Annotated in this window: 112 protein-coding genes, 1 tRNA gene and 1 riboswitch (2 of these 114 only partly in view); of the genes, 62 read left to right on the top strand and 51 right to left on the bottom strand. The window is 53.4% G+C overall.

Annotated elements, in window-relative coordinates:
- Window positions 1-811: the 3' portion of a tRNA (adenosine(37)-N6)-threonylcarbamoyltransferase complex transferase subunit TsaD gene (gene tsaD / locus GEAM_RS15995; protein WP_034793345.1), read on the top strand. Its footprint begins 203 nt before the window's first position; only the last 811 of its 1,014 coding nucleotides appear in the window; its start codon lies off the left edge, out of view; its stop codon occupies window positions 809-811.
- Window positions 812-987: 176 nt separating this feature from the next.
- On the opposite strand, the gene plsY is transcribed toward tsaD, so the two are convergent.
- Window positions 988-1,641: a glycerol-3-phosphate 1-O-acyltransferase PlsY gene (gene plsY, locus GEAM_RS15990; protein WP_034793343.1), complete on the bottom strand. Its 654-nt coding sequence runs from the start codon at window positions 1,639-1,641 to the stop codon at window positions 988-990.
- 107 nt (window positions 1,642-1,748) lie between these two features.
- Between plsY and folB the strand changes: the two genes are divergently transcribed.
- Entirely contained in the window at window positions 1,749-2,105 is a 357-nt protein-coding gene (folB, locus tag GEAM_RS15985; protein WP_034793341.1) for a bifunctional dihydroneopterin aldolase/7,8-dihydroneopterin epimerase, read from the top strand.
- A gap of 150 nt (window positions 2,106-2,255) precedes the next feature.
- Entirely contained in the window at window positions 2,256-3,083 is an 828-nt protein-coding gene (gene bacA / locus GEAM_RS15980; RefSeq protein WP_034793339.1) for an undecaprenyl-diphosphate phosphatase, read from the top strand.
- 55 nt (window positions 3,084-3,138) lie between these two features.
- Here the strand turns inward: bacA and GEAM_RS15975 are convergent, their stop codons facing one another.
- Window positions 3,139-4,374, bottom strand: a complete 1,236-nt coding sequence (locus GEAM_RS15975; RefSeq protein ID WP_034793337.1) for a multifunctional CCA addition/repair protein — start codon at window positions 4,372-4,374, stop codon at window positions 3,139-3,141.
- 8 nt (window positions 4,375-4,382) lie between these two features.
- Window positions 4,383-5,003: a TIGR04211 family SH3 domain-containing protein gene (locus tag GEAM_RS15970; RefSeq protein WP_034793336.1), complete on the bottom strand. Its 621-nt coding sequence runs from the start codon at window positions 5,001-5,003 to the stop codon at window positions 4,383-4,385.
- A 239-nt stretch (window positions 5,004-5,242) separates the two neighbouring features.
- Between GEAM_RS15970 and GEAM_RS15965 the strand changes: the two genes are divergently transcribed.
- From GEAM_RS15965 to hldE, 3 genes are all read left to right on the top strand, one after another.
- Window positions 5,243-6,550, top strand: a complete 1,308-nt coding sequence (locus GEAM_RS15965) for a CYTH domain-containing protein (RefSeq protein WP_034793334.1) — start codon at window positions 5,243-5,245, stop codon at window positions 6,548-6,550.
- A gap of 86 nt (window positions 6,551-6,636) precedes the next feature.
- Window positions 6,637-9,474 carry a bifunctional [glutamate--ammonia ligase]-adenylyl-L-tyrosine phosphorylase/[glutamate--ammonia-ligase] adenylyltransferase gene (gene glnE / locus GEAM_RS15960; RefSeq protein WP_034793332.1) on the top strand — a complete coding sequence of 946 codons (2,838 nt, stop codon included), beginning with the start codon at window positions 6,637-6,639 and terminating at the stop codon, window positions 9,472-9,474.
- A gap of 96 nt (window positions 9,475-9,570) precedes the next feature.
- Entirely contained in the window at window positions 9,571-10,998 is a 1,428-nt protein-coding gene (gene hldE, locus GEAM_RS15955) for a bifunctional D-glycero-beta-D-manno-heptose-7-phosphate kinase/D-glycero-beta-D-manno-heptose 1-phosphate adenylyltransferase HldE (protein WP_034793330.1), read from the top strand.
- A gap of 81 nt (window positions 10,999-11,079) precedes the next feature.
- Here the strand turns inward: hldE and ubiK are convergent, their stop codons facing one another.
- Window positions 11,080-11,346, bottom strand: a complete 267-nt coding sequence (ubiK, locus tag GEAM_RS15950; RefSeq protein ID WP_034793327.1) for a ubiquinone biosynthesis accessory factor UbiK — start codon at window positions 11,344-11,346, stop codon at window positions 11,080-11,082.
- Between the two features lie 134 nt (window positions 11,347-11,480).
- Window positions 11,481-11,655: riboswitch (FMN riboswitch) on the top strand.
- 142 nt (window positions 11,656-11,797) lie between these two features.
- Between ubiK and ribB the strand changes: the two genes are divergently transcribed.
- Together ribB and ygiD are read left to right on the top strand one after the other, a co-directional pair.
- Window positions 11,798-12,451, top strand: a complete 654-nt coding sequence (gene ribB / locus GEAM_RS15945; protein WP_034793317.1) for a 3,4-dihydroxy-2-butanone-4-phosphate synthase — start codon at window positions 11,798-11,800, stop codon at window positions 12,449-12,451.
- 277 nt (window positions 12,452-12,728) lie between these two features.
- A complete protein-coding gene (ygiD, locus tag GEAM_RS15940) occupies window positions 12,729-13,517 on the top strand; it encodes a 4,5-DOPA-extradiol-dioxygenase (RefSeq protein WP_034793315.1) in 789 nt (262 codons plus the stop codon).
- Between the two features lie 72 nt (window positions 13,518-13,589).
- On the opposite strand, the gene GEAM_RS15935 is transcribed toward ygiD, so the two are convergent.
- From GEAM_RS15935 to tolC, 3 genes are all read right to left on the bottom strand, one after another.
- On the bottom strand, window positions 13,590-14,750 hold the full coding sequence (locus GEAM_RS15935) for a glutathionylspermidine synthase family protein (RefSeq protein WP_034793313.1): 1,161 nt from the start codon (window positions 14,748-14,750) through the stop codon (window positions 13,590-13,592).
- 9 nt (window positions 14,751-14,759) lie between these two features.
- Window positions 14,760-15,428 carry a DUF1190 family protein gene (locus GEAM_RS15930; RefSeq protein WP_034793312.1) on the bottom strand — a complete coding sequence of 223 codons (669 nt, stop codon included), beginning with the start codon at window positions 15,426-15,428 and terminating at the stop codon, window positions 14,760-14,762.
- Window positions 15,429-15,619: 191 nt separating this feature from the next.
- Window positions 15,620-17,155 carry an outer membrane channel protein TolC gene (tolC, locus tag GEAM_RS15925; protein WP_034793311.1) on the bottom strand — a complete coding sequence of 512 codons (1,536 nt, stop codon included), beginning with the start codon at window positions 17,153-17,155 and terminating at the stop codon, window positions 15,620-15,622.
- A gap of 227 nt (window positions 17,156-17,382) precedes the next feature.
- Between tolC and nudF the strand changes: the two genes are divergently transcribed.
- From nudF to GEAM_RS15890, 7 genes are all read left to right on the top strand, one after another.
- The gene (gene nudF / locus GEAM_RS15920; RefSeq protein WP_034793310.1) at window positions 17,383-18,015 is read left to right on the top strand and encodes an ADP-ribose diphosphatase; all 633 of its coding nucleotides are present in this window, start codon (window positions 17,383-17,385) and stop codon (window positions 18,013-18,015) included.
- Complete coding sequence (locus tag GEAM_RS15915) at window positions 18,015-18,440, top strand: DUF1249 family protein (RefSeq protein ID WP_172468499.1); 426 nt, start codon at window positions 18,015-18,017, stop codon at window positions 18,438-18,440. The genes nudF and GEAM_RS15915 overlap by 1 nt, the downstream gene beginning before the upstream one ends.
- 27 nt (window positions 18,441-18,467) lie before the next feature.
- Window positions 18,468-19,298 (top strand): 3',5'-cyclic-AMP phosphodiesterase, encoded by an 831-nt coding sequence (cpdA, locus tag GEAM_RS15910; protein WP_034793309.1) that lies wholly within the window; start codon window positions 18,468-18,470, stop codon window positions 19,296-19,298.
- A complete protein-coding gene (gene yqiA, locus GEAM_RS15905) occupies window positions 19,295-19,876 on the top strand; it encodes an esterase YqiA (protein ID WP_034793308.1) in 582 nt (193 codons plus the stop codon). Before cpdA ends, yqiA begins: the two co-directional genes overlap by 4 nt.
- Before the next feature lie 137 nt (window positions 19,877-20,013).
- Complete coding sequence (gene parE / locus GEAM_RS15900; RefSeq protein WP_034793307.1) at window positions 20,014-21,909, top strand: DNA topoisomerase IV subunit B; 1,896 nt, start codon at window positions 20,014-20,016, stop codon at window positions 21,907-21,909.
- 222 nt (window positions 21,910-22,131) lie between these two features.
- Entirely contained in the window at window positions 22,132-22,530 is a 399-nt protein-coding gene (locus GEAM_RS15895; RefSeq protein ID WP_034793306.1) for a hypothetical protein, read from the top strand.
- Window positions 22,523-23,098, top strand: a complete 576-nt coding sequence (locus GEAM_RS15890) for a TetR/AcrR family transcriptional regulator (RefSeq protein ID WP_034793305.1) — start codon at window positions 22,523-22,525, stop codon at window positions 23,096-23,098. Before GEAM_RS15895 ends, GEAM_RS15890 begins: the two co-directional genes overlap by 8 nt.
- 93 nt (window positions 23,099-23,191) lie before the next feature.
- Here the strand turns inward: GEAM_RS15890 and GEAM_RS15885 are convergent, their stop codons facing one another.
- Together GEAM_RS15885 and GEAM_RS15880 are read right to left on the bottom strand one after the other, a co-directional pair.
- Window positions 23,192-23,497 (bottom strand): putative quinol monooxygenase, encoded by a 306-nt coding sequence (locus GEAM_RS15885; protein WP_034793304.1) that lies wholly within the window; start codon window positions 23,495-23,497, stop codon window positions 23,192-23,194.
- Between the two features lie 48 nt (window positions 23,498-23,545).
- Window positions 23,546-24,133, bottom strand: a complete 588-nt coding sequence (locus GEAM_RS15880) for an NAD(P)H-dependent oxidoreductase (RefSeq protein ID WP_034793303.1) — start codon at window positions 24,131-24,133, stop codon at window positions 23,546-23,548.
- A 330-nt stretch (window positions 24,134-24,463) separates the two neighbouring features.
- On the opposite strand from GEAM_RS15880, the gene parC reads away from it, so the two are divergent.
- The 3 genes from parC (at window position 24,464) to ftsP (ending at window position 29,194) form a co-directional block, all read left to right on the top strand.
- Window positions 24,464-26,737, top strand: coding sequence for a DNA topoisomerase IV subunit A (gene parC / locus GEAM_RS15875; protein ID WP_034793302.1), 2,274 nt, complete (start codon window positions 24,464-24,466; stop codon window positions 26,735-26,737).
- Window positions 26,738-26,962: 225 nt separating this feature from the next.
- Entirely contained in the window at window positions 26,963-27,706 is a 744-nt protein-coding gene (locus GEAM_RS15870) for a 1-acylglycerol-3-phosphate O-acyltransferase (protein WP_034793300.1), read from the top strand.
- Window positions 27,707-27,778: 72 nt separating this feature from the next.
- Entirely contained in the window at window positions 27,779-29,194 is a 1,416-nt protein-coding gene (ftsP, locus tag GEAM_RS15865) for a cell division protein FtsP (protein ID WP_034793298.1), read from the top strand.
- Between the two features lie 67 nt (window positions 29,195-29,261).
- On the opposite strand, the gene dkgA is transcribed toward ftsP, so the two are convergent.
- Entirely contained in the window at window positions 29,262-30,083 is an 822-nt protein-coding gene (gene dkgA / locus GEAM_RS15860; RefSeq protein WP_034793295.1) for a 2,5-didehydrogluconate reductase DkgA, read from the bottom strand.
- A gap of 222 nt (window positions 30,084-30,305) precedes the next feature.
- Between dkgA and GEAM_RS15855 the strand changes: the two genes are divergently transcribed.
- The gene (locus GEAM_RS15855) at window positions 30,306-31,232 is read left to right on the top strand and encodes an AraC family transcriptional regulator (protein WP_034793293.1); all 927 of its coding nucleotides are present in this window, start codon (window positions 30,306-30,308) and stop codon (window positions 31,230-31,232) included.
- Window positions 31,233-31,280: 48 nt separating this feature from the next.
- Here GEAM_RS15855 and GEAM_RS15850 read toward each other — a convergent pair whose 3' ends face one another.
- The 5 genes from GEAM_RS15850 to GEAM_RS15830 form a co-directional block, all read right to left on the bottom strand.
- On the bottom strand, window positions 31,281-31,973 hold the full coding sequence (locus GEAM_RS15850; RefSeq protein ID WP_034793291.1) for a DedA family protein: 693 nt from the start codon (window positions 31,971-31,973) through the stop codon (window positions 31,281-31,283).
- Window positions 31,974-32,093: 120 nt separating this feature from the next.
- A complete protein-coding gene (gene metC, locus GEAM_RS15845) occupies window positions 32,094-33,290 on the bottom strand; it encodes a cystathionine beta-lyase (RefSeq protein ID WP_034793586.1) in 1,197 nt (398 codons plus the stop codon).
- Window positions 33,291-33,446: 156 nt separating this feature from the next.
- The gene (locus GEAM_RS15840; protein ID WP_034793289.1) at window positions 33,447-34,739 is read right to left on the bottom strand and encodes a TRAP transporter large permease; all 1,293 of its coding nucleotides are present in this window, start codon (window positions 34,737-34,739) and stop codon (window positions 33,447-33,449) included.
- A 25-nt stretch (window positions 34,740-34,764) separates the two neighbouring features.
- A complete protein-coding gene (locus GEAM_RS15835; protein WP_034793287.1) occupies window positions 34,765-35,277 on the bottom strand; it encodes a TRAP transporter small permease in 513 nt (170 codons plus the stop codon).
- 55 nt (window positions 35,278-35,332) lie between these two features.
- A complete protein-coding gene (locus tag GEAM_RS15830) occupies window positions 35,333-36,310 on the bottom strand; it encodes a TRAP transporter substrate-binding protein (RefSeq protein ID WP_034793285.1) in 978 nt (325 codons plus the stop codon).
- Window positions 36,311-36,769: 459 nt separating this feature from the next.
- On the opposite strand from GEAM_RS15830, the gene exbB reads away from it, so the two are divergent.
- Window positions 36,770-37,699 (top strand): tol-pal system-associated acyl-CoA thioesterase, encoded by a 930-nt coding sequence (exbB, locus tag GEAM_RS15825; RefSeq protein ID WP_100937053.1) that lies wholly within the window; start codon window positions 36,770-36,772, stop codon window positions 37,697-37,699.
- Window positions 37,700-37,705: 6 nt separating this feature from the next.
- Complete coding sequence (exbD, locus tag GEAM_RS15820) at window positions 37,706-38,137, top strand: TonB system transport protein ExbD (protein ID WP_034793284.1); 432 nt, start codon at window positions 37,706-37,708, stop codon at window positions 38,135-38,137.
- A gap of 81 nt (window positions 38,138-38,218) precedes the next feature.
- Here exbD and GEAM_RS15815 read toward each other — a convergent pair whose 3' ends face one another.
- On the bottom strand, window positions 38,219-39,037 hold the full coding sequence (locus tag GEAM_RS15815) for a shikimate 5-dehydrogenase (protein ID WP_034793281.1): 819 nt from the start codon (window positions 39,035-39,037) through the stop codon (window positions 38,219-38,221).
- A gap of 117 nt (window positions 39,038-39,154) precedes the next feature.
- Here GEAM_RS15815 and alkB point away from each other — a divergent pair, with 117 nt between their 5' ends.
- On the top strand, window positions 39,155-39,814 hold the full coding sequence (gene alkB, locus GEAM_RS15810) for a DNA oxidative demethylase AlkB (RefSeq protein WP_034793278.1): 660 nt from the start codon (window positions 39,155-39,157) through the stop codon (window positions 39,812-39,814).
- Between the two features lie 84 nt (window positions 39,815-39,898).
- On the top strand, window positions 39,899-40,378 hold the full coding sequence (locus GEAM_RS15805; protein WP_034793275.1) for a cold-shock protein: 480 nt from the start codon (window positions 39,899-39,901) through the stop codon (window positions 40,376-40,378).
- A gap of 54 nt (window positions 40,379-40,432) precedes the next feature.
- On the opposite strand, the gene GEAM_RS15800 is transcribed toward GEAM_RS15805, so the two are convergent.
- The 6 genes from GEAM_RS15800 to GEAM_RS15775 all read right to left on the bottom strand — a co-directional run bounded on the left by GEAM_RS15800 (window position 40,433) and on the right by GEAM_RS15775 (window position 46,499).
- A complete protein-coding gene (locus GEAM_RS15800) occupies window positions 40,433-41,395 on the bottom strand; it encodes a Csu type fimbrial protein (RefSeq protein WP_034793272.1) in 963 nt (320 codons plus the stop codon).
- The gene (locus GEAM_RS15795; RefSeq protein WP_051899546.1) at window positions 41,392-43,977 is read right to left on the bottom strand and encodes a fimbria/pilus outer membrane usher protein; all 2,586 of its coding nucleotides are present in this window, start codon (window positions 43,975-43,977) and stop codon (window positions 41,392-41,394) included. Before GEAM_RS15795 ends, GEAM_RS15800 begins: the two co-directional genes overlap by 4 nt.
- Before the next feature lie 17 nt (window positions 43,978-43,994).
- Window positions 43,995-44,792, bottom strand: coding sequence for a fimbrial biogenesis chaperone (locus tag GEAM_RS15790; RefSeq protein ID WP_034793269.1), 798 nt, complete (start codon window positions 44,790-44,792; stop codon window positions 43,995-43,997).
- An 18-nt stretch (window positions 44,793-44,810) separates the two neighbouring features.
- The gene (locus GEAM_RS15785) at window positions 44,811-45,353 is read right to left on the bottom strand and encodes a Csu type fimbrial protein (protein ID WP_034793259.1); all 543 of its coding nucleotides are present in this window, start codon (window positions 45,351-45,353) and stop codon (window positions 44,811-44,813) included.
- A 12-nt stretch (window positions 45,354-45,365) separates the two neighbouring features.
- Window positions 45,366-45,884, bottom strand: a complete 519-nt coding sequence (locus tag GEAM_RS15780; RefSeq protein ID WP_034793257.1) for a Csu type fimbrial protein — start codon at window positions 45,882-45,884, stop codon at window positions 45,366-45,368.
- Window positions 45,885-45,947: 63 nt separating this feature from the next.
- Window positions 45,948-46,499 (bottom strand): Csu type fimbrial protein, encoded by a 552-nt coding sequence (locus tag GEAM_RS15775; RefSeq protein WP_034793256.1) that lies wholly within the window; start codon window positions 46,497-46,499, stop codon window positions 45,948-45,950.
- Between the two features lie 520 nt (window positions 46,500-47,019).
- Here GEAM_RS15775 and GEAM_RS15770 point away from each other — a divergent pair.
- Entirely contained in the window at window positions 47,020-47,823 is an 804-nt protein-coding gene (locus GEAM_RS15770; RefSeq protein WP_034793254.1) for a YdcF family protein, read from the top strand.
- On the opposite strand, the gene GEAM_RS15765 is transcribed toward GEAM_RS15770, so the two are convergent.
- A complete protein-coding gene (locus tag GEAM_RS15765; RefSeq protein WP_034793251.1) occupies window positions 47,820-49,331 on the bottom strand; it encodes an MFS transporter in 1,512 nt (503 codons plus the stop codon). The genes GEAM_RS15770 and GEAM_RS15765 overlap by 4 nt on opposite strands.
- A gap of 116 nt (window positions 49,332-49,447) precedes the next feature.
- Here GEAM_RS15765 and GEAM_RS15760 point away from each other — a divergent pair, with 116 nt between their 5' ends.
- The 3 genes from GEAM_RS15760 to GEAM_RS15750 all read left to right on the top strand — a co-directional run bounded on the left by GEAM_RS15760 (window position 49,448) and on the right by GEAM_RS15750 (window position 51,551).
- Complete coding sequence (locus GEAM_RS15760) at window positions 49,448-50,335, top strand: LysR family transcriptional regulator (RefSeq protein ID WP_034793248.1); 888 nt, start codon at window positions 49,448-49,450, stop codon at window positions 50,333-50,335.
- A gap of 175 nt (window positions 50,336-50,510) precedes the next feature.
- On the top strand, window positions 50,511-51,035 hold the full coding sequence (locus GEAM_RS15755; protein ID WP_034793246.1) for a hypothetical protein: 525 nt from the start codon (window positions 50,511-50,513) through the stop codon (window positions 51,033-51,035).
- A 3-nt stretch (window positions 51,036-51,038) separates the two neighbouring features.
- Complete coding sequence (locus GEAM_RS15750) at window positions 51,039-51,551, top strand: DUF5384 family protein (RefSeq protein WP_034793245.1); 513 nt, start codon at window positions 51,039-51,041, stop codon at window positions 51,549-51,551.
- A 4-nt stretch (window positions 51,552-51,555) separates the two neighbouring features.
- Here the strand turns inward: GEAM_RS15750 and GEAM_RS15745 are convergent, their stop codons facing one another.
- Both GEAM_RS15745 and GEAM_RS15740 read right to left on the bottom strand, forming a co-directional pair.
- Entirely contained in the window at window positions 51,556-53,022 is a 1,467-nt protein-coding gene (locus tag GEAM_RS15745; RefSeq protein ID WP_034793243.1) for a sensor histidine kinase, read from the bottom strand.
- 3 nt (window positions 53,023-53,025) lie between these two features.
- A complete protein-coding gene (locus tag GEAM_RS15740) occupies window positions 53,026-53,748 on the bottom strand; it encodes a response regulator transcription factor (RefSeq protein ID WP_034793240.1) in 723 nt (240 codons plus the stop codon).
- 154 nt (window positions 53,749-53,902) lie between these two features.
- On the opposite strand from GEAM_RS15740, the gene GEAM_RS15735 reads away from it, so the two are divergent.
- The 3 genes from GEAM_RS15735 to GEAM_RS15725 all read left to right on the top strand — a co-directional run bounded on the left by GEAM_RS15735 (window position 53,903) and on the right by GEAM_RS15725 (window position 55,853).
- Window positions 53,903-54,544: a cytochrome b/b6 domain-containing protein gene (locus GEAM_RS15735; RefSeq protein ID WP_084674135.1), complete on the top strand. Its 642-nt coding sequence runs from the start codon at window positions 53,903-53,905 to the stop codon at window positions 54,542-54,544.
- Window positions 54,545-54,553: 9 nt separating this feature from the next.
- Window positions 54,554-55,357 (top strand): molybdopterin-dependent oxidoreductase, encoded by an 804-nt coding sequence (locus GEAM_RS15730; protein WP_034793237.1) that lies wholly within the window; start codon window positions 54,554-54,556, stop codon window positions 55,355-55,357.
- Between the two features lie 217 nt (window positions 55,358-55,574).
- On the top strand, window positions 55,575-55,853 hold the full coding sequence (locus GEAM_RS15725; protein WP_034793234.1) for a pentapeptide MXKDX repeat protein: 279 nt from the start codon (window positions 55,575-55,577) through the stop codon (window positions 55,851-55,853).
- A gap of 79 nt (window positions 55,854-55,932) precedes the next feature.
- On the opposite strand, the gene GEAM_RS15720 is transcribed toward GEAM_RS15725, so the two are convergent.
- Genes GEAM_RS15720 through GEAM_RS15710 form a run of 3 tightly spaced genes read right to left on the bottom strand, consistent with a single transcriptional unit; the run spans window position 55,933 to window position 58,797 of the window.
- Window positions 55,933-57,081: an aminotransferase class I/II-fold pyridoxal phosphate-dependent enzyme gene (locus GEAM_RS15720; RefSeq protein WP_034793231.1), complete on the bottom strand. Its 1,149-nt coding sequence runs from the start codon at window positions 57,079-57,081 to the stop codon at window positions 55,933-55,935.
- Window positions 57,082-57,123: 42 nt separating this feature from the next.
- Window positions 57,124-57,972, bottom strand: a complete 849-nt coding sequence (locus GEAM_RS15715; protein WP_034793230.1) for an amino acid ABC transporter permease — start codon at window positions 57,970-57,972, stop codon at window positions 57,124-57,126.
- Window positions 57,973-57,975: 3 nt separating this feature from the next.
- Window positions 57,976-58,797: a transporter substrate-binding domain-containing protein gene (locus GEAM_RS15710; protein WP_034793227.1), complete on the bottom strand. Its 822-nt coding sequence runs from the start codon at window positions 58,795-58,797 to the stop codon at window positions 57,976-57,978.
- Window positions 58,798-59,221: 424 nt separating this feature from the next.
- On the opposite strand from GEAM_RS15710, the gene GEAM_RS22415 reads away from it, so the two are divergent.
- Window positions 59,222-59,875, top strand: a complete 654-nt coding sequence (locus tag GEAM_RS22415) for a cysteine hydrolase family protein (RefSeq protein WP_051899545.1) — start codon at window positions 59,222-59,224, stop codon at window positions 59,873-59,875.
- 58 nt (window positions 59,876-59,933) lie between these two features.
- Window positions 59,934-60,701 carry a nicotinamide riboside transporter PnuC gene (gene pnuC / locus GEAM_RS15700; protein WP_051899544.1) on the top strand — a complete coding sequence of 256 codons (768 nt, stop codon included), beginning with the start codon at window positions 59,934-59,936 and terminating at the stop codon, window positions 60,699-60,701.
- A gap of 65 nt (window positions 60,702-60,766) precedes the next feature.
- On the opposite strand, the gene GEAM_RS15695 is transcribed toward pnuC, so the two are convergent.
- A complete protein-coding gene (locus GEAM_RS15695) occupies window positions 60,767-60,952 on the bottom strand; it encodes a hypothetical protein (RefSeq protein WP_034793223.1) in 186 nt (61 codons plus the stop codon).
- A gap of 51 nt (window positions 60,953-61,003) precedes the next feature.
- Window positions 61,004-61,774, bottom strand: a complete 771-nt coding sequence (locus tag GEAM_RS15690; RefSeq protein WP_034793220.1) for a DeoR/GlpR family DNA-binding transcription regulator — start codon at window positions 61,772-61,774, stop codon at window positions 61,004-61,006.
- A gap of 363 nt (window positions 61,775-62,137) precedes the next feature.
- Between GEAM_RS15690 and GEAM_RS15685 the strand changes: the two genes are divergently transcribed.
- The 6 genes from GEAM_RS15685 to GEAM_RS15660 all read left to right on the top strand — a co-directional run bounded on the left by GEAM_RS15685 (window position 62,138) and on the right by GEAM_RS15660 (window position 66,654).
- Window positions 62,138-62,566 carry a PTS mannitol transporter subunit IIA gene (locus GEAM_RS15685; RefSeq protein WP_034793217.1) on the top strand — a complete coding sequence of 143 codons (429 nt, stop codon included), beginning with the start codon at window positions 62,138-62,140 and terminating at the stop codon, window positions 62,564-62,566.
- A gap of 40 nt (window positions 62,567-62,606) precedes the next feature.
- On the top strand, window positions 62,607-62,906 hold the full coding sequence (locus GEAM_RS15680; RefSeq protein WP_034793214.1) for an HPr family phosphocarrier protein: 300 nt from the start codon (window positions 62,607-62,609) through the stop codon (window positions 62,904-62,906).
- Window positions 62,907-62,995: 89 nt separating this feature from the next.
- Window positions 62,996-63,709 carry a ribulose-phosphate 3-epimerase gene (locus GEAM_RS15675; protein ID WP_244956640.1) on the top strand — a complete coding sequence of 238 codons (714 nt, stop codon included), beginning with the start codon at window positions 62,996-62,998 and terminating at the stop codon, window positions 63,707-63,709.
- 66 nt (window positions 63,710-63,775) lie between these two features.
- Window positions 63,776-64,321, top strand: a complete 546-nt coding sequence (hxlB, locus tag GEAM_RS15670; RefSeq protein WP_236942720.1) for a 6-phospho-3-hexuloisomerase — start codon at window positions 63,776-63,778, stop codon at window positions 64,319-64,321.
- A gap of 11 nt (window positions 64,322-64,332) precedes the next feature.
- Entirely contained in the window at window positions 64,333-65,130 is a 798-nt protein-coding gene (locus GEAM_RS15665) for a sorbitol-6-phosphate dehydrogenase subunit (protein WP_034793208.1), read from the top strand.
- Window positions 65,131-65,202: 72 nt separating this feature from the next.
- Window positions 65,203-66,654 carry a PTS transporter subunit EIIC gene (locus GEAM_RS15660; RefSeq protein ID WP_034793571.1) on the top strand — a complete coding sequence of 484 codons (1,452 nt, stop codon included), beginning with the start codon at window positions 65,203-65,205 and terminating at the stop codon, window positions 66,652-66,654.
- Between the two features lie 53 nt (window positions 66,655-66,707).
- Here the strand turns inward: GEAM_RS15660 and GEAM_RS15655 are convergent, their stop codons facing one another.
- A complete protein-coding gene (locus GEAM_RS15655) occupies window positions 66,708-67,334 on the bottom strand; it encodes a TetR/AcrR family transcriptional regulator (protein ID WP_034793206.1) in 627 nt (208 codons plus the stop codon).
- A 111-nt stretch (window positions 67,335-67,445) separates the two neighbouring features.
- Between GEAM_RS15655 and GEAM_RS15650 the strand changes: the two genes are divergently transcribed.
- Window positions 67,446-68,297 carry an MBL fold metallo-hydrolase gene (locus tag GEAM_RS15650; protein ID WP_034793205.1) on the top strand — a complete coding sequence of 284 codons (852 nt, stop codon included), beginning with the start codon at window positions 67,446-67,448 and terminating at the stop codon, window positions 68,295-68,297.
- A gap of 17 nt (window positions 68,298-68,314) precedes the next feature.
- Here the strand turns inward: GEAM_RS15650 and GEAM_RS15645 are convergent, their stop codons facing one another.
- Window positions 68,315-68,695, bottom strand: a complete 381-nt coding sequence (locus tag GEAM_RS15645) for a winged helix-turn-helix transcriptional regulator (protein ID WP_084674138.1) — start codon at window positions 68,693-68,695, stop codon at window positions 68,315-68,317.
- Between the two features lie 150 nt (window positions 68,696-68,845).
- Between GEAM_RS15645 and GEAM_RS15640 the strand changes: the two genes are divergently transcribed.
- The 3 genes from GEAM_RS15640 to sugE all read left to right on the top strand — a co-directional run bounded on the left by GEAM_RS15640 (window position 68,846) and on the right by sugE (window position 70,524).
- Complete coding sequence (locus tag GEAM_RS15640; RefSeq protein ID WP_034793204.1) at window positions 68,846-69,628, top strand: SDR family oxidoreductase; 783 nt, start codon at window positions 68,846-68,848, stop codon at window positions 69,626-69,628.
- 96 nt (window positions 69,629-69,724) lie between these two features.
- Entirely contained in the window at window positions 69,725-70,180 is a 456-nt protein-coding gene (locus tag GEAM_RS15635) for a carboxymuconolactone decarboxylase family protein (protein WP_034793203.1), read from the top strand.
- A 26-nt stretch (window positions 70,181-70,206) separates the two neighbouring features.
- Entirely contained in the window at window positions 70,207-70,524 is a 318-nt protein-coding gene (gene sugE, locus GEAM_RS15630; protein ID WP_034793202.1) for a quaternary ammonium compound efflux SMR transporter SugE, read from the top strand.
- A 58-nt stretch (window positions 70,525-70,582) separates the two neighbouring features.
- Here the strand turns inward: sugE and GEAM_RS15625 are convergent, their stop codons facing one another.
- Window positions 70,583-71,599: a zinc-dependent alcohol dehydrogenase family protein gene (locus tag GEAM_RS15625; protein ID WP_034793201.1), complete on the bottom strand. Its 1,017-nt coding sequence runs from the start codon at window positions 71,597-71,599 to the stop codon at window positions 70,583-70,585.
- Between the two features lie 181 nt (window positions 71,600-71,780).
- On the opposite strand from GEAM_RS15625, the gene GEAM_RS15620 reads away from it, so the two are divergent.
- Window positions 71,781-72,218, top strand: coding sequence for an Lrp/AsnC family transcriptional regulator (locus tag GEAM_RS15620; RefSeq protein WP_034793200.1), 438 nt, complete (start codon window positions 71,781-71,783; stop codon window positions 72,216-72,218).
- Between the two features lie 105 nt (window positions 72,219-72,323).
- Window positions 72,324-73,193, top strand: a complete 870-nt coding sequence (gene yghU / locus GEAM_RS15615) for a glutathione-dependent disulfide-bond oxidoreductase (protein WP_034793199.1) — start codon at window positions 72,324-72,326, stop codon at window positions 73,191-73,193.
- Window positions 73,194-73,197: 4 nt separating this feature from the next.
- Here yghU and GEAM_RS15610 read toward each other — a convergent pair whose 3' ends face one another.
- Entirely contained in the window at window positions 73,198-73,635 is a 438-nt protein-coding gene (locus GEAM_RS15610; RefSeq protein ID WP_034793198.1) for a MarR family winged helix-turn-helix transcriptional regulator, read from the bottom strand.
- 194 nt (window positions 73,636-73,829) lie between these two features.
- Between GEAM_RS15610 and GEAM_RS15605 the strand changes: the two genes are divergently transcribed.
- From GEAM_RS15605 to GEAM_RS15595, 3 genes are all read left to right on the top strand, one after another.
- Window positions 73,830-74,588: an alpha/beta hydrolase gene (locus tag GEAM_RS15605; protein ID WP_034793197.1), complete on the top strand. Its 759-nt coding sequence runs from the start codon at window positions 73,830-73,832 to the stop codon at window positions 74,586-74,588.
- A gap of 109 nt (window positions 74,589-74,697) precedes the next feature.
- Window positions 74,698-75,087: a type II toxin-antitoxin system RelE/ParE family toxin gene (locus GEAM_RS15600; protein ID WP_034793195.1), complete on the top strand. Its 390-nt coding sequence runs from the start codon at window positions 74,698-74,700 to the stop codon at window positions 75,085-75,087.
- Entirely contained in the window at window positions 75,080-75,397 is a 318-nt protein-coding gene (locus GEAM_RS15595; RefSeq protein ID WP_034793193.1) for a helix-turn-helix domain-containing protein, read from the top strand. The genes GEAM_RS15600 and GEAM_RS15595 overlap by 8 nt, the downstream gene beginning before the upstream one ends.
- A gap of 81 nt (window positions 75,398-75,478) precedes the next feature.
- Here the strand turns inward: GEAM_RS15595 and GEAM_RS15590 are convergent, their stop codons facing one another.
- Window positions 75,479-76,144, bottom strand: coding sequence for an O-methyltransferase (locus GEAM_RS15590; protein ID WP_034793191.1), 666 nt, complete (start codon window positions 76,142-76,144; stop codon window positions 75,479-75,481).
- Window positions 76,145-76,237: 93 nt separating this feature from the next.
- Between GEAM_RS15590 and GEAM_RS15585 the strand changes: the two genes are divergently transcribed.
- Complete coding sequence (locus GEAM_RS15585; RefSeq protein ID WP_034793190.1) at window positions 76,238-76,867, top strand: TetR/AcrR family transcriptional regulator; 630 nt, start codon at window positions 76,238-76,240, stop codon at window positions 76,865-76,867.
- Between the two features lie 5 nt (window positions 76,868-76,872).
- On the opposite strand, the gene yidZ is transcribed toward GEAM_RS15585, so the two are convergent.
- The 3 genes from yidZ to GEAM_RS15570 form a co-directional block, all read right to left on the bottom strand.
- Window positions 76,873-77,853, bottom strand: a complete 981-nt coding sequence (yidZ, locus tag GEAM_RS15580) for an HTH-type transcriptional regulator YidZ (RefSeq protein ID WP_034793189.1) — start codon at window positions 77,851-77,853, stop codon at window positions 76,873-76,875.
- Window positions 77,828-79,027 (bottom strand): MFS transporter, encoded by a 1,200-nt coding sequence (locus GEAM_RS15575; protein ID WP_034793188.1) that lies wholly within the window; start codon window positions 79,025-79,027, stop codon window positions 77,828-77,830. Before GEAM_RS15575 ends, yidZ begins: the two co-directional genes overlap by 26 nt.
- A gap of 144 nt (window positions 79,028-79,171) precedes the next feature.
- Window positions 79,172-79,795, bottom strand: coding sequence for a helix-turn-helix transcriptional regulator (locus GEAM_RS15570; RefSeq protein ID WP_034793186.1), 624 nt, complete (start codon window positions 79,793-79,795; stop codon window positions 79,172-79,174).
- A gap of 148 nt (window positions 79,796-79,943) precedes the next feature.
- Between GEAM_RS15570 and GEAM_RS15565 the strand changes: the two genes are divergently transcribed.
- Entirely contained in the window at window positions 79,944-80,918 is a 975-nt protein-coding gene (locus tag GEAM_RS15565) for a threo-3-hydroxy-L-aspartate ammonia-lyase (RefSeq protein WP_034793184.1), read from the top strand.
- Window positions 80,919-80,926: 8 nt separating this feature from the next.
- Here the strand turns inward: GEAM_RS15565 and GEAM_RS15560 are convergent, their stop codons facing one another.
- The 4 genes from GEAM_RS15560 to mgrA form a co-directional block, all read right to left on the bottom strand.
- Window positions 80,927-81,604 carry a GntR family transcriptional regulator gene (locus tag GEAM_RS15560; RefSeq protein WP_051899543.1) on the bottom strand — a complete coding sequence of 226 codons (678 nt, stop codon included), beginning with the start codon at window positions 81,602-81,604 and terminating at the stop codon, window positions 80,927-80,929.
- A gap of 122 nt (window positions 81,605-81,726) precedes the next feature.
- Window positions 81,727-82,920 carry an enolase C-terminal domain-like protein gene (locus GEAM_RS15555; RefSeq protein ID WP_034793181.1) on the bottom strand — a complete coding sequence of 398 codons (1,194 nt, stop codon included), beginning with the start codon at window positions 82,918-82,920 and terminating at the stop codon, window positions 81,727-81,729.
- Window positions 82,920-84,260, bottom strand: a complete 1,341-nt coding sequence (locus GEAM_RS15550; protein WP_051899542.1) for an MFS transporter — start codon at window positions 84,258-84,260, stop codon at window positions 82,920-82,922. Before GEAM_RS15550 ends, GEAM_RS15555 begins: the two co-directional genes overlap by 1 nt.
- A 216-nt stretch (window positions 84,261-84,476) precedes the next feature.
- Window positions 84,477-85,508, bottom strand: coding sequence for an L-glyceraldehyde 3-phosphate reductase (gene mgrA, locus GEAM_RS15545; RefSeq protein WP_034793177.1), 1,032 nt, complete (start codon window positions 85,506-85,508; stop codon window positions 84,477-84,479).
- A gap of 278 nt (window positions 85,509-85,786) precedes the next feature.
- On the opposite strand from mgrA, the gene GEAM_RS15540 reads away from it, so the two are divergent.
- Window positions 85,787-87,481, top strand: coding sequence for a thiamine pyrophosphate-binding protein (locus GEAM_RS15540; protein WP_051899541.1), 1,695 nt, complete (start codon window positions 85,787-85,789; stop codon window positions 87,479-87,481).
- Here the strand turns inward: GEAM_RS15540 and GEAM_RS15535 are convergent.
- Window positions 87,478-88,392, bottom strand: coding sequence for a LysR family transcriptional regulator (locus tag GEAM_RS15535; protein ID WP_051899540.1), 915 nt, complete (start codon window positions 88,390-88,392; stop codon window positions 87,478-87,480). The genes GEAM_RS15540 and GEAM_RS15535 overlap by 4 nt on opposite strands.
- A 176-nt stretch (window positions 88,393-88,568) precedes the next feature.
- Here GEAM_RS15535 and GEAM_RS15530 point away from each other — a divergent pair, with 176 nt between their 5' ends.
- Window positions 88,569-89,198, top strand: a complete 630-nt coding sequence (locus GEAM_RS15530) for a LysE family translocator (protein ID WP_034793175.1) — start codon at window positions 88,569-88,571, stop codon at window positions 89,196-89,198.
- A gap of 83 nt (window positions 89,199-89,281) precedes the next feature.
- On the opposite strand, the gene GEAM_RS15525 is transcribed toward GEAM_RS15530, so the two are convergent.
- Together GEAM_RS15525 and GEAM_RS15520 are read right to left on the bottom strand one after the other, a co-directional pair.
- Window positions 89,282-89,599, bottom strand: coding sequence for an RcnB family protein (locus tag GEAM_RS15525; protein ID WP_034793172.1), 318 nt, complete (start codon window positions 89,597-89,599; stop codon window positions 89,282-89,284).
- A 167-nt stretch (window positions 89,600-89,766) separates the two neighbouring features.
- The gene (locus GEAM_RS15520) at window positions 89,767-90,228 is read right to left on the bottom strand and encodes an Lrp/AsnC family transcriptional regulator (protein ID WP_034793169.1); all 462 of its coding nucleotides are present in this window, start codon (window positions 90,226-90,228) and stop codon (window positions 89,767-89,769) included.
- A gap of 135 nt (window positions 90,229-90,363) precedes the next feature.
- Between GEAM_RS15520 and GEAM_RS15515 the strand changes: the two genes are divergently transcribed.
- The 6 genes from GEAM_RS15515 (at window position 90,364) to GEAM_RS23570 (ending at window position 98,241) form a co-directional block, all read left to right on the top strand.
- Window positions 90,364-91,968 carry an acetolactate synthase large subunit gene (locus GEAM_RS15515; RefSeq protein ID WP_210435889.1) on the top strand — a complete coding sequence of 535 codons (1,605 nt, stop codon included), beginning with the start codon at window positions 90,364-90,366 and terminating at the stop codon, window positions 91,966-91,968.
- 674 nt (window positions 91,969-92,642) lie between these two features.
- Window positions 92,643-94,544 (top strand): YadA-like family protein, encoded by a 1,902-nt coding sequence (locus GEAM_RS15510; protein ID WP_051899539.1) that lies wholly within the window; start codon window positions 92,643-92,645, stop codon window positions 94,542-94,544.
- 78 nt (window positions 94,545-94,622) lie between these two features.
- Complete coding sequence (locus tag GEAM_RS15505) at window positions 94,623-95,522, top strand: hypothetical protein (RefSeq protein ID WP_034793166.1); 900 nt, start codon at window positions 94,623-94,625, stop codon at window positions 95,520-95,522.
- A 271-nt stretch (window positions 95,523-95,793) separates the two neighbouring features.
- Window positions 95,794-96,672: a DMT family transporter gene (locus tag GEAM_RS15500; protein ID WP_236942775.1), complete on the top strand. Its 879-nt coding sequence runs from the start codon at window positions 95,794-95,796 to the stop codon at window positions 96,670-96,672.
- A 215-nt stretch (window positions 96,673-96,887) separates the two neighbouring features.
- Complete coding sequence (locus GEAM_RS15495; RefSeq protein ID WP_034793160.1) at window positions 96,888-97,520, top strand: ECs1377 family protein; 633 nt, start codon at window positions 96,888-96,890, stop codon at window positions 97,518-97,520.
- 325 nt (window positions 97,521-97,845) lie between these two features.
- Window positions 97,846-98,241 (top strand): YdcA family protein, encoded by a 396-nt coding sequence (locus GEAM_RS23570; RefSeq protein WP_072009913.1) that lies wholly within the window; start codon window positions 97,846-97,848, stop codon window positions 98,239-98,241.
- 599 nt (window positions 98,242-98,840) lie between these two features.
- On the opposite strand, the gene GEAM_RS15485 is transcribed toward GEAM_RS23570, so the two are convergent.
- The 3 genes from GEAM_RS15485 to GEAM_RS15475 form a co-directional block, all read right to left on the bottom strand.
- Window positions 98,841-99,326 carry a DUF943 family protein gene (locus GEAM_RS15485; protein ID WP_034793154.1) on the bottom strand — a complete coding sequence of 162 codons (486 nt, stop codon included), beginning with the start codon at window positions 99,324-99,326 and terminating at the stop codon, window positions 98,841-98,843.
- 4 nt (window positions 99,327-99,330) lie between these two features.
- The gene (locus GEAM_RS15480) at window positions 99,331-101,571 is read right to left on the bottom strand and encodes a DUF3289 family protein (RefSeq protein WP_244956641.1); all 2,241 of its coding nucleotides are present in this window, start codon (window positions 101,569-101,571) and stop codon (window positions 99,331-99,333) included.
- A 965-nt stretch (window positions 101,572-102,536) separates the two neighbouring features.
- Window positions 102,537-102,612 (bottom strand) — tRNA-Phe (locus GEAM_RS15475).
- Between the two features lie 685 nt (window positions 102,613-103,297).
- Here GEAM_RS15475 and speF point away from each other — a divergent pair.
- The 4 genes from speF (at window position 103,298) to GEAM_RS15455 (ending at window position 109,631) form a co-directional block, all read left to right on the top strand.
- Window positions 103,298-105,460, top strand: coding sequence for an ornithine decarboxylase SpeF (speF, locus tag GEAM_RS15470; protein ID WP_034793149.1), 2,163 nt, complete (start codon window positions 103,298-103,300; stop codon window positions 105,458-105,460).
- A 423-nt stretch (window positions 105,461-105,883) separates the two neighbouring features.
- Complete coding sequence (locus tag GEAM_RS15465; protein ID WP_034793146.1) at window positions 105,884-107,023, top strand: polysaccharide export protein; 1,140 nt, start codon at window positions 105,884-105,886, stop codon at window positions 107,021-107,023.
- The gene (locus tag GEAM_RS15460) at window positions 107,011-107,466 is read left to right on the top strand and encodes an arsenate reductase/protein-tyrosine-phosphatase family protein (protein WP_244956642.1); all 456 of its coding nucleotides are present in this window, start codon (window positions 107,011-107,013) and stop codon (window positions 107,464-107,466) included. Before GEAM_RS15465 ends, GEAM_RS15460 begins: the two co-directional genes overlap by 13 nt.
- Before the next feature lie 17 nt (window positions 107,467-107,483).
- Complete coding sequence (locus GEAM_RS15455; RefSeq protein ID WP_034793132.1) at window positions 107,484-109,631, top strand: polysaccharide biosynthesis tyrosine autokinase; 2,148 nt, start codon at window positions 107,484-107,486, stop codon at window positions 109,629-109,631.
- A gap of 61 nt (window positions 109,632-109,692) precedes the next feature.
- On the opposite strand, the gene mltC is transcribed toward GEAM_RS15455, so the two are convergent.
- From mltC to mutY, 3 genes are all read right to left on the bottom strand, one after another.
- Window positions 109,693-110,769: a membrane-bound lytic murein transglycosylase MltC gene (gene mltC, locus GEAM_RS15450; RefSeq protein ID WP_034793130.1), complete on the bottom strand. Its 1,077-nt coding sequence runs from the start codon at window positions 110,767-110,769 to the stop codon at window positions 109,693-109,695.
- A gap of 94 nt (window positions 110,770-110,863) precedes the next feature.
- Window positions 110,864-111,136: an oxidative damage protection protein gene (locus tag GEAM_RS15445; protein WP_034793128.1), complete on the bottom strand. Its 273-nt coding sequence runs from the start codon at window positions 111,134-111,136 to the stop codon at window positions 110,864-110,866.
- Window positions 111,133-112,215, bottom strand: a complete 1,083-nt coding sequence (mutY, locus tag GEAM_RS15440; protein WP_034793126.1) for an A/G-specific adenine glycosylase — start codon at window positions 112,213-112,215, stop codon at window positions 111,133-111,135. The genes GEAM_RS15445 and mutY overlap by 4 nt, the downstream gene beginning before the upstream one ends.
- A 200-nt stretch (window positions 112,216-112,415) precedes the next feature.
- Here mutY and trmB point away from each other — a divergent pair, with 200 nt between their 5' ends.
- Window positions 112,416-113,048, top strand: the 5' portion of a protein-coding gene (trmB, locus tag GEAM_RS15435) for a tRNA (guanosine(46)-N7)-methyltransferase TrmB (RefSeq protein WP_034793125.1). It continues 87 nt past the right edge of the window; only the first 633 of its 720 coding nucleotides appear in the window; it begins with the start codon at window positions 112,416-112,418; its stop codon lies beyond the right edge, outside the window.

The following is a 113,048-nucleotide window of genomic DNA, read 5'->3' as shown; positions in this document are numbered from 1 at the left end:
GACCGCCAAAGACATCGACGGCGTGGCTTATACCGCCGGTCCGGGTCTGGTTGGCGCGCTATTAGTGGGCGCAACCATCGGTCGCTCTCTGGCCTTCGCCTGGGATGTGCCCGCCGTGCCGGTCCATCATATGGAAGGCCACCTTCTGGCGCCTATGCTAGAAGACAATCCGCCAGATTTCCCCTTTGTTGCCTTGCTGGTTTCCGGCGGCCACACCCAATTAATTAGCGTCACCGGCATCGGTAAATATGAGCTGCTGGGTGAGTCTATCGATGACGCCGCTGGCGAAGCATTCGACAAGACAGCGAAATTGCTGGGTCTGGACTATCCCGGCGGCCCGATGCTGTCGAAGATGGCGCAGCAGGGGACAGAGGGGCGCTTTACCTTCCCGCGCCCGATGACTGACCGTCCGGGGCTGGATTTTAGTTTCTCAGGTTTGAAGACCTTTGCAGCAAACACCGTCCGCGCTAATGATGATTCGCCACAAACTCACGCCGACATCGCCCGAGCCTTTGAAGATGCCGTGGTGGATACGCTAGCTATTAAATGTAAGCGCGCGCTGGAGCAGACCGGCTTCAAACGTTTGGTTATGGCTGGAGGGGTGAGTGCCAACCGCACGCTGCGCGCCAAGCTAGGTGAGATGATGACCAAGCGCGGTGGTGAAGTGTTTTACGCGCGCCCTGAATTCTGCACCGATAACGGTGCGATGATTGCCTATGCGGGCATGGTGCGTTTGCAGACCGGTGCGACGCAGGATCTGAGCGTGTCTGTGCGTCCGCGCTGGCCTTTGGCTGAGTTGCCGCCAGTCTGAATGGGGCTGCGGCTGTGTTGCTGCGGCGGCTCGAAATGCTCACATACTTATGTATGCTGCGCTTTCTCCCCTTCTTGCGCCTTGCCTCGCAGCCATTCAGTCAGGCTATGATTTGAATGGCTGCGGCAATAAAAAAACGACCCTTGAGGTCGTTTTTTTGTGTCCGAAATCTGAGTTTATTGGTCTTTTTCAGCTTGCTTGGCGGCTTCTTGCGCGGCTTTTTTAGCTGCGCGTTTCTGCTTCAGCTTATCCCAGATTTTACTCTCTTGCCCTCGCCACAGGCGTTGGATGTTGTCGTGGTGACGCAACAGAATCAGGCACGAAAGCATGGCGACCGGGAAGGTGAACTGGGGCTTGAACCACCAGACATAGAAAGGAGCAATCAGCGCGCTGACGATAGCGCCTAATGACGAATAGCCGCTCAGTAGCACGGTGAGCAGCCAAGTGCCCGCCATCAAGCCCGTCAGGTCAAAGCCGATGGGCGCGATAGCACCAAAGGCGGTCGCGACCCCTTTGCCACCTTGGAAACGGAAAAACACCGGGTAGATGTGGCCGAGGCAGGCGGCGATGGCGGTAAGGCCAAGATAAACCGGGGAGACGTCGAAACGGTAAGCCAGCCAGACCGGCAGCATGCCTTTTAATACATCGAAAATCAGCACTGACGCGGCGGCGGCGCGACCACCAATTCGCAGAACGTTAGTGGCACCCGGATTGCCGGAACCCTGTGTGCGTGGATCGGGTAATCCCGCTACCCGACAGACCAGAATTGCACTGGAAATCGAGCCGCAGAGATAGGCGAAAATAATCATGCCAAGCGCGGTAGCACTCATAACGCAGTTCCGTCTAATAGGGGTCGTTTTAATCGCAACATCCATGGATAATACGCATTTTCCGCCGGAAGTGGTATCCGGCTGACCCAAAAACAGAGAAACGCGTGATGGATATCGTATTTATTGAGCAACTAAATGTAATCACCACCATTGGCGCTTATGACTGGGAACAGACCATAAAGCAGAAGCTAGTGTTCGATATCGAAATGGCGTGGGACAACCGCCAAGCCGCTGCCAGCGACGATGTTAATGACTGCCTGAGCTACGCCGATGTCAGCGAAGTGGTCATTCAGCACGTCTCAACGCAGAATTTCGCGCTGGTCGAGCGCGTCGCGGAAGAGGTCGCCAGCCTATTATTATCTCGCTTCAACTCGCCGTGGGTACGCATCAAGCTAAGCAAGCCGGGCGCTGTGGCAGAAGCCACCAACGTCGGGGTTATCATTGAACGCGGCGTGCGTGGCTAAATTTCCGAATTAAATATCAACGCCTGCAACTCATCGCGCGAATTTTTGTCATAAAAAAGCGCTAGAAATAAGGCGTTTAAAGGCATTCTTATTTCAGCGATATTTATTCCGATATCGCTATTCCACCCTCTGTAATAAGTTGGATATTAAATGGTCGTTGAAAGTCATTCATTGCTGGTCGCAGCAATTTTGGGTGTTGTCGAAGGGTTAACAGAATTTTTACCGGTCTCTTCAACCGGACATATGATCATCGTCGGCAACCTATTAGGTTTTACCGGCGATACAGCAAAATCATTTGAAGTCATTATCCAGCTGGGTTCAATCATGGCGGTGGTGGTGATGTTCTGGCGTCGACTGTTTGGCATGATTGGCATCCATTTTGGCAAGCCGCCGGTTCACGAAGGGACGGGTACCGGGCGACTGAATCTGGGCCACATCATACTGGGCATGCTGCCCGCCACGGTGATTGGCTTGATTTTCCACTCGCAGATCAAAGCCCTGTTTGAGCCGAAAAACGTCATTTATGCGTTGGTGGTTGGTGGTGTGTGGCTGATAGCCGCAGAGCTGCTCAAGCCGAAGAAGCCGCGTGCCGAAGGCGTGGATGATATGACTTACCGTCAGGCGCTGATGATTGGTGTCTGCCAGTGTTTAGCGCTGTGGCCGGGGTTCTCGCGCTCGGGGGCGACCATTGGTGGCGGCATGCTGAGTGGAGTGAGCCGGTACGCAGCCTCTGAATTCTCTTTCCTGCTGGCCGTGCCGATGATGCTGGGCGCTACCGTACTGGACCTCTATAAGAGCTACACTTTCCTGAGCATGGCAGATTTGCCGATGTTCGCGACCGGGTTTGTGGTGGCCTTCTTGGTGGCGCTAATCGCGATTAAAACCTTCCTGTCGGTTATCAAACGCTTCTCGTTTATTCCTTTCGCCATCTACCGCTTTGTGGTGGCTTTCGTCGCCTACACGATATTTATAGCGTAAAAATGCAAACAGCAGGTGCCATTGCGCCTGCTGTTTGATGTTTGAACGCGGGAAGTTATTCGGCAGGATCTTGCAGCGCTTTCCAGTCGGCGATGGCGCGAATACGCTGTTTCTTCAGCTCTTCTTTGATTTCCAACCCCTGCAAACCTGAATCTACAATGTCTTTAATCGACACGGTGAGCGCCGCAGCATAGGCCCCGCGCAGGTAATCGCCCTGAGGATAAGGGTTCTGCTCAAAGCCGGTTCGCCCGCGAGCATCAGCCTCGCTGGTGAAAATCATCTGTTCGAGCCGCTGCGGCTTGCGCCAAACATCAATAGTGTCGAACAGCTTAACAAGGGTTTCCGGACGCAGTTTATTGACCGTGTGGATCAGGTCATGGAATTCCGCGACCAGCTTCGCCAGATCGCGAATATGGGTTGGCACTCTTAGCCGCTGGCAGACATTTTCCACCAGTTTGACGCCCGCCGGGCCGTGGCCGTGGTGATGCGGCCAATATTCCGGATTGGTCAGCCCTTTACCCAAGTCATGGCAGAGTGCGGAGAAGCGAATATCCACATCCGGCGTCAGCTCTGCGGCAATTTTCAGGGTCATCAGGGTGTGAATGCCGGTATCGATTTCTGGATGCCATTTCTCCGGCGCGGGCACGCCAAACAGCGCGTCAACCTCTGGGAACAGCACCTTCAGCGCGCCACAGTCACGCAGCACTTGGAAGAAGACCTGCGGGTCCTGCGTTTGCAGCGCCTTTTCGGTCTCTTTCCACACGCGCTCGGCCGTCAGGGCTTCAAGCTCGCCGGAACTGGCCATTTGCTGCATGAGTTGCTGAGTTTCTGGCGCGACGCTAAAACCGAGATGGGCGAAGCGCGCGGCAAATCTCGCCACGCGCAGCACGCGCAGCGGGTCTTCACCAAAGGCATCAGAAACGTGGCGCAGCAGGCGATTTTCGATATCGCGCTGGCCGTGGTAAGGGTCGAACAGTTCACCTTCGGCGCTCTTGGCGATGGCGTTGATGGTCAGGTCGCGACGCATCAAATCCTGCTCTAAGGTGACATCCGGCGCGGCGTAACAGGTAAAACCGTTGTAGCCGCTGCCAGATTTTCTTTCAGTACGAGCTAGCGCATATTCGTCGTGAGTCACCGGATGCAAGAACACGGGGAAGTCCTTGCCAACCTGCTGATATCCTTCAGCAAGCATATATTCTGGCGTGGCGCCAACCACTACCCAGTCGTGCTCGGTAACCGGCAGATTTAATAAACTGTCTCGGACTGCGCCGCCGACCAGATAGATTTCCATTATGTGACTCAGCTCATCCAGCGATCATTTTTCTTACGGCGAGGCACCAGATGCGGCAGGATTAAGCCCAACAGCAGGCCAACACCGGCGACGCCGCCGCCATACATGAACCATTGTAAAATGATAGTACGCTGCTTGTCGTCAAGCTGAACATTCACTGCGCTCACTTTCTTCTGCGCCACAATCAGCTGATTTTTCAGGTCCTGATTCTCTTTCTTCAGGCCATTGATGATGCCGTCGCTCGAAGAGACTTTCTGCTGCATTTCAGCCGTGCGCTGGTTCCAGCTGGAATCAATGTTGGTCAGCTTGTCAGTCAGCGTTTTCACCTGCTGTTCCAAGTCAGGAACGCGGGTGCGGATGCTTGGCACATTGCTCAACTGGTCCAGCGGGATCCAGGCGGTTTTACCTTTAGAGTCAATGATTTCGCCGTATTTAGTGCTGTCGTTGACGCTGCGCAGGGTGACTTCATCACCGGCATTCAGGGTGCCAACGATACGATATTGATTACCCGGACCACTGTGGATATAAGTGATCAGATCGTCGGAAATGTAGCGCTTTTCATCGGCGTGAGCGCCCCAAGTGATGCTTAAACTAAGCACAGCGAGACCAATTAGGCGGAGTTTCTGCATTATTTCATCGTTTCTTTGTGAATTTATGGAACGCGATGTAGGAACCGACGTTATGAGGGTTTGATACTAAGGGCAACAGTTTGACTACGCAACGTATAAACAGGAATGGGAACTATCTTACTATCCCGTTGCATGCGGCTTGCGGCCAGACCCTGTGTTAGAATTGCGACTTATCGCTAACTCCTTTTGTCGGCTTTATGACAGCCTTTTGACATCCAGAACTCGGTGTGAAGATCACTATGACCGTAGAAATAGAATTAAAGTTTATCGCCACTGCCGCGGCTATCGCCGAATTACCGGAGCAATTGGCGCAATTTTCCAGCGAACATTCTGCTCCACAGAAGCTGACCAACATCTATTACGAAACCGCTGATAACTGGATGCGCAGCCACGATATGGGCCTGCGTATTCGCGGTTTTGACGACCAATATGAGATGACCATCAAAACCGCCGGTAGCGTGGTAGGGGGCTTGCATCAGCGCCCGGAATACAATGTTGAGCTGAAGAAGCCGACCTTGAAACTCAGCGCTTTCCCGAAAGAAATCTGGCCGGAAGGCTGCAAAGTCGCCGCGCTGCAGAAGGCGCTGCTGCCGCTGTTTTCCACCAATTTCATGCGTGAGAAGTGGGTGATCACTTACCAGCAAAGCGAGATTGAGCTTGGTCTGGATCAGGGTGAAGTGGTGGCTGGCGAGCTGTCCGAACCTTTGGCTGAAATTGAGCTGGAGCTGAAAAGCGGCAACACCGCGGACCTGCTGGCTCTCGCGGCGTTGATTGGTCAAAACGGCGGCCTGCGTCAGGGCGGGTTGAGTAAAGCTGCCCGGGGTTACCACTTGGCGAAAGGCAATCCGGTGCGCGAATCGCGCCCGCTGCCAGTATTTAAAGCCGCGCCGAAAGCCACGGTAGAGCAGGCGATGGAGGGCATTTTGGCTCTCGCGCTGGACCAGTGGCAGTACCACGAAGAGCTGTGGGTGCGCGGTGACAAGGCCGTGCGCCTGAGCGTGCTGCAAGCGGTTGAAGCCGTGCGCCAGACGCTGGTGCTGTTCGGCGGCCTGATCCCACGTAAAGCCTCGACTGAACTGCGTGCCTTGCTGACTGACTTACTGCCCGCGCTAGAGCAGAAGGGCGCAGACGCGCAGGCTGTGTGTTACAGCCCAGCCTATCTGAAATGTAAGTTAGCACTTACTTCATGGTTGGCAACTCAGCAGTGGAAACCTTTCATTGATGAGAAAGCACAGAAAAAGCTCGATGGCTCCTTCAAACGTTTCGCAGATATCATGCTGGGCCGCACCGCCGCAGATTTAAAAGAGGCATTCGGCCAGCCGCTGGACGAAGATGGCTTCCGCGACCAACTGGCTCGCCTGAAACGCCAGATTATCTCTTTCCATATGTTAGCGGGCGCTTACTCTCACGAAGAGTACAGCCCATACATCAATGGCTGGCTTGAATTGCAGCAGGCGATCATCCAGCAACAGCATGCGTGGGAAGATTCCGCCCGCCAGCACGCCGTGATGATGGACGCCTTCTGGCTCAACGGCAAAGTCAAATAAGAACCCGCGTTTTGGTTATGGTGAAGTTTAATTGAACAAGTGGCCTGAGTCTGACTCAGGCTTTTTTGCGAAAGGAACCTGATCTCATGTTGCCACTCCCTTCTGTTTTGCAAAGTCAGGCTGACAACTTCGTTATTCGTTGTCAGGAGCACGCCGCGTCCTTACCAGAGCTTGATGAAAGCACGCTGGCGGTGGCCGCGAGCAGTGATTTTATCAGTGAAAACCTGCTGGCATTTCCAGACTGGTGGCATGAGATTGTGCAACATCCGCCGCACGCGCAGGAGTGGCAAAGCTATCGCGGCTGGCTAGCCGAGGCGCTGGCGCAGGTCAGTGATGAAGCCGGGCTGATGAAAGCGCTGCGCCTGTTCCGCAAGCGAATGTTGACTCGCATCGCGTGGTCACAGGCCATGCTCACCAGCCAGTGCGAAGAGACACTGCTTCAGCTTAGCGAGTTAGCGGAAACCCTGATTGTCAGCGCCCGCGAATGGCTCTACGACGCCTGCTGCCGCGAATTTGGAACCCCGATGAATGCCGAAGGAGTGCCGCAAAAGCTGTTAATTCTCGGCATGGGCAAGCTGGGCGGCGGCGAGCTGAACTTCTCCTCGGATATCGACCTGATTTTTGCTTACCCCGAGAATGGTCAAACCAAAGGCGGACGCCGCGAGCTGGATAACGCGCAGTTCTTCACCCGCCTCGGCCAGCGGCTGATTAAAGCCTTGGATCAGCCAACCATTGATGGTTTTGTCTATCGCGTGGATATGCGCCTGCGGCCGTTTGGCGACAGCGGCCCGCTGGTGATGAGCTTCCCGGCGTTGGAAGACTATTATCAGGAGCAGGGGCGCGACTGGGAACGCTACGCGATGGTCAAAGCGCGACTGATGGGCGGCGCCGAGGACAGCAGCAGTCAGGAACTGCGTAAGATGCTGATGCCGTTCGTTTTCCGCCGCTATATCGACTTCAGCGTGATTCAGTCCCTGCGCAATATGAAAGGCATGATTGCCCGCGAAGTGCGTCGCCGTGGCCTGAAGGACAACATCAAGCTGGGCGCGGGCGGCATTCGCGAAATCGAGTTTATCGCGCAAGTTTTCCAGCTGATCCGCGGCGGCCGCGAGCCCTCTTTACAGCAGCGCTCTCTATTGCCGACCTTGCAGGCGGTGCAAGAGCTGGAGCTGCTGCCCGCCGTGCAGGTGTCGCAGCTGCGTGAAAGCTATCTGTTCCTGCGTCGCCTCGAAAACCTGTTGCAGGCGATTGCTGACGAACAGACTCAAACTCTGCCATCCGACGACCTCAATCAGGCGCGTCTGGCATGGGGGATGGACTTCCCTAACTGGCCAACGCTGCTCGACGCCCTGAATGCCCACATGCTGGCAGTGCGCGCCGTGTTTGATGATTTGATTGGTGATGACACGCCGGACATCGGCGAAGATCCGCAGCACGCCGAGTTCAGCAGCCTGTGGATTGATGCGCTTGAGCACGATGATATCGCTCATTTGGTGCCGCAACTCGCGCCGGAAGCCCAAGGGCAGCTGCTGCGGCAAATCGCCGAATTCCGCCGTGACGTGGATAAACGCACCATCGGGCCACGCGGCCGTGACCAGTTGGATCAGCTGATGCCGAACCTGCTGGCGCAGGTGTGTGGCTACAAAAATGCCGATATTACCCTGCAACGCTTAACCCTGCTGCTGCTCAATATCGTCACGCGAACCACTTACATAGAACTGCTGGTGGAGTATCCGGGCGCGCTAAAGCAGCTGGTGCGCCTGTGCGCGGCATCGCCGATGGTCGCCAACCAGCTGGCTCGCCACCCGATTTTGCTCGACGAGCTGCTCGACCCGCGCACCCTTTACCAGCCGATTGCGCCAGATGCTTATCGCGACGAGCTGCGCCAATATCTGCTGCGCGTGCCTGCCGATGACGAAGAGCAGCAGCTGGAAGCACTGCGCCAGTTTAAGCAGGCCCAGCACCTGCGCATCGCCGCCGGGGATATCTCGGGCGCGCTGCCGGTGATGAAGGTTAGCGACCATTTGACCTATCTGGCCGAAGCCATTCTTGAAGCGGTGATCCAGCAAGCTTGGGAGCAGATGGTGACGCGCTATGGCGAACCTTCGCACCTGCGTAGCCGCGAAGGGCGCGGTTTTGCCGTGGTGGGTTATGGCAAGCTGGGCGGTTGGGAGCTGGGTTATAGCTCGGATCTGGATTTGGTTTTCCTGCTCGACTGCGCGCCGGACGTCATGACCGAAGGCGAGCGCAGCATTGACGGCCGCCAGTTCTACCTGCGGCTGGCCCAGCGCATTATGCACCTGTTCAGCACCCGCACTTCGTCCGGCATTCTGTATGAAGTGGATGCACGCCTGCGCCCATCCGGCGCGGCGGGAATGCTGGTCAGCACCATTGAAGCCTTTGCTGATTATCAGCAAAACGAAGCCTGGACTTGGGAGCATCAGGCGCTGGTTCGCGCCCGCGTGGTCTACGGCGACCCGCAGCTGACACGCCAGTTTAATACCACGCGCCGTGAGATTTTGTGCCGCCAGCGTGATGCCGACACCTTGCGCAAAGAAGTGCGCGAGATGCGCGAGAAGATGCATGCTCATCTTGGCAGCAAAAAAGGCAATACCTTCGACCTGAAAGCTGATCCGGGTGGTATCACGGACATTGAATTCATCGCACAATATCTGGTACTGCGCTATGCCCACGATGAGCCGGGCCTGACCAAGTGGTCTGATAACGTGCGAATTTTCGAACTGATGGCGCAATACGACATCATGTCAGAGGATGAGTCGCGGCGGCTAAAACACGCCTATGTCACGCTGCGTGATGAAATCCATCATCTGGCTTTACAGGAACATAGTGGCAAAGTTGCTGTCGATAGCTTTACGACTGAACGCGAGCAAATTTTGGCGAGCTGGCAAGGCTGGCTCAGTTAATCGCCGCGTCCAAGCTTTTTTTCGCGGTATGAGCGCTTGTGATATTATCCGGCGCACTATTTTTATGTCAGGTTGTATCTGTTTTTGGAGCAAGGGATGAAAGTGACTTTACCTGATTTTCACCGTGCCGGCGTACTGGTCGTGGGCGACGTCATGTTGGACCGCTATTGGTATGGTCCGACTAACCGTATTTCACCAGAAGCGCCGGTGCCGGTCGTGAAAGTCACCACCATCGAGGAGCGCCCTGGCGGTGCTGCTAACGTGGCGATGAACATTGCGTCACTCGGCGCGGGATCTCGTTTGATAGGTCTGACGGGGATCGATGATGCTGCTCGTGCTCTGAATCAGCACTTGGACAATGTTAACGTTCATTGTGATTTCGTGGCGTTAGCAACCCACCCGACGATCACCAAACTGCGAGTGCTGTCTCGCAACCAGCAGCTTATCCGCCTCGATTTCGAAGAAGGTTTTGACGGTGTTGATCTCAATCCGATGCTGGAGAAGATCGAACAAGCGCTGCCAAAAACTGGCGCGCTGGTGCTGTCAGATTACGCCAAAGGCGCACTGAAAGACGTGCAGCCGATGATCCAGTTGGCGAAGAAGGCCGGCGTTCCGGTGCTTATCGATCCAAAAGGATCGGATTTCGAGCGTTATCGCGGCGCGACCCTGCTGACGCCTAACCTGTCTGAATTCGAAGCCGTGGTTGGTCGCTGCAAAGACGAAGCTGAAATCGTCGAGCGCGGCATGAAGCTGGTATCTGACTTCGAGCTGTCAGCCCTGCTGGTAACCCGCTCCGAGCACGGCATGACCCTGCTGCAACCGGGCAAAGAGCCGCTGCACCTGCCGACTCAGGCTCAAGAAGTCTACGACGTGACCGGTGCCGGTGACACGGTGATCGGCGTTCTGGCCGCCGCTTTGGCTGCCGGGAACTCGCTGGAAGAGTCCTGCTTCTTAGCTAACGCCGCCGCAGGCGTAGTTGTTGGTAAGCTGGGGACTTCAACCGTTTCTCCGGTCGAGTTGGAAGATGCGATTGGCGGGCGTTCAGAAGTGGGCTTTGGCGTGATGACCGAAGCTGGGCTGAAAGAGGCCGTAGCGCTGGCGCGTCAGCGCGGCGAGAAAGTGGTGATGACCAACGGCATTTTCGACATCTTGCACGCGGGCCACGTTTCTTACTTAGCCAATGCGCGTAAGCTCGGCGATCGTCTGATTGTAGCGGTGAACAGCGATGCTTCTACCAAGCGTTTGAAAGGCGAAACTCGCCCGGTCAATGCTCTGCAAAATCGCATGATTGTGCTTGGCGCGCTGGGTGCGGTTGACTGGGTGGTGGCCTTCGAAGAAGACACGCCGCAGCGCCTGATCGCCGGAATTCTGCCAGACCTGCTGGTGAAAGGCGGCGATTACAAGCCAGAGCAGATCGCGGGCAGCAAAGAAGTTTGGGCTAACGGCGGCGAAGTTCGCGTGTTGAACTTCGAAGATGGCTTGTCCACCACGGGCATCATCAACCAGATTAAAAGCCAAGACTGACTGTCGCTAACCTCTGCCGACAGATAATAAAAAACCACGCTCATGAGCGTGGTTTTTTTATGCAAGGCCGGTCGCCGGGAATTAGGCTTCTGGCTTCTGCTCGGTCGCTAATTTCGCTTCCAACTCGGTCAGGCGCTGCTCCAGAGCAACCAGCTTCTCGCGGGTGCGCAGCAGAACCTGAGTCTGCACGTCGAACTCTTCGCGATTGACCAGATCCATGCGGCTAAACTGCGCCTGCAATACTTGGCGAATTTTCTTTTCTGCATCTTCACCAAACTCACGGATACCTTTCGGCATTGACTCGTGAACCTGACGAGCGATTTGTTCAATTTTTTTCGGGTCGATCATGGTTTTTCCCTTGTCTCGAATTAGCAGCTTTCTCCTAGTGTAATCCTAGATACCCTTTCTATAAACCTTCGCGATGGCATTATTCGGCTATTCGACACGTTGCCGAGACCTTTTATTGGCGTTATAGTTGAACTGCTTATTCTCAGGGCGGGGTGAAAGTCCCCACCGGCGGTAAACCACATCTTCTTTGGCGGAACGCATTTCTGCCATAGTGGGAGCCCGCGAGCGCTCAAACTTTGCAGTTTGAGGTCAGCAGATCCGGTTAGATCCCGGAGCCGACGGTTATAGTCCGGATGGGAGAGAGTAACGGTTCAAGCCAGGCAAAAAATTGCCTGCTGCGTTATTTTTTCACACTGTTGCACGGCATCGCTGGGCTACAGTGAACTCCTCAAGACGCCCTGATTCTGGTAATCCATGTATATTACATACAGTTTATGAGGTTATTTTTACCATGAATCAGACCCTACTTTCCGAATTTGGTACACCGACTCAGCGCGTTGAGCAGGCTCTAGAAGCACTGCGCAATGGCCGTGGTGTGATGGTGCTGGATGACGAAGATCGTGAAAACGAAGGCGATTTAATTTTTGCAGCTGAAAACATGACCGTTGAGCAGATGGCGCTGACTATTCGCCACGGCAGCGGAATTGTCTGCCTCACCATGACCGAAGAGAGCCGCAAAAAGCTCGATTTGCCAATGATGGTTGAGACCAACTCCAGCGCGTACCAAACGCCATTCACCGTGACAATTGAAGCGGCCGAAGGCGTCACCACCGGTGTTTCTGCCGCTGACCGCATCACCACCATTCGCACTGCTATCAAAGAGGGCGCTAAGCCTTCTGACCTGAACCGCCCGGGGCATATCTTCCCTCTGCGCGCGCAGGCGGGTGGCGTGCTGACTCGCGGCGGCCACACTGAAGCTTCTATTGATTTGGTCAAACTGGCCGGTCTGAAGCCATTCGGCGTGCTGTGCGAACTGACCAATGATGATGGCAGCATGGCGCACGCGCCAGAAGCGATTGTCTTCGCCAAGAAACACAATATGCCGGTACTGACCATTGAAGATTTAGTGGCGTACCGTCAGTCGCAGACGCAGAAAGCCAGCTAACGGGGTTTTTGTTTGTGCATCGAAAAAGGCCGCTTATGCGGCCTTTTTTGTGCCTAAAGCATAATTTCGGTAATACAAAGACGAAATTGATAGATAGCTGGCTAAGTGTATTAGAAAGCCCGTCCCGAAGGTCAAAAAGGTGCGAAATATTAATTCAACTTTTTTGAACAACTTCATCATAGTTATCCGGCTGTGTGGGTGAAAGAAAAAGAGTAACGTATTTTCATCGTGCAGAACTGTTTCTGCTCCTCATTCACTCAGAGCCAAGGAAAACGTTATGACTTCCCCTCGTATGCCAGCACTGTTTTTAGGTCACGGTAGCCCGATGAACGTGCTTGAAGACAACGAATTTACCCGCGCATGGCAAACGCTGGGCGAGACATTGCCGCGCCCGAAAGCCATTGTTGCCGTCTCCGCCCACTGGTTTACCCGTGGTACGGCGGTGACCGCGATGGAGCACCCGCGCACCATTCACGACTTCGGCAACTTCCCGCAGGCGCTGTTTGACCAGCGTTACCCGGCACCCGGCTCGCCTGAACTGGCGAAAAAGCTGCAAGAGCTGCTCAAGCCGATTGACGTGATTGCGGACACCAGCGAGTGGGGCTTCGACCACGGAACCTGGGGCGTGCTGATCAAAGTCTATCCTGAGGCCGATATCCCCGTGGTGCAGTTGAGCATCGACGGCACCAAGCCTGCTGAATATCACTATCAGATTGGTAGAAAGCTGGCGGCGCTGCGCGATGAAGGCATCATGATTGTGGCGAGCGGCAACGTGGTTCACAACCTGCGCCTGATGCAGCGGGACGGGGACGGCGCGCACTACCCGTGGGCGACTTCGTTCAATGAGTATGTGAAAGAGAACCTGCGCTGGAAAGGCGAAGACAGCCAGCACCCGCTGGTGAACTTCTCCCAGCATGAGGGCGCTGCGCTCTCTAACCCGTCTATCGAGCACTATCTGCCGCTGCTGTATGTGCTGGGAAGCTGGGATGGCGTGGAGCCTATTTCCACCCCGACGGACGGCATCGTGCTGAGCTCGCTGAGTATGCTCTCCGTGCAGGTTGGCTAACCTTCAAAGATAAAAAAGCGGGGAGTGAATTGAATTCGCTCCCCGCTTAATATGTCTTGTCGATCCTGAAAATTAGCCGACGATTACGTGCGGATAGAAACGGGAGAGATCCTGAGTGATCAGCTCCTTATCTTCACGCAGACCAATGCCGCAAGGCTGATCGTTCACCAACCAGCTGCCAATCAGCGTATAGCTGTCGCCAAATTTAGGCAGATGGTGGAACTGCTGGTGGATCATCCCTTCCTGACCATAGGGGCCATCGACGCTCGCCACTTCTTGCCCCTTTTCGATGATGCGGATATTGGCACCTTCGCGGGAGAACAGCGGCTTAATCACGTAATGATCCATCTCTGCATGCTCTTCTTCAGCGAAGTAGGCTGGCAGCAGGTTAGGGTGATTCGGGAACATCTTCCACAGCATTGGCAGCAAGGCTTTATTGGACAGAATGGCTTTCCATGCTGGTTCTAACCAACGCACGCCCGCATCTTCCAACTTGGTGGAGAAGATCTCGCGGAACATAAATTCCCACGGATAGAGCTTGAACAGGTTACTGATCACCTGATCCTGCGGATCGGTAAACTGGCCGCGTTCGCCCAAACCGATCTCTTCGATAAACAGAAAATCGCTGGCTAACTCAGCTTCTAACGCGCAATCCTGAAGATACTGCACGGTGCCGCGATCTTCCTCGGTATCCTGACAGCAGGCGAAATGCAGCAAAGAGAAACCGTGCTGGCTTTTCAGCTCAGCAAAACGCTCAATCAGCTTTTCCTGCATGCTGTTGTACTGGTCGGCATCCTGCGGCAGCTTACTTGCGGCAATTTGCTCTTCGAGCCACAGCCACTGGAAGAAGGCAGCTTCGTACAGCGAAGTTGGCGTATCCGCGTTGTTTTCCAATAGCTTAGGCGGGTTAACCCCGTCGTAAGCCAGATCCAGACGCGAATAGAGCGAAGGCTGTTGGGTGCGCCACGAGCTTCTGACGAATTCCCAGCAGTGCTTGGGGATCTGGAATTGCGCCATCAGCGCGTCGTCGGCGACCACTTTCTCCACCACCTTCAAACACATCTGGTGAATGTCGGCGGTGGCGTCTTCGATCTCTTCAATCTGCGCTAAGGTGAATTCGTAATAGGCGTCTTCACACCAGTACGGCTCGCCATACATGGTGTGAAAACTGAAGCCAAATTCTGTGGCTTTTTCTCGCCAGTCTGGACGCTCGGCAATCGGTAAACGTTTCATCTGGGACTCTTAGCCGCCCATGCTGCGTGATGGTGAACGCGTGGTTGACGCGGAGCTACGCTGCATAGTGTTCTGCTTAGCGACGCTTTCGCCGAAGCCGCCACGGGTCACGGTTGTGGTGGTCGCAGGCTTAGGTGCCATGGCGGTTTTCGGCACATTCATGGTGCGCCCGCCCGCAGTCGCTGGGCCATAGCTCTTGCCCGTTGCATCAACGAACTTGCCGCCCGCCGGACTGGCAGGGTTTTTCGAGGTGAACAGAGGCTGTTGAGCAAAGCCCGCGCCGCCGCCCATCATACGGCCCATCATGTAACCGGCCATCAGAGGCATCCAGAAGCTGCCGCTCTGCTGTGGCTGAGCCGCCATGCCAGCCTGCGCTGGGGTTTGGGTACATTGGCCTTCGCCGAACTCTGCCACGCACTCTTCACGGCTGGCGTATTTAGGCGCGGTTTTTTCAGCTTCTTTCTTGGCCGCGTCATAGGCCGCAGTACATTGCGCGCTGTTTGACGGGTTGGCTTTTGAGCAATCGTCCGCATTTTGGTAAAGCGAGACGGTTTCATCGGTTTTTTCGCAGGCGGAAAGCATAAAGACGGCGCTGACTGCTAATGCGACAGGTGCGATACGGTAGCTACGCCAGGATTTCCGGAAGGTAGCCAGATTGATGTTTTGTGTCCGTTTCATCGAATTATCCCATGTATAGGGCTTTTTCGCCCCTTTCCCAGTAGTGCGTAAGAATAGGGTAAAGACGGTTAATGTTAAAGCAGTCAGGGGCAATTGTTACGAGACTTTACGAAAGGCTGTGACATAGGCAAAAAAAAGCGGCCTTTTCAGGCCGCTTATCGCAAAAATGGGGTATTCCCTTTAAAACCAGATTAATTCTGGAAAGGATTGCCACTTTTCTTGGTGGTGGAAGTGCTGCTGCCTGAGTTAGCCGGCGTGCGGTTTACCACAGGGGAGCTGACTTTCTCTGCCTGAACGCGTTTCGCGGCCGGAGCTGCGGCGGTCTGGCTGCCGTTATAACCGTCAGCGGAAGCATCTTGCTGTGGGTTCTCTGGAGCTACGGCTTCTGGCGTGGTTGGGATAGCTTTACCCAAGGTGCCGTTCAGTGCCAGCAGGTCATTCTCGTTCAACGTACCTAACGCAGACTTAATGTTCAGCTGGTTAATCAGGTAAGTGTAACGCGCAGAAGAGAGCTGTTGCTTGGCGTTGTACAGGGTCGTGGTGGCATCCAACACGTCAACGATAGTACGGGTACCCACCTGATAACCGGCTTCCATCGCGTCTAAAGAACTTTGTGCAGAAACAACGGCTTGTTTGTAAGCGTTGATGCTGCTGATTGACGCAGAAATGTTGTTGAAGGAAGAACGCACGGTCTGAACCACTGAACGATGCGCGCTTTCCAACTGCTCACTAGCGCCAACGAAGTTGTATTGCGCTTGTTTCACCTGAGAGGTCACCGAGCCGCCGCTGTACAGTGGCAGAGAGAAGCTCAGACCAATTTTGTTCTGACCAGCATCGGAATCACGGGTGCTGGCTGACTCGCCGGTGTTAGAACCGTTGTATTTGGTGTTGCTAACGCCAGTTGACGCGGTCAAATCGATAGTTGGCATGTGACCGGTTTGGGCGGAACGAATTTGCTCACGCGCCAAGTCTTGAGACAGGCGGGCAGACAGCAGGCTCAAGTTGCGGTTTTCAGCTTCTTTCAACAGGCCAGCAACCGGTTGTGGGCGCTGAGTGTTGAAGTTATCGATATTCAGAGAAGAGAGCTGCGGATAATAAACACCGGTAACCTGACGCAGGGATTCCAGCGCGTTATCGAGGTTATTTCGGGCAGTCACTTCGTTCGCCAACACGGTGTCGTATTGTGAACGGGCGTTTTGCACGTCGGTGATCGCCACCAGACCTACATTAAAACGTTGCGAAGTTTGGTCTAACTGACGGTAAATCGCTTGTTTCTGTGCTTCGGTATAGGACAGGGAATCAATCGCGCTCAGCACGTTGAAATAGGCTGTCGCCGAGTCCAGGATCAGTTTCTGCTGATCAACCTGGAAAGAAACGTCCTGAATACCGGCTGCTTTTTCTTGCAGGGTCAGGGCACGCCATTTTGACATGTCAAAAATGGTCTGGGTCAATTGCAGAGACGCGCTGGTCTGGTTGCTGTTAACACCATTCGCATCACGGTAGCCGTTGGTATAGTTATAATCCGCACCCAATCCGAGTTGCGGTAATAAAGGACTGCGAGCTTCGTTAATTTTTTCGAATGCAGCATCACGATCGGCTGCGGACTTGCGCAGATCCGGGTTACTTTCCCTGGCTTGCTGGTAGACCTGCATCAGGTTTTCAGCCTGGCTCATCGCGCTGAAGCCGCCCAGGCTCAGTCCGATTAGAAGGGGGAGCAGTTTCTTCATTTGCATTCCTTGTTGTGCAGCAATGTTGTTATGGTGACGCTGTCAAAATACCAATAGACGCGGATTCTAGCAGAGACTGGCAGAAGGACTGAGTGGCTTTACGTGCCTTCTCAGCCAAAGTGGTACAAATCTACCACAAACGTGCCTGATTATTATTAGCGCAATTTCATCAAATTGACCTCAAATGACGATAATTTGTCAGCAAAAGGTAATAAGGAAACAGCATTATGTCCCAAACGAAGGGTTCACCCGTTACTTTCGGCAAAGATGATGTAGAAATTATTGCACGTGAGACGCGATATAAAGGTTTTTTTTCAATCATTGCATATCGCTTCCGCCACCGCTTATTTAGCGGTGAAATGAGTCATGAAGTGGTTCGCGAAGTTTTTGAGCGTGGGCACGCCGCCGTCTTATTGCCCTATGATCCACAACGTGATGAAGTGGTGCTGATTGAACAGATTCGTATCCCAGCCATTGATTCCAGTGATACCCCTTGGCTTCTGGAGATGGTCGCCGGTATTATTGAGCCCGGCGAAACGGTCGAAGATGTCGCCCGGCGCGAAGCGCTGGAAGAAGCTAATATTGTTGTCGGTCGCTGCAAACCCGCGCTGAGTTACCTCGCGAGCCCGGGTGGAACCAGCGAACGTTTGTCGATTTTGGTCGGCGAAGTTGATGCGACAACAGCACAGGGAATTCACGGCCTTGCTGCCGAAAATGAGGACATCCGCGTGCATGTGGTAAGTCGTGAACAGGCTTATCGCTGGGTGGAGGAAGGAGTAATCGACAATGCGGCGTCAGTTATTGCACTTCAATGGCTGGCCCTGCACCATGAATCCCTGCGAAAAGAGTGGTCCAACTAATGATGAAGCGCTATACCCCTGATTTCCCTGAAATGATGAGATTGTGTGAAACCAATTTCGCACAACTACGTCGTTTGATGCCGCGTAACGATGAAGTGGGCGAAACGGCGACTTATCAGGTGAGTAGCGCAACCTACCGTCTGACCATCACCGAGTCTACGCGTTACACCACGCTGGTTGAAATCGAACAGACTGCCCCTGCGGTGAGCTATTGGAGCTTGCCTTCGCTCACCGTGCGTCTTTACCATGACGCCATGGTTGCGGAAGTGTGTTCGACCCAGCAGATCTTTCGCTTCAAAGCACGCTATGATTATCCTAATAAAAAGTTGCATCAGCGTGACGAAAAGCATCAAATTAACCAGTTCCTTGCGGACTGGTTGCGTTATTGCCTTGCGCATGGAGCGATGGCCGTTCCGGTTTGTTAGACAGACTTCAATTACAAAGGATACGACTTGGAAAGCCTGTTTACACTGCCTTTGGTTAATGGGGCCAAAGTCAGAATTCTGCAAATTACCGATACCCATCTTTTCGCCGGTGAGAACGAAACGTTGCTGGGAGTGAATACTTTCCGCAGCTATCGCGCCGTGCTGGACGCCATCAAGGCGCAGAACCGTGGCATCGACATCATTGCCGCCACGGGCGATTTGGCACAGGACCAATCCCTGGATGCCTATCATCACTTTGCGCGCGGCATTAATGAGCTGTCCACCCCCTGCGTTTGGCTGCCGGGAAACCATGATTTCCAGCCAGCCATGGTCGATGCGTTGCTTGAAGAAGGCATTCATCCGTCGAAGCAGCTTCTTTTAGGGGATCATTGGCAGGTCGTTTTGCTCGACACCCAAGTGTTCGGCGTTCCCCATGGTCATCTTAGCGATCACCAGTTGGAATGGATGGAGCGCTGCTTGCAGCAGAATCCAGACCGTTTCACGCTGATTATGCTGCACCATCACCCTCTGCCGTCGGGCTGCACGTGGCTGGATCAACACAGCCTGCGCAATGCCCATATGCTGGCCGAGGTGCTGGCGCGCTATCCGAAAGCGAATACCTTGCTGTGCGGCCATATCCACCAAGAGTTGGATCTCGATTGGCACGGCAAACGCCTGTACGCCACGCCTTCGACCTGCGTACAGTTCAAGCCTCACTGCACTAATTTCGCCATTGATACCGCGGCACCGGGCTGGCGCTATCTCGATCTCTATCCAGACGGCCGTGTGGAAACACAGGTTATGCGCATTGAAAGCGATGAGTTCCGACCGGATAGCGATTCGGAAGGCTACGAATGAGTACCTTACTCTACCTGCACGGTTTCAATAGCTCTCCCAACTCGGCAAAAGCGACCTTATTGAAAGATTGGCTGGCGGTACAACATCCTCATATTGAGATGGTGGTGCCGCAGTTATCTCCTTTTCCGGCAGAAGCGGCGGAAGAGCTTGAGTCGCTGGTGATGCAAAAAGCCGGGCGCAAGTTAGGTATCGTGGGCTCTTCTCTCGGCGGTTATTACGCCACGTGGCTTTCGCAGTGTTTCACCGTCCCTGCGGTGGTGGTGAACCCCGCCGTGCGGCCCTATGAGCTGCTTGTCGACTACCTTGGGCAGAATCAGAACCCCTACACCGGGCAGCAATATGTGTTAGAGTCACGCCACGTTTACGACCTGAAAGTCATGCAGGTTGAACCGCTGGAGTCCCCGGATTTACTCTGGCTGCTCCAGCAAATGGGTGATGAAACCCTCGATTACCGTCAGGCCGTGGCCTATTACACTGCGTGTCGGCAAACGGTCGAACCTGAGGGAAATCATAGCTTTGTCGGCTTCGAACGCTATTTTTCGCCGATTGTTGATTTCCTGGGGCTGGCGTCAGACTAACCTTTCAGAGCGAAGCATCTTCTGGTTTTTGCTGACTCGCCGCCCGTGGGCATCGGCCCAACACACGCTTTTAGACTTATTTATACTATCGTTAGCCCACGTTAGCCCACCAACCTATGAGCCACGAATATTCAACGATGAGCCAATCAACTTATAACGCGGATTCCATAGAGGTCCTCAGCGGTCTTGAACCGGTGCGTCGTCGTCCCGGCATGTACACCGACACCACCCGACCAAACCATCTGGGTCAGGAAGTCATCGATAACAGCGTCGATGAAGCTTTAGCCGGCCACGCGCGCCGTATTGAAGTGATCCTCCATGCGGATCAATCCCTTGAAGTTATCGACGACGGGCGCGGTATGCCTGTGGACATTCATCCGGAAGAGGGTGTGCCCGCAGTTGAACTGATTTTCTGTCGCTTGCACGCAGGCGGCAAATTCTCCAACAAAAACTACCAGTTCTCCGGCGGCCTGCACGGCGTGGGGATCTCCGTGGTCAACGCCTTGTCGACGCGCGTCGAAGTGGCGGTGAAACGCGGCGGTGAAGTCTATGAAATGGCGTTTGAGAACGGCGACAAAGTGCAGGATCTGCACGTCACCGGCACCTGCGGTAAGCGCAACACCGGCACCAGCGTCCATTTCTGGCCGGACGTCAGCTTCTTCGACAGCCCGCGCTTTTCTGTCAGCCGCCTTAGCCATTTATTAAAAGCCAAAGCCGTACTCTGTCCGGGCGTTGAGATTTTGTTCAAAGATAAAGTGAACAATACCGAGCAGCGCTGGTGCTACGAAGATGGTTTGACTGACTACCTGATGGAAGCGGTAAACGGCCTGATCACCTTGCCTGAAAAAGCTTTCGTAGGGGCTTTCGCCGGTGATGTGGAAGCCGTTGACTGGGCGCTGCTGTGGCTGCCGGAAGGTGGCGAACTGCTGGCAGAAAGCTACGTCAACCTGATCCCAACCATGCAGGGCGGTACCCACGTCAATGGTCTGCGTCAGGGCTTGCTCGACGCCATGCGCGAGTTCTGTGAATTCCGCAATATTCTGCCGCGCGGCGTGAAGCTGTCGGCGGAAGATATCTGGGAACGCTGTGCCTACGTGCTCTCGGTGAAAATGCAGGATCCGCAGTTTGCCGGTCAGACCAAAGAGCGCCTCTCTTCTCGCCAGTGCGCGGCTTTCGTGTCAGGCGTGGTGAAAGATGCCTTTAGCCTGTGGCTGAACCAGAACGTGCAGGCCGCCGAGCAGCTAGCTGAACTCTGTATTTCCAGCGCCCAGCGCCGTCTTCGCGCCGCCAAGAAAGTGGTGCGTAAGAAGCTGACCAGCGGCCCCGCGCTGCCGGGCAAGCTGGCCGACTGTACGTCGCAGGATCTGAACATGACCGAACTCTTCCTGGTGGAAGGGGACTCGGCAGGCGGATCCGCCAAACAGGCGCGCGATCGCGAATATCAGGCGATCATGCCGCTGAAAGGTAAGATCCTGAACACGTGGGAAGTCTCTTCCGACGAAGTGCTGGCTTCGCAAGAAGTTCATGATATTTCGGTGGCGATCGGCATCGATCCGGACAGTGAAGACTTGACCCAGCTGCGCTACGGCAAAATCTGTATCCTCGCGGATGCGGACTCCGACGGCTTACACATCGCCACGCTGCTGTGCGCGCTGTTTGTCCGACACTTCCGCTCGCTGGTGCGCGGCGGCCACGTCTATGTGGCAATGCCGCCTCTCTACCGTATCGACTTGGGCAAAGAAGTGTTCTACGCCCTCGACGAGCAGGAGAAAGAGGGCGTGCTGGAGCAGCTGAAGCGTAAGAAGGGCAAGCCTAACGTCCAGCGCTTTAAAGGTCTGGGTGAGATGAACCCGCTGCAACTGCGCGAAACCACGCTCGACCCTAACACGCGCCGTCTGGTGCAGTTGACCATCGACGAAGAAAACGTCGATCAAACCCTGCGCATGATGGACATGCTGCTCGCCAAGAAGCGTTCTGAAGACCGTCGCAACTGGCTGCAGGAGAAAGGCGATACCGCCGAGTTAGACGTGTAATCTGCGCCTTAAGTCATCTTTTCCTCACGTTAGCCTGTGAACCGATCGCAGGCTAACGTACTTAACATTTCCCCAAAACTCCCCCAAATCTTCCGATCATTTATTGCTAATTATTCACACAATTTAATTTGACCGACTAGTAGGTCAAATTGTAGATTGAAGACATAAACTCATCCTCAAAGTATCAGCGCGATCGTTTGATCTGTGATCAGGAGATAGAAAATGCCGTTTGTGACTTTCACCGTTCAACGTGGTCTTAGTGCTAGTGATAAAGCCGGTTTGTCTCAGGCCATGATAGAGGCGCAGGTGGCTGCGGGTTATCCTCCTGAAGATCTTTTTCACCGTTTTTATGAGGTAGGCGCTGAGGATTTGTATATCGATCCTCGCTTCCCTGATTACAGCAACAACAGATCCGCGCGCTTCATGATAGTGGACGTTATCATCTCCAGAGGTAAACCTGCGGACACCGCAGACATTATTGCCAGAGAGTCCACCCGGCTGTTTGCGGAGCGATTCCAGCTCGCCCCTCAGGATATTCTTTATATCTTCCAAGAGGTTGAGCCGCATTTTCCGCGCTTTCCACCTCAATCCAATGCATCAGGAATAACTCAGCATGCCTAAAGCTTCCAAACGCGATCAACTGGTCGAGGCCACCAAGGAGCTACTGTGGGAAGTAGGGTACGAGGCCATGTCGCCACGCAGCATTCAAGAGCGCAGCGCGGCAAGGCCGGGGAGCCTCTATCACCATTTCCCTTCCAAACTGGCTATTGCCGAGGAGGCGCTGCAAGCCTCGGCGGCAGAAGAGGTCGCGCGCCTTGAAGAGGTTTTTGCTGTTGCAAAATCGCCTCTGCAAGCTGTTCGGGATTATCTGCTGTTCAAACGTAATGTCTTTCAGGGATGCAGGCTGGGGCGTCTGGTCAGTGAGGCTTCCATTGAGCAGGAAGAGCTGCGCCAGCCCGTCGCCGCTTATTTCACCGCGGTGCGGGGACATATCGAGCGATGCCTGAAACAGGCCCAGCGGGAAGGCACCTTTAAAGCAGGGCTGGACGCCGCGACGCTCGCTGTTTCTTTAACCGCGCTGATACAGGGCGGATACGTGCTGGCGCGAAGTTTTCAAGATGAGTCCTTGATGGCGAGTGCCGCAGAGGGCGCGCTGGCGCTACTGAACGAAGCCACATTGGTGCAATGAGCCAATAAAAAACGCCGGGGCTTTGCCGCTCCGGCGTTTCTGTTTCAATCTTCAGCGATGCTTCTAAAAGCTGCAGCTAGCGCCAGCCCTTGATCAGGCTTTTTCGATGATGTTGATCACCACATCCTGTACGTCAGCTTTGATGTTTTCGCGGTGTTTGTTCATGTGCGCAGCCTGCTGGTGGGCTTCCAGATGCGCCAAGCTTTCCCACTCTTCAACCATGAAAACAGAATCTGGTGCGCTTTTGCGCCACGGGATCTGGCCGTTGAAATCAGTGAAAGGATCGTAGCGGTGACAACCCTCTTCGGCCAGCACGCTTGGCAGCAGGGCGTTGATCTTCTCCAGCACCGCGTCGCGGCGGCCCGGTTTCATGATGATTTCGGCAATAACAGTGATCATAACAACCTCTTGTTTGAAACCTGACAGGCTTCTCAATGAACCTCTAAACTATGCGCGACCAAACACATTTTCAAGGTGTGCGCGGTAAGCAGCAAAATAACCGTCGATATCAGGCTGTTTGATCACGTCATTACAGATAAAGGTCGGCAGGCCGTGCATCCCCAAGAACTGGTTAGCTTTGTGCTGCGCCAGATACACGCCGTCAACGCCCACGCCGTGGAAGAACTGCTCTTTATCTTCGAAAGCTTCCAGCGGAGCATTCCAGGTCAGGGAAAGCATGTAGCTTTTACCTTGCAGCAGGCCGCCTGAACCGTATTTCTGCGATGCATCTGAGCGAGTACGACCATCGCTGGCGTAGAGCTTGCCGTGGCCTTCGGTGAAGATTTCATCGACGTATTTTTTCAGCGTCCACGGCATACCCATCCACCAGCCCGGCTGCTGATAAATCACGGTATCGGCCCACAGGTAGCTTTCGATCTCGGTCTGGATGTCATAACCATCTTCAAGGGTAGTCACGCGCACGTCGTGTCCGGCTTCGGTCAGGACGGAGTGGGCGAGTTTGGTCAGGCTAATGTTCAATGCGCCTTTTGAGTGGGCAAAGGTTTTACCTGCGTTAATAATCAAAATGTTGCTCATAAGTACTGCCTCATTGGTAAACTGTTGTCCAACAGTTTACTGAAGCATTGGCCTGAGAAAAATGTGCGCTACAGCACAAGACTATGGACTAAAATGCAATAAACCAGCGCGAACCTGCCTGTTTTTATCATTTAATGCCCTTTTATCGCTCGGCCAGCCGTGCAGCCTTCGGCGCGCAGGTTTTGTAATTCTGTCTATAAAGAGAGTGGCTGTGACAGCCATGCGCCGGATGATGTACTATCGCCAACATTATTGCCTCGTGGCACGCCCGCGAGCGTAAGCTTTCTAAATATAGAAACCATCACGCCACGGTTTTGAGGATGAAACATAATGAGCGAAATAACTCATGACGGGACAGAGCGCCTAGCTCTGCACACGTTTACTGAGAACGCCTATCTCAACTATTCCATGTACGTGATCATGGACCGCGCGCTGCCGTTTATCGGTGACGGCCTTAAGCCGGTTCAGCGCCGAATCATTTATGCGATGTCCGAACTTGGCCTGAATAACAACGCTAAATTCAAGAAATCGGCCCGTACCGTCGGTGACGTATTAGGTAAATATCACCCGCACGGTGACAGCGCTTGTTATGAAGCGATGGTGCTGATGGCGCAGCCGTTCTCTTACCGCTACCCGCTGGTGGATGGTCAGGGGAACTGGGGGGCACCGGATGATCCGAAGTCCTTCGCCGCCATGCGTTATACCGAATCTCGTCTGTCGAAATACGCCGATGTTCTGCTGCGCGAGCTGGGTCAGGGCACCGTGGATTACGTGCCGAACTTCGACGGCACCATGCAAGAGCCAAAAACCTTGCCTGCGCGTCTGCCGAATATCCTGCTCAACGGCACCACGGGGATTGCCGTGGGTATGGCGACGGACATTCCTCCGCACAACATCCGTGAAGTGGCTGCTGCCGCCGTTGCGCTGCTGGAAAAACCGGGCAGCTCGCTGGAAGATTTGCTGGAATTTGTGCAGGGTCCGGACTTCCCAACCGAAGCCGAAATCATTACCCCGCGTAACGAAATTCGTAAAATTTACGAGTCCGGCAAAGGCTCGGTGCGGATGCGCGCCGTGTGGAATAAAGAAGATGGCAGCGCGGTGATCACCGCCTTGCCGCATCAGGTTTCTGGCGCGAAAGTGCTGGAGCAGATCGCCAGCCAAATGCGCAACAAAAAGCTGCCAATGGTTGAAGATTTGCGTGACGAATCTGACCACGAGAACCCGACGCGTCTGGTTATCGTGCCGCGCTCCAACCGTGTGGATCTGGATCAGGTGATGAACCACCTGTTCGCCACCACCGATTTGGAACGCAGCTATCGCATCAACATGAACATGATTGGTCTGGATAACCGTCCGTCGGTGAAAGGGCTGGTCGAGATCTTGCGCGAATGGCTGGACTACCGCCGCGAAACGGTGCGTCGCCGTCTGAACTTCCGCCTCGATAAAGTGCTGAAGCGTCTGCATATCCTTGAAGGCTTGCTGATTGCCTTCCTCAACATCGACGAAGTCATTCATATCATTCGTACCGAAGATGAGCCGAAGCCGGTGCTGATGGCGCGCTACGAGCTGAGTGAGACGCAGGCCGAAGCCATCCTTGAGTTGAAATTGCGCCACTTGGCAAAACTCGAAGAGATGAAGATCCGCGGCGAGCAGGATGAACTGGCGAAAGAGCGCGACCAACTGCAAGCGCTGCTGGGTTCCGAGCGCAAGCTGAGCACCTTGATTCGCAAAGAGATTCAGGCCGATGCCGAAGCTTATGGCGACGACCGCCGCTCGCCAATTACCGAGCGCGAAGAAGCCAAAGCCATGAGCGAGCACGACTTCGTGCCTTCCGAACCTGTGACCATCGTCCTGTCCGAAATGGGCTGGGTGCGCAGTGCGAAAGGCCATGATATCGACGCCAGCGGGCTAAGCTACAAAGCGGGGGACAGCTTCCGCGCCGCCGCCAAAGGTAAGAGTAACCAGCCGGTGGTGTTCATCGACTCCACCGGGCGCAGCTATGCGCTGGACCCAACCACGCTGCCATCGGCGCGCGGGCAGGGCGAGCCATTAACCGGCAAGCTGACACCGCCGCCGGGTGCTACTATTGAACAAGTGTTGATGGCCGCTGACGACCAGAAACTGTTGATGGCGTCGGACGCGGGCTACGGCTTCGTCTGTACCTTCAACGATTTGGTGGCGCGTAACCGCGCGGGTAAAGCGATGATCACCTTGCCGGACAACGCCAAGGCGCTGCCACCAATCGAGCTGCACGGCGAAGACGACATGCTGCTGTCTATCACCGCGGCGGGTCGTATGCTGCTGTTCCCGGTTGCTGACTTGCCACAGCTGTCGAAGGGTAAAGGTAATAAAATTGTTTCAATTCCTTCGGCACAGGCCGCGTCGGGCGAAGACAAGCTGGTGTGGTTGCTGGTGTTAGCACCTCAAACCTCGCTGACCTTGTACGTCGGTAAGCGTAAACTGACCCTGCGTCCGGAAGAGTTGCAGAAATTCCGCGCAGAACGTGGCCGTAAAGGAACCCTGTTACCGCGCGGCTTGCAGCGCATCGACCGCGTTGAAGTGGATTCCCCGGTAGTAAAATCAGCAGGTAACAGCGAAGAGTAACTCGCTTAAGCCGTCAGTGAATGCTGAATTATTCAGGGCACCTTTGTGCCCTGAATGCTTTGTAAAACTCCGCGATTTTGAAGTTGTTGCCTAGCGCAAAAATTTTACAAATGTATCAACAAAACCGTTGTGTCATGCTGGCTGAGGCCTGAGAATAGCCCGGCGCAGAGGGAAGGGAGCCGCAAGACGTCTTGCCTGCTTCGGCTGTATGCTTAAGAGGATGTTATGTTATTTATTTTGCGTCTGATCATCGTTGTTCTTTATTCGATTCTGCTGAGTATTCTGGGTTGTGTCTATTGCCTGTTTAGCCCGCGAAATCCAAAACACGTGGCGACATTTGGCCATATGTTCGGGCGCCTCGCCCCGGTGCTGGGTATTACCGTTGAAAAACGTATTCCAGACGAAGCGGCGCACTACGGAAAGTGCATCTATATTGCTAACCACCAGAACAACTACGACATGGTGACCGCCTCCAACGTGGTGCAGCCGCGTACGGTGACCGTGGGTAAAAAGAGTCTGGTGTGGATCCCGTTCTTTGGCCAACTGTACTGGCTGACCGGCAACCTGCTGATTGACCGTGATAACCGCGCCAAAGCGCACGGCACCATCTCGCAGGTGGTTGATCACATCAACAAGAAAGATATTTCGATTTGGATGTTCCCGGAAGGCACGCGTAGCCGCGGTCGTGGCCTGATGCCGTTCAAAACCGGTGCGTTTCACGCGGCCATTTCAGCCGGTGTGCCGATCGTGCCGATTTGCGTTTCCAACACCAGCAATAAAATTAAATTAAACCGTTGGTCAAACGGTCTGGTGATTGTCGAAATGCTGCCGCCGGTGGATACCTCCCAGTACGGCAAAGAGCGCCTGCGCGAGCTGTCAAACCACTGCCATCAGATCATGGCGGATAAAATTGCCGAGCTGGATGCTGAAGTTGCCCAGCGCGAAGCCGCCGCAAAAGCCAAAAAATAAACCTTTCCGCCTGCCGCCAATGAAGGCAGCAGGCGATTTACACAGCTTTGATTTTGTTTTCATGGAGAAGATATGTCACTCAGTCGTCGCTCATTCCTGCAAGCAACCGGCGTGGCTTTGGCCGCGGGCGCGTTGCCACTGAGGGCAAATGCGAATGGACCGCAGCCTGTTTTACCCGTTCCTCCGCTTATCGAATCCCGTCGCGGTCAGCCGCTGTTTCTGACCATGCAAGCTGCGCACTGGTCCTTCCTCGGCGGCAATAAAGCGCCGGTTTGGGGCTTTAACGGCATGTACCTCGGGCCGACGGTGCGAGTCTACAGCGGCGACGACGTCAAGCTTATCTACAGCAACCGCCTGTCGGAATCTGTCTCGATGACGGTCAGCGGCTTGCAGGTGCCCGGCACCCTGACCGGCGGCGCGGCGCGCATGATTTCGCCCAACGTCGACTGGTCCCCGGTACTGCCAATCCGTCAGGCCGCTGCGACCTGCTGGTATCACGCCAACACGCCAAATCGCATGGCGCCGCACGTCTATAACGGGCTGGCGGGCATGTGGCTGGTGGAAGACGAATTCAGTAAAAACCTGCCGTTACCGAACCACTACGGCGTGGATGACTTCCCGATTATCATTCAAGACAAGCGTCTGGATAACTTCGGCGTGCCGCAGTACGACATGCCATCTTCCGGCGGTTTTATTGGCGACACCATGCTGGTAAATGGCGTGCAAAGCCCGTATGTCGAAGTATCACGCGGCTGGGTGCGCCTGCGCCTGCTCAACGCCTCCAATGCCCGTCGCTATGAACTGAGCATGACCGACAACCGCGCGTTCCACGTGATTGGCTCTGACCTCGGCTTCCTGCCTGCGCCGGTCACCGTGCAGCGCCTGTCGCTGGCACCGGGCGAGCGCCGCGAAGTGCTGATTGATATGTCACAAGGCGATGAAGTGTCGATCACCGCCGGTGAAGCGGCGAGCGTGATGCAGCGTATTCGCGGCCTGTTCGAGCCGTCGAGCATTCTGGTTTCCACGCTGGTGCTGACATTAAAACCGACCGGCCTGCTGCCGCTGGTGACCGACAACCTGCCGATGCGCTTGCTGGCTGACCAGATCCTTGGCGGCAGCGTGGCGCGCACCCGCGAGTTCCGTCTGGGCGATAGCCAGCCGGGCATTAACGGCTCCATCTGGGACATCAATCGCATTGATACCACGGTGCAGCAAGGCTCGTGGGAGCGCTGGAATATCCACGCCGACCTGCCGCAGTCCTTCACCGTGCAGGGCGTCTCCTTCTTGGTGAAAAGCGTCAACGGCGCCGCGCCGCTGGTGGAAGATGCCGGTTTTAAAGACACGGTGTGGGTGGATGGCGACGTGGAGCTGCTGGTGTACTTCAATCAGGCGTCGTTCGAGCACTTCCCGTTCCTCTACCAGAGCGGCACGCTGGAGATGGCCGATCGCGGCTCAACCGGCCAAATGCTCTCAACCCCGTCGATGTAACCTGCGGGCTGATTCGAGATAACAAAAAACCCGCCTCGGCGGGTTTTTGCTTTTGAGCTTGGCTAAGTTACATGGTGTCGGGATCTGGGCCTAAGCGTTTATTCAGATCCAGCTTGGCGATCTCCGCCAGTTCTTCTCTTTCCAGTTTGAAATCAAACACGTCGAAGTTTTCATGAATACGTTTTGGCGTCACTGACTTAGGAATAACAATCAAACCATTGTCGAGGTGCCAGCGAATAACCACCTGCGCCGGGGTTTTCTCATATTTCTCGGCCAGTTTCTGGATCAATGCCTGATCGAACACCCCTTCGCCACCCTGAGCCAGCGGGCTCCAAGATTCGGTCGCGATATTATGGGTGGCATTCCACGCGTGAAGCTGGCGCTGTTGCAGCATGGGGTGCAGCTCAATCTGGTTCACCACCGGGAAGATGCCGGTTTCGTCTTTCAGCTTTTGCAGATGCGGAATGTTGAAGTTACACACGCCGACGCTCTTCGCCAGACCTTGCTCTTTCAGCTTAAGGATCTGCTTCCAGGCTTCGACATAGTTGCCTTCGTCCGGCTTCGGCCAGTGGATCAAATAGAGATCCACGTAGTCGAGGCGCAGCTTCTTCAGGCTCTCCTCGAGGGCTTTCTCGGCGTGCAGCTGATCGTCATTCCACAGTTTGGTGGTGATAAACAGCTCTTCGCGCGGCACCTTGATGCCACTCAGTGCTTCGCCGACGCCTTCCTCGTTTTTATAAATAGCGGCTGTATCAATGTGGCGGTAGCCGGTATTGATGGCCGTCGTCACAGCATTGCTTGCCTCTTCGTTACTGGCTTTCCATACGCCGAGTCCGAGCTGCGGCATCTTGTTGCCATCGTGAAGCTTGATGTTGGGTTGCGTTGCCATGAGTTTCTCCTTACGGGTTTAACTAAGTTAGCTACTACTTTGACTTCAGTATTTATCATGCGTTCATAAAGCCTAGCAGCTAACCTTGGTTCTGCTGGTTTCAGATGTCACTAAGTGATGCCCATTTCTGCCTAAGGCTTGCCTGTTTCTACTGGCGGCTGTAGAAAGCTGTGCGCGCGTGGCAGAATCAATGCCGGATCATTGAAAATGAGGAAGGTCAGAATGGAATATGTTGAAAGTCTTTGCTCGAATCTGGCGGCACAGGTTGCGCGGATGAGTAACGATAAGTTTCTCCACCATTCGACAGTGCCGCAGGTCACGTTGATGTATGCCGAGAAGCACCACCCGCGCACGCCCGTGCTCTACAACCCCGGAATAGTGATTCTGTTTCAGGGCAGCAAGGTGGGGTATCTGGGTAAGCGCACTTTCTCTTATGACCCGAAAAATTACCTGATGCTCACAGTGCCTCTGCCGTTTGAGTGTGAAACCTTCGCCAGCGCCGAGCAGCCAATGGCCGGGATCCAGATCAGTATTAACACCGTGATGCTGCAAGATTTACTGATGGATATGGAAGAAGCCGGTTTTTCCGGCCAGAAGGATCAATCTTCGGGCATCAGCTCTGGCGTGCTGGATGAAGACATTCTTTGCGCCGCCGAACGCCTGCTGGATTCAATGGAAAAGCCGCTGCGCGCTAAAGTGCTCGGCCCGCAGATCATTCGCGAAATCCTGTTCATGGTGCTGACTAGCGACAACGGCGGGGCGCTACAGGCGCTGGTGAATCGCCACACCCACTTCAGCCAGATCTCCAAAGCGCTGCGCCGCATTGAGGCGCAATATGCCGAGAACCTGAGCGTGGAGCTGCTGGCCAGCGAAGTGAATATGAGCGTGTCGGCCTTCCACCATAACTTCAAAGCCGTCACCAGCACCTCGCCGCTGCAATATCTGAAAACCTACAGATTGCACAAGGCGCGGATGATGATGATGTATGACGGTTTGAAAGCCAGCGCCGCCGCACTGCGCGTGGGGTATGAGAGCGCGTCGCAGTTCAGCCGTGAGTTTAAACGCTACTTTGGCGTGACGCCGAGTGATGAAATTGCTCGCGCGCGGGAGAATAACGCGCTGCCGCTGGCCGAGACGCTTGCTGGTTAAAGCAGGCGATTTGCCACAGATGACTGGCGATAAATAAAAAGAAACCCGCTACTCGGCGGGTTTTGTTTTTGCGGAGCAGGCGGCACTCCGGCATTTGCGTTTTTTCCAAATCACCAGCAGCCCGCCGACCAAGCCAATCACCAGCAACAGCACCGGGAGAATCATCAGCCCGGCCATTACCTGATCCTCGTGGCGCTTAACCAGCGGGATTTGGCTCAGGGCGTATCCCAAAGTGACTAAAGCGCCGACCCACAGCAGCGCGCTCAGCCAGTTGAACAGCTGGAAGCGGGTGTTACCCAGACCTGAAATACCGGCCATGGTCGGCAGCAGGGTGCGGACAAACGCCAGAAAGCGTCCCACCAGCAGCGCGGTTAAACCATGCTGGATAAACATCTGATGCGCCCGCTGGTGGTAGTGCGTGGGGAGTTGCAGCAGCCAGCCGCGCACCACTTTGGTGTGGCCCAGCCAGCGCCCTTGCAGGTAACTCAGCCAGCAGCCGAGGCTTGCCGCCACCACCAGAATAATCAGCGTTGGCACAAAGCTCATCACGCCACGCGCCACCAGCGCGCCGGTCAGCAGCAGCAGGCTGTCACCCGGCAGGAAAGAAGCAGGGAGCAGGCCATTTTCCAGAAACAGAGTAATAAATAAGACGGCGTACACCACCCAAAGAACCTTCGGATCGGCGAGAACGCTAAAGTCATGCTGCCAAAGTGCATGAAGGATATCGATAAGTACTGCCATAGTCTGTCCTGTCAGAGTGCTGAAAAACGACAACGTGGCTAGTGTAACGCAGATCCGCACCCGGTGGGTTGATCTGAAATAGACAGAAAGCACACAAAACTGCGCCTTCTGTCGCAATCCTTACGCTGAAGTGGCAATACGTGCGAAACCCGCGTCCAGATCTTCAATCAGGTCTTCAACGTTTTCCAGCCCGATGTGCAGACGCACTAAGGTGCCGGTGAAATCCACGGTTTCCGCCGGGCGAATGGCCTGAATCTCTTCCGGCTGATTAGCCAAAATCAGTGATTCAAAGCCGCCCCACGAATAGGCCATGCTGAAATGCTCAAAGTTATCGAGGTATTCAGCCAGCTGTTGGTCGTTCAGGCGATCTTTCAGCACAAAGGAGAACAGGCCGCAGCTGCCGGTAAAATCACGCTTCCAGAACTCATGGCCCTTGCTGCCCGGCAGCGCAGGGTGATTGACCACCGCCACTTCCGGGCGCTGGCTGAGCCACTGGGCCACGCGAATGCTGTTCTCTTCGTGTTGGCGCAGGCGGATGCCCAAGGTACGCAGGCCACGGCTGGCGACGTAAGCAGTGTCGGCATCAACCATTTGGCCCATCAGGTAAGAGTGCTCGCGAAGCTGCTCCCAGCAGCGATCGTTGGCCACGGCGGTGCCAATCATCGCGTCGGAGTGGCCGATGATGTACTTGGTGCCCGCCTGAATGGAAATATCAATGTCGAAATCCAGCGCTTTAAACAGAATGCCCGCCGCCCAAGTATTGTCGATCATGATGATGACTTCTGGCGACACGGCGCGAACCGCACGCACCATCGCAGGCAGGTCCGGCATCTCCATGGTGATCGAACCCGGTGCTTCGAGGAACACCACTTTGGTGTTTGGCTGCATCAGGGAGCCAAGGTTTTCGCCGATATCTGCCGGGAAATAAGTGGTGCTGACGCCAAGCTTGCGCAGCACTTTTTCGGCGAAGTCTTGCGTCGGCTCATAGGCCGAGCTGGCAACCAGAATGTGGTCGCCGGTGGAGACAAACGACAAGATAGCGTTGCTGACCGCCGCCGCGCCGCAAGGGTAGAGCACGCAGCCCGCGCCGCCTTCTAGCTCGACCATGGCTTGCTGGAATGAGAAGTGGGTCAGGGTGCCGCGACGGCCATAAAACAGCTCGCCGTTGGCGCGATTCTTGGTGGCAAATTTCTTCTCTTCTACCGAGTTAAACACCAGAGAAGAGGCGCGCTGGATAACCGCATTGACCGAGCCCAGCGTGTATTTTTTGTCGCGCCCGGCGCTGACCAACGTGGTTTCAATTTTTTTGGAAGAGATGGCTTTCTTGGAAGACATGATGCCTGTTCACCCTGTTAGTGTTTTTGAGCTCGTGCCTTGCGGCACGAGCCTTTTTCTTTAACTTAACATGATGATTAGGCTGGATCAGGTTTTGCCTGCATGTATGAGAAAATTTCAGCCTCTTTGCAACGCGGGTTAGCCGGTGTAGACCCCAAACAGCTTCGGCAGCGTCAGGGAAATAGCCGGAATATAGGTCACCATCATCAACACGGCGAACAGCACCAGATAGAACGGCAGCATGGCTTTGACCACTTTCTCAATGCTCTGCTTACTCACCGCGCTGGCGACAAACAGCACCGAGCCCACCGGCGGTGTGATAAGCCCGATCCCCAGATTCACCAGCATGATCATGCCGAAATGCACTGGATCAATGCCCAATGAGTTGATGACCGGCAGCAGCACCGGGGTGAGGATCAAGATGATTGGCGCCATATCCATCAGCGTGCCGATCAGCAGCAGCATGATGTTGATCCACATAAGAATCACATACTTGTTGTCCGAAATGCTGGTGAAGAACTCAGTGATGCGCATCGGCAGCTGCATGTAGGTCATCACGGCACCAAAGGCAGCAGCAAAACCAATCAAAATCATCACGATACTGACGGTTTTCACCGTGCGGTACATCAGTTTTGGCAGCTCAGACCATTTGTAGTCGCGGTAGATAAACATAGTGACGAAGAAGGACCACAGGCAGGCGATGGCGGCGGACTCCGTGGCGGTGAAAACGCCGCTGAGAATGCCACCCATGATGATGACCACGGTCATCAGGCCCCACAGGGTGTCGACGAAGATCTTCAGCGCCTGCTTGAACGGCACGCGCTCGCCTTTCGGATAGCCGCGTTTATGGGCGAACACCACGCACATCACCATCAGTGTCAGGCTGAGCAGCAGCCCCGGCAGAATACCGGCGATGAACAGCGCGGCAATCGACACCGTCCCGCCAGTCGCCAGCGAGTAAATCACTGAGTTATGGCTAGGCGGCGTCAAAATGGCCTGCACCGAGCCGCTGGCGGTCACCGCCGCCGCGAAGTCGCGCGGATAACCCTTCTTCTCCATCTCCGGGATCATGACCGAGCCGATGGAGGCCGTGTCGGCCACCGAAGAGCCGGAGATCGCGCCGAAGAAGGTGGACGCGACGATATTCACCAGCGACAGCCCGCCGCGAATAAAGCCAACAAAGATGTACGCGAAGCTCACCAGACGGCGCGCGATGCCGCCTTCCGCCATGATAGCCCCGGCCAAAATAAAGAACGGAATAGCCAGCAGTGAGAACTTATTTACGCCGTTGGTCAGCTGGATCATCAAGGCTTCCAGCGGCAAATCAATCCACAGCGCGCCCGCGACGGCGCTCAAACCCACGGCGTAAGCCACCGGCACGCCGATGGCCAGCATTACCCCCAGCGTTAAGAGTAAAATTAATGCATCCACGATGTCGTCTCCAAGAATAGGGCTATCAGGCTTCAGAATTACCCATTTGCACCACCGGACGGTGGCCTTGAGGGCCGGCAAAAATCTGCTCAATGATAAACAGCACGGTGAGCGCGGAGCCGATTGGCAGCGGCAGATAGGTCTGCCCGGCGGTCAGCAGCGGGAACTCAGCCACCGGCTGATGCCACATTTCGCTGCACAGCAGCAGGCTGTACCAGAAGATAAATAGGCTGATCGCCAGCATCATGATGTCGGCCAGCAGGGCGGAGAATTTTTTCAAGGCGGGCGGCAGGCGGTCGGTCACCATCGCCACCATGATGTGCGAACCGGCGCGATAGGCCACCGCCGCACCAATAAAGGTGAAGGTCACCATGCACATAATGGCGATGGGTTCCGGCCACGACAGGGCGCTATTGAGCACGTAGCGGGCGAAAATGCCGATGGGGATAACGGCGACCATAAACAGCAGGGCGATGCCCGCCAGCCACATGGCGAAAATGTAGAGAACGTCCATCAGACGTTGATAGCTAGAAAGCATAAAACCTCCCCAAGGGTGCGCAAAAAACGAGGCAGACCGGCTGCCTCATCTCAAGTTATTGAACGTCGGCAATTTGCTGCATCAGGTCTTCATGACCTTTGCCGAATTCGTCACGCACCGACTGAGTGGCTTTGAAGTAAGGCTGAGTGTCGATGTCGTAAAACTTCACGCCACCGGCTTTCATTTTCGCCAAAGACTCGTCGTTATAGGCTTTCCACAGCTGGCGCTGCTCGTCTTGCGCCTCTTTGGCCAGCTTCAGCATCAGCTGTTGATCGTCTTTGGACAGCTTGTCCCACTTCACTTTCGAGTAGAGGAACAGCTCAGGAATGATGAAGTGGCGGCTGTAGGTGTAGTTTTTCACCACCGGCATGTAGTTATGAGCGACGAAAGTCGGCGGGTTGTTCTCCGTGCCGTCAATCACCCCGGTTTGCATGCCGCTGAACACTTCACTCACCCCCATGGCGACGGGGTTGGCGCCCATGGCTTTCAGGGTAGCCAGCGCAATTGGACTGCCCTGAACGCGGATTTTCATCCCGTGCAGATCGTCCGGCTTCACTACCGGCTGTTTGGTGATGAGGTTACGCGTGCCGCCGTCCATCCAGCCGAGGAACACCAGCTTGGAGCTTGGGTTGTTGGTTATCTTGTCGCCAATTTCTTTCCCGATTTTGCCATCCAGCACCTTGTGCATATGGTCTTCATCGCGGAAGACGTAAGGCAGGGTGAAGACGTTAATCTCAGGCAGAATCGAGGCCACCGGCGTCATGGAGACGCGGATAATATCCAGCGCGCCAATCTGCGCCTGTTCAATCTCCTGCTTTTCATCACCCAGTACGCCGCCGGGGAAGGTTTTAATTTCCAGTCGGCCATCGGTTTGTTGTTTGAGTTTTTCGCCCATTTTTTGCACGGCGACGACGTTGGGATAGCCCTGCGGATGGACATCGGCGGCTTTAATGGTTTGCGCCAGCAGGCTGTGGCTAAAAACTAGGGTCGCGGAACTCAGGCAAAGGCTGAGAAGTGCTTGCTGCATTTTCATCAGTTTGTCTCCAGGGTACTCAGTAAAAGTGAACATCAAAAAAGAGGGAATTGAATGACCTGCACGAAGACTGCCGGTATCCGGTCTATGTCTTCACAAGCAAGATACCCGATTAGGTTTGTCGGTTATTTGAGCGTTATCACAAAGTGTAAACAGTTTTGAAATGTCATTACTTAATATTTAAAACATTGTTTTAATGTTTGAATCTGGCGGCAGTCTGTTGATTTCGGTGTGAATTTTTTCTGAAAGTGTGAACTCGGTAAGATTGTGTGGTTTTTAATCAGCGGTATGAAAGCCTTGTTTTCAGTCAAAGACGGCGCCAGCACAAGGCGCGATAATGTAAATAATAATGAGAACCACTATCAATTCGGGCTTTTAGTTTGATATGATTTGGGGCTGTCTTTACCCTTAAACACTGATTTTTGCTGGAGGCGACGCGTGAAAACGGCTCGCAATAATATGAAAAAAGTGGCGTCAGCTTTGATGTCCTTCGTTTTGGTAGCCGGTCTGAGTGGCACCGCGTTAGCAGCACCTTCTTCTCCGGCGGCCAACGCCGTAACGCAAACAGCTCAGCCTTCTCCAACCAACAGCAACGACGCGCCAACGGCAGTCACTCCGGTTAGCACCTCTTCTGAACCTACCGCCAATACCGCCGCGGTGCCGGTTATCCCGAAAGATCTCTCCGTGCTCGGCATGTATCACCACGCTGACGTGGTGGTGAAGACCGTGATGATTGGTCTGCTGCTGGCATCCGTCGTCACCTGGACTCTGCTGTTCAGCAAGGGCGCGGAAGTGTGGAGTGGCAAACGCCGCCTGCGCCGTGAGTTCTCCGCGCTGGCCGGTGCTCGCACCTTAGACGAAGCCGCTGAAGAAGCTGAAAGCTTCGCCGCCACCAGCATCAGCAGCCAAATGCTGCGTGACGCCAAAAACGAACTCGAGCTGTCTGCTGGTTCTACCGACAACGGCGGCATCAAAGAGCGCACCAGCTTCCGCCTTGAGCGCCGTGTTAGTGCCGCGGGCCGCCACATGGGCCGTGGTAACGGTATTCTGGCGACCATCGGGGCGATTTCTCCGTTTGTCGGTCTGTTCGGCACCGTCTGGGGCATCATGAACAGCTTCATCGGTATCGCACAAACTCAGACCACTAACCTTGCGGTTGTGGCACCGGGCATCGCCGAAGCCCTGCTGGCAACGGCGGTTGGTCTGGTCGCTGCAATCCCTGCGGTGGTTATCTACAACATCTTCGCGCGTACCATTGCCTCTTACCGCCATCAGGTGGGTGACGTGGCTGCACAAATTTTACTGTTGCAAGGTCGTGATCTGGACTTGGCTGCGAGCGCGGGCGAGACGCCACGTCCTCAGGCAGACCGCCAGCTGCGCGTAGGGTAATTAATCATGGCCATACGTTTAAACGACGATCTCGACGAAAGCGGTGAAATGCATGACATCAACGTCACGCCTTTTATCGACGTGATGTTGGTGTTGCTGATCATCTTCATGGTGGCCGCTCCGTTGGCGACCGTTGATGTGCGTGTCGATTTACCGGCTTCAACCGCCAAGCCTCAGCCGCGCCCTGAAAAGCCGGTGTTCCTGACGGTGAAAGCTGATAAGCAGCTCTATCTGGGCGACGACGTGGTAAACAGCGCCAATCTGACGTCCATGCTTGACCAGCGCACTCAGGGCAACAAGCAAAGCACCATTTTCTTCCAGGCTGATAAGTCGGTGGATTATGAAACGCTGATGAACGTGATGGATACGCTGCGTAAAGCAGGTTATCTGAAGGTGGGTCTGGTGGGCGCCGAACAGACTGCTGCCGCCGCGCAGTAAAGCCTAAGCCGCATTGCCCTAAAGCGCATCGCCATAAACCCTCTCCTAATCCGAGAGGGTTTTTTTATGCTTCGTCGTCCGTTAGCCTCGCGCGTGGGCCGCGGCTTTCTCAATCAGGGCGTCATCCGGCCTTTTGCCGGTATACAGCACAAACTGTTCGACGGCCTGCAACGCCGCGACTTCCGCGCCGGTGATCACCTGCTTGTTCTGCTCCAGCGCGTAGCGAATCAGCGGGGTTTCTACCGGCGATGCCACCACGTCGAACACCACCGAGGCGCGGTCAATCACGGATTTGTCGAAGGCCAGCGCGTCGACGTCCGGGCCGCCTTCCATGCCGATTGGCGTGACGTTAACCAGCATGTCCACGGCGGCGTCGCCAACCTCGCTCCGCCACTCGTAGCCATACTCTTTGGCCAGCGCGCGGCCGCTTTTCTCATTGCGGGCAATCACATAGCCCTTGGTGAAGCCGGCATCACGAATGGCCGCCACCACGGCTTTGCCCATGCCGCCGCTGCCGCGCAGGGCGAACACCGCGTCTTTCGGCACCTGATACTGCTCCAGCAGTTTCGCCACGGCGATGTAGTCGGTGTTGTAAGCCCGCAGGAAGCCGTCATCATTCACAATGGTGTTAACCGATTGAATGGCGGTGGCGGAGGGGTCAAGCTGGTCGAGGAAGGGGATGCAGGCTTCTTTGAACGGCATCGACACCGCGCAGCCGCGAATACCCAGCGCGCGAACGCCTTTCACGGCGGCTTCAATATCTTGGGTTGAGAAGGCTTTGTAGATAAAATTCAGGTCCAGAGCTTGATACAAATAGTTATGAAAGCGTGTGCCAAAATTGCCGGGGCGGCCGGACAACGACATACAGAGCTGAGTGTCCTTGTTGATTTCGCGAGCCATGATCCTTCCTTATCAGTGATGTTTAAAACGCGTAATGTTTCAACCTTAGCCAAAGCTTCCCGCCGCCGCTAGCCTTATCAGGCTATATACTTAATCAATACGTCATCGGAGGTGAAAATGAATTTAGACTTGTTCGATCATCCAGATTTTCACCCGCACTGGCGGGAAGAGCTCGCGCCGGGGGCCGTGGTGCTGCGCGGTGGCGCGCTGCGAGACGACACCGCGCTGCTGGCGGAAATCGACCGAATCGCCGGTCTGGTGCCTTTCCAATATCGCTCTACGCCGGGCGGCTATGCGATGTCGGTCGCCATGACCAACTGTGGCGATGTCGGCTGGGTTACCGACCGTCAGGGCTATCGTTACCAGAACACCTCGCCGGAGAGCCAGCAGCCTTGGCCGCCGATGCCCGAGCTGTTCCGCACCTTGGCGGTGGACGCCGCCGAGCAGGCTGGCTTTGGCGGGTTCGCGCCCGACGCCTGCCTGATCAACCGTTACCAGCCGGGGGCCAAAATGTCGCTGCATCAGGACAAAGACGAGCACGACTTCGGCGCGCCGATTGTCTCGGTGTCGCTGGGGTTACCGGCGATATTTCAGTTTGGCGGCATGGAGCGCAGCGATAAAACCCAGCGAGTGACGCTCACTCACGGCGATATCGTGGTGTGGGGCGGGCCGTCGCGGCTGCGTTATCACGGCATTTTGCCGTTAAAAGCGGGCGAACATCCGCTGACCGGCGGCTATCGTTTCAATCTCACCTTTAGAAAGGCGGCTGGACGGTAAAGCACAGGACTTTGCACGCATTCTGCATTAAACTGCGCGCTGCAAAAATTGACATATTGAACGATTAATTAGGCGGTAAGAGCGATGAACGGGACAATCACAACTTGGTTTGAAGATAAAGGTTTCGGCTTTATCAAAGATGAAAACGGCGATAACCGTTATTTCCACGTGATTAAAGTCACCAACCCCGAGCTTATCAAGAAAGATGCCGTGGTGACGTTCGAGCCGACCACTAACAACAAAGGCCTGTCGGCGTTTGCCGTCAAAGTCGAGCCTGAAAGCAAATACATCTTTATTGCCGGTGAACGCATCAAAATCACCAGCATCAAGTCATTCCTGGCTTACAGCGAAGAAGTACCCGCCGAATCACAAGTCGACAAAGAGAATGCCGTGCTGTCCGTTGGCCTGTTGATGAACCGCATTCGCCCTAAAGAAGAAGAGAAAAAGGCCGCGACGCGCACCTTGAAGAAGCTGGCCATCACCACCTTCCAGAACACCACTTACATCTTCTCGGAAGATGAAATCGACGTCGACGCCACCATGAAGATCCTCAAAGGGCTGTAAGCCCGAATACCCGCCGGTGCCGCGAACGGCTGACCGGCGGGCATGATTTTCCCTCTAATAAGTCACTGTCACCAGCACGGTATCGCTATAAGTTCCCGGCGGTGGGTTAGCCTGACTCGGGTTAACCGTTGCGGAATAGGCGACGTTTTGCGACGCGCCGGTGCCGGTCATCGCGGTATTGGTCGCGGCGGTCCACACTGATGCATCCCCTTTAAAGATTTGATACTGCAAATAGCTGGTCACGCCATTATTGGTCGAGGACATCTGCCGATACTGCCCGCTGCCCGGCACCGTGCTGGTCAGGTTGACGCTATAAGCCGCGTTCAGCGTGCAGCGAATACTCAGCGAGTTGTTGGTCACCGAGGCAAACCCCGCCGGGAAGGCCGCCGAGCCAAAGTTCACATTCGGCGCGTTATCGATATAGCAGAAGTTGGTCACTGTCATGTTCACCGTCACCGTGGTGCTGTCAGCGCCATCGGTATAGACGCACAGCCCCAGCACGCCGATGAAGCAAATATGGTAGGTCCAGTTGATCCCCAGCGTATCGCTATAACTCCCCGCCGGTAAATTCACTCCGGTCACCGTGCGCAGATAGAGCGGCAGCGAGCCGTCGCTGGCGTTGAATAAGCCCAGCAGGCCGAGCAGCGTGGTGCTGCTCCACGTGGTCGAACTGCCAAGGTTCACCACCGTGCCGCAGCCGTTGTCCTGACAAATCTGATAAGGCAGTTTTACGCCGTTCGGCCCGAGCATTGCTGCCTGAGTGCCGACACCGTTGACTGAGGTTGCAATAGTGGCCGTGACCGTGTTGGTACTTAATAAGGAGAGCAGCGAGCCGCTGCACTTAAAGCCGCTGGTGGCCGTCACCTGTTGCGCGGTGCTGCCCGCCACAAATGAGCTGAGAGTGCCAAAGCTCCCTGTTCCGGGACTGCTTGAACAGGCAGCATAGGCCGAGGGCAGGCCAACCACTAACAGCGCCAGCGCGGCAAGTGCGCGCAGCCCTATTCTGAGTAGATTCATATCTTACCTCCTGACCCTGCGTTGGGATTGCAAACCAGCGGGCCAATTTGCTCAATGCTGTGATGGTTGAGATTCAGGTCAAAGCCGACCCGACAAACTGAATTATCTTCCTGCCGAATCACTAACACGTTGTGCTGCTGAAGGTTGCTGAAGTAAACCAGCCCCTCATAGCCAGACACCGTGGTTTGTTGGCTGTTTTGCTCGGTCACCACTGTCCCCAATTTGAGCGGTTCGCCGTGGATATCGTTGATTTTGATGGTGGCCGAAAGCTCGCGTTTCACCGGGAACTTCACCACTACGCCACTGCCTTCGCGCACGGAAATATTGTCCACCACGCGATTCGCCACGGCATCGGCAGGCAGAGGCAGGGTGTCAATTTCCACCTTCGCCGGGTAATAGGAGCTGACGGTTGGGATCAGCAGGTGGCCTTTTTTATCGGTTTTGCCCATTTTCTGGTTTTCGTACATCACCGGCACGTCGGCGTAGTTGTCGGTATCCACCACCATGAACGCGTCGTTAATCTTGTCCGACAGGAAGAAGTCATTGGCGATAAACACCACCGAGCCACTCAGGTCTGCCCAGTTGGTGTAGTTGCCGCTTTCGCCATATAGCCCGCCCTGCAAGGTGGCGTAGCGCGTTTTCCATGTGGCATCGGCTTGCTGATAAGGGTCGCTGCCGCCGGTATAAGCCAAGTTCCACCCCAGCCCGCCCTCGGTCGGCGCGGTTCTGCTGGCCCCAATCTGTTCGCGGTAGTGACCGCCGCTGTCGCGCTGCAACCCGGCATTGATGCTGGTGTTCATATCCAGCGGGATGATGAACTGAAGCTGGGCGCTGTAGCCGCTGTCGCTGAGGGTTTTATTCAGTGACAGGAACATGCTCGACTGCCCCCATAGCGAGCGGCTGTAAGAGAGGTTGAGCAGCCGCGTGTGGCTCTGGTCATAGGCTTCCACGTCGTAATAACCAATCCCCACCGTGCCGCTAGACTGGCCGAAAGGCGAGGTGCTGAATGTCACCTGATCGGCCCGGCGGCTCAGGCTGGTATCACTGGTGTAAGAGGTTAAATCCTGATAGCCCGGCGTGCGCGACGAGCGCAGCGCCGAAAGGCTAAATAGGGTGGAGTAGTAGGAGTAGCCGACCGTGTATTGGTTGCCGCTTTTGTCCTCGGTAACGCTGGTGGGGTCTTTCGGATTGGTGATTTCGCCGCTGTTATTGGGTATGCCGCCAATCACATTGTTCGCCGGATTATTGCCATTGATATCAAACTCACCCACAGTGCGCGGCGCGTGGTTAGCCTGACTCTGGCTGCCAGAAACGCTGAGCGTCCCCCAGTGGCCGACCGCCAGATCAGCCCCCAATCCGCCTAAGGCCAGCCCGTTGGTTGCCTCGCCGTGGCTGGAAAGTGTCAGGTAATTGGTGATGCCGTAGCGGTAAATGCCGCTGAAAGCCGCGTCGGAGTAGTCGCCGCTGCTGATACCGTAATTCTGCCTGACCGCGCCAAGGGATAAGTCGAAATCAGACAGCCCGCTGCGCAACAGGGTGTTGGAAACATAAAACGGCACGCTGGTGGAAACCTGCCGCCCAAGGGCGTCAGTGGTGACCACCGTCGCCTCGCCCGCGCCGTTGATATAAGGCACGTTGGTCAGGGTGAAGGGGCCGGAATTCAGATTATTGGTACTGGCCTTAAAGCCGTTGAGGAACAGGTCGACGGTGGTCGGCACGGCGGCGGTTCCGCTGTATTGCAGCAGCGGATAGGTCACTAAGTCCGGGCGAACGCCGAAGTTGCGGCTGACCCGCAGGCCGCCCATGCGCGCCGAATTGCTCCAGGTCAGCGAGTTGCTCACGAAATCCCCCACCTGATAGCTGACCAAACTCTGCTCGTCCGAGTAGCGCCAGTAGGTGTCGTAGCGGATATAGCCGTCAGAGGTTGAGCTATCGGTAAAGCCCGGCGGCGTGTCCATGTTGTAGCGCCAAGTGCCGGTGTTGGTCAGGATGCCCACGTCGCTGAACAGCCGCTGCTCCATCCAAGTGGCAATTGAACGCGGCCCGTCGTGTGGGTCAGTGTAGTAAGAGTCATAGTTGAACAGCAGGCCGTTGCTGCTCTGCGACGGCGTATAGCTCAGTAAGCTGTCACCGCTGATATTTTGCTGCGGCAGCCACGCATCCGGCACCTTCAACACTAACTGCTGGCTGGCCGAGTTGTACTCGGTTTTCACCTCTGGCAGCGCGCTGACGTTAACCAAACCTTGCTGCTGGCCGTTGAGATGCACGTGGTTTTTCGCCAGCACGCCGGACTCAACGAACCACGCGTTGTCACGAAAAATCACCGGCACCACCTGATTATCCGTCTGACCATTGACCATGATCGCCAGATAATAGGTCGCCTCCGCCTGCGTGGGCAGCGCGCGCGGCGCGGCGGGCAGGGAGTCATACTCCGCTGCCTGTCCGCACTGGGGCAGCAGCAGTAGGCTCATACCGCTGGCATACATCAGCGTGATACCGTGGCGAACCGTGCGGCGCGCCGTGTGGCACGCTACCTGGTAAGCCAATAGCCCCGTCCTCAGGGCGAAACCTCTGGTTTCCATGGGTTGCGGCTCCGGGATTATTCGCCGCGAGGGATCACAATAGGTTCAGCATTATCAGCGATTTGCGCATTGAGCTGCCCGCCGGGGATCACTCCCGCAGGCACCGGCCAGCGCATCTCTTGCCCCGGCAACACATAGCCCATAAAGCCGGTAGTCATGGCTTTAACCCCGCGCTTGGCGTCGCCAGTCATTGACCAGAAGACGTTGCTCAGGCGCGCGTGAACCACGCCAGTATTGCGAATTCTCAGGAAGGACTTGCCGCCGCCGCTCTCAATGCTCCATGTAAGAACTGGCTTGGTGGCATCCGCCAGATTGCGTTTGATATCAGCACGTTCATTGGTCCAGATGCCTTCACCGTCAAGGAACAGCGGCAGCAAATAGCGCATTTGCAGCTGCAACCCGACCACGGCTTTCTCTTTACCCTGCTCGGAAGGCTGCAATGGCGAAGGAATTTCGTCGATGATGATGCGAAACGCTTTTTCGGTCTTCGGCGCGACTTGGGTATTACGAATCAAGCGAATCAGCTGGCGCTGGCCGGGAGCGACGGTGGCGAAAGGCGGGCTGGCGACCACGTCATTTTGGTCCGCATAGCGCTCGTTGAAGTTTTCCTGTTTCCACGCCAGCACGCGGACTTGCAGGGAAACTGGCGCTGCGCCACGGTTTTCCAACCACAGCGCCGAGCCGTTTTGGTCAGACTCGATGATTTGATACACCGGCCACACCAGTACCGAACTGGCGGCCCAGCCGGGAGCCGCCACCAAAAACAGGCTCAGTGAAAGCAAACTAATCAGTGCGCGTAATAAAGTTCGATACATAGTTCATTTCCTGATGATTCAATAAGTTAAGGTAACAGTGACCGTATCGCTATAGGTTCCCGCTGAGGGTAATGGGGTCACGGCAAATAATCGTGCATACACCGGATAGGTTTGGGTGGTTGCCGGGAAATTGTTGATGGTCCGCGCCAGCGTGCCGGTCCCCCATACTTGGCTTCGTCCTGAATCCTGATAAAGCTGATAACGCAGTTTTTGCGCGGCATTGCTGGTGTTCGCCATAAAGCGACCCGTTGAGGTGCCGCCATTAACGCCGTAATCGATAGCAATGGTGACGTTGGCGCCGGTGGTGCAGGTCACGACAATGCTGCCTGTCCCGCTGGCGCTGGTGACGTCAACGTTATTGGTGATGGAAGACATCGAGCCAAAATTGATGGTGCCGAGGTTGGTGATTGGCGTAGCAAGTGAATTACCAAACGCGCAGCCACTGACAATGGTGGCATTGACGGTAAAAGATGAGTTTGCCGTTGCCGCCTGTGCGTTTGGGCAAGCCAGAACGGACAGCAGCAGTAGCAGATGAAACGGCGTCGAAGACCTAATGATCATATTCAGCCTCCGTTACCAACTGACCGTAACATTGACCGTATCTTGATAAGTTCCCGCGGCAGGCGTGGTTTGTACTGGTACTCGACCATAAACGGTATGCCATTGATCGGCGCCATTGCCGATGTCACTCAGGCCAGTGGTGTTATCCCAGATAGTGGCGAAGGTCGCGCTGGTATAGAGGTTATAAAGCACCTTCAGCGCGGCATTGCTGGTGTTGACCATATTGCGGCTGTTCACATTGCCACTGTTGCCCCCGTCCATCAGAATTTTGTAGCTCAGGCCATTGATGCAGTTGACGCGAATCGAACCCGCCAGCTGGGCGCTGGTGGCGCTAATAATGCTGCTCAAACTGGCATAATTGCCAAAGCTCAAGGTGCCGAAAGTGGTTGAACCGCCAGAGGTTGTGCCCGCGCTACAGGCAGGAAGCAGGGTAGCCGTTACCCCAATCGTGGCCGCATGGCTGGTTGAGAGTAGTGCTGGCATCAGGAGCATACAGCGAAGGGGCAGCAACAACAGCGCCTTGATATCCATGGTCTTTCCTTCCTTGAATGGCAGTAGGTTCAGGGCCGCGAACGGCCCTGACTCAATAAGCTATTACCAGGAAATAGTGGCGACTACGGTATCGTTATAGGTTCCAGCTGGAGGAGCGGTGCCGCCAGCGCCCGTTTGGTCGCCAGGTAACACGCGACCATAGATTGGGATATTCTGCGCGGTGGTGCCCGTGGTTAACGCGATCGGCGTATTGATGCCAATTTCAGTAGTACGCGCGGCGTCAGAATAGAGGCGATAGGAGATTTTGTTGGCATCAAAGGTCATTGCGCGTACTGCGCCGGTTGCTGCCAGCCCGCCATTGAGCGAAAGTGAAGGTGTCAGGCCAGTACTACAGGTGATTGTCACCGCACTGCCGTTGGTGCCGGTGACGGTACCATTGATAATGCTGGTTAAATCGGCGTAGTTACCAAAGTTCAAAGTACCCCACTGGTTGGTGCCGCCTGTAGTGGAGCCGTTTCCGACAGTACAACCAGTGCTGATGATTAGTTGAACACCAACTTGACCTGTCAGTGTGCCTGCCGCCTGCGCACCCAGAGGAAGGGTGAGTAAAGCTGCGGTGATTAAACCCAGTAATGATTGATTTTTTACGTCCATGATGACTCCCAATAACAACTAACTCGTGCTGTGTGTGCATGCAAAGGCGTTTGCATGTGTAATTTCTCTGGCGATAACATTTAAAAAATAAAAAAAAAGTCATCAGGTTGAGGCGCTGCCTCGATCTCACTTTTGGAGATTTATCACTGCGTTTTTCAGTGTTTTTTGATTAGAAAATGAGCAGATCTTTTAATCAATTCATAAGAAGTTTCTTATAATTGAGTTAAATATAAGTTAATAAATTTAACTTAAGGAGAACTTTTTAGCACTTTTGGCAAAAAGATAGAAAAATCTGAATTTTCACATTTAGTGGGTGTAAATACTGATAAATTGAAATATTTGGATATTTAAACCTAAGAGTAGTCTTAATTTGATTTATGTAACACTAATTTACTAAAGATCACTTGTTGTCCAACTGATTGAATTATGTCCAAAACATCAGAGATTCAGGTGTTTACAGATAAATTTTACTGTCTGATAACATCGCGTTTTGCTCTGCTTACAACCCGATGAGATTTTTATGTCTTTAGCTGAATCGTATACAGCCAGCCGACTGGCCGACATTAATGCACTGGCGCAATTTTTGGCTTTTGATCAAACCGACGGCGCTTCACCCAGCGAGCTGTCCCGTTATCAGGCACCTCTGCTGATTTTGCTTGGCAACGCGATTTTGCCGGTCGCCGAAAGTGCCTTTGCTGCTCTCGCCAGCGGTGCTGTGAGTAAAATTCTGATCGCGGGAGGGATTGGTCATTCGACCGAGTTGCTCTATCAGGCGGTAAAAAACCATCCGCAGTATGCATCGATTGCCACCGAAGGGCGCAGCGAGGCAGAAATCCTGCATGATATCGCTATCAACTTCTTCGCCATCGATCCCGCCAAACTGCTTCTGGAGACGCTCTCCACCAACTGCGGCGACAACGCCACGCAGGCTCGGCGGGTGCTGGATCTGGCGGGAGACGGCTCATCGCGCATTATTCTGACCCAAGATCCGCTGATGCAGCGGCGCACCGACGCCAGTTTCCGCAAAGTCTGGCAGGACCGGCCAGAGGTGGAATTCATCAACTGGCCGACCTTTGTGCCGCAGCTCGACAAGCTGGCAGAAGAACTCCACTACGCAGGCGAAACGCAGCACAGCCTGTGGTCATGGCCGCGCTTCGCTTCGCTGCTATTGGGTGAGATCCCCCGCCTGCGCAATACCCCGCAAGGCTACGGCCCGCGCGGCAAAGATTTTATCGCCGCCGTCGACATCTCCCCCGAACTGGAAGAAGCCTACGCGCGACTGCTCCCGCTATTGGGTGAAAGTCATGGGGATCGGTCGTTTTAAACCTCTGCGACCTCTGTCGTCGTTTCTTTCCCCGCCATCGCCACCATCACCACGATGGCAGACAGCAGGGTGATCGCCGCCAGACTGAGCAGGACGTGGTGAAGGGCGGCGGCGTAAATCTGTTGCAGTTGGGCGGTGTTGGCCTGCGGGAGTAGGCGTAGAGCCTGAGTTAAATCGCCGGTCGCCAGACGCTGGCTGGCATCACTCAGGCTCTGGCTTGAAAAGTGTTGGCTTAGCCCGCTCTGGGCGAAAGCCGCCAGCAGCGCGCCGACGGTAGCCAGCGAAAGCCCTTCGCCTGCTACGCGGGTGGTGCTAAAAATCCCCGTCGCCATGCCCGCGCGCTCCTTGGGAACCACGCTGACCGACAGCCCGTCCATCAATCCCCAAGGCACGCCTACTCCAAGACCAATGACCAGCATCGGCAGGATCATCTGCCCGGCGTTTTGCGCCTCGACGGCAAGGCTTAACCACCACAGCCCAAGGGTGGCGACCAACAAACCCGCGCTGCACAAAAGGCCGGGGCTGACCCAGCGCGTCAGGCTGGCGGCAATCAGCGGCACGGCCAGCATCGGCAGGGAGAGCGCCATCATCATTAACCCAGCCTGCTCCTCGCTCATCTGCATGATGCCGATAAACTGCATCGGCAGAATGACCAGCAGCACCACAAAACAGAATCCGGTAGCCAGCGGCAGTGCCTGAACGCCAATAAAACGTGGGAAACGGAACAGCGACAGGTCGAGCATCGGATTGCGCACGCGCAGTTCAACCGCAATAAACAGCGCCAGCAGCAGGGCAGCACCGAACAGCAAACCCAGCACTGGCAGGCTTTGCAGGCCATATTGCGGAATAGCCATCAGTGCCCAAGTCAGTAAAGCCAGCATCAGGGTGAAGGTCAACGTGCCGGGCCAGTCGATACCGGTGGCGTCAGGGTTGCGGGATTCGCGCATTCTGGATGCGCCGGTTAACAGGGCCAGCAGAGCAATCACCGTGGCGGAATAAAACACCGAACGCCAGCCGAAGTGGGCGATAAGCAGTCCCGCCAAGAAAGGCCCAAAGGCCAGACCGACGCCAAAACTGGTGCCGAGCAGGCTGAACGCGCGGGTGCGCGCCGGGCCGTCAAACTCTTGCGCCAAAGCCGCCGAGCCTCCCGCCAGCGCGGCCGCCGCCGCCACACCCTGCGCGCCGCGCAGTAGGTCAATCCACAGCAGGCTGCTGCTAAAGCTTTGCAGCAAAGAGAGCAGGGCAAAGCCCGCCACGCCAATCACAAATACTTTTTTGCGGCCAAACTCATCGGCCAGCGTGCCCGCCGCCATCAAAAAGCAGCCGAAGCTGAGCATAAAGGCGTTTGTTATCCAGCTTAGCGCCTGCGCGCTGCCGCCTAGCTCGCGGGCAATCGCCGGGGTCGCCACCGCGCCGCTGACAAAGTTGAGTGGCAAAATCAGCGCCGCGAGGCAGACGGTGAATAACACGCTCAGTTGCCCGCCCTTGGTTTGGTTAGATGGACTCATGGCCTTCTCCGAAGATGAATAGTCCAAGGATGATAAAATGTCTGCAATTTTGCCGAAATGGGCTTAAAGTCCGTAGATTGCGGACAAAATGGCTCTAATCACCACGCGGAGTGAAGATGGAAAACCTAAACGGCATGTTGGCATTCGTGCGTGCGGCGCAGCATCAAAGCTTTGCGGCGGCGGGCGAGAGCATGGGGATCTCTGCCTCGGCCATCGGTAAAAGCGTGGCGCGACTGGAAGAGAGACTCGGCGTGCGGCTGTTCAACCGCAGTACGCGGCGCATTAGCCTGACTGACGAAGGCCAGCTGTTTTTCGAGCGTTGCCAGCAAATCGTGGCGCAGATGGAGGAGGCAGAGCAGGAGTTATCACGTGTTTCCGCCGAGCCGCGCGGCAAGCTGCGAGTCACCATGCCAGCCATTGGCTATCGCATGCTGCTGCCGTATTTGGCGGAATTTATGCAATGTTATCCGCAGGTTGAGCTTGAACTCGATTTCAGCGATCGCATGGTAGACCTGATTGCCGAAGGCATTGACGTCGCGGTGCGCAGCGGCGACCTGCCGACTTCGCAATTGATGTCACGCCGCCTCGGGCCTTTCCATTTTGTTATTGTCGGCAGCAAGGACTATTTCGCCCGACATCCCGAACCTCATAACCCGCAGGACTTGGCCCAGCACGCCTGCCTGCGCTACCGTTTTCCGGGCAGCGGGCAGATTCAGCCGTGGGATATTCGCAGTGATATGGCGTTAGAGCTGCCGGTAGTGGTGAGCAGTAATAATCTGGAAGCGCTGCTTCAGGCCGTGTTGCACGGCGTCGGCATTGCCTATATCCCCGAGTTTCTGGTACGCGAACAGCTAAAAACCGGAGTGCTGAAATCCGTTCTCAGTGACTATTTATATGACGACGGCAAGTTTTCCATTGTCTGGCCAAGCAGCCGTCATATGTTGCCCAAGGTCCGCGTCTTTATCGATTTCCTGACTGAGAAACAGATCTTGGTGGATCAATAAATAGATTCAGATAATTCTGAAGTATATTGTGAAGATAATGTCAGTGAAGAAATGGCTTATTTTCACAAATAATGGAAATAGCGTTAAGAAAGCGTAAGAGCGATTACAATTCCTGACTTTATATTTTACCGCCTCGGCGTATTCTCTCCCTTAACAACATACACAGGGAAAGGTTATGCCACTTCAACGCAGCTTAGTAGCGAGCACATTGCTCTCTATATTATTTCTCTCTGGCTGTCAGTCTGATGCGAATAATTATCAAGCTGACGTTTTTACTACTTCACAACTTAATACCCGACAAGAAGCAAAAACGATCAACATTATTTCCGTATTACCCGCTAAGGTCGTGGTGGATAACACGGATAATAGGAATACGGCAGTTACTGTAGGTTTGATCATCGGCGCAGTAGCAGGGGGCGTAGTCGGAGCTGCCTTGGGCTCTACCTCAGATGGTGCGATTGCCGGCGGTGTATTAGTCGGCGGGGCCGTGGGCGCATTAACGGGTACATCAGTTAACGATAAAAAATATGTAGAAGGCGTATCGTTAACCTACAAAGACGACACGCGAATTTATACCTCAGTACAAATGGGATACGCCTGTCAATTCTCTCCGGGCTTAGCAATGGTTATTTCCACTAAGAGCAATGAAACTCGTATTCAGCCGAATAACGTATGCGCTAATAGTATGAATAAGGAATAGACCATGAAGAATATCCTATTGTTTGGATTTATTTTTGGTACCGCATTCCCCCTTATTTCTCACGCGGCGACGTTACAACAACAATTATCTGATGTCGCGCAAGCTGAACAGCAGGGGCAATCAGAGGAGCAAGCGCGTTGGGAATATTATCAGCAGGAGCGGGAGTATCATTACGAGCAATATATCAAAGAGCGCAACCGCAGAATTGCGGCGGCGAATGCCCGTGCTCACGCGCGTGAAGTCGAGCGCCTAAAAGATAAAGCGCGGGATCAGGCTTATCAGGATCAGCTTCGTCAGTTGCAGGTTGAAAAAGGTAAGCTTGAAGTCCAACAATTAGCGGGGCGAACCCAGCGTAATGATGAGTTTCTTACACAGGACTTGAAAAAGCAGGCAGCTGAAACCGATGTGATTCAGTCGCAGGCTGATGCCAACCGTGATAATGCCGAGGGAAACAAGGCCTTGATGACCAGCCAAGGGAAAGCGCTGGAAACCAAAGCCGGTAAATGGTTTAACTAACCGACTAAAGCGGCACCGCGAACTGGAAGCTGGCGCCGCTGTGCGGCTGGTCGAGCAGTTCGATATCGCTGCCGTGCAGTTGCAAAATGCGGCGCACAATCATCAGGCCGAGGCCCCCTGCGCGGTGTTTATTGGTGCTCAGAATTGAAGGCCGTACAAAAAGATTAGCTTTTAACTCTGGCGCAATGCCCGGCCCGCTGTCATTCACCTGCACCATCACTTCGTGAGCCTGTTTCCACAGGCGGACATTGATGGTGCCGCCCTCTGGCGTGTGGCGCAGGGCGTTGTCTAGCAGGTTGGTCAGCACCCGTTCAATCATCCCCAAGTCGGCGTTCACCAGCGGAATATCCGGCATAATGTCGGCATTGAGTTTCTGGCCGCGCGCCTCGGCGGCGAGCTCGAATTTCTGGAACACATCCTGCACCAGCTCGCACAGTGAGAACGGCTCTTTCTGCGGTTTCACCACGCCATATTCCAGTCGCGCCAGCTCGAACAGCTCCTGTGCCAGCCGCCCCACTTTGCGGCTCTGGGCGAGGGCGATGTCGAGATAACGCTGGCGCTCGTCGCCGCTCAGGCGGTCTGCCTTCATCGACAAGGTTTCCAGATAGCCATGCAGCGAGGTCAGCGGAGTGCGCAGATCGTGCGAAATATTGGCGATAAACTCGCGGCGCTGCTGGTCCTGCGCGGTCAGGCTCTGCCACTGCTGGTCAATGCGTTTTGCCAGCCCGACAAACGCCTGCTGCAACTGCGCCACTTCATCTTTCTGCTGCCCGACCGGCGGCTGGGTTTTCGCTAACGCCTGAATCGCCTCCATGCCGCCATCGTCCAGCTTGGCGATTTGCGACGTGAGTTTACGCACCGGTCGCGTGACCCAGCGGAAGGCCAGCGCCCCGGCCAGCAGGCCAAACAGCACCACCATCCCCATAGACCGCACCGCCATATAAATGGCCGACTGGTACTCCGCCTTACTGGCCAGCGCCGTGTAGTCGTCACCCAGCAGCACGATGTAGACATAGCCTTTGAGCACGCCATTGGATTTGAGCGGTGCGGCGCTAAACACCTGCCGCTGGTCGGTGGTGCGCGGGTTGTCGCCATACACTGGCATGGTTTTACCGTTAAGCAGCTCGTGAACGGGCGTTAAATCTATCTTCTGGCGCAGCAGTTTTCCCGCAGGCGCCGCGTTGCCGACGATGTCGCCTTCACTGTCGAGCAGGTAAACCTCAACGCTCGGGTTCACCGCCATCAGCTGGTTAAACAGGTTGTGTACCGCGTTGGGATCTAAGCCGTTCTGGCTCAGTAAGGGGTTATTGGCGGCAATCTGCGTTGCTAAATTGGCAGACAAACGTTGAATAACCGCCTGACTGAATCTGTCGCTGGAGCGCACTTGCATCACCCCAGAAATCACCGAGCAGGCCAGCAGCAGCAGAATAAAAACCAGCGTAAGTCGTTGCGAAAGCGTCATTTTACTCATGATTTATCCTTGCGCGTCTTCCGCTGACGACGTGAATTTATAGCCTTTTCCCCAGACGGTCAGGATGCGCTCTGGCTCCGCCGGGTTGCTTTCAATCTTGATACGCAGCCGGTTGATATGGGTGTTCACCGTGTGTTCATAGCCTTCATGCTGATAGCCCCACACCTGATTGAGCAGGCTCAGGCGCGAGAACACCTTGCCGGGATTTTTGGCGAAGAAGTAAAGCAGATCGAACTCGCGCGGCGTCAGTTCTACCGGCTGCTGGTTCAACGCCACTTCGCGGGCAATCGGGTCAATGACCAGCCCGGAGAAGCTCAGAGTTCCGGCGTCCATCTTCATATTGCGGCTCATGGCTTCCTGACGGCGGAACAGCGCTTTGACCCGCGCCACCAACTCCAGCATAGAGAAGGGTTTCGCCAAATAGTCGTCGGCACCCAGTTCCAGCCCCAACACGCGATGCACTTCGCTGGAACGGGCGCTGATGATGATGATCGGCGTGTAGCGCGTCATGTTGCGGGCGCGGCGGCAAATCTCCAGTCCGTCAACGCCGGGCAGCATCAGGTCCAGAATCAGCGCGTCCCAGCCGCCTTTCTCTAAATGCGCGACGCCCAGATTGCCATCGGCGGCGTGAGTTATTTCATAGCCTTCATCGCGTAAATGCAGATTGAGCAGCTCGGCGATGTTGCTGTCGTCTTCCACGATCAAAATCTTTTTGGGTTTTTCCATCTCTGTCGAGCCTGCGGGGAGGGGAGGGTATGAGTAGCAGTCTACACAAGCGGCTTACTCAGAGTTATCACATTTTATTTAACTTTGCGTGAGGTCTTGGGGAACAAATCCGCTCAATACTGGCTTCATCGACAGGGCGAGTGAGAAACAAAAAATGACACTACATACCGACTTCTCACCGCAGAGTGAGCCGCAGCAAAACAAGGCCAAGACAGAGATTGTCCACCCATTGTGGCTGCGTCTGTGCCACTGGCTGAATGCGCTGGCGGTGCTGATTATGGTCACCAGCGGCTGGCAAATTTATAACGCCTCGCCACTGTTTGATTTTGAATTTTCCCGCAGCCTGACCCTCGGCGGCTGGCTGGGAGGCGGCTTACAGTGGCACTTCGCCGGAATGTGGCTGTTTGGTTTTAACGGCGTGTTTTACCTGCTGATGAATATTGTCACTGGCCGGATGAAACGCAAATTCTGGCCGCTGACCCCAAGGGGCGTGCTGCGAGACTTAAGCGCGGCGCTGCGCGGCAAGCTGGCTCACGCCGATTTGCGCCACTACAACATGGTGCAGCGCGCGGCCTATGTCTTCGTCATGCTCGACGGCATCGTGCTGGTGCTGTCAGGGCTGGTGGTGTGGAAGTCGGTGCAGTTTCCCCTGCTCAGAGAGTTGTTAGGGGGGGTTGACACGGCCCGCGTGGTGCATTTTTTCGCGATGGCTTCGCTGGTGGGATTTGTTGCCGTGCATTTGGTGATGGTGGCGCTGGTGCCGAAAACGCTGCTGGCGATGCTGCGCGGACGCTGAGGAAAGGTCATGAAGAACATTTTTAAAAAGAGCATCAATCAGATTTTCACGCCTTCAGACACTCAGGTCATCGTGCAGGAGGCGCAGAAGCAGATTATTCGCCACCTCGACGCCCCATCGCGCCGTCGCTTCTTGCAGCAAGGGCTGACGCTGGGCGGCATGGCGATGCTGACCGGCTGCGATATCAGTGATAACGCCGGGGTTGAGAAAGCCTTGAACACCGTCTCCACCTTTAATGACCGAGTGCAGGGCTGGCTGTTTGGCTCTACCCGGCTGGCCCCGGTTTATGCCGAATCGATGATAACCCGACCTTTCCCGTTCAACGCGTTTTACGCCGAGGACGACGCCCCCGAGGTAGATGGCAATACCTATCGCCTGAAAATCGCCGGGCTGGCGCTGGATAAACGCGAATGGTCACTGGCGACGCTGTACAAAATGGCACAGGTCAGTCAGATCACTCGCCACATCTGTGTCGAAGGCTGGAGCGCAATTGGTAAATGGGGCGGCGTGCCGTTTGGCGATTTCCTGCGACTGATTGGCGCTGACCTGACGGCGGAATATGTCAGCTTCAAGTGTGCTGACGAGTACTACACCAGTATCGACATGGCAACCGCGCTGCACCCGCAGACCCTGCTGGCACTGACTTACGACGGGCAAATCCTGCCGCGTAAATACGGTTTCCCGATGAAATTGCGTATGCCAACCAAGCTTGGCTACAAGAATCCAAAGCATATCGAAGTGATTGAAATTACCAATAAGTTCACCGGAGGTTATTGGGAGGATCAAGGCTACAACTGGTACGGCGGGAGTTAAAAAAAGGCCTATTTTATTTGCCATTTTGAACCCGGGCAGTGCTCACTTTTTTTGGATGAATTGGCTCACGTACTACGTGTACGCTCCGGTTTTTCCGCGCTGGCCGTGTCCAAACTGGCTGCAACAATAACGGCCTTCGGCCCGAGTTAATTAATAAGAAGTTGAACGTGAACCTTACCTGCACAACTGTGCAACTACTTTAAAAAAAGGAAATACCATGAAAAAGCTGATGACTGTTCTGATGTTCTCTACCGTAATGATGGGCTTCGCTGGCGTGACTCAGGCTGCTGACTCTATGTCTAAAGACACCATGGGCAAGATGTCCCACGACTGCATGAAGAAAGACAGCATGGGTAAAGACACTATGGGTAAAGATTCGATGGGTAAAGACTGTATGTCTAAAGATCACATGAAAAAAGACAGCATGGGTAAGGATTCCATGAGCAAAGATTCTATGAGTAAAGATGGCATGAAGAAAGACGCGATGAGCCAGTAAGTCCGCGTCTAACGTGATACCGCTCTCCTGTGTCTGAGCGTTTCATCTCAGCCCGCCGTTCCCCGGCGGGCTTGGCTTTTTACTTCTTCGCTAAACCTTGCTTATCCAGCCATTCGCCCCACACTTCCAAAGCTTTATTCAGATTCGCTCGACCAAAGCCAATACGCAGAAAATCTTCTGAAACGGCTGTTAATTCAGATGCATAAGTCACGGATGGAATGGTCATCACGCCGGTTTCCTCCACCAGACGCGTAGCGAAACGCTCCGCGCCCTCCGGCCCTTTATAACGCACGAAGGCCAGCACTCCAGCCTTCGGAGGAGCCAGCTCGAAAAGCTGCGGATAGCGCGCCAAAAAGTCGGTCAATTGGCCTAGCTGCTCGTGGGAGCGTTGCATCACGCGTTGCAAAATGGCCTCGCGGGCATTGAGCGCGATAGTGGTCAGCATCTCGCCCGGTAGGGAGTTGCAGATGGATAAATACTGCTTCATGCGTTCCAGCTTCAACAGCCATTCCGCATCCTGACAGGCCACCCAGCCAATGCGCAGGCCGGGCAAGCCATAGGCTTTTGAAGTGACATTCAGAGAAATGCCGCGCTCATAAATGTCCGCCACCTGCGGCAGGCGGTCGGCGACATCAAACTCGGTCAGCCGATAAACTTCGTCAGAAAACAGCCAGATACCGCGCTCGCGGCACAGCTCAACCAGCTCGTCTAGCTGCTGGCGGCTGATTAGCGCGCCGGTCGGATTATGCGGGAAGTTAATCACCAGCGCCTTGGTGTTAGGGCGCAAAGCCGCTCGAACCTCCGCCACGTCCAGCGCCCAGCCTTGGTCGGCATTCAGCGCCACGCCGCTCACCGCGCAGCGCGACATCGCCACGCTCTCCAAAGACTGGTAGTTCGGCGTGACAACAATGGCGTGATCGTCGGCGTCCAGCAGCGCGTGGAAGCTGGCGTAAATCGCCTCATCGGCACCGGCAAAACTAATAATGTTTTCCGCCGTGGCGTGGTCATACGTCGAGGCAATTGCCTCAAGCAACTCAGGCGTACCGCGCAATGGCGGGTAGTCGAGAATGGCGTCAAGCACCGGCTGGCGATGTTGCTCCCCGGCAAGGGCGAACAGCTGCTCGATGCTCATGGACTCAGGGTAAGAAGAGGAGAGCGGGAAACGCACCGCGTGCTCCAGCTTCGACAAATAGGAGATCAAACGGAAATCTTGTGGAAAGCGCGACATGGCGTACCTGCAAGGATGTTGGACCGTGTTTAACGGCGAGGTTTAGCGGCGATAACCTTGGCCGAAGCGGCGCTCGAGTCGGCTTTGGATCAGCTCGAACACAATAGACATAATCCAGTAAATCGCGGCGGCGGTAGCCAGCATTTCCATATAGCGATAGGTGCTGCGCCCATAAGACTGCGCGAGGAAATTCAGCTCCCACAGGCCCATTAGCGACACCAGCGACGAGTCTTTCAGCATGGAAATAAACATCGAACCGGCAGGCGGAATGATGATGCGCAGGGCCTGTGGCGCGGTGACGTGTACCGCGACGGTCCACGGCGACAGCCCGAGCGCCATCGCGGCCTCTTTCTGTCCGCGCGGCACGGACAGCACGCCGCTGCGAATGGTTTCCGCCAGATAGGCACCGTAGTTCAGCGACAGCGCGATAATCCCCGAGCTGAGCGCGCCCAGCACAATTCCGGCCTGTGGCAGCGCCAGATAGATGATTAACACCTGCACCAGCAGCGGGGTGCCGCGAAACAGCGAGGCGTAGAAAGTCGCGCAGCCAAAAGCCACGGCGTTATCCGACATGCGCCCTAAAGCGGTGATCAACCCCAATAATAGGCAGAAAAACATCGAACAAGCGGTGATCAGCAGAGTCAGCGCCGCGCCCTGAATAAAACCATCCGGCGACAGGCGAAGGCCGAGCAGGAACGGCAGCTTCTGCTCAATCAAATCCCACTGAAGCCCCATTTTGCCAAACAGGCTGAACAGCAGGCTAAGCAGCACCAGCCAGGTGATCAGCGTTTTGATTTTGAAGGCGCGCGGCGTGGCCGACAGGCTGGCATCGGCCAGCGCCGGGTTAGACTTTTCCGCCACAATAGGTTTCACATCCGGGAGCTGCGCCATCCGTTACGGCTCCTCTTTGGTGATGTCTTCGCCCAGCCAGTGCTGAGAAATCTTCGCCAAAGTGCCGTCGTCGCGTAGTGATTTTATGGTGTCCGCCACTTTCTTATCCCACTCAGGATCGCCCTTATCGGTGGCGACCCAGTTAGGCTCGGCGTACAGCTCGGTGACGATTTTGAACAGGTCAGGGTTACGTTTGATACGCGAATTGGCGGTAGCAAGGTCGGACACGATGGCATCCAGACGCACGCCCGGCCCCAAGGCTAAGTTCTGGAAAGCCACTTCTTCGTCACTCGGAATGGCCTGAACATTATTGAAGGGGAAGTCGATGGGCTTCGCGCCGGGGATAACCAACGTTTTTTGCAGGTAAGTTTCGTAGCTGGAACCCATGCCGATGCCGACTTTTTTATTGCTCAGGTCGGCGGCTGACTTGATGCGATCATCTTTCTTATTCACTACCAGCACCGCCGGTGAGCTGTAATAAGGCGTCGGGAAGTCGAGCACCTTGGCGCGCTCGGTGTTTGGCGTCATTGAGCAAATACAGGTATCCCAGCGTCCGCGCCAGTTGCCGCCAATAATGGTTTCCCAGCCCGGCGCGGTGATTTCAGCTTTCACACCCATGCGTTCAGCCACGGCTTTGGCGACATCCACGTCAAAGCCCGCCAGCTGGTTGTTGTCATCAATAAAACCGAATGGCGGGTAGTCATTAACAATCACGTTTCGCAGCACGCCGGTTTTGGTGACGCGGTCTAATGTCGCGCCAGCATGGGTAACAGCGGAGAACAGCGTGGTGGCAAGCAGAGTGGCAACAAGAGCGGGTAGGCGCATGGGCGTGGCTTTCCTTACATAACCTGATTGAACGAATGTTAATGGAATGTCAGATTACGTTTTGGACGTATAGATGTCCAGTTTCAAATAATGCTGTTGTTTCCCGGCTCATGGATAAGTGGGCTGCACGCCCCAAAAAGAGGCAATGGTATTATAAAGGTGCGTTACTCTTAATCGTCGGAAAATGAAGATTCCCCATAGGCTTTCCCTAAGCTAAATAGTGGCCCACCTGACGTTAAAAGAATTTTAAAAAGCGTCTAAAAGTATTGGAAAAATCACTTTAAAGCCGCTTTGCATAAATTTTTCTTATTTCTACGCCGCAAATAGTCAGAATTCCCGCCCTTGCTCACCGGCTGGCATGCTCCTTGCTCATGTTCTTAATTAAATACATCTCAAAAGAAGATTTTTAATTAGGGGTCACACCATGCCATTGCAGATGCTTCCAAAAATAACTAAGCCCGCGCTGATTATCGTGGATATGCAAAACGATTTTATTCGTCAGGGCGCGCCCTTTGAAGTGCCGGGCGGGCGGGAAACTATCGCGCCGCAGCAGCGCCTGCTCCAGCATTTTCGAGACAACGGCTATCCGGTGATCTTCCTGCAATGGGTCAGCGTGGAAAACGACGCGTGGCGCAGGCTGGAGAGCAAATTCAGCTGGACCTCCTTCCTCGACGAGCAGACCAAAGCCTGCCGCGTAGGGCACCTGCGCCGCTATGAAGACAGTGAGGCCGAAGTGGATTGCGCAGGCATCATCGCCGAACTCGCACCTATCGACGGTGAAATCATCGTGCAGAAGCACGGCTTTGGCGGCTTCTATGACACCACGCTGCAACAGCATCTCTCTGAACTGGGTGTCGACACGCTGGTGGTCACCGGCGTGGTGGCCGAGTGCTGCGTCGAAGACACCGTGCGCGAGGCGCTGTATCACCATTACACCTCAATCGTGGTCTCCGACGCCGTGGAGTCCATGAGCCCATCGCGCAAAATAGAATGTTTGGCCGTGCTGGATGAGAACTATGGCTGGGTCGCCGAGTCGGGCGAGGTGATTGATTATTTAAGCTCCGCCAGCGCCTACTAAAGCTTTTACAACTTGCTCGTTAACTTCATAAAAACAAAGAAAACACAGGAGTCGCACCATGCTTTCCTATTTCAGCATTCACAACATCATGGTTAATATCCCGCTCGGCAAAGATGGCTATCAATTATCTTGGATCGAGGCGATCGGCACGCTGTTTGGCTTGATCAATATCTGGCTCGCCAGCCGCGAGAAGACCATCAACTATCTGTTTGGCCTGTTAAACGTCACCCTGTTTACGGCGATCTTTTTCCAAATTCAGCTTTACGCCAGCATGATGCTGCAAGTGTTCTTCTTCGTCGCCAACGTGGTCGGCTGGGTGATTTGGTACAAAGATGACAAAAAAGAGGCGCCGGCGATCAAGATCCGCTGGATGTCGCTCAACAGCTTTGTGGTGACGGCGGTGGTCAGCGTGCTGTTTATCCTGCTGATGACATTCAACATTGACGGGATCTTCTCATGGCTGACCGGCGTCGCCTTCGCGCTGCTGTCAAAAATGGGCGTCAACGCCGCCGCGCCGCAGCTGCTGCCGGACGCCTGGCCGCTGGCGGATTCCACTATTCTGGTGCTGTCTATCGTGGCGACGGTTTTGATGATCAAGAAGTATGTGGAGAACTGGATCATCTGGTGCGCGCTGGATGTCATCAGCGTGGCGCTCTACGCGGTGCAAGGGGTGTATGTGATGTCGATTGAGTACGCGATCCTGATTGGTATCGCGGCATTCGGCTCATGGTCGTGGATCAAGGCGGCGAAAGAGCACGGCTCGCGGCCGCTGCGGCCGGCCTCTTCAAGCCCGCTCGCCGAGGGGCTGGTTTCCGAGAAAGTTTGAGCATTCTATAAAAAAACAAAACCCGCCAACTGGCGGGTTTTTTAATATTAGCGGGAAGAGGAAGATCACTCCGCCGCTTTTTTGTCGCCTTTGATCAGCTTGCGCGCGGCGGCTAATGCGTCATTGTCCGGCGTCGCGGGTTTGGCTTTATTCAAGGCGCTACTCAACTTGGAGCGACCCCAAAGATCAAAGCCGTCGTCTTCTTGCAAATGGTCGAAGATCGAAGGAGTTGGCTGCTTTTTATTGCTCATCGGCTATCTCTATATAGTGCGAAATTCCTGCCAGCATAGCTGCTAACGGGCTTAATCGATAATGATCACTTCAGTCAGATTTTCCATCTTCTTCAGTTCATCCTCGGGAATGCCCGGATCGGTAATGAAGTAATCGATATCTGACCAATCGCAGAACTGGAATAAGCCAGAGCTGCTAAATTTAGTGCTGTCGCTAACCACCACCCGAAGGCGGGCGCTTTTCACCATTGCGGATTTGATTTCCGCCTCTTCATACGACGCCGTGCAGGGGCCGTTGCGGTGTTTGAGGCCGTCGCTGCCCAAAAATACAATGTCGGCGTTGATCGACTGGAAGGCATTTACGCCCCACATGCCGACAGTCGCTAGACTGCTGGGTCTGAATTTCCCCCCTACCAAAAAAATATCATTGTCCGTGCCGCTCAGTGGCTGAACGATATTAATGGCGTTGGAAATAATGGTCAGGCGGCTTTTCATCACCAGCGCTTTGGCCACGCACTGCACGGTACTGCCAGTGTCGAGGATCACCACCCCTTTTTCCGGGATCAGTTGCGCGGCAATCTGGGCAATTTTATCTTTCGTTTCAAGGTACTCGGTATTTTTTCTGGCCAGAGGTTGCTCTATAGCCAAGATATTCCCAGAGGCAATGGCTCCGCCGTGACCTTTGGTTGCGATCCCTTTCTTATCAAGATAGATCAGATCCTTACGGATCGTCTCGGTGGAAACCGCAAACATTTCCGCAATTTTCCCAACCTTAACGCTGCCTTCGGATATCAATATCTGCGCGAGTTTGTTGCGCCTTTCAATCGTCAAAGAGTTAGCCATTCTAGCTACCTTTTAAAAGTGTCTGACAAAGAAATTCATATAAATTCAATATATTCAGATGCTTATTTTAATTGTGGGCCTTTCCTCTTAATAAAGAAAAAGCATGCATCGGCTATTGAGCAATTTTCTGACCCTGAAATTGTGCCTAAGCACTCTACATCAAGGATCCACAATCATACAGATGCTGGCGAAAAATTGTGATTGATCTCTGGTTTTGACATTTATTCGCTTGATAAGTGAACCACTAGTTATGAATATTGCGATTGAGGTTGCGATATTTGGGTTTTAAGTTGTGACTTGATGTGTTTATTGGTTGTGAGTAATTGGGCTTTTTGAAGTTTCTTGCCAGTTAAAGGAGTCAAAATGAACAGCATTCTGCATGCCGACAGCATCCTGTTAGGGGCGGCGTTTAGCGACAAGTTTGATGCCATCCGCAAAGCGGGAGACGTGCTGGTGGCCTCGGGCTATGTCAGCGAAAAGTATGTTGAGTTGATGGTGAAGCGTGAAGCGCTGACATCGACCTATATGGGCAATCACTTAGCCATTCCCCACGGCGTGGATGGTTCTGAAAGCGAGATCATTCACTCGGGGATTTCGGTTATTCAGATCCCGGAAGGCGTGAGTTATGGCGAGGGCACCACGGCATATGTGGTGATTGGTATTGCCGGTAAAGATGGCAGCCATTTGGATATTTTGAATCAGATTGCTATTGCCTGCATGGAAGAGGAAAACGTCGAAATCATCCGTCGGGCGACCAACAAGCAGCAAGTGCTTGAGGTGCTGGGCGTCTAATTTCGGACATTAATCCATGTGAAAACAGTAGGGTAGCAACATGAGTCAGACCAGCTTAGTGGCCGATTTCCAAATTAATAACCCTAACGGGCTGCATGCGCGCCCCGGCGCCTATTTGGTGGCGGCGCTCAAGCCTTTCACCAGCGAGGTGAAAATTACCAACACCGATCGGCCGGGAAAAACCGTCAGCGCCCGCAGTTTGCTCAACTTAATGGTGTTGGGCATTAAGCGTGGCCACCATGTTCGCGTATTTATTGATGGCGATGACGCCCAGCAAACATTAGCCGCATTACAGGATGCTATTGCCAGCGGCTTGGGCGAAGCACTAACCAATGAATAAATAACGCAGAACACGCGGAAAATAGTGGGTAAGGCCTTATTTTATTTAGCCATTAATCACCAGTGGGTCATTTTTTAAAAGTTAACTCAATGATTAAGGAAATTGAAATGGAAAGGAAAATAGTACTTTCTCCCTCAATAATGTGTGCCGATTTATTAAATCTTGAAAGGTCAGTGAAAGAACTGGAAGAGATAGGCATTGATGCGCTTCATATTGATATTATTGATGGAGCATTTAGCCCGAGCATGCCATTAGGCATTGATACTGTTAAGAAATTAAGAGATATCACTAATCTGGCATTTGATGTACATATCATGTCGCGCAATAACGATTGGTTTGTCGAGCAAATATTAGCGATTGGCGTGCAGCAAATTTCCTTCCATATTGAAACCAGTTTACATGCTGACAGATTGATTAATCTGATTAGAAACAGCGGAGTGAAAGCAGGGTTGGCGTTAAATCCCGGAACGCCGCTCTCCTGTTTGGATTACCTTTTACCCCAGCTCGATAATGTATTACTTATGCTGATTAATCCGGGCTTTGCCGGTGATAGAAGTGAAAAACAGGCAGTATATTCCGCGGAGAAAGTCCGAGATTTAGCGCAGTTAATTTCTTCACGACAGGTGAATTGTGAAATCCAAGTCGACGGGCGAGTCTCCTTAGATTCTATCCCCGAGCTGATTGGTGCCGGTGCGGATAATTTAGTACTGGGCAGTACCAGCCTCTATATCTCCGGTAATACGTTGGCGCAAAATAAAGTCTATTTGGATATGGCGGTCAAAAACGGCTTATCTCAGCGATAAACCCATGGCCTGATTTTTGTTTTACAGGCCTTAGCGCAATACGAGGGTTTTATAATGAATTACAGCATGGCCAGAGAAAAAATAGTTCGCGAACTGGATACCACGCTCAATAGCATTTCGGCGGAAAGTATTCTGGCGCTGGTTGATAAGATTGAAAAAGCGGACAAAGTTTTCTTTGTCGGCGTGGGGCGAGTGCTGCTGTCATTAGAGGCAATAGCCAAGCGTCTGGCTCATCTCGGAGTGAAAACTTATGTCGTGGGCCAAATCACCGAGCCGGCGATCACCAGCAACGACCTGCTGATTGTAGGCTCCGGCAGTGGTGAGAGCATGTTCCCATTAGGAATTGCGCGCAAAGCCAAAACCTTCAATGCCACGGTGGCACATATTGGCGCTAATCCTAACAGCTCAATGGGCGAATTTACTGACCTGTTTATCCGAATTCCGGTACAGACGAAATTAAACCTGCCGGGCGAAATTCCGTCGATTCAACCTATGACCAGCCTGTTTGAACAATCCTTACTTATTCTCGGCGACACCATCGCGTTAATGATTGTCGAAGAGAAGAAAATCGATATGCACAGTTTATGGCAATTACACGCCAATCTTGAATAGGGGAAAATACCATGAGTAAAAATTGGATCGATCTAGAACAAAAAGTCGTGATTGTCACCGGCGGTGCCTCGGGCATTGGCGCGAAAATAGCGCAGAATCTGCACGCTAATAACAGCATTGTGGTGATCAGTGATTTACGTGAAAGCGAAGAGTCGAAAGCCAATGCGGATTTTTTTGTTGAGTGCGACATCACCAATAAAAATAGCGTAGAAAGCATGGTGCTGGAAGTGATTAACAAATATGGCCGAATCGATGCTTTGATTAATAATGCTGGTGTTAACCGCCCGCGTTTATTAGTCGACTTCTATAAGAAAAATAATGCCTATGAAGCCACCGAGGCGGACTTTGATTTTATTGTTAATGTTAACCAGAAGGGACCCTTTTTATGCGCGCAGGCAGTTGCCCGGCATATGATTGAAAGTCAATCCGGCGTTATCATTAATATTTCTTCCGAAGCAGGAACCGAAGGGTCAGCCGGGCAAAGTATTTATTCGGCGACCAAGGGCGCGCTCAATAGCTTTACTCGCTCATGGGCTAAAGAACTCGGCCGATTTAATATCCGGGTTATCGGTATTGCGCCGGGTATTAATAAAAGAACCAATATGAACAGTGATGAGAATTATCGGGCGCTGGCTTATACCCGTGGCCTTGATCCGAATAATATCGACAATGACTACACCGGGTCTATTCCTCTGGGCCGGGCAGGAGAACATCATGAGATAGCCGATTTAGTGACTTATTTAGTCTCCAATCACTCAAGCTATATTAGTGGAACGACGATAAATATTTCCGGAGGAAAATCCCGGTAAGGAAAGTCGACGACAGGACAGTATTTATTTCGCTTTACGTTTCCTCGTAACCCTACAATGGGAAATATGAAAATGCTTACTATAAAAAATGAACGTAAAACAAAAGACAAAACAGTATTGGTAAAAGTACAACGGTTCGGGAATTTCCTGAGCGGCATGGTGATGCCCAACCTCGGCGTTTTCGTCGCTTGGGGTTTAATTACCGCGCTGTTTATCCCGACGGGTTGGATCCCTAACCAGCATCTTGGTGCATTGGTTAGCCCGATCTTAACCTATCTTTTGCCACTGCTGGTTGGGTTCACCGGCGGATTTATTGTTCACGGGCAGCGTGGTGGGGCGATAGGGGCATTAGCGACCATGGGCCTGATCATTGGTTCTGACGTCACCATGCTCAGCGGTGCCATGATTATCGGGCCATTCGCAGCTTGGATAATGAAGAAAACGGACCAATTCCTCGACGGGAAATTCCGCGCAGGTTTTGAGATGTTAATCAGCAACTTCAGTATGGGGATCATCGGTCTGGTTATTACCTTAGCCGGATACATCATAATAGGCCCAATCATTGAGGGCATGATCCACTTACTGTCTAGCGGCGTGAACTGGACCATCGCCCATGATTTACTGCCTTTCATTTCAGTTTTTGTTGCGCCAGCCCAGGTACTCTTTTTAAACAATGCAATTAACCACGGCATCATGGCCCCGCTGGGTTTACAGCAGGTTGCTGAGCACGGGAAATCGATTCTGTTCTTGGTGGATGCCAACTGTGGCCCTTCTGTCGGCACGCTGTTAGCCATCTCATTTTTTGGCAAAGGCATGGCGAAGAAAACCGCGCCAACGGCTGCGCTGATAGCCGGCGTGGGTGGGATTGGTGAGGTCTACTTCCCCTTCGTATTGATGAAACCGGTGCTGGTTTTCGCCACGATGGGCGGCATCACCACGTCACTTGCCTGTTTTATGTTGCTGGGCGGCGGCACGGTGGCGACGCCTTCTCCGGGCAGCTTCTTTGCGATGCTGATCCTGACACCAAAAGGGGCGATGCTGGGGAATTTAGTCGGCTTCTTTGCCGGAATGGCCGTGGCCTTTGCTATCGCCTCGGTGCTATTGAAATTCGACCGAACCCCGGAAGAAGCCGTGTCTGACGAGCTCAACACAACTGATGTCAGCGATGCAACTCGCCGCGCAGCGTTAAGCAGCAACAGCGAAACTTTGCAGCGCCTTGCCGCAAAACACATCGACAAAATCATTGTTGCTTGCGACGCCGGGATGGGGTCGAGCGCGATGGGGGCGTCTGTCCTGAAGAGCAAGCTGAAGAAGGCGATGATCGACATCAAGGTGACGAACTCGAAAATCGAGGAGATCCCCAGCGATACCGATTTAGTCATCACCCATGTTCAGCTGTTGGACCGGGCGAAGAAACTCCATGCCGATAAAGGATTCGAGTTTATGTCGATAACCAACTTTATCGAAGGCAGCCAGTACGACGGCATTGTTGAATATATTAAGGCCAATCAAAACAACGCGTAAAAGTGGAACACGGACGCCGCCCTGAGCTATTTCAGCGCGGCGTTTGTTATTACCTAGCCCAGCAAATGGCCAAAAATAAACTGCTTAAACTCCTGCAACGGCGTCTCATTCTTCTCCACCCGCATGCGCAGCAGCGCGCCTTCCCAAGAATTCAGAATGAAGTCACTCAGCGACTTGGCGGACAAATTACCGTCAAGCTGCCCTTGGCGCTGAGCGTCCAGCAGGCAGTGCTCAATCACCTGGCACCATGCGGCGAACTGCTCCACTAAGCGCAGGCGAATGGCCTCGCTGTGGTCGGCGATTTCGGCGCTGAGATTGCCCATCAGGCAGCCTTTGCTGAACTGGTTATCGCGAAAAGCCACGATCAGGCTGTCGAAATAGGCCTCCAGCCGAGCCAGCGGCGCCAGCTCGGTATTGCCGAACGCGCTATCCAGTCTGGCCTGCGCGCGCTCGAAATAGGCATCCACCACCGAAGCACCAAAGGTCTCTTTACTGTCGAAATGGTTGTAGAAAGAGCCTTTCGGCACGCCCGCCTGCTCAACGATGCTCTGAATGCCCGTCGCGGCAAAACCTTCGCGATGGAAAGTTTGCAACCCGGCTTGAACCAGATTGGTACGGGTACTGAGGTTTGGCTTCGGCCCTCGGCGGCCTCTTTTTTCTACATCGACAGGGGTGTTCATCTGGCTTCTCCGATTGTCTTGACAATATAAACTGACCGGTCATATTTTATTTATAGCCGCTGCGTATTCGGCTGTCAATTGATAACCCTGTTCATCCTCGGAGTAAACACCATGAGCAAAACTGCCCTGAAATGGGATGTTTTAACCATTAAGCGCCCCGGCCTAAGTCGTGATATTCCAGCCGGACTCGAGTCACTGATGTGGGTCGCCAATTCCGCCACGCTGATTTATGGCGAGAAAGACGCCGTGCTGGTCGACACTTTCCTCACCAAAGAGCAGTCGCAAACGCTGTTGGACTGGGTGATTGCCAGCGGCAAAAATCTGACCACGATTTACATCACTCACGGCCACGGCGACCACTTCTTCGGGCTGGCTCCGTTGTTGGAACACTTCCCGCAGGCCCGCGCGGTGGCGGCTCCGGCCATTGTGAAGGCAATGCAGTCGCACCTTACTCCAGCATGGGTGGATGGCTTCTGGCACAAGCTGTTTCCGGGTGAAATCGACGATCTGCTGGTTGTCGCCGAGCCGCTGAACGGCGACGAGTTCGAGCTGGAAGGGCACAAGCTGATGGTGGTGCATACTGGCCGCACGGACACGGCGGAATCGACCAGCCTGTATGTCCCGTCCCTCGAGTTACTGGTGGCGGGCGACGTGGTGTATAACGGCATTCATCCTTTCCTTGGCGAAACGGATAAACAGAGCCGTGTAGAGTGGATTGAGACGCTGGATAGCCTTGCGGCGCTGAAACCGGCTTACGTGGTGGCGGGCCATAAGGTGCCGGAAAACGACGACGCGCCGGAGAATATCGCCGAAACCAAACAGTATTTGCTGGACTTCAATCGCCTCGCCGAAGAAACCGACAGCGCCGGAGAGCTTTATCAAGCCATGCTGGCACTCTACCCAACCCGCGTGAATCCCGGCTCCCTGTGGAAAGCATCCCAGCTGACTAAGCCCGTGCCGTGATCTAGCTGCAGGCCGTGCTAGTCCGCCGACTGCGCTTCACGCAGTGCCGCCCAATTTAACAAAGCGTCGAGCACCGGACAGAGATCTTGCCCCCATTCCGTCAGCGAGTATTCCACTCGCGGCGGGACTTCGGGGTAGACGAGGCGTTTGACGATGCCGTCATTTTCTAGCTGGCGCAGTTGTTGAATCAGCATTTTTTGCGAGACAGCGGGGATGGCCCTTTCGAGATCGGAGAATCGCAGCACCCGGCCGCCAAAAAGCTGAAACAGAATGAGCAGTTTCCAGCGCCCATCCAGCAGTTTAATCACCTTTTCGACGCCAATGGCGGCGGTTTCACGGGTGTACTTGTGGCCCTGACCCTGCGGCGGAGGCGCGCTGTTTTCATTTATCGTTGTCATTTTTTTATAGTAAATAATATTTGCGCTTTTCGCCTTTAAATTCAAAAAACTTACTTTTAAGTATGTACCCGACTTAATTGTATGTACTTGTTATCAATATATTTTACCACGATGCTTGGCTGGAAATGAACATCCACTGAGGGCATCAACATGAGTTTTGAATTAGGTTTAACGGGCGCACGCGTTTTGGTTACTGGCGGCACTAAGGGCGTGGGCGAAGCCGTGGTGCAGGTTTTACAGCAAGTGGGCGCGAAAGTGGTCACCACCGCGCGCGATATCTCCCAAGGCGCGCAGGCCAATGTGCAATACATCGCTGCTGACGTTAGCACCGCGCAGGGCTGTGCCGACGTCGCTGCCGCCACCTTAAAGCTACTCGGCGGAATCGACGTGCTGGTTAATGTAGTGGGCGGTTCAACCGCGCCGGGCGGCGGTTTTGCCGTGCTGGATGACGAGCAGTGGCTGGCCGAGTTGAACCTCAACCTGCTGTCAGCCGTGCGGCTTGATCGCGCACTTCTGCCGGAAATGCTCAAACAGGGCGCGGGAGTGATTATCCATGTCACTTCAATTCAACATCAGCTGCCGCTGCCGGAATCCACCACCGCCTATGCGGCGGCGAAAGCGGCGCTATCCACTTACAGCAAAAGCCTGTCGAAAGAGGTGACGCCGCAGGGCGTGCGCGTGGTGCGCGTTTCGCCGGGCTGGGTGGAAACTACCGCCGCGGTGGCGATGGCCGAGCGTCTGGCCGAAGAGGCGGGCACCGATTACGCCGGTGGCAAGCAGATTATTATGGACTCGCTGGGCGGCATTCCGCTTGGGCGACCGGCCAAACCGCATGAAGTGGCCGACCTGATTGCCTTTGTCGTCTCGCCGCGCGCGGCATCTATCAGCGGCACCGAGTTCGTTATTGATGGAGGCACTGTACCGACCGCCTAATCATGGTCTGGAATAATAGACATTTTATGGCGCTTTTGATGCAGGCCAAGATTCTTCATTCTAGTGTTCTCAAAACGACACTACGAAGGAAGTATCATGACTCAACGTATCGACTATGCAAAAGCCTCTCCTGAGGGTTACAAAGCCTTTGGCGCCGTGTACTCAACGCTGCTGAAGGGCAGCCTGCCGAAAGAGCTGATTGATCTGGTTTACCTGCGCGTTTCGCAAATCAACGGCTGTGCGTTCTGTATTGATATGCACTCCCGCGACCTGCTGAAGTCGGGTTTATCGGTTGAAAAGCTGGTGCTGGTCCCGGTATGGCATGAAGCCGGTGCCGTGTTCACCGCCCGCGAGCGCGTGGCGTTGAGCTGGGCGGAAAGCGTCACTCGCGTTAGCGAAACCGGCGTGCCGGATGAGCAATACGCGGCGGCGATTGCCGAGTTTAGCGAGCAGGAGCTGACTGACCTGACTTATGCCGTCAGCCTGATGAACGCGTTCAACCGTTTTGGCGTAGCCTTCCGCGCCACGCCAGCCGCTGCCGCCAAGGCTTAAATCTCAGGTCTGTGAGGTAGCAGCCTATGGCATGGCTAATGCTGAGCGTGGCGGGTTTGCTCGAAATCGCTTTTGCCTATGGCATGAAGTCGTCGGCGGGGTTCACCCGCCTGATCCCTTCACTGTTCACCGTGGTCAGCGGGTTGGCGAGCGTGGCGCTGCTCTCTTTCTCCCTGCGCACCTTGCCGATGGGCACTGGCTACGCGGTGTGGACCGGGATTGGTGCGGCGGGCAGCGCGCTACTGGGCATCATGCTGTTAGGGGATCCCGCATCGCCGATGCGATTACTCTGCATTGCACTGATTCTGGCAGGGGTTATCGGCCTGAAACTGGTTTCTGTGTAAGTTTTACCCTCAAGCAAAGCAGCGGCCTAAACCGCTGCTTTTTTTGTTATTTATCGGCTTAGAAGGTGATGCAGACCTTGCCTACGTGCTGGCCAGATTGCAGGTGGAGGAAGGCCTCGCGGCTGTTCTCAAAGCTGTAAATGCTGTCCACCACTGGCACAATCTTCCGGGCGCTAAACCAGCTGAGCATTGCTTCAAGCATTTCGCGCGAGCCAGTTTCTATCCCTTCAATACGCAGGTTTTTGAAGAACACCTGAGCCACGTTGAAGGTCGCCTCCAGACCGCCAGTCAGTCCAACAATGCCAATCACGCCATAATGCGCCGCAGCCTTCACTGACTGATGCAGGGTTGAAGCGCCGCCGATGTCCACTGTGACATCGGCTCCTTTGCCCTCGGTTAGCGCCAAAATGTCTTGGCTCCACTCGGGCCGCTGCTGGTAGTTCACCGTGGCGTGTGCGCCCAGCGCCTTAAGGCGTTCAATCTTCGAATCCGAGCCAGAGGTCGCCAAAACCTTGGCTCCCGAAGCCAAGCCAATCTGTAAGGCGAACAGCGAGACGCCGCCGGTCCCTTGCACCAGTAGCGTGCTGTCCGGGCCGAGTTCTCCGGCGCGCTGCAAAGCATGCCACGCCGTGAGTCCGGCGGTGGGGAAGGTGGCTGCTTGGGCATCGGTCAAATAGTCGGGGGCCAAGACCAGCGACTCGGCATTCAGCACGCGATATTCCGCCAGTACGCCGTCTGCCGCCACGCCGCCGAGCGAGCCTCGGGACTTCTCTTCGGTCATCGGCCCGGAGATCCAGTTCGGCAAAATGGTGGTGATGACGCGATCCCCCACGGCAAAACGGCTAACGCCTTCGCCTACTTCGACCACCCGCCCGACGCCATCAGAAGCCGGCACGCGGCCCGGCGTTGGTCGCCAGTGCCCGTTACCCGTGGCGACCAGCAAATCGCGAAAATTAAGCGAAACCGCGCCCATTTTCACCATCACTTCACCGGGGCCGGGCGACGCCGGTTTCTCGCGCTCAACGAGGCGTAAATCTTCCAGCAGGTAGGTGTCGGCAATCTCAAGTTGTTTCATTTTTTACCCCGTGAATTGTTATTTATAAAGAGAGCAGATGCAGATTATTATCTTCATCTCAGGGGCGGCTTGATATGCAGATAGCAAGGCTTGAGGCTGGATAAACTTAGTTAAAAAAGGTTTATCAGCCTGAAATCCTTTTTATTAAAAATGAGCGGGTTTGGCATAAGGCAGAGTAAAAATGAATATTGATAAAACCGACCGGTTGCTCTTAAAGCTGTTGGCGCAGGACGCAAGATTGTCGATTAAGTCTCTCAGCGAGAAGGTGGGGCTGTCGGCTCCGGCGACCGCCGAACGCGTCCGCAGGCTGGAAGAAAATGAAATTATTGAAGGATTTAGCATCGCCATTAATCTTGACGCGCTGGGCTATCCGCTGATGGCGATAGTGCGCGTCAAGCCGCTGGCTGGGCAACTGAACTATGTGCAGAAGCTGATTCAGCAAATGCCCGAATGCTCCGAGTGCGACAAAGTCACGGGGGAAGATTGCTTCGTGATGCGCCTACAGGTGCGGTCGATGCAGCATCTCGATGAGATCTTGGACCCTATTGCCGACTACGCACAGTGCAACACGTCGCTGGTGAAAACCACGCCGGTAAAGCGGCGGTTGCCACCGATTTGATATGCGTCGCGCTTGAGCACTAAGTAAATAGATCATCTGCCCGCATCGCGGCTATGCTCAATCTGGATAAACATCGATGAATCCATTAACAGAGGGCAGTGATCCATGTCGGAAAATAACTATCAGCCTCCAAAAGTTTGGGTGTGGAATCAACAAGATGGCGGTAACTGGTCGAAGATAAACCGTCCAATTGCCGGGCCAACGCACGACAAAGTGCTGCCTATCGGCAAGCACCCGTTGCAGCTCTATTCGCTGGGTACGCCAAACGGCCAGAAGGTGACGATTTTACTGGAAGAGCTGCTGGCACTGGGCGTGACAGAAGCCGAGTATGACGCGCACCTGATTCGCATTGGCGAAGGCGACCAGTTCTCCAGCGGCTTTGTGGAAGTGAACCCGAACTCGAAAATTCCGGCGCTGTTTGACCACTCGGCAACGCCGCCAATTCGCGTTTTCGAGTCCGGCGCGATCCTGCTGTATCTGGCAGAAAAGTTCGGCCATTTCTTACCGAAAGAGATTGCTGCGCGCACTGAAACCCTGAACTGGTTGTTCTGGTTGCAAGGCTCTGCGCCTTATCTGGGCGGCGGGTTTGGCCACTTCTACAACTACGCGCCGTTCAAAATCGAATACGCCATCAACCGCTTTACCATGGAAGCGAAACGCCAACTCGACGTGCTAGATCGCCAGTTAGCCAACCATCGCTTTATTGCTGGTGATGAGTATTCGATTGCGGATATTGCGATTTGGCCGTGGTATGGCAGTCTGGCGCAGGGCGGCCTGTACGACGCCGCTGAGTTCCTCGATCTCAAATCCTACAAACACTTCCAGCGCTGGGCCGAAGAAGTGGCCAACCGCCCGGCGGTGAAGCGCGGGCGCAAGGTAAACCGCACCTTCGGTGACCCAGCAGACCAACTCCACGAGCGCCATGACGCCTCGGATTTTGATCTGCGTACTGAAGATAAACGCCAGTCCAAATAAAGACTTAACCGTTGCGCTGTGCGATGTTGTCGCGCAGCGCAACGATCTCCTGATTCAGCCGCTGTAACTCTTTTAACTCCAGATTCGAGCTGCAAAACAGCGTCTCAGACAGTCGAATCGACTCTTCTTCCAGCTGCTTGCCTTTGTCCGTGATGGAAATCATCACCTGACGCTCATCTTGCGGATTGCGCACGCGCTCAATAAAACCTTCATTTTCCAAACGCTTAAGCAGCGGTGTCAGGGTACTGGTCTCCAGCGCCAAGGTATCACCGATGCCGCCAATCGACTGCTTCCCCTGTTCCCAAAGCACGTTCAGCACCAGATATTGCGGGTAGGTCACGCCCATGGCATCGAGCAGGGGTTTGTACAGCCGCTTGATGGCGATGGAAGTGGAATAGATGGAATAACAAAGCTGCTCCGCCAGGCGGGGACGATGTGTCACGGGGTGCTCCTTTAGCGTCGGACTATGCACCATCATACCATTGCGGATGAGTATTTATCTATCGCGATAACAAATAGCTTGACACTCAATTTAATACTGATAGTTTTAACTTCAATTTAGTTATCGCGATAAACAATATCGCAATAGATAAAATGATAAACACTTACCCAACCCTAAATATGAAGGAAATCATCATGTTGAAGAAAACCCTGACAACACTGGCGGCTGGTCTGGCACTGGCTTTTGCGGCACAAAGCGCGGCATTCGCTGAGCCTGTAAAAAATATCGTCTTGGTCCACGGCGCGTTTGCCGATGGTTCTGGCTGGCAGGCGGTGACCAAAATCTTGGACAAAGCCGGTTATCACGTGTCGATTGTGCAAGAGCCGCAAACGTCGCTTGCCGATGACGTCGCCGCGACGCGCCGCATTTTGGGCCAGCAGACGGGGAAATCTCTGTTGGTAGGGCATAGCTATGGTGGTTTTATTATTAGTGAAGCGGGGCAGGACCCGTCAGTAGCCGGGCTGGTATATATCGCTGCTTTCCAACCCGAAAAAGGCGAAACGCTGGGAGGCCTTTCTGCAAAAATTCCTCAGGCGACTCAAGGCATTGCACAAACCAGCGACCACTTCTTATACCTGAAACCTGAGGTCTACCACGCCGACTTCGCCGCCGACCTGCCAGCCGCCCAAGCCAACTTTATGGCCCGTTCACAGGTGATGCCAGCCGCCGCTATCTTCGGCACCCCGGCCGCCGAACCGGCCTGGAAAACCAAACCAAGCTGGGCATTAGTCGCCACGCAGGACCGCGCCATCAATCCAGACTTAGAACGCTTCATGGCGAAACGCGCCGACAGTAAAGTGGTTGAAGTGAAAGCCAGCCACGCCGTCTTCGCCTCACAGCCGCAAAAAGTCGCCGAACTGATCGAGAAAGCTGCGCAGAGCTTGTCGAAGTAATGGGGTGATTTAGGCCAGTATTTTTCAACACTGAGCCGATTGTGATAGTCCAAACCCGTAAGCTAGACTATAGTCATGCTTACGGGTTACATGGACGGTAAAGGCATAAATGGGAATTTACTTAACGCCTGAATTTGAGCAAGAGCGCAAGAATGCGCGGATTAACGATAAAATCTTATGCAAAGCAGCCAGAGCAATCACTTCAGGTCTGCCCGGCGACCAGCTAGGAAAGTACACTTACAAGAAACGCTTAGCATTGCCTGCGGTGAGTCCACAGGATGGCGCTCGATCAATCGTGTTTTTTAATAATGGTGAAAATCTTTACTTCTTTGATATGTATCTGAAAAGTCAGCTTTCGAAGAAAAAGGGTAAGGAGCTGGAAGATGACGAAATTGCAGCCTACTGTAAGATTGCTTCTGACTTTATTGCCATGACCAATGTACAAATAGAACAGTTATTAAAAGCAAAAGAACTCATAGAGGTAAATTGTGATGAGTGATCGTCTGGAACGCATTCAAGGTATGGCCGAGCGCTATAACAAATTGGGCGTAGTTAAAGATGAAACAGTTGCCGCAATTCACGCAGCCGTAGATGCGCGCAAGATTCCAAAGGTTCGCCCGATGACGGGGAGCCAGATTAAAGAAGTGCGTGTGCGCTATAAAATGTCCCAGTCGGCACTGGCTTTGATGATTGGTATGTCGGTTGAAAGCGTCTCAAAGTGGGAGCGCGACGAGAGCAAACCTAACCAAGCTGCACTGCGAATTATCAACGTGATTGAAGAGAAAGGTCCGCAGGTTTTCATGGCCTGATTTCTCTATAGATTCTTCTCCCAAAGCCTCAAACAAAAAGCCCCAAATTCGGGGCTTTTTTGTGTCTTAACGCTGATGTCATTACCCCAGACGCATCGACAATTCGACGTCATCGGCGAAGGGGACGGAGAGATATCCGCTGTTCTCAGCGCGGATATAGGCTAAGAACGCCGGGCTGTCTTCGGCGTCGTCGGCGATGATCAGCGCGCCCGGTTTTAGGCGGCTTTCCACCAGAGCTAAGATCTCCGGATAGAGTGCTTTAGCGCCGTCGAGCAGCAGCATGTCGATGCTTTCTGGCAGGTCGACGCTCAGGGTTTGCAGCGCGTCGCCTTGGCGGATATCCACCAAATCGCTGACTCCGCCAGCTTGCAGATTCTCTCTGGCGCGAATCACTTTTGAGGGTTCAAACTCACTAGTGATTAGCAAGCCGCCGCCGTTGTCGCGCAACGCGGCGGCGAGGTGCAGGGTGGAAATGCCAAACGACGTGCCGAATTCAACGATATTTTTGGCCTTGCTTGAGCGCGCCAGCATGTAGAGCAGTGCGCCGGTTTCGCGCGATACCGCAAGAGGGAAATCCTTCAGCATGCTGTACAGATTGACGTATTCAGTTTTGCTTTGCTTCAGACGTTTTCGCTCGTCGTCAGACATGTTGAGCAGCGCCGGATCGACGGCCGGTAAGTTTTCTCGCGCCTCGGCAAATAAGCGATCAAGTAGGGGTGCCAGCGGGGCGGAAGTCAGTGTATTCATGGCCTATTTCCAGTCTGAGATTGAGTGCGACGTTGCACGCCACTATAATATGACGAATTATTCGCATTTAACTATTCGCATTCCGAGGCCCCGATGACTGAACGCCGCGCCCCACAAATTTCATCAAGAAAACAACCACTTCAGGCGAGATCTACCGAGCTGGTGGCGACTATCCTAACGGCGGCTACTCAGGTTCTGGCCAAGGAAGGTGCGCAGCGTTTTACCACCGCGCGGGTGGCCGAGAAAGCCGGGGTGAGCATCGGCTCGCTCTATCAATATTTCCCCAATAAGGCGGCGATTCTGTTCCGATTGCAGCGCGACGAGTGGCAGCAAACCACCGATATGCTGCGCAGTATCTTGAATGATGACGAGAAGACGCCGTTGCAGCGGCTGCGTAATTTGGTCCACGCTTTTATTCAGTCAGAGTGTGAAGAGGCGGAGATGCGCGTGGCGCTGAATGACGCCGCGCCGCTGTATCGCGATGCGCCAGAGGCGCAGGAAGTGAGGGTAAAAGGTGACGCTATTGTCGACATTTTCATGCAAAAAGCCTTGCCCGACGCCAGCCCGGAGACGCGCGCACTGACGGGCGACCTGATCACCAACGCGCTCAGCGCCACGGGCAAGCAGTTCTCCGAAAGCCCGCGCACAGCCGCAGAAATCGACACTTACGCCAATGCCATGGCCGACATGTTCTGCGCTTATCTGGCTAGCCTGCAAAAATAGCGCGGCTACGAGAGGTGGCCGGAGCCGAACTCGCCGGAGTCATACAAACTACGAATGGTGTGCTTCAGCCATTTCAGCTTCGAGCTGTAGGCATTGCGTTTATGCCAAATCATGGTGAAAGGGATAATCAGCTTGTCTTGATGCGCTTTGGCGAGGGGGATGGGCCGAGTGACCAGACCTAAATTCAGCTGTTGGGCGTAGCGCCCGCAATAGCTCGGCGCGGTCGCCAGCATGGTATGGCCGGGCTGGGCCGCCATAAATAGCGACTGCTCGAAGCTCGGCAGGGTCAGCGACACGCTGCGCTGAGTGCCCATCTCCTGCAACACATTGTCCAGCGCCCAGATCTCGCTATGTTCCCAAAAAACGCCGATATGCGCGTATTGGAGGAAGGTTTCCAGATTCCACTCTTGCTGCAAGGCCGGATGATCCTGACGCAAATAGACCACCGGCAAGTCGCTGAATAACACTTCGAAATTGACGAAGTTGGGCAGCAAATGCAGCGACTCTCTGGAAAGCGGATGGCTCTCCCGCCCGGTAAAGCCAATGTCCGCCTCGCCGCGAATAATCGCCTCAAGCGAGCTGTCATCCCAGTTCCGCACCTTGATTTTGGCCTCGGGATACTGGTCATAAATACGCTGCGAAAGCTGATTGAACATCAGCAGCATCAGCGGCGACTCAATCACTAACTCGAATTTCACCCCGCGTGGGATCTCATGACCCTGCTTATCGGCAATCAGCCCGCTGAGCAGCAGCCAGTCCGCCAGTTCCGCCTCCATGCTGAGCGCCAGCGGCGTAGGCTCCAACCCCTGCGGCGTTTTGATAAACAGCCGATCATCAAACCAGGTTCTGAGTTTATTCAGCGACTTACTAACAGTGGAAGGGGTGACGTTTAGCCTCTTCGCCGTTCTGGAGACGCTTTTTTCCTGCAACAGCAATTGCAGAATAAACAGCAGATTGAGGTCAAGTCGCGCCAGAGACTTCTTCATGTGGTTTCGCCTGAGGGGAAGTAGGGACCCATAATATGAGGGCCGCGCTGAAAGCTCCACCCGCGATAAGGATCACCAGCAGCATGTTGAGTGCCTGAACGCCCAGCGCGCCCATTAGCCAGATGTACAGCGCCGAAGTACAGACCTGCGTGATGCCCAGCAGCGAACTTGCCATGCCCGCCCGCAGCCTAAAGGGACTGAGAGCCTGACTCATGGTCACGCCAAAACCCAGTGAAAACGCGGTGCAAATCAGCACAAAGCCCAGCAGCTCGGCGCGCAACGGCAACAAGGCTTTTTGCGCTGCCAGCAGCACCACGGCTGCACTGACGAACAACACTTGCGCGGTCAGCATCAGGTTCTTCTCTTTGAAAAGCGACAGCCAGTAAGGCGTTGAAAAAGCAGAGATCATGCTCACAAGCGCGGTCAGCGCCATTACCAGCGAGTACTGGCCGCGACTAAATTCTAGCTGTTCCATGACTAAAAAAGGTGAGGCGTTCACATAAGTCAGAATGGTGGTGATGCCCAGCGTGGTGATGATTAACCGGCTGATGAAAAACCGCTGTTTGAAGCTTTCATCCACAGCCTGTCGCTGGCGTGGCGCATCGGGTGGAGTGACCGCGCGTTTCGGCAGAGACTCGTTGAGCACCAGCGTGCAGAGCAAGAACACCAGCAGGCCCATGGCGGCCATGGTGAAGAACAGGCTATGCCACGGGAACTTGAGCATAATCAGGTAACCCACCACCGGCGCCAGCACGGGAATAATGCAGGTCACGCCGTTAATCACTGAAAGCACTTTGGCGCGGCGGCGGTCATCGAGGGTGTCGCGCAAAATCGCAAAAGCCACCACGTAGCAAGAGCCCGCGCCAATCCCCTGAATAAAACGGGTGAGCAGAAACACTTCGCTGCTGGTGGCCATGCCGCCGGCCAGTGAGGCCAGCATAAAGACCAGCGAGCCAAAAAGTGTAAGGGGTTTACGCCCGTAGCGGTCCGCTAAACCGCCGGCAATCAGCATGGTGGCGGCCATTCCGGCCAAATAAACTGAAAAAGCGATATGCAGTTGCGGCTCGCTGGCTTGTAAATCCTGAGCGATTTGCGGCAGGCCGACCAGATAGAGGTCGATGCCGGTGGGGTAGAGTAAAACCAAAGCAAAACTACAGAGCAAAAATCTAAGCATAGTGACCTCACAACAACGTTGTGAGGAAGATAGAGCGGGGAGCGGCTTGCAGCTAGTGGCTTTTACGACAACGGGTTTTTCCATTGGCGACATAGGCCGACGAGGGGCGAAAATTCGGCGAATCAGCCAGTTAGCCCGACTGACCTACTCTTTGGCATAAAGGTAAATCGACGCGCGCGACACGCCCAAATGCTGCGCCACGGTGTCCATCGATTTCTTCACTTCCAGCAGGCCGTTTTCCTGCAACTCGCGCATCAGCAGTTTGCGCTCGGCGGTTTTCAGCGCGCGCGGCGTGGAGGCCAGCCGAGCAGCAAACTTGTCGATGTATTGCCGAATCGCCTCGGTGCCTGCCGGGCCCAGCGTTTCAGTCACGCTGTCAGTGGCGATGCTGGTGAACTGCGCCAGCGCGCTCTGCATGCCGCGAAACAGCGTCATATCCACGTTGATACAGAGCGCGGCGATGTACTTACCTTGCTGATCTTTAATGCCAATCGAAGTGCTTTTGGCGGGCCTGCCGTCAGCGAATTTATTGGCGTAATTGGTGATAAGGCTTGGGTAATCGGGTGAAGCAATACGCGCCAGTCCCATCTCGGTGGTGGGTTCGCCAACTTGCCTGCCGGACAAATTATTGTGTACCGCGATGATCGAATGCTGCGGGTCGCGAAGATCGTGCAGCACCACTTCGGCGAAGGGCGCAAAGGTCTCTCCTAGTCCTGCGGCGACGGCGTTGAGCTGGTCGAGCAGCCACTTCTCTGACGATCCTGACATGATTTTTCTCTCGGTTTGCGGGCTGGCTGGGGCTGATAAGTTATCTACAATTAGATTTTTCGTCAAACACGCCGAATGTAAACATAGACGTTATGTCTAATATTGTATATTTTGTCATTTCATCCCCGCTGACCTTAGGTTGAGAAAAATGAGTGATGTTGCCTTGCCTGTTTATGCTGATGTTGCCGCCGCAGCGGTTCGTATTGAACCCTATGCGAGAAAAACGCCGGTGATGACATCGCGCACCGCCGATGAAGAGCTGGGGGCCGAGCTGTTCTTCAAATGTGAAAACTACCAGCACATGGGCGCTTTCAAATTCCGTGGCGCGATGAACGCCCTGCTGCAGTTTAGCGAGGAGCAGAAGCGGGCGGGCGTGGTGGCGTTCTCATCGGGCAACCACGCGCAGGCCATCGCGCTGTGCGCCAGAACGCTCGGGATCCCAGCCACCATTTTGATGCCTAAAGACGCGCCGCAGGCCAAAATTGCCGCCACCGAAGGCTATGGCGGCAAAGTGGTGCTGTTTGACCGTTACACCGAAGATCGCGAGCAGATCGGTCGCGATCTGGCGCAAAAGCACGGCCTGACGCTGATCCCGCCTTATGACCATCCGCATATCATTGCCGGGCAGGGCACGGCGGCCAAAGAGCTGTTCGAGGAAGTGGGCGAGCTGGACGCGCTGTTTGTCTGTCTGGGCGGCGGCGGTCTGCTCTCCGGCTCGGCGCTGGCTGCGCGGGCGCTGTCGCCAAATTGCCAGGTTTACGGGGTCGAACCGCTGGCGGGCAATGACGGCCAGCAGTCGTTTCGCAGCGGCAAGCTGGTGAAGATTGAAACGCCGAAAACCATTGCCGATGGGGTGCAGACCCAGCAACTGGGCCTGCAAAACTTTGAAATTATCCGTCGCAACGTGGACGACATTTTGACCGTGACCGATGAACAGCTGGTGCAATCTATGCATTTCTTCGCCGAACGCATGAAGATGGTGGTGGAGCCGACCGGCTGTCTGGGCCACGCCGCCGCACGCACGGTGAAGCAGCAGCTTGCAGGTAAACGAGTTGGGGTGATCATCAGCGGCGGCAATGTGGACATCGCCCGCTACAGCCAGCTGCTGGCCGGGGTGAGCTGAGGCTAGCCTCAGTACTTCTGCTGGAACATCCGCAGCAGGCCGCCGACGTGCCAGCGCAGGTGCTGCTCGGCGTCGGTGTCTCGCCCTTCGCGCAGCATGGCGACGAAATCCTCATGATCTTTTTGCGAACCCGATAACTCCTCGGTGGTTCTGGCGAGGCGATTGAGCAGGGCGCGAATGCGATTGATGATGTTGTGGTAGGCGTAAATCAGTTCCTGATTCTGGCTGAACTCGATCAAAGCCATGTGGAAGCCAGCATCGGCGGCGCGGAAGCTGTCAGGGTCGCCATTTAGCGCTTTGTTGCCGAGCTTAAGCTGCTTCTCCAGCGCGGCAATTAAGCCCTCGCGGTCACGCGCCAGCGCAATACCCAAGGCGCCGGACTCTAAAATCTCGCGCATTTTGCAGGTTTGCTGCATCTCTTGTTCATTGAACTGGAAAACGTAGGTGCCGCGCTGCGGGATGATTTGTACCAGACGCTCGGTTTCCAGCTTTTGCAGGGCTTCGCGCACTGGGGTGCGGCTCACTTGCAGCTTGCTGGCGATGTCGTTTTCGGAAATCAGCGTGCCTAATTCAATTTCACCATTGACGATCAGCTCGCGAATTTGGTCCGCCATCCTGAGGGCTAGCGACTGCGGGCGAACGATTTTTTTCATGGTCCAACTGGCGGCGCTTTTCCCTGTACTCATGACGTGGTGTGCCTTTACAACAAGAATCCGAAGAGGAAGAAATACTTACATGCTTGCTTCTTATATGCAAGTTTACCCCGGCCAATGTGGGCGCTAGCGCCAGCTACCGCCCACAGGCCCGATTAGACGGTGAAAATCAGCGTCTCTTTGTGAATATTCTCACGGTTCAGCGCCATGCCTATCCCCGGCGTTTCCGGCACCTGAATCACACCATTTTCCGGCACCAATGGCGCTTGCAGGAAGTGCTGGTGGATGTCATTCCATTTAACCAAATACTCTTGGAATGGGGTGTGAATTGGCGATTGGGTGACGGTGAAATGCGCCGTGGCGATGGTCGAATGGCCGTGCGGCACCACCTGTAGGTCATGCATGGTGGCCGCTGCGGCGATTTTCAGCGTCTCGGACAGCCCGCCGCACCAGTAAATGTCAGGTTGGATGATGTCCAGCACCTGAGCGTCGAAAAAGCGTTTGAAGCCCCAGCGCGTATACTCATGCTCGGCACCGGCCATCGGGATAGTCAGTTTGTCTTTCAGGCGGCGCATGCTGTCGAGGCGGTCGGCCATCACGCACTCTTCCAGCCAGCGCGGGCGATACTGCTCGATAGCCTGCGCCAGCTCCATCACGTAAGTGACATCCATCGACTGCCAGCAGTCGAACATCAGATCATAGTCTTCCCCCACCGCGTCGCGCAGCGTTTTGACTAGCTCAATGTTCTGCTTCAGCCCTTCGCGGCCGCTCATGCTGCCGTGGCGGAAGAACCATTTCTGCCCGCAATAACCCAGCGATTTGTAGTATTGCGCGCGTTCGCGCACCAGCCCGAGATCTTGCACCGAGAAGCCAAGCATCGAGGCGTAAACCGGAATGCTTTCTCGCGCCGATCCGCCGAGCAGGCGATACACCGGCTGCTGCATCCACTTGGCGCGCAGGTCCCACAGCGCGCAGTCGACGGTGCTTATCGCCATCATTGCTTCACCCTGACGGCCATGCACCAGCGCGCGATGCATCTGGTCCCACAGGCGCTCGCTGTCTCGCGGATCTTGGCCGATCAGCAGGCGGCGCAGGTGGCTGGCGATGATCGAGGCAATAGAGCGCGGAATCGGCCCAGCCAGCCCGTCGACGCCTTCATCCGTTGCGATCTCCAGATAAACAGTGCTAATAGCAAAGCCGTCTTTAAGCTGCTCGCCTCCCTCGTGGTCATCGCGCACGCGGTAGTCGGCATAGATATCCAGCGGGCGGGCCAGCCGCTCCTCCCAGATTGGGCCTTCTGTGGGTAAGACGCCCTCAAGCTGGCGCAAACGCACATCAATAATCTTCATCAACAGACTCCTTTTGGACTTTTCAATTTTTCAGCGTTGGGGCTTTCATCGCGCTGGGAAGGGGTTTTCCACAGGCGGAAAATCAGGGTGAGGGTCAGCACGGAGAGCAGCGCCATGGCTGCCAGCCAGAAGAACCCTGCGTTGTAGTTGCCGGTTTTGTCGCGGATGGTGCCGATGATCCACGGGTTGATCACGCTGGAAAGGTTGCCGAGTGAGTTGATCATCGCGATACCGCCCGCCGCAACCGAGGCCGAAAGGAACTGTGAAGGCAGCGACCAGAACACCGGCATTGCGCCGAAGAAGCCGAACGCCGCGCCGCACAGGAAGGTCATGCGCACCAGCGGTTCGCTGAAGTAACCCGCGCCCAGTAGGCCAAACATGGAAATAAACAGCGCCAGATAGTTGGCTAACAGTCGTGAGCCGGGGCGGTCAGAAAGCTTGCCGAGTAACAGAATACCCGCCAGCCCAAACACATAAGGAATGATGGTGACGAAGCCCGTCTGGATATGGCTCAGGCCGGTTTCGCTCACAATACTTGGCAGGAAAGTGCTGATCGCGCCGTTCAAGTTGGTCAGCCCGTAATAGGCCAGACAGAACAGCAAAACGCGCGTACTACACAGCATTTTCAGCAAGTTACCGTGTTTACGCGGCGGCAGCAGGTTGCGCTCTGCCGCCAGCGTGGTCAGCAGCCATTGCTTTTCATCTGCGGCTAAAAATGTGGCGTCTTCGGGGCGATTCGGCAAGGCGAACAGCACCACAAAGGCTAGCGCAATGGCCGGTATCGCTTCCAGCAAGAACATCCACTGCCAGCCTTTCAGCCCCAGCAGTCCATGCATTTCCAGCAGCATGCTGGAGATAGGCGTGCCGATGATCAGCGCCACCGGAATACTGGCCATAAAGGAGGAGACGATGCGCCCGCGCCACGCCGCTGGGAACCAGAGTGTCAGGTAGAACACGATGCCGGGGAAGAACCCAGCTTCTGCCGCACCCAGCAGGGCGCGCATCACGTACAGGCTGTTGTCATTCCAGACGAACATATGAGCGCCAGAAATGATCCCCCAAGTGAACATAATGCGGGCTATCCACCAGCGCGCGCCGACCTTCTCCAGCGCCAGATTGGAAGGCAGCTCAAGCAGGATGTATGGGATAAAGAACATCCCGGCCGCCAGCCCAAAGGTCGCCGCCGTCAGCCCGATGTCGGCATTCATGGTCAGGGCCGCGATACCTATGTTGGCGCGGTCGATAATTGCGATGAGGTACCCGGCGACCAGAATCGGCAGCAGCCGCCAGGAGAGTTTTCTAATAACCTGTTTTTCCATGGAAGAATCAGCAAGTTGCATGTTCATTACCCTTATTTTTAGGATTCTTAATTGATCCAAATCTTGTATGTGAGGTACTTGCATACAAGTTCGAATAATGAACACAGTTAATTTGCGGATCAACGAGCAAAGTTGCAGATTTAGAGCTGAAAGGATTTAGCAGAAATTTAGTGGCGAGCTGAAAACAAAAAAGCCCCTGAAACCGAGATTTCAGGGACTTGGCGTTTAGCTGGGCATTTACTTAATTTGTGAAGAGACGCGCCACAGGTCGACATCGCCCTCTTTGGCGTATTTATCGATATTCGCCAGCTCTTCGGCGGAGAATTCCAGATTGTTCAAGGACTTCAGCGAGTCGCTCAACTGCTCAACGTTGCGTGCGCCAATCAGCGCCGAGGTAACGCGTGGGTCACGCAGCGCCCAGGCAATCGCCATTTGCGCCAGCGTCTGGCCACGGCCTTCGGCGATTTCATTCAGCGCGCGAATGTTTGCCAGATTCTGCTCATTGAGCATTTTCGCCATCACTGAGTTCTCGGCGTCGGCGCGAGCACCTGCCGGAACACCGTTCAGATACTTCGAGGTCAGCATCCCCTGCGCCAAAGGCGAGAAGGCGATACAGCCGCTGCCGATATCACTCAGCACGTCCAACAGGCCGTTTTCAATGCTGCGGTTAAGCATCGAGTAATTGGGCTGGTGAATGAATAGCGGCACCTTCTCATCGGCCAGGATCTTGGCGGCCTGTCGGGTTAACTCCGGCGAGTAAGAGGAAATCCCCACGTACAGCGCCTTGCCCTGACGGTGCAGCTGCACCAGCGCGCCCATGGTCTCTTCCAGTGGCGTATTGGCATCCACGCGGTGGCTGTAGAAGATATCCACGTAATCCAGTCCCATGCTGCGCAAGCTGTTGTTACAGCTGGCAATCAGGTGTTTACGCGTGCCGGTCGGGCCGCCGTAAGGGCCGGGCCACATGTCCCATCCGGCCTTGGTGGAGATGATCAACTCATCGCGGTAAGGCTTGAAGTCACTCGCCATCCAGCGGCCAAAATTCTGTTCCGCCGAGCCTGCCGGTGGCCCGTAGTTGTTGGCTAAATCAAAGTGGGTAATGCCGTTATCAAAGGCGTGACGCAGCACGGCGCGGCCATTTTCAAAATTATCGACTCCGCCGAAATTCTGCCACAGGCCCAAAGAGATCAAAGGCAAGACCAGCCCGCTCGTGCCGGTTTTACGGTATTGCATGCTGTCGTAGCGAGAGGGGGAAGCAAGGTAATTCATGATATTTCCTCACGAAGTTCTGGAGTGTAGGTATCAGCCGAAGAGGCAAAACAAAGGATGAGGATTATGGCAAAGCGGATTTTATCTTTGAAATTCATTGTATAGATTGCAGGTATCTATCCGGCAGATGAATGGTTTCACGCCGCAAATCTCATACCTAAAAGGGTATGGAGTTCGCCATATTTAGCATTGGAAAGGGAGAGGAGAGCGGAGCTACTCTTTTGAGCAAGGTATCGGGTATTGTGCCCGGTAGGCCAACACCGCCGGAGAGCTTCATCGTGTCTAACTCAATTGTTAAGCTTGACCAAACGAATGCCAGACGTGGCGCAGATGTCTTGCTGGAAGTGCTTGAAAGTGAAGGAGTAGAGTACATTTTTGGCAACCCCGGCACCACCGAGTTGCCCTTGATGGACGCCCTGCTGCGTAAGCCTGAAATTCACTATGTTTTGGCTTTGCAGGAGGCGAGCGCGGTGGCCATGGCCGATGGCTATGCGCAGGCGGCGGGCAAGCCCGGCTTTCTCAATTTGCACACTGCCGGTGGCCTTGGGCACGGCATGGGCAATCTGCTTAATTCCAGCGTTTCACAAACGCCGCTGGTGGTGACGGCGGGCCAGCAGGACTCGCGCCACAGCATCACCGACCCCTTGCTCTACGGCGATTTAGTCAGCATTGCCGCCCCGGCGGTGAAATGGGCGAAAGAGGTGACTAACCCGTCACAGCTGCCGATCCTCATCCGCCGCGCCTTCCACGATGCCGACGCCGCGCCGCGCGGCCCGGTGTTTCTCTCCCTGCCGATGGACGTGATGGAAGAGATGAGCACCATTGGCACCGACGCTCCTTCGCATATCGACCGGCAGGCCGTGGCGGGCTCGCTGCCTCTGCTGGCCAGCAAGCTGGCGGCCTTCGCGCCGGGTAAAATTGCCATTATTGCTGGCGATGAAATTCACCCAAGCAAGGCGGCTGCCGCCACCGTGGCGCTGGCAGAGATGCTGGCGGCGGATGTGTATGGCTCCTCGTGGCCGTCGCGTATTCCTTACCCAACCTCCCACCCGCTATGGCGCGGCAACCTGCCGACGCGGGCCACCGACATCGCGCAGGCGCTGAGCCAGTACGACGCCATTTTTGCTCTTGGCGGCAAGTCGCTGATCACCATTTTGTACACCGAAGGCAGCGCCATTCCGGCCGGATGCCAGCTGTTCCAGCTCTCCGCCGATGTGAATGATTTGGGGCGCACTTACAGCAGCGGCCTGTCGGTCATGGGGGATATTAAGGCGTCGCTCGAGGTGTTATTGCCGGAGCTGAAACAGGCCACGCAGGCCCAGCGCGAAGCTTACCAACGGCGTTTTGCCCAAGCGCAGCGCGACTATCAAACCGGGCGCACTTACTGGGAATCGCTGGCGAAAGAGCAGCATCTGCTGTCGGACATCACGCCGCTGGTCGCCGCCTTTGAGGCTACTCGCGCCATTGGACCCGACGTGGCGATTGTCGACGAGGCCATTGCGACTTCTTCCAGCGTGCGCAAATTCCTGTCGAGTGACAGGGCTGACCAATACGCCTTCCTGCGCGGCGGCGGATTAGGCTGGGGTATGCCCGCCTCGGTAGGTTTCTCCCTTGGCTTGGGCAGAGCGCCGGTAGTCTGTCTGGTGGGCGACGGGGCGGCGATGTACTCACCACAGGCGCTGTGGACCGCGGCCCATGAGAAGCTGCCGGTGACTTTCATCGTGATGAATAACCGTGAATACAATGTGTTGAAGAACTTTATGCGTTCGCAGAAGGATTACTCTTCGGCCAAAACCAACACCTTTATCGCGATGGATCTGGTCGACCCGGCGGTGGATTATCAGGCTTTGGCGGCTTCAATGGGCCTGCCTGCACGCCAAATCCGCCACAGCGGTGATATCGCTCCGGCTATCGAAGCGGCTATCGCCAGCGGATTGCCGAACCTGATTGAAATCATGATCAGCGCGGCCTAATCGGCGGCGGTGCCGTGCTGCGTTCGGCTCTGGCTGAAAGCGCGGCACAGCGCGAGAAAACCGTCGAGGCAGGCATTTTTGTTTTTGGCAGACCAAGTCAACACGTTTTGAATGGTGGGCGCATCGGTCAGGGGTTTATAAATCACGCCGTTGACCGGTGCATATTGCATGGAAGCGGGCACCAGCGCGACGCCGAAGCCGTGGGCGACAAAGTTGACGATGGTCTGCTGCACCGACACTTCCAGCCCGATTTTGGGGCTGAATCCGGCTTTTTGGCACTGCGTGACGATGCTGTCGTAGTACATCGGCGCCATATTCCGGCTCACCGTAATAAAATCATCCTGCGCCAGCTGGTGTAACGAAAGGTGGTCCAAATTGGCGCTAGGGTGGTGCTCCGGCAGGGCGGCGACCAGCTTTTCTTGCAATAAAATCATGGAGTTCAGGCCGGGCGTCTCGATATCTATAAAGCTTATTGCGGCGTCCAGCGAGCCATCTAACAGCGATTTGGTGAGTTCTGCCGGAACCAGCTCTTGCAGTTTTAACTCCACATCTGGCCGTTCGGCTTTGTGGCGCTTGGCAATGTGCGGCACCACGCTGTAGGAGGCGTACATCGTCGAGCCTAACTTGAGCAGCCCGCGCTGCCCGGCGGCGATGGCCTGCGCGTTGCGGCTGGCCTGTTGCATCAGGTTGATGATTTCCCGCGCGTCTTGCAAAAACTGCTCCCCGGCCAGCGTCAGCGACACCCCTTTGGCGCCGCGCTCAAACAGCTTCACGCCAAGGGTGCTTTCTAGCATGGCAATCTGCCTGCTGAGGGGCGGCTGGGACATATTCAGCTTCTCAGCGGCGCGGCCAACATGGCCGATTTCGGCAAGAGTACAAAAGTGTACGAGTTGATTAAAAGTTGGCTGCAAGGTCTTTATCTCAGTCGATTAGAAGGCGCGAACCGCACGGGCACTTTTTTGCTCATATTCATTAACAACTGCTTATTCCCTATCCTTAATTCGCAAGGTAATGTTGTCAACGAGTACCTGTTTTCGTAGCACAAACGCGTGATGTATTAATCGAAAAATTAGGGTGAATAATAAAAATGAACAGTTATCTGACAGTGGCAGCAATTGCAGGGACAATAAGTATCGGGGCGATGAGCCCGGGACCAAGCTTTGTGTACGTCGCGCAAAACGCGATTGCAAAATCCCGTAAACACGGGCTGGCGACGGCTCTGGGGACGGGGACCGGCGCGGCGATTTTCGCCATCATCGCGCTCTTAGGGTTGCAGGCATTTTTACTCGCCGTGCCGCTAGCTTACTGGGGTTTGAAGGTGTTTGGCGGGCTGTATTTGCTCTATCTGGCCTATAAAATCCTCAAGCATTCCAAAGATCCTATGGTGGTGGAAACGGCTATCGCGGGGCAGTCTAAACCGCGCTATTTGAAGACCTTCCGCGACGGACTGTTTACTCAGCTAAGTAACCCTAAAACGGCGGTGGTGTTTGCCAGTATCTTTACCGCGCTGCTTCCGGCGCACATTCCGGCTTACTATTATGTGGTCCTGCCTTTAGTCTCTTTTATTATCGACGCAGGCTGGTACTCCTTCGTGGCTTATGTGCTGTCGGTTGAGAAATCGCAAAAAGCCTATATTAGATTCAAGACGGTGATTGACCGCGTGGCGGGGACCGTTTTAATGCTGTTAGGCTTAAAACTGATCCTTTCCAGCAAATAAATCCAAGATTAATAACGGATTAAAACAACAAAGGCCGCCGAGTGATGCTCACTCAGGCGGCCTTTTTGTATAGCTATCAGGGCTTATTGGAAGAAGATATCGCCAGATTCCGCTTTAGTGATGGTGCCGTCGGAATTGGTGATCAGCGCGTAGTTGCCGCCGATGTAGGTCCAGTGAGTGTCTGGCGTTGGTGCTGGCAGGTTACGTTTTTGCCATTCAACAATTTCGTAAGGCTTGGTGCGGTAAAGCGCCGGCACTTTGCTTCCGATCGAATACTGAATTGAGTCGCTGAAGAACGACTGAATCTCATGAGAGTTGGACGCGGCGTTGGCTGCCTGAGCGGACAACAGCGTGAAAGACAAAGCAGAAGCCGATAACAAAACCCATTTAGAAAGACGCATAGTGTATCCCGTTTAAAACCATCAACCGTGGCAATAGTCATTCGTGAAGCAGTGCTTCATCTGTAGACAGGATAATAGCGAGAAAAGCACCTCAGGACGGGGCGTTTAATTGTGTCGAAATGCAAATGCTGCTGGTGAGGGCCATCTGACGGCCTAGCCCTCAACTCTTACAAAGGCAGCGCAGTAGTATGTTTGGCTTGTTGCAGCACCACGCTGGATTGGGTTTCGCCAATGCCTTCGATGGTGGTCAGGCGTTCACGGATAAAACTGCGGAACGCCTCGACGTCCGGCACTCGCACCTGAAGCAGATAGTCATAGTTGCCCGCCAGCAGGTAGCAGCCTGCCACTTCCGGCAGGTTTCTTATCGCCTCTTCGAAGGCTTCGAAAGCCTTGGCGGCCTGCGTATTCAGGCGAACGTTAACGAACACGTTCAGCCCGACGCCCATCTTCTTCGGGTTGAGCAAAGTGACGTATTTGTCGATAAAGCCTTCTTCCTCCATCCGTTTTACCCGTCTCGCGCAGGGGGTTGGCGACAGGCCGACGCACTCAGCCAGCTCTTGAGTGGTTATCCGCGCATTGTCTTGCAACGCCTTCAGAATTTTTAAGTCAAATTGGTCGAGGTCGCTCATAATCACCACTGTGCTAGGTAAAATTGAAGAATAACTCCAAACGGAGTTATTTATAAGGTGAATATAGCCGGGAATCGGCGGTGGGTTGGCGATAACCTATAAACAGGGTTAAAAACAATCAACTGTGAGGTTTATATGTCCGAAGTGGGTACCATCGCCAATACCGAGCCAACCCAGACATCTGGCACCGAAACACCGATGAATGGTGCAGAAAGTCTGGTTAGAACGCTGGTGGCAAGTGGGATAGAAGTCTGTTTTGCTAACCCAGGGACCTCGGAGATGCATTTTGTTAGCGCACTGGATCGCGTGCCGGGCATTCGCCCGATCCTTGGCCTGTTCGAAGGCATTGTCACCGGCGCGGCCGACGGCTACGCCCGCATGGCGGGAAAACCCGCCGCCACGCTGCTGCACTTGGGGCCGGGCCTCGGCAACGGCCTCGCCAACTTGCACAATGCGCGCAAAGCCAATACCCCGGTGGTGAATATCATTGGCAACCACGCGACCAGCCATCAGCAATATGACGCGCCGCTGACATCGGATGTAAAAACCTTCTCAAACACGGTTTCCCACTGGGTTTATGAGTCTCGCAGTGCGCGCGATGTGGCGTCCGACGCCGCCCGCGCGGTGCAGGCCGCCCGCGCCGCACCGGGGCAAATCGCCAGCTTAATTCTACCAGCGGATACCGCGTGGAATGACGCCGAGCGCGCCGCCGACCCGTTGCCAATTATGCAGCCCGCGCCAGTCAGCAGCGAAGCGATTTTGCAATCGGTGAAAGCCATTCGTCAGGGAGAGGCTGCCTTCCTGCTGCGTGGCGACGCCTTAATTGGCCGAGGACTTGAAGCTGCCGGACGCATTGCCGCTTTAACCGGCGTGCGGCTGATTTGCGACACCTTCACCCCGAGAGTTGAGCGTGGCGCGGGCCGCGTGGTGGTCGAGCGACTGCCATACCGCCCCGGCCCGGCGATGGAGTTTTTAGCAGGTATCAAGACCCTGATTCTGGTCGGCACGCAGGCGCCGGTGGCCTTCTTCGCCTATCCCGGCTTGCCAAGCGAACTGACGCCGGTCAACTGCCGACCGCTGGTTCTGGCTCAGCCTCACGAAGATGGTCCGCAGGCATTAGAAGCCTTGGCCGAGGCGCTGGATGCCAGCGGATCTCCAGTGGTTGCGCAGCGTCGCCCGATAGAGCTGCCTTCCGGCGACCAGCCGTTGTCGAATCTGGCGGTGATGCAGATTGTTAGCCACTACATGCCAGAAAACGCCATTGTGAGTGACGAGAGCCTGACCGCCAGCTTCCCAAGCTATGGTCTATTCGACAGCGCCGCGCCTTGTGATTACTTGCAGCTGACCGGCGGTTCAATCGGGCAGGGAATGCCGGTGGCGACGGGCGCAGCCGTGGCCTGCTCGGACAGAAAAGTGATTTCGCTGGAAGGGGACGGCAGTGCGATGTACACCCTGCAGGCGCTGTGGACGCAGGCTCGCGAGAATCTGGATGTCACCACCGTCATCTTCGCCAACCGCGCCTACGCCGTGCTGCGCGAAGAGCTGCATAAGGTCGGAGCACCGGAGGGTGTGCAGACCGCCGCGATGTTTGATTTGGTGAACCCAACGCTCGACTGGGTAAAAATCGCCGAAGGCATGGGGGTGGAAGCCGTGCGAGTTGATACCTGTCGCGGGCTGGAAGCCACATTCAAAGCCGCCATGAACGCCAAAGGTCCACGGCTGATTGAGGCGGTGATTTAACTCAAGCTGTAATACCGTTCCCTGCTTGAACCGCCAGGGGACGGCTTTTTCTACGGCATTCCGCCATTACCGCCTTTCTTGCTATATCTCCCAACTTAATAACTTCACGCTAAATCTATAGCTCGCGGATGTTGATTCTATTTCGCTAAATATATTGAGTGCTAGTTATTAAATCGACATTGGAATAATCCCTGCCTGATTGAATGTTAAAAAACAAATTTGGATAATTATATTGTAAGAAAAATCCATTTACCGATAGGTATAAATCTGATCGGCTGAAGAGATAATGATGCATTAATGGTGGGATATATTGCTCATCACGATAGCTATATGGATAATTGCTTACTCGTCGCGCATTTAACGCTTTGTGGAATGTAAGTAAAATTTGTTTTTATTGTTTAAATACATTGCGTTATGTTGTGTTGATGTTGCCGGGAATTTGAATGTTAATTTTAGTGAAGAGTTATCATCAAAAAAATCGGGTTGTTGCAAAAGTTATAAATAAAAAATAATAATCTTCTCCGTAAACGAAGTCACTTAATGAACCTCATGTTCAATTCTCAAAAGGGTGACGGGTTAATAAAAATATAAACTCAACCTGCATAAATAAAGATACTTTGTGGTGGCTTGTGCCCCCTAATGTATTCGGAGGATGGCGCACGCCATTATTAAATATGAATAAAATTTATTCGCTGGTATGGAACGCGGCACAAAGCCGTTGGGTGATTGCTTCTGAATTGTCTAGCAAGCAGAAAAAAGGCGGTATGCGTAAAACTATGCTCAAAGGGCTGGCTGCTCTGTTATTAACTTCAGCCGCCAGCTCGGCATTTGCCGGCACCTGTATTCAACAAGATGCGCTGGGCACGGGCTCCGTGAAGGGTACTGGCGCTAGTGAAGTGACCACCTGTGATGCATTCTCTATCGCGATTGGTGCAGGAAGCGGTGCAACATCAAGCAGTTATAGCGTGGCGATTGGTGATGCAGCACATGCAACAGGTGAAAATGCCGTCGCATTAGGTCGTCAAACTACCGCGAGCGCGGATGAAACGACGGCTACGGGTGTGGCTTCTTCCGCTACGCAAGATGGCGCATCTTCCTACGGTTATTTCAGCCAGGCAACAGGGATTAAAAGTACTGCATTAGGCTACAACTCTAATGCTAGCCAAACCAATGCCCTCGCGCTGGGTAATGGTGCTAACTCCTCTTTCGCCAACAGCATTGCGCTGGGCGCTGGCTCTGTGACCACTATCGGAGCTGAGAGCAGCTACAGCGCGTATCGCCTATCAGGCTCGCAGGCGTCGATTGGTGAATTGGGCATCGGCAACAGCAATGGTGATCGCAAAATCACCGGTTTGGCTGCGGGTACTAAAAACAATGACGCAGTGAATGTGGCGCAACTGAAAGCCGTGGGCGATCAGGTTGACCAAAATACCAGTGATTTAGTCGTGATGGATGGCCGCGTTTCTAACGTTGAACAAGTGGTGAATAACCTCAACGCGGGTGGCGGCGTGAAGTACTTCCATTCTAATTCAACCGGCAGTGACTCCGTGGCGACAGGGCAAAATGCAGTTGCCGTCGGCGCGAATGCGCAAGCTGCGGGTAATAACGCGATTGCCATGGGGAACGACGCCTCTGCTCAGGCAGACGGCAGCGTCGCAGTAGGGGCAGGTGCGTCTGATAATGGACGTGGTGCAGAAAGCTATACCGGCAAATACTCTGATGTGGCCAACAACACGTCGGGTACGGTTTCCGTGGGTAACGCTGCAACAGGCGAAACCCGTTCTATCAGCAATGTGGCTGATGGCATGCAGGACACCGATGCGGTAAACGTTCGCCAGCTAGACGGCGCGGTGGCGGAGTCGAAAAAATATACCGACACTTCAATTGCTAACCTGAGCTCGTCTATTGGCAGCGTGGGCGGTCAAATGACTGAAACCATCCAAAACGTCACCAACCTGCAAAACGGTACCGATGGCATGTTCCAAGTGAATAACACCGCGCAGGCGGCTAAGCCAAAACCAACCGGTGCCAACAGTATGGCGGCGGGGGCAGGCACCTCAGCGGCGGGGAAAAATGCTACCGCGCTGGGTAATGGCGCGATGGCTAACCACAGTAACTCGGTTGCGCTCGGTAATGGTTCCATGACGGACAGGGATAACAGCGTTTCAGTGGGGAGTGCGGGTAATGAGCGCCAGGTGACTAACGTTGCCGCCGGTACGCGTGAGACCGACGCCGTGAACATGGGCCAGTTGAACAACAGCATGGCGAACAGCACCAGCAATGCAAACTCCTACACCGACAATAGATTTAATGAGCTGAGCGGCGACTTGGACAAGCAGAAGAAGGTGCTGAGCGCGGGTATTGCCGGTGCGATGGCGATGGCCAGCTTGCCACAGCCTTATGAGCCGGGCGCGAATATGATGGCTCTGGGCGGGGCGAGCTTCCACGGTGAATCAGCGCTTTCACTGGGTGCTTCTCACCTTTCCGATAACGGCCGTTGGGTAACCAAGGCGCAAATCAACACCAATACCCAACGCAATGTGGGCTGGGGGGTGGGCGTCGGTTTCCAGTTCTGATTGACCCCTATGAGGAAGCCTTAAGGGCTTCCTCTTTTTGTTTTCTGGTAATTAATCTTTTGAAACACGGATAGAAAAATGAAATTTGCTGGAATAGGCATCGCCATCATGCTGTCAGCTCTGCTGTCAGGCTGTGATAACACCTCGAAAAACACAGAAGCCGGGAAGGCGAACCAAAGCGCGTTGGCTAATGACGAAAATTTGCTGAGTATTCCAGCCCTGCCGATGATCCAAAACAGCATTAAAACGCTGGTTCCTAAGTTGAACGGGCAGTTTGATTTATCCGCAGTGCAGAAGATTTGCCTGTTGGCGCGAGAGGAGATGACCAAGGACGACATTGCGATTCTGCTCAACAGAGAGGGGATTGATGCCAGCCAAATAGCTCCTCAGGGCGCGCCACTATCCCTGCTGGTGAACAACGATCAGCCAGCACGCCAGACGCTATGCGCTGCTTGGGTGGCAAGCAGCATGCTCGAGCCTTTCAATGCGAGTGAGATAACAGAACAGCAAACTCGGCAGGTGAAAGAGAAAAATAAAACGCGAAAAGTGACCGTCGACGTCATCGTAAACAATAAACTTCAAGCCTCGCTGGCAACCAAAACCGCGATTGCTCGCACTAATGCTGAGTTTTATGCACTTATTGCTTCACGTCTGGAAGCCATGCCGGGGCACTCTTTAGAGAACTATACGGCTCTTATCAAAAGCCAGTTTGCGGCTCTGGCTCCTGCTTACCTGAAGCGTATTCAAGAGCTTTACTCTCCGTCAGTCGCGGGGTATCAGCTTCTCTCCCTGAGCAAGGGCAACGTGACATTCAGTAACGAAGACGGCTACCGCTTTGTCTACGACAGTGAGGGGGCGCTGCTGACTTATGGCGGCATTAACTGGCTGGGGAAGGGAGATATTCTCGGTAAACAATACATGCTACGAGTGAACTACTTTAATCCTCAGGTCATCGCCGCCCTTAACCACGCGCAGTAGCTCTTTATTAGTTCGGACTCCCTGTCTCGGCCGGCGGGGAATTTCTCTCCTTTCCACCGCGTTCACCTTCCGCCTCGCCCAAGAATATTATTCCCAAATTAAAACAGAGTTTTGAGGCTTATTACGGTAAGTCACATCTGTATCGGGAATAATGAAGGGACTTACTCCGATAATTAAACTCACCTGCGTGATGGACGAGCCTCGCACACTGGCAAAGGGAAGGGATGTGAACAGTAACGTTTCTCTATTTACAAATAAGAAATTCGCCTGGATGGGCGCCGCGTTTTGTTGTTTGCTGTGGGGCAGTGCTTACCCGGCAATAAAAAATGGTTATGAAATCTTCCAGATAGCGACGGATGACCTGCCGGGCAAAATTGTCTTTGCGGGTTACCGTTTCGTCATCGCGGGCCTGCTGCTGCTGGCCTTCGCCTTCTTGCAGGGCAAGCCGATTGCCCGTTTATCGCGCCATCAATATTCACAACTTGCTGTACTGGGCGTCACCCAGACCGCGCTGCAATACATCTTCTTTTATATTGGGCTGGCCTACACCACGGGCGTTAAAGGCTCGATTATGAATGCCACCGGCACCTTCTTCAGCGTGCTGCTGGCGCACTTTATTTATCAGAATGACAAACTCAGCATCAACAAGGTGGTGGGCTGCGTGCTGGGCTTTGCCGGCGTGATGGTGGTGAACTTCAACAGCCAACTGATGGATTTTAGCTTTAGCTGGATGGGCGATGGCTTCGTGGTATTAGCAGCATTTATCCTCTCTGCCGCCTCGCTCTACGGCAAACGCATCTCGCAAACCACCGATCCGACGGTCATGACCGGCTGGCAGTTGGGCATCGGCGGCGTGGTACTGACACTCGGCGGCTATGCCTGCGGCGGCACGCTAGAGTTTCATGGCTGGGAATCAGCCGCGATCCTCGGCTATCTGGCGCTGTTATCCTCCGTCGCCTTTGCACTGTGGAGCCTGTTGCTCAAGCATAACCGTGTAGGCATGATTGCCCCGTTTAACTTCTTAATCCCGGTCTCCGGCGCAGTGCTCTCGTCGATTTTCCTGCAAGAAAGCATCCTCGAATGGCGTTACGCCATCGCGCTGGTGCTGGTGTGCTTTGGGATTTGGCGGGTGAATGTGGTGCGTCGGTAGTGGTGGTTTTAGACATTGATAATAAAGCTGCAGAGCGGTTTATTCTGTGGCAGTTCGACGCTGATATGGATGCTCTTGCTGTTGAATCTCGCCACGTGCTTGGAGCTGCCCAATGGGGTGAGAGCAGGCGAGAAACATCAACAAACTTCCGGTGTTCCTCGGTCGCTGGTAAAGTAAGCAGTTGATACTCAAATACGACCAGAAGGGAATTCGGTGTGGCCAGACGTGTTGACTACCAGATTGAAAAATATCGTTTTACTGAAATGGCAGAATCCCCTCGTCTCACTCAGCAATGGAAAGATGTGATTGCCGAATGTCAGGAAAATAAGCTGGGTGCAGAAGAGCGTCTGCGTTTCGCGTTGCTAAACGTGGACTATGTCACGAGCTTTGAGCTTCCCTTCCGGCTTTTACTTACTCGTGCCCCACAGCTGATTAATAGCGTGCGGGAGGAGTTTCAACTCAGCCAGAAAAATGTCCTGTTTAACGGCAAGCGTTTCGGCTGTGTTTACAGTCTTAAAATGGATTTGGCGGGGATTGCGGACGAGTTTCAGTATCACCTTGCGACGCGTATCCGCAGGTTTGATCCCGCTGGGAGCACGGAAGAGCCTTATCGACAAATTGCCCAGCAGGTTAAATTACCGCGCGAACGCCTCAGGCTGGCGCTGGAGAACGGGCTGGCAGTTACGGCATTGGACGGACTTTTCTGGTTTGGATCACAACGTATTGCCGTTGATGTTCAAAGACTAAGAAAAGGGGGGATGAGAATAGTCACATCGGAAGCTGAGGTGTTCGAAGATTATACCGGAACGACTCGGCCTGTTCCTGTTTACCATTGCGTGAGTGGTTAAGCCATTCTGCATTTTCACGCGTTTATTACCCTGATATCATTGTTGCCGAGACGAAAATGCATGTATCTTCATGTCCTGAAAATGCTGACGTGATAATACCGCCCGAGTATGACCTCCTTTTATTATTCAGTGCGAATGCCAAATAAGAGGTGTTAGCTAAAAATGCAATTTAAAAAATAGATTTTATCAGACAGGTTCTCTTCGTTAAGTTCAGCAGTTTGATGATGATTTTATTTTGTAATTGTAGATGCATTTTATCTTGGATGACATGAAATAACTGGCGGAGAAATAACCAGCAATAATGATATAAATGACGGATCAATAAATGAAAAAATCAATTCCCATTCTGGCTCTCGGCTTACTCATCACTCTGTATGCTGATGCGCGTGGTAGGCTGCCCTGCTCTGGCTCAAAAGGGGGTATAGCTCACTGTACTGCGGATGGCGGTTTTGTCTGTAATGATGGAAGTCTGAGTCAGTCGAAGCGATTCTGTTCGGGTTATGGTTCATCAGACATTAGTCAACAGATAAGTCCTTCACCCTCAAACAGAAAGATAGAAAAGAAAAAAATGACAGCTGTGAAAAAGCCGGAACAGATAAAAATTGCAGAGAGCAATGAGTCGTTAGATACAAAGCCCCGAACACCAACCTGTTCGCCTCTCTATATGGCTAGCAAACCTGGTTACACGCAATTACCTATTTGTTCTGGCGATCAGTATTAAATAAAACTAGAGCTTCTGCATTAGGCTGTTTTACATGATGAGCTGATTATTATAAGACGGCATCGCGTGTTATTTGAAATATGGCTCATCCTGTTATTAATAAGAAAATAATAATACAAAAGGAAATGAAGGAATAAATCATGGCAAGAAGGAAAAAGATGATAGCGGGGAAATGACGGAAGACTCTGACCTTTGATGGCAATATATAGCATTCTTATAGAAAATAAAGCCGTAACTATAGTCGATTATGTTTATGAGCATTATTGTTTCATCGAATAAATATTTTAAATAAAAAAATAAGAAAAAGCACAATGAAATTAATTGCATTGATGATTCCCAATTCAAGATTTTTTCTTATCACTGCAATACAACAGCACAAGATAAAAAACACTACAGAAACAATGGGAAAAGTTAACGCATAAATTAAGTAAAAATAGTTTTGCATAGGATCTTTAAGTACATATCCTGTTATGAAAAAAAATGATGCCATTGCAATATATAGCTGCGAGAAGAAAAATACTATCTTAGAAAAAGTTAGCATGCTTGTAAGTTATTCCTGTTATTTCCGGTGAGGAGGGTATCTAGCGATGCTAGATGAATTAATTTCCTTGGTCAATGAACCTAATGTAGATTGGTTTACCGTTAACCTCTCCTGTGATATCACTACCTAAAGTAGATTCCTTCAGCCCAACATAAAATAAACGATCGTCCCATGAAATACATCCTCCGATTGAGCCATTCAAACAGATTTCATCATCGGCTATCCAATACTTAACATCTCCGCTATGTTTGATATATCCAATATTGTTTTTAACAAAAAGAACATCATCACACTCATCTGTAAAGGGATTCCATTTTTCGATAATTTCTTTGCTATTTTTTTGCCAGAATTTTTTTTGTGAATAATGAGAGAGTGGAACATTATCAACTAAAATAACAGTGGACTTGCAATCCTTACTCCAAATTTCACTGTGCTCTGTCGTTTGATAGATTTTATTTATATATCCTTGGCGCATATAGACCGTATAAGACATATAAAATGCGCCAAAAATCAATGCCATGATGGTTGCTTTAAAAATTCTCATTCCGTTATCCTTCTATCCAAAAACTAAATTTTGATTCATTGATGAAAGGCTTAAAGCCATAACTTCGGTATCGCTGAAGAATAAACCAAGAGCAAAACCAAGGAGAGAGTTCGAATATTTTCCCATTTAAATCAGCAATATCCAATCCGAAATGATCCTGGATCTGAAAGGTCAGCCGTGCCTTGAATTTTTTACGACGAGAACTAACAGTTTCAGTTTCCATAATTTCGAAATCATCAAGATATATCTTCGTTGAGTATGTATCATGGATAGTTATGCCCAAACCATTGAACCAATCAAAATCTGTGAATTTTGGAAGAGTAACTTGCTCTGCAATGTCTAATGTGATTTTAATAAAGTCATTACCTTTAAAGACATTGCATTCATTGCCATAAAATATTTGTTGCATGATTTTTTTAATGGTATTAACGCATTCTTTTGTCGTTTTATGTTCCAAGAACGCCTTATTCAGTAATTCGTGACGTAATACGCCGCCTTCATTTTTTCTGAATTTTTCAAGCATGATCTGGATAAGGGGGGCGAACTCACCACTTGCAGTCCAGAAAGCCATGCTGTCCATGCTGGCGAAGTGCTCATCCACTGTTTTGTTAAAATTAAACAGGTTGATCTTAAATTCTTCACCAAATATGTTTACCCGGTTCAGCTTCCCCTGCGCCAGTATTTGCTCTTTGGATAAATCCCCGTAACGCATATCGTCAGCAGTAAAATCATTCATCATATTTTTTGTACTAAAGATGAGTCGACGCTCTGCTTTCTGTAGCTGGATCATCAGACCACGCGGGTCACAATGCCAGACCTGACCCGCTAGCTCATTCTGAGTGCCCACAGGGAGTTTATCGAAAAACGACAGCGCCTTCGCATGCTCCTTCAGCTCGCTGTAGCTCTTCTCACTCATGGGTTCAGGCTGCGAGTCATTCGGTGCTTTCAGCCATGAAAAACGGGTATCGAACGACGCAAAATCCCACTCAAGAGGGAATTTACAGATAAATCGGGTAAAGTCGACATCCTGCTTTTCCCGTGCTTTCTTCACCGTGGCGGAATTGCACTGACCGTCTGGAGTTGCGTCATCATCAATAAGCGCCCAACCCGCCCAGTCAGGGAAATCGGCATCGGTCCAGGCATTCACCGTCGGAGAGGAGACATCCACCCATCCCTCATCGCCTGGGTAGGCCACACGTACCCACTCACTGTAGGTTTTATGTCCGCCGACTGTGGGTGTGGGTTCGCAGATATAGTCCACCGGGATGGCCGTTTCCCCGACAGGCTGGTAATCATCACTGACCTTAATCAGAGTCCGGGTTTTAGCGCCTTCATGGATAACATAGAGTGCTTCTGTGGTGACGCAGCAAGGATAGGCTGACAGCCCATAGGGTGTGCCCCCTTCATAAATAGCGGTACCTTCAGGGAGAAAGAAATAGCGATTGCCATAAGCCGGTTTTACTCTGCCCGGCTCGCTGACGTCAAGGTGACCGTGGTCGCGTCCGCACAACATCTTCAGCATGTCGGAAGAGCAGCACATCTGAAAATGGTATGCGTTGCGCCCGCTGACCATGCCGGTGGTGCCAATGATCTGGCCCCGTCTGACGCGCACTCCCGCTTTACCCTGAATTTCGGGACGTACCTGCTTCATGTGCATGGTCAGCGAGTAAAATACGCACGCTACAGGCTCTTCACCAATGAGTATTTCATGGCGAATAAGTACACATCCGTTATCCGTTGCGCCATCGTAATTCAGCGGTTTTGTATCACGTTTCTCCGTGAGCGCAGGATAGCTGGCATAAATCACCACGCCATCAGCAACGGCTCTCAGAGGATTGGTTAAAGCGCCGGTATCGGTATGGGGAATATGGATGCCACCGTGCCATGACTCCACCCCATTTACCGGAAAACCACGGCGCGGGTCGGCAGGCATCGTCCGCATGACCCATGCGGCATACTCTTCATTATTCTGGCGGGGAAACAGAATGGGCGGTGATATGTGCATCAGTGCATTCCTTGCATATGCAAATGAAAACGTGTTCAGAGCTGGAGGCAGGTCTGCCACTTTATCGTGAGAAGGCAAATCTACGGACATCGAGGCTGATGCTCCAAGATACGTGCGCTTCACTTTACGTACATAGTTCCCTGTGGTGCCATATCCTATTTTTCTTGCTTCAATTCTCAGGTAGCTGCCACCACCGATAAGTCTGAAGCGTTTCTTCCCTGCAAACAGGATGTCACGCACTGCTGTTATGCTCAGTTACTGCTCTGCAAAAAGTCGCATATTGCCGTTCTATGCCTAGATATCCACCGGCCCTTCATTACTGATGAGGCTGAGTTTTCCGGTACGGGTGAACAACCCGATTTTTTCCCGGCCAGCAGGGTAGTGTTCTTCATAGAGCCCGTACTGATATCACCGTCAGCATTCATCACGATGTTTCACGCCGCAGTGAATTTCAGAGCGTGCATAGTTAAATCCATCAACGGGACACCTTCCAGGGTGAAGAGCAAGCCACAGCCAGTTAACACATGTAATAAACAGGAGTTATTGTCTAATGTTTGAACAGCTCAGACAATGATTTTTTGATAAATACCCTGAAAATCAGAATATTGACACAACAGGGGGGTATCAGCCTTTTCAGTGACGGACGGACCGGACAATCACCGGATAACGCCAAAATGTTGATGAATACACTGGGGGGAGAATAATAAGCACCGGCAATTTGCCGCCTGTCAAACGATGGCAGCGAGACCAGAGGGCCAAGAAATCCTAAGACTGGATAGAATAGTTGGGTTGCGGCGTCTGGGTTCAGCACGACCAGAAATCTACCTGCACCCTGAAAAGCAAAAAAACCAGCCCGTAGGCTGGTTTCTCTAAATATGGTGCTCGGACTCGGACAGCGGTGCTTAAGCACCGATGAACAGCGCTTGCGCTGGCCCCGAAGGGGTGAGTCTCAGGATGAGACGAATAATCGAACGCAGTTCGATGAAGAGTCCAAACGCTAGAAAGCAAAAAACCAGCTATTAAGCTGGTTTCTTTAAAGATGGTGCCCGGACTCGGACCGCGGTGCGTCAGCACCGATGAACAGCGCTTGCGCTGGCCCCGAAGGGGTGAGTCTCAGGATGAGACGAATAATCGAACGCAGTTCGATGGAGAGTCCCAACGCCAGATAGCAAAAAACCAGCTGTTAAGCTGATTTCTTTAAATAGTGGTGCCCGGACTCGGAATCGAACCAAGGACACGGGGATTTTCAATCCCCTGCTCTACCGACTGAGCTATCCGGGCAACGGGGCGCATTAAACCGTATTGGGCCTACGTCGTCAACGGCTTTTTTGCGTAAGCGTTAATCGAATCATCCGAATGGTGCTTTTTAATCCAATATGGCCTTGTTCGCCTTGAAGAGTGGGAAAACTCCGGGTTAGCGCCTCAGGAAATTCAGTTAAATTAATAGCTTAAAAATGTTGCATTTTGAGAGGAATTTGGCGGCTTATGGCGCTTGAACCAGCAAGGGAATAGTGACATTATTGCGCCGTTTTATGCCCGTCACTATTTAGGGTATAGGCTAAGAACTTTCCTTTTTCGCGACAGCTCATGAGGGTTGCGGCATGACCGGTTTATCACATCACGCTTCCTGCAAGCGTAAAGCATCGCTGATGAACTCCTCCGGGCGTGGTGAACGTCGCGTTCGCTGTTTTTCTACTTCAGAAGTTCCTTCCATGCGGTAAGGCTACCTTGCTCGCTGTTAGGCATGATTAAAAACAGAGTGTTCTCTGGTTTTACTGATGTCTACCAGACGTGGCTGAGCCTGACCTTCGAACCGTAATCCCTTTGCCTGCTGGCATCGCACTCGCTCGACATCACGCTCACGCACACGTCACTTTGCCGGGCTGGGTCTTTGCGTTTCGCTTTAAGAACCCGCCCATTGCCGTGCCGATTGGCACACCCTCTTACTTAACCGTTTGAGAGTCCTATGAAACTTTTAAAACTTGCAGCAAGTGCCTCCGTGGCCCCTTACATTGAGTCGCACCGCGCGGTGGTGGATCTGCGCCGTGCTGATTATGCCGACGTGGCGGCCATTATTATCTCCGTGAGTGATTTGAACAGCGGCAAGCTGTCGGAGATAAACTCGCTGGGTTTTGGTATCCCGGCATTTGTTGCAGTGCAGGGGGCAGAGCAGGTTTCTCCTGACTATTTGTTGATGCTCAAAGGCGTAGTGACGCTGTCGGATGCCAATCAGGCGTTCTATGCGGCGCAGATTGAAGCCGCCGCGCAGGCTTATGAAGAAGCTTTATTCCCGCCGTTCTTCGATACCTTAAAGAAGTATGTTGAGATGGAAAACGCCACCTTTGCCTGCCCAGGGCATCAGGGCGGTGAGTTTTTCCGTCGCCACCCGGCGGGCCGCCAGTTCTATGACTTCTTCGGCGCCAACATCTTCCGCTCCGACATGTGTAATGCGGATGTGAAGCTGGGCGACCTGCTGATCCACGAAGGTTCGGCCAAAGATGCGCAGAAATACGCTGCCAAGGTGTTCAGCGCGGATAAAACCTATTTTGTGCTCAACGGCACCTCGGCGGCCAATAAAGTGGTCACCAATGCCTTGCTGACTCGCGATGATTTAGTACTGTTCGACCGCAACAACCATAAGTCCAACCACCACGGCGCGCTGTTGCAGGCCGGGGCAACGCCGGTTTATCTGGAAACCGCGCGTAACCCGTTTGGCTTTATTGGCGGAATCGACGCGGCCTGTTTCGACGAAGCTTATCTGCGCAAACAGATTCAAGCGGTGTCTCCGCAGCGCGCCAATGAGAAGCGCCCGTTCCGTCTGGCGATCATTCAGTTGGGCACTTACGACGGCACGATTTACAACGCCCGTCAGGTGGTGGATAAAATCGGCCATCTTTGCGATTACATCCTGTTTGACTCGGCGTGGGTCGGCTACGAGCAGTTCATTCCGATGATGGAGCAGTGCTCGCCGCTGCTGCTGGAGTTGAACGAAAACGATCCGGGCATCATCGTGACCCAGTCGGTCCACAAACAGCAGGCTGGCTTCTCGCAGACCTCGCAAATCCATAAAAAAGATAACCATATCAAAGGCCAGAAGCGCCATTGCAGCCATAAAAAACTGAACAATGCGTTTATGATGCACGCCTCGACCAGCCCGTTTTATCCACTGTTTGCCGCGCTGGACGTAAACGCGCGTATCCATGCTGGCGGCAGTGGCAAGCATATGTGGATGGAGTGCGTGAAGCTGGGGATTGAGACGCGCAAAATGCTGCTCGACCAGTGTTCAATGATCCTGCCGTTCGTGCCGCCGGTGATTGACGGCAAGCCTTGGCAGCATCATGAAACCGAGAAAATGGCCAATGACGTGCGTTTCTTTGACTTCGTGCCGGGGGAGAACTGGCATGCATTTGAAGGCTACGCCGAGAAGCAGTACTTCGTCGATCCTTGCAAACTGCTGCTGACCACACCGGGCATTGATGCCGCCAGTGGTAAATATACCGAGTTCGGTATTCCGGCCACTATTTTGGCTAACTATCTGCGTGAGAACGGTATTGTTCCTGAGAAGTGCGACCTCAACTCGATTTTGTTCTTGCTGACTCCGGCGGAAACCCCGGCCAAGATGCAGCTGCTGGTGGATGAGATCGCGCGCTTTGAGCGTTATATCGAAGAGGACGCCTTGCTGAGTGAGGTGCTGCCGACGGTGTATCGCAAGAATGAAGAGCGTTATCGCGACTACACCATCCGTCAGCTGTGTCAGGAAATGCACAATCTGTACGTCAGTTTTGACGTCAAAGAGCTGCAAAAAGAGATGTTCCGCGAGGCGAGCTTCCCGAAAGTGGTGATGAACGCGCAAGACGCCCACAGCGAATTTATCCGCGACAACGTCGAGCTGGTGCCAATCGGCCAAGCCGAAGGGCGCATTGCCGCCGAAGGTGCGCTGCCGTATCCGCCGGGCGTGCTGTGCGTCGTTCCCGGCGAAATCTGGGGCGGGGCGGTGCAACGCTACTTTATGGCGCTGGAAGAGGGAATCAACCAGCTGCCGGGCTTCTCCCCTGAGTTACAGGGTGTTTACATCGAGAAGAAACCGGTTGGGTGGAAGCGCATCATGGGGTATGTGATAGCGCAATAAATTGGCCTTCAGAAGTACAACAAGATGATGGGCGCGGCTAGGGTGATAGCCGCGCCTTTTTTATCGATATCTATAAGTCGTAGTTATTAGTTCATTATTTAATTCGCATTATATTTATTATTTACCTCTGCTTATTATTTTATTCTGTTTTAATTTATTTTTTATTTCTCAGCTCACCTCCCGTGTAGTTGCATTTAATTCATCATTGTTATAGCTTAATAAATTGTAACTATAAGTGTTTATTAAAACGTTATTGTTATATTTTTGAGTGAGTTTTAATTTTAGTCAGGTTAAATTTAATAATTAACTGCGTAGATATTCTCATTGCAAGGTCGGGGGGTGTCCGGCTTTTATCAACATATAATAATTATATAATCAAATTACATAACTATTTTTTTACTTTTCGATATCAATGGACATGAAATGGAAAAAATTAAAAACATACAATTAATTTTAAGTTTAATTGTAGTGATGTTCGTCGGCGGCTGTCAGATAACTCCCGGTTCCAATCTCACCACCTCAGATAAAAATGTTATTAAACCCACTCAACCTATTGAAGACATAAATAATTTGGTCGATGTTTATCCTATTACGCCCGAGTTATTGGACTCTTTACGACGCACTCCTGTGAAAGCTAAATCGAATAATGAATTGGATGAGGCCGTAAAGAATTACCAATATAAGATTGGTGTGGGCGATGTCCTGATGGTTACGGTATGGGATCATCCTGAATTGACTACGCCAGCAGGGCAATACCGTAGCGCGGGTGATTCGGGAAATTGGGTGCATGCTGATGGGACTATTTTTTATCCTTATATTGGACATATTCACGTTCAGGGGAAAACCGTTTCTGAAGTGCGAAATCATTTGGCCCACAAACTCGCTCGATTCATCGCTTCGCCTCAAGTAGACGTTAGCGTGGCACTTTTCCGTTCACAAAAGGTACATGTCGCTGGCGAGGTTAATCTGAGCGGTCAGCAGCCGATCACCAATGTGCCTCTCACTGTGGTGGACGCCATTAATCAAGCTGGCGGAATAGGCAAACATGCTGACTGGAATAATGTTGTATTAACGAGGAAAGGGAAAGAGTATGTCATTTCATTATATGAGTTGCTTAATAAAGGTAACTTAAGTCAAAACTATTTATTGTTAGATGGCGATATTTTATATATTCCACGGAATGATAATTTGAAAGTATTCGTAATGGGGGAAGTTACAAGGCAAACCACATTAAAGATGGATCGTAGCGGAATGACCTTGACTGAAGCATTGGGGAATGCCGAAGGAATGGATCAAATGACCAGTGATGCTAAGGGGATTTTTGTTATTCGATCTCATCGTGGAGAAAAGGAGAAAATTGCGAGTATTTATCAATTAGATGCCCGAGATGCTACCTCTCTAATTTTAGGAACGGAATTTGAGCTTCACCCTTATGATATTGTTTATGTTACCACCGCGCCGATTAGCCGTTGGAATAGAATTATTAGGCAATTATACCCAACCATAACCAGTGTCCATAGCATGACAGAATCGATTCGATGGGTGGGAAATTGGAAAAATTAAATTTAAACACCATATTGGTTGTGTGTGTTGGAAATGTTTGCCGCTCGCCGATTGGTGAGCGGCTATTGCAAACATATCTTCCTGATTATGCTATAAGTTCTGCAGGGCTGAATGCTCTTTCTGGCCATAATGTGGATCCTAGTATGGCTGAAAGCGCCATTAAGCACGGTATTACGTTGAAAGCTCATTCTGCTCGGCAACTCACTCAGGAATTATGTCGTGAACACGACTTAATACTCGTGATGGAAAAAAAACATATCTGTCAGCTTTCTCACATTGCCCCTGCGGCTCAAGGGAAAACATTTCTATTTGGTCACTGGAGTGAGCAACTGGAAATACATGACCCCTTCCATCGAGAACAAGGCTTTCATGACCAGGTTGTGTTGCAACTACAGAACTGCACTCAGCAATGGCGTAACGCTTTAAAAAAAATTGAAAAATAAACACCTAAGGAAAGACTATGCTTGCTAAAGGCGAATCGCATCAGGATGTGCATGAAGATAACGAGATTGATTTGCGTTATCTATTAGGCGTACTCATTGACGCTAAGAAAATGCTAATAGGGATTGTATTGACATGTTCCCTGCTGGGCTCAATATTCATATGGAATATCCCCGCCGTCTATAAAGCCGATGCTTTGATTCAGCTTGATAAAAGCGCCAGCGGCAGTTTACTCAATGGAATATTTGATTTTGCTAATGGTAATACATCCCCTGCTACCACGGAGATAACCTTAATAAAGTCTCGGTCCATATTGGGTAATACGGTTTCAGCACTCGCGTTGGACAATTTGGTGCGAGAGAATAAATGGCCACTCATCGGCGGGTTATTTCCTCAGGCTACCTCACGCCTCAAGGTGCCTTTATTTACAGTGTCCGACAAGATGCTGGGTAAATCCTTTACTCTAACCCTGATGGGCTCCGACCGATTCTCTTTAAAAGGAGAGGGGATCTCAGCCGAAGGAGTCGTCGGCAGAGAGTTAACATTACCTGAATTGCGCATTCTGGTTCACAACATTGATGCTCCCGAAGGCACAATCTTTATTATAAAAAAAATCAGTCAATTTGCAGCGATGGAGCAGATTAATAAAAATCTGACTGTCGCCGAAACGTCGAAAGACAGTGGCGTTCTGCGGCTCAGTCTATTGGGCCACGACCGGGTCTTAATTCGCCAAATCCTCGATAAATTGAGCGTTGACTACCTCAAACAAAATATCGATCGTAAATCTGAATCAGCCAGTAAAAGTCTGGATTTTTTGCAAAAGCAACTGCCTGAAATCGAGTCTCGATTGGAAAAAAGTGAGGCCAGCCTTAGTCAATATCGGCGGCTAAACGAATCTATTGATTTACCTTTAGAGGCACGGGGTATTTTGGAGGCTGAGGTGGCGGTAACCACACAACTTAATGGGCTGAGATTCGAAGAGGCGGAACTTTCAAAACGTTATACCAGCGCGCACCCGATTTATCGTGCTTTGGATGAAAAGAGAAAGACGCTTTTAGCCAATAAGGCGGCGCTCGAGTTAAAAATTAACGCCATGCCGAAAACACAGCAGAATATTTTACGCTTAACCCGAGATGTGCAGACGGCGCAGGAAATGCATTCGTTGTTAATTAGTAAACAACGCGAAATGGAGATAAAAAAGGTCAGTACGGTAGGGAATGTCCATATCATCGATCCAGCCCAAACTTTACCTAGTCCTGTGGGGCCAAATAAGCCCCTAATGCTGGTGCTCATGCTGCTTTGCAGTTCATTTCTGGCATTAGGTGTCGTGCTGTTAAGAAATGCGTTAAAACGCAGCATCAGCTCCTCACATGAGCTTGAAAAACTTGGTTTAAAGGTCTTCTGTAGCCTTCCGCACTCCAAATATCAAAGCAATACCAAACGCTTTAGCATCAAAAAAGATCTGCCGAGAAAACAGAGCTTATTGGCTCTACAAAAGCCTGATGATTTGGCCATTGAGGCGATCAGGAGTTTGCGAACGGGTCTCTACTTTTTACTAAAAGAAGCCAACAATAAAATTTTGATGGTGGTGGGACCCACCAGTGGGGTGGGTAAAAGCTTTGTGATAAGCAATTTGGCCGTGGTGCTGGTTCAGTCGAACTTACGCGTCTTATTGGTAGACTGTGATATGCGCAAGGGCTGCTTACATCAGGACTTTAAGCTGAAACAGCATCACGGATTGTCGGAGTTGCTCGCCGGTAAGAAAAAGATTGAGGATTGCCTCTACAAGACCGGACTTGCGAACCTCGATTTGATTCCCCGCGGTATTGCTCCGTCCAATCCCTCAGAATTGTTGCTCACGCCACATTTTGCTGAGTTGTGTGGCTGGGCCACTAAAAATTACGATGTGGTTTTATTTGATACTCCGCCGATCCTTGCTGTCAGTGATGCGGCCATAGTCAGTAAATATGCTGGCACCAGTTTAATGGTGGCGCGGTTTGAAGTTACCTCATCCAAGGAAATTGAGTTGGCCATGCAGCGTTTTGAGCAGCAGGGGCATAGAATCTCAGGTGTGGTACTCAATTCGGTCGAACGACGGGTTGCACAATATTTCCAGCACGGCCATTTTGAGAATTACCAATACCAATCTGACGCCAACTTAGCATAAAAAACGGAGACCCTAGGGTCTCCGTTTTATTGAGGCTTTCGCCACAAACTCTCAATCGGTGCTAGTCGACCCGACGATAGCTCTTCTGCGTGGTGTTCACTTTATACAGGTAGCGGCGTGATTCACCCGATGGGTGTTTGGTGGTCAGCGTGGTGTATACGTCGCCCGGCTCCATGCTGTTGATGATGCTAAACGCACGGTTTTTGTCGCTGGAGAAGACGCGCAACACGCTGCCCGCGCCGCCGTTGTAGGCGGTTATCACGGCATAACGTCGAGAAGTTGGGTTGGTGATGTTACCCAGATAGACGTTTTGTAGCATCGCCAGATAGGCAGTACCGGTATTGATGTTGTTTTGTGGATCAAACAGATAGCTGCGGCTCGGCTTGCCCCATTTCCCTTCAGACTTGAACACGTCAACGCCTGCGGAGTGCTGGACAACCTGCATCAGGCCCAGCGCGTCGGCATGACTCACGGCGTATGGGTTGAATGCGGATTCGGTTTGCATAATGGCCAGAATCAGCGACTGGTCGACGCCATATTTGGCGGAGGCTTCACGCACCATAGGCAGATATTTATGCGCACGTTTGTTCAGGTGGTTTGGCACCATCTGAATCGTCACGGAATAGATGATGTGCAGCCCCGACTGGCGGCGTTGCAGCTTGTTCTGGACCAGATAATCGGCAAAGTTAGACGCACGACCCTGCCAGCGAATTGGCTGCCCGGTGTTATCCAAGACCTGACCGTAAAGCATTGGCTCTTTACTGATCTGAATATCATTGGCGTCGGAATAGAGGTCGACATTACCCGGATCATCACCTACCAGCAAGGTGCTGATAATCGCCTGACGAAGGTTGGCGGTAGGGTTGGTTCCGGCAATGGTTTCAATGGTGATGGTACCCGCATCAAAGTTGATGTGGCTACGGGTGTAATATTGATCGCTGTATTTTACGTAGTCTTTAGGACCGGCGATAAGGACTTCATTCAGCCCCCAAATATTCTCGATATTGTGAGCAAATTGGCCCATCAAAATATCGAAGCCATTGGTATCCTTGACATAAGCTTCATTGAACTGGTCTTTTTTGCTCGAACAGGAGATCAGGAGCGGGGCAATGACCAACAGCGCTAAAATTTTCTTCATCTTCAAAGCCGTATCGTGATGAAAGATGTCAGGCGGTTAATTTCGCAAAAAACGGCCTGACGGGTTTTTCTTAATGGAATGTTATCGACGGCAATTATTTTGACGGCGGCGTATAGCCTTCGATATGCACGTCCTGCCCTTCAAACAGGAAATTCACCATTTCCTGTTCCAGCAATTTGCGGTCATCCGGGTTCATCATGCTGAGTTTTTTCTCGTTGATTAGCATGGTTTGTTTGCTCATCCACTGTGACCAAGCTTCTTTAGAAATCTCATTGAAAATGCGTTTACCCAGTTCACCCGGATAAAGCTGGAAGTCCTGACCTTCCGCATCACGTTTTAAAAAGGTACAAAAAATCGTTCTGCTCATGCTGATTCCTTATCGATCATGCTGTTGCGCGACTCTTTCGCCAACTGCGTTAACAAACGCTCTACCGGCGCGGCGAGCCCAACGGATTGTGGTTGCGCTAAGTTATACCAGAGACCCGCACCATCATCCATGCAACCCGGTACTGAGCGCAGATTTAGCCACATTGGGACGATATCCAGATGGAAATGGCTGAAAGTGTGACGAAAAGCGACCTGTTGCTGCAACTGATTAACGGTAACACCGTATTTATGCAGGCCATTTTCCAGCTCTTCTTCGCTGGCAAACTGTGGGAAACAGAATAAACCGCCCCACAGTCCAACTGGCGGACGCTGCTCCAGCCACACATTGTCTTTATGCTGAATCATCAACATAAAGGCCGTTTTCTCTGGCAGGGTCTTTTTCGGTTTTTTGCCGGGATATTGCGCCCAGCTGTTGTGCGCGTAAGCTTCGCACTGCGTATTCAGCGGGCAAAGCTCGCATTTTGGTTTGGAACGGGTGCAAACCATCGCCCCCAAATCCATCATCGCTTGGTTAAACTGCTCAACGCCCTTGGCTGGCGTCACTTCTTCGGCGATGGCCCATAAACGGTTTTCGACCTTCTTCTCGCCCGACCAGCCTTCCACTGCGTAACAGCGCGACAGCACGCGTTTAACGTTGCCGTCGAGAATCGGGTGATGCTGGCCTAATGAGAGAGAAAGCACGGCCCCGGCGGTTGAGCGGCCAATTCCCGGCAGCGCATTGACTGCCTCGAAATCGGTGGGGAACACGCCACCGTGCTCGCTGGCGATGGTCTGCGCGGCTTTATGCAAGTTGCGAGCGCGAGCGTAATAGCCCAGCCCGGTCCACAAATGCAGAACCTCATCCTGTGGTGCGGCGGCGAGATCGCTGACGGTGGGGAAACGCGCCATAAAGCGCTCGAAATAGGGGATCACCGTCGCAACCTGTGTTTGTTGCAACATCACTTCTGACAGCCATACTTTGTAAGGCGTTTTTTCGAGCTGCCACGGTAATGTTTTGCGGCCAAAGCGCTGGTACCATTCGAGTACCGCTGGCGCGAACTGGTTCTGCGCTTGCTTCATAAATGAGTGATGGGTCCGGCAGGATAAATTCAGGGCGGGATCACATCACAGAGTCTGATGGGTGTAAACCGGAAGTTTCCGACCTGTTTCTGGCCGCAACGCTTGCTTATCACCCCTAGGTTTGGATAATGCGCCATTCCTGAATTTGTTGCCCAACCGCGCACTGCTGAAAGAGCACTGCCCAATAGAGTGAAAGCCCTATGAAAAACGACGTCATTTCACCGGAGTTCGATGAGAACGGTCGCGCCATGCGCCGTATTCGCAGTTTTGTCCGCCGCCAAGGCCGCCTGACTAAAGGCCAGCAACACGCGCTCGACAATATCTGGCCGGTAATGGGCGTTGAGTATCAGGCAGAAGCTCTGGATATCGATGCGCTGTTTGGCCGCGCCGCGCCAACCGTGTTAGAAATCGGTTTCGGCATGGGCACCTCGCTGGTCACCATGGCGCAGCAAAATCCTGAACAGAACTTTATTGGCATTGAAGTCCACTCACCGGGTGTGGGTGCATGTTTGATGACGGCTCAGGAAGAAGGGGTCAGCAACCTGCGTGTGATGTGTCACGACGCGGTAGAAGTGCTGGAAAAGATGATCCCGAATGGCTCACTGGACATGGTGCAGCTATTCTTTCCTGACCCATGGCACAAAGCGCGTCATAATAAGCGCCGTATCGTGCAGCCAGCCTTCGTTGAGCTGCTGCGTAGCAAATTAAAAGTCGGTGGCGTGTTCCACATGGCGACCGACTGGGAGCCGTACGCTGAACATATGCTTGAGGTGATGACCAGCCTTGAAGACTGGAAAAACCTGTCGCAAGACAACAATTATGTTCCGCGTCCT

Source organism: Ewingella americana ATCC 33852 (genome assembly GCF_000735345.1).
GTDB classification, from domain to species: domain Bacteria; phylum Pseudomonadota; class Gammaproteobacteria; order Enterobacterales; family Enterobacteriaceae; genus Ewingella; species Ewingella americana.
This window is presented reverse-complemented; position numbering and strand designations above follow the sequence as displayed.

Bases quoted from the DNA above. Each gene is read 5' to 3' on its own strand.
- GEAM_RS15515 (WP_210435889.1), top strand. From the start codon at position 90,364: ATGTCCGAAGTGGGTACCATCGCCAATACCGAGCCAACCCAGACATCT.
- GEAM_RS15530 (WP_034793175.1), top strand. From the start codon at position 88,569: ATGAACAGTTATCTGACAGTGGCAGCAATTGCAGGGACAATAAGTATC.
- GEAM_RS15560 (WP_051899543.1), bottom strand. From the start codon at position 81,604: ATGAGTACAGGGAAAAGCGCCGCCAGTTGGACCATGAAAAAAATCGTT.
- GEAM_RS15485 (WP_034793154.1), bottom strand. From the start codon at position 99,326: ATGAGAATTTTTAAAGCAACCATCATGGCATTGATTTTTGGCGCATTT.
- GEAM_RS15970 (WP_034793336.1), bottom strand. From the start codon at position 5,003: ATGCAGAAACTCCGCCTAATTGGTCTCGCTGTGCTTAGTTTAAGCATC.
- GEAM_RS15770 (WP_034793254.1), top strand. From the start codon at position 47,020: ATGTCTTTAGCTGAATCGTATACAGCCAGCCGACTGGCCGACATTAAT.
- ribB (WP_034793317.1), top strand. From the start codon at position 11,798: ATGAATCAGACCCTACTTTCCGAATTTGGTACACCGACTCAGCGCGTT.
- GEAM_RS15590 (WP_034793191.1), bottom strand. From the start codon at position 76,144: ATGAATACACTGACTTCCGCCCCGCTGGCACCCCTACTTGATCGCTTA.
- GEAM_RS15880 (WP_034793303.1), bottom strand. From the start codon at position 24,133: ATGAGCAACATTTTGATTATTAACGCAGGTAAAACCTTTGCCCACTCA.
- GEAM_RS15595 (WP_034793193.1), top strand. From the start codon at position 75,080: ATGAGTGATCGTCTGGAACGCATTCAAGGTATGGCCGAGCGCTATAAC.
- GEAM_RS15965 (WP_034793334.1), top strand. From the start codon at position 5,243: ATGACCGTAGAAATAGAATTAAAGTTTATCGCCACTGCCGCGGCTATC.
- GEAM_RS15550 (WP_051899542.1), bottom strand. From the start codon at position 84,260: ATGCAACTTGCTGATTCTTCCATGGAAAAACAGGTTATTAGAAAACTC.
- GEAM_RS15725 (WP_034793234.1), top strand. From the start codon at position 55,575: ATGAAAAAGCTGATGACTGTTCTGATGTTCTCTACCGTAATGATGGGC.
- GEAM_RS15555 (WP_034793181.1), bottom strand. From the start codon at position 82,920: ATGAAGATTATTGATGTGCGTTTGCGCCAGCTTGAGGGCGTCTTACCC.
- GEAM_RS15510 (WP_051899539.1), top strand. From the start codon at position 92,643: ATGAATAAAATTTATTCGCTGGTATGGAACGCGGCACAAAGCCGTTGG.
- GEAM_RS15565 (WP_034793184.1), top strand. From the start codon at position 79,944: ATGAGTGATGTTGCCTTGCCTGTTTATGCTGATGTTGCCGCCGCAGCG.
- GEAM_RS15525 (WP_034793172.1), bottom strand. From the start codon at position 89,599: ATGCGTCTTTCTAAATGGGTTTTGTTATCGGCTTCTGCTTTGTCTTTC.
- GEAM_RS15455 (WP_034793132.1), top strand. From the start codon at position 107,484: ATGCTTGCTAAAGGCGAATCGCATCAGGATGTGCATGAAGATAACGAG.
- yidZ (WP_034793189.1), bottom strand. From the start codon at position 77,853: ATGAAGAAGTCTCTGGCGCGACTTGACCTCAATCTGCTGTTTATTCTG.
- GEAM_RS15935 (WP_034793313.1), bottom strand. From the start codon at position 14,750: ATGAAACGTTTACCGATTGCCGAGCGTCCAGACTGGCGAGAAAAAGCC.
- GEAM_RS15635 (WP_034793203.1), top strand. From the start codon at position 69,725: ATGACTCAACGTATCGACTATGCAAAAGCCTCTCCTGAGGGTTACAAA.
- GEAM_RS15730 (WP_034793237.1), top strand. From the start codon at position 54,554: ATGAAGAACATTTTTAAAAAGAGCATCAATCAGATTTTCACGCCTTCA.
- alkB (WP_034793278.1), top strand. From the start codon at position 39,155: ATGAATTTAGACTTGTTCGATCATCCAGATTTTCACCCGCACTGGCGG.
- GEAM_RS23570 (WP_072009913.1), top strand. From the start codon at position 97,846: ATGAAAAAATCAATTCCCATTCTGGCTCTCGGCTTACTCATCACTCTG.
- hldE (WP_034793330.1), top strand. From the start codon at position 9,571: ATGAAAGTGACTTTACCTGATTTTCACCGTGCCGGCGTACTGGTCGTG.
- GEAM_RS15500 (WP_236942775.1), top strand. From the start codon at position 95,794: ATGGGCGCCGCGTTTTGTTGTTTGCTGTGGGGCAGTGCTTACCCGGCA.
- GEAM_RS15720 (WP_034793231.1), bottom strand. From the start codon at position 57,081: ATGTCGCGCTTTCCACAAGATTTCCGTTTGATCTCCTATTTGTCGAAG.
- GEAM_RS15585 (WP_034793190.1), top strand. From the start codon at position 76,238: ATGACTGAACGCCGCGCCCCACAAATTTCATCAAGAAAACAACCACTT.
- tolC (WP_034793311.1), bottom strand. From the start codon at position 17,155: ATGAAGAAACTGCTCCCCCTTCTAATCGGACTGAGCCTGGGCGGCTTC.
- yghU (WP_034793199.1), top strand. From the start codon at position 72,324: ATGTCGGAAAATAACTATCAGCCTCCAAAAGTTTGGGTGTGGAATCAA.
- GEAM_RS15575 (WP_034793188.1), bottom strand. From the start codon at position 79,027: ATGCTTAGATTTTTGCTCTGTAGTTTTGCTTTGGTTTTACTCTACCCC.
- GEAM_RS15750 (WP_034793245.1), top strand. From the start codon at position 51,039: ATGAAGAATATCCTATTGTTTGGATTTATTTTTGGTACCGCATTCCCC.
- GEAM_RS15690 (WP_034793220.1), bottom strand. From the start codon at position 61,774: ATGGCTAACTCTTTGACGATTGAAAGGCGCAACAAACTCGCGCAGATA.
- GEAM_RS15765 (WP_034793251.1), bottom strand. From the start codon at position 49,331: ATGAGTCCATCTAACCAAACCAAGGGCGGGCAACTGAGCGTGTTATTC.
- plsY (WP_034793343.1), bottom strand. From the start codon at position 1,641: ATGAGTGCTACCGCGCTTGGCATGATTATTTTCGCCTATCTCTGCGGC.
- GEAM_RS15695 (WP_034793223.1), bottom strand. From the start codon at position 60,952: ATGAGCAATAAAAAGCAGCCAACTCCTTCGATCTTCGACCATTTGCAA.
- nudF (WP_034793310.1), top strand. From the start codon at position 17,383: ATGTCCCAAACGAAGGGTTCACCCGTTACTTTCGGCAAAGATGATGTA.
- pnuC (WP_051899544.1), top strand. From the start codon at position 59,934: ATGCTTTCCTATTTCAGCATTCACAACATCATGGTTAATATCCCGCTC.
- GEAM_RS15570 (WP_034793186.1), bottom strand. From the start codon at position 79,795: ATGTCAGGATCGTCAGAGAAGTGGCTGCTCGACCAGCTCAACGCCGTC.
- GEAM_RS15975 (WP_034793337.1), bottom strand. From the start codon at position 4,374: ATGGAAATCTATCTGGTCGGCGGCGCAGTCCGAGACAGTTTATTAAAT.
- GEAM_RS15895 (WP_034793306.1), top strand. From the start codon at position 22,132: ATGCCGTTTGTGACTTTCACCGTTCAACGTGGTCTTAGTGCTAGTGAT.
- GEAM_RS22415 (WP_051899545.1), top strand. From the start codon at position 59,222: ATGCCATTGCAGATGCTTCCAAAAATAACTAAGCCCGCGCTGATTATC.
- GEAM_RS15735 (WP_084674135.1), top strand. From the start codon at position 53,903: ATGACACTACATACCGACTTCTCACCGCAGAGTGAGCCGCAGCAAAAC.
- GEAM_RS15760 (WP_034793248.1), top strand. From the start codon at position 49,448: ATGGAAAACCTAAACGGCATGTTGGCATTCGTGCGTGCGGCGCAGCAT.
- GEAM_RS15855 (WP_034793293.1), top strand. From the start codon at position 30,306: ATGGAATATGTTGAAAGTCTTTGCTCGAATCTGGCGGCACAGGTTGCG.
- bacA (WP_034793339.1), top strand. From the start codon at position 2,256: ATGGTCGTTGAAAGTCATTCATTGCTGGTCGCAGCAATTTTGGGTGTT.
- GEAM_RS15835 (WP_034793287.1), bottom strand. From the start codon at position 35,277: ATGCTTTCTAGCTATCAACGTCTGATGGACGTTCTCTACATTTTCGCC.
- GEAM_RS15685 (WP_034793217.1), top strand. From the start codon at position 62,138: ATGAACAGCATTCTGCATGCCGACAGCATCCTGTTAGGGGCGGCGTTT.
- GEAM_RS15600 (WP_034793195.1), top strand. From the start codon at position 74,698: ATGGGAATTTACTTAACGCCTGAATTTGAGCAAGAGCGCAAGAATGCG.
- GEAM_RS15645 (WP_084674138.1), bottom strand. From the start codon at position 68,695: ATGACAACGATAAATGAAAACAGCGCGCCTCCGCCGCAGGGTCAGGGC.
- GEAM_RS15780 (WP_034793257.1), bottom strand. From the start codon at position 45,884: ATGGATATCAAGGCGCTGTTGTTGCTGCCCCTTCGCTGTATGCTCCTG.
- parE (WP_034793307.1), top strand. From the start codon at position 20,014: ATGAGCCAATCAACTTATAACGCGGATTCCATAGAGGTCCTCAGCGGT.
- GEAM_RS15445 (WP_034793128.1), bottom strand. From the start codon at position 111,136: ATGAGCAGAACGATTTTTTGTACCTTTTTAAAACGTGATGCGGAAGGT.
- dkgA (WP_034793295.1), bottom strand. From the start codon at position 30,083: ATGGCAACGCAACCCAACATCAAGCTTCACGATGGCAACAAGATGCCG.
- hxlB (WP_236942720.1), top strand. From the start codon at position 63,776: ATGGCCAGAGAAAAAATAGTTCGCGAACTGGATACCACGCTCAATAGC.
- GEAM_RS15870 (WP_034793300.1), top strand. From the start codon at position 26,963: ATGTTATTTATTTTGCGTCTGATCATCGTTGTTCTTTATTCGATTCTG.
- mltC (WP_034793130.1), bottom strand. From the start codon at position 110,769: ATGAAGAAAATTTTAGCGCTGTTGGTCATTGCCCCGCTCCTGATCTCC.
- GEAM_RS15710 (WP_034793227.1), bottom strand. From the start codon at position 58,797: ATGCGCCTACCCGCTCTTGTTGCCACTCTGCTTGCCACCACGCTGTTC.
- GEAM_RS15785 (WP_034793259.1), bottom strand. From the start codon at position 45,353: ATGATCATTAGGTCTTCGACGCCGTTTCATCTGCTACTGCTGCTGTCC.
- GEAM_RS15890 (WP_034793305.1), top strand. From the start codon at position 22,523: ATGCCTAAAGCTTCCAAACGCGATCAACTGGTCGAGGCCACCAAGGAG.
- GEAM_RS15715 (WP_034793230.1), bottom strand. From the start codon at position 57,972: ATGGCGCAGCTCCCGGATGTGAAACCTATTGTGGCGGAAAAGTCTAAC.
- GEAM_RS15885 (WP_034793304.1), bottom strand. From the start codon at position 23,497: ATGATCACTGTTATTGCCGAAATCATCATGAAACCGGGCCGCCGCGAC.
- GEAM_RS15850 (WP_034793291.1), bottom strand. From the start codon at position 31,973: ATGGCAGTACTTATCGATATCCTTCATGCACTTTGGCAGCATGACTTT.
- GEAM_RS15775 (WP_034793256.1), bottom strand. From the start codon at position 46,499: ATGGACGTAAAAAATCAATCATTACTGGGTTTAATCACCGCAGCTTTA.
- exbD (WP_034793284.1), top strand. From the start codon at position 37,706: ATGGCCATACGTTTAAACGACGATCTCGACGAAAGCGGTGAAATGCAT.
- yqiA (WP_034793308.1), top strand. From the start codon at position 19,295: ATGAGTACCTTACTCTACCTGCACGGTTTCAATAGCTCTCCCAACTCG.
- glnE (WP_034793332.1), top strand. From the start codon at position 6,637: ATGTTGCCACTCCCTTCTGTTTTGCAAAGTCAGGCTGACAACTTCGTT.
- mgrA (WP_034793177.1), bottom strand. From the start codon at position 85,508: ATGAATTACCTTGCTTCCCCCTCTCGCTACGACAGCATGCAATACCGT.
- exbB (WP_100937053.1), top strand. From the start codon at position 36,770: ATGAAAAAAGTGGCGTCAGCTTTGATGTCCTTCGTTTTGGTAGCCGGT.
- GEAM_RS15680 (WP_034793214.1), top strand. From the start codon at position 62,607: ATGAGTCAGACCAGCTTAGTGGCCGATTTCCAAATTAATAACCCTAAC.
- GEAM_RS15520 (WP_034793169.1), bottom strand. From the start codon at position 90,228: ATGAGCGACCTCGACCAATTTGACTTAAAAATTCTGAAGGCGTTGCAA.
- GEAM_RS15805 (WP_034793275.1), top strand. From the start codon at position 39,899: ATGAACGGGACAATCACAACTTGGTTTGAAGATAAAGGTTTCGGCTTT.
- GEAM_RS15740 (WP_034793240.1), bottom strand. From the start codon at position 53,748: ATGGAAAAACCCAAAAAGATTTTGATCGTGGAAGACGACAGCAACATC.
- GEAM_RS15640 (WP_034793204.1), top strand. From the start codon at position 68,846: ATGAGTTTTGAATTAGGTTTAACGGGCGCACGCGTTTTGGTTACTGGC.
- ubiK (WP_034793327.1), bottom strand. From the start codon at position 11,346: ATGATCGACCCGAAAAAAATTGAACAAATCGCTCGTCAGGTTCACGAG.
- GEAM_RS15815 (WP_034793281.1), bottom strand. From the start codon at position 39,037: ATGGCTCGCGAAATCAACAAGGACACTCAGCTCTGTATGTCGTTGTCC.
- GEAM_RS15800 (WP_034793272.1), bottom strand. From the start codon at position 41,395: ATGAATCTACTCAGAATAGGGCTGCGCGCACTTGCCGCGCTGGCGCTG.
- GEAM_RS15790 (WP_034793269.1), bottom strand. From the start codon at position 44,792: ATGTATCGAACTTTATTACGCGCACTGATTAGTTTGCTTTCACTGAGC.
- GEAM_RS15505 (WP_034793166.1), top strand. From the start codon at position 94,623: ATGAAATTTGCTGGAATAGGCATCGCCATCATGCTGTCAGCTCTGCTG.
- GEAM_RS15755 (WP_034793246.1), top strand. From the start codon at position 50,511: ATGCCACTTCAACGCAGCTTAGTAGCGAGCACATTGCTCTCTATATTA.
- GEAM_RS15660 (WP_034793571.1), top strand. From the start codon at position 65,203: ATGCTTACTATAAAAAATGAACGTAAAACAAAAGACAAAACAGTATTG.
- mutY (WP_034793126.1), bottom strand. From the start codon at position 112,215: ATGAAGCAAGCGCAGAACCAGTTCGCGCCAGCGGTACTCGAATGGTAC.
- GEAM_RS15745 (WP_034793243.1), bottom strand. From the start codon at position 53,022: ATGAGTAAAATGACGCTTTCGCAACGACTTACGCTGGTTTTTATTCTG.
- GEAM_RS15605 (WP_034793197.1), top strand. From the start codon at position 73,830: ATGTTGAAGAAAACCCTGACAACACTGGCGGCTGGTCTGGCACTGGCT.
- GEAM_RS15675 (WP_244956640.1), top strand. From the start codon at position 62,996: ATGATTAAGGAAATTGAAATGGAAAGGAAAATAGTACTTTCTCCCTCA.
- ftsP (WP_034793298.1), top strand. From the start codon at position 27,779: ATGTCACTCAGTCGTCGCTCATTCCTGCAAGCAACCGGCGTGGCTTTG.
- GEAM_RS15795 (WP_051899546.1), bottom strand. From the start codon at position 43,977: ATGGAAACCAGAGGTTTCGCCCTGAGGACGGGGCTATTGGCTTACCAG.
- GEAM_RS15620 (WP_034793200.1), top strand. From the start codon at position 71,781: ATGAATATTGATAAAACCGACCGGTTGCTCTTAAAGCTGTTGGCGCAG.
- GEAM_RS15930 (WP_034793312.1), bottom strand. From the start codon at position 15,428: ATGAAACGGACACAAAACATCAATCTGGCTACCTTCCGGAAATCCTGG.
- GEAM_RS15665 (WP_034793208.1), top strand. From the start codon at position 64,333: ATGAGTAAAAATTGGATCGATCTAGAACAAAAAGTCGTGATTGTCACC.
- GEAM_RS15655 (WP_034793206.1), bottom strand. From the start codon at position 67,334: ATGAACACCCCTGTCGATGTAGAAAAAAGAGGCCGCCGAGGGCCGAAG.
- GEAM_RS15915 (WP_172468499.1), top strand. From the start codon at position 18,015: ATGATGAAGCGCTATACCCCTGATTTCCCTGAAATGATGAGATTGTGT.
- GEAM_RS15465 (WP_034793146.1), top strand. From the start codon at position 105,884: ATGGAAAAAATTAAAAACATACAATTAATTTTAAGTTTAATTGTAGTG.
- sugE (WP_034793202.1), top strand. From the start codon at position 70,207: ATGGCATGGCTAATGCTGAGCGTGGCGGGTTTGCTCGAAATCGCTTTT.
- speF (WP_034793149.1), top strand. From the start codon at position 103,298: ATGAAACTTTTAAAACTTGCAGCAAGTGCCTCCGTGGCCCCTTACATT.
- GEAM_RS15625 (WP_034793201.1), bottom strand. From the start codon at position 71,599: ATGAAACAACTTGAGATTGCCGACACCTACCTGCTGGAAGATTTACGC.
- GEAM_RS15830 (WP_034793285.1), bottom strand. From the start codon at position 36,310: ATGAAAATGCAGCAAGCACTTCTCAGCCTTTGCCTGAGTTCCGCGACC.
- parC (WP_034793302.1), top strand. From the start codon at position 24,464: ATGAGCGAAATAACTCATGACGGGACAGAGCGCCTAGCTCTGCACACG.
- folB (WP_034793341.1), top strand. From the start codon at position 1,749: ATGGATATCGTATTTATTGAGCAACTAAATGTAATCACCACCATTGGC.
- GEAM_RS15650 (WP_034793205.1), top strand. From the start codon at position 67,446: ATGAGCAAAACTGCCCTGAAATGGGATGTTTTAACCATTAAGCGCCCC.
- ygiD (WP_034793315.1), top strand. From the start codon at position 12,729: ATGACTTCCCCTCGTATGCCAGCACTGTTTTTAGGTCACGGTAGCCCG.